Origin of the sequence: Microbacterium sp. oral taxon 186 str. F0373, from assembly GCF_000411455.1 — a bacterium.
Classification (GTDB): Bacteria; Actinomycetota; Actinomycetes; order Actinomycetales; family Microbacteriaceae; genus Microbacterium.
Genome location: NZ_KE150457.1, coordinates 553,744 through 669,086, shown reverse-complemented (window position 1 = coordinate 669,086; position 115,343 = coordinate 553,744). Strand labels below are relative to the sequence as shown.

Below are 115,343 nucleotides of genomic sequence, written 5' to 3'. Positions count from 1 at the left end.
GATGACCATGTTTGCCCTGCAACGAATGCCTCCCGAGATCAGCGCCTGCTTCATCTCACAGCACCCGTTGCGTTGACCGGTTGAATCCGCCATCTCGTTCGCCTTCCGCAGCTCGGCGTTCTCCTTCTGCAGCCGCTTGATCTCCGCCGCCGCATCGGTCGTGAGCCCGGGCTTCACGCCGGCGTCGACCTCGTAGCGACACTGCCAGAGCCGCAGCGTCTCGGGGCTCATCCCGAGCAGACCGGCCACGTGACGGACCGCGCTCATCATCGTCGGGTGCGACGGCCGCGTCTCCGCGAGCATCCGCAACGCCCGCTCACGCATCTCCGGCGAGTACTTCCTGTTCATCGAGTTCCATCCTTGCTTGAAGAACGGAACGAAAGTCAGGCCGATTCAGATCGCCACTGTCAACCCACCTGCCAGGTGTCCGAATTCGGCTCGGTCCTCGACCCAATAACACCTCACTGGATAACGCGCACTACCAGTAAGATATGCAGTTGCAGTCACCCATCGAGCCAGTGCACGTTGTGTCCGCAGGATCGGGGGCAGCTCCTGCCGTTTCTGGGGGCAGGAAGGGCTCCGGAGCGAATGCGTCACGTCGACGCAAGCGAAAGCAACGAAAGAGGCGCTGAGCGAGTCTTCGCAAGAAGCCGCCCGCTGCTGGCACCAGCGGCGGTTGCCGCAACTGGGAGTCGACTGTCCGCGACGTGGCGCAGGACATCTCTGCCGTCAGCGTCGACACACACCGAGCCATCGCTGCGCTGGAAGGAGTCGATGCGCCCCGCCAAGGACATCTCGGTCGGCATCAAGGTGCGATGGAGCGGGATAGGTGGCTGCTGATCGCCCACCCTCTGGCATCGACTACCACCTGGGACAAGCACGGGGGCCTCGCCGCACGCGAGGCCCCTCTTACGTGTAGTGCCCGTATGAGGATCCCGCGTACCGGGTGCGGTTCTGAGCTATCTCGTTAGGATCGCGCGCGTGCTTACCCCGGGGTCGAGGTCCAGCCGGCGCAGGAGTTGGGCGTTGAGGGCGACGACGAGGGTGGACAGGGACATAAGGATCGCGCCGACTGCCATCGGCAGCACGAATCCGATGGGGGCGAGGATGCCGGCGGCGAGCGGTACAGAGATCAGGTTGTAGCCTGCGGCCCACCAGAGGTTCTGCTTCATCTTGCGGTAGCTGGCGCGGGACAGTTCGATCACGGACAGCACGGAGCGCGGGTCGGAGCTGGCGAGGATCACGCCGGCTGAGGCGATCGCGACGTCCGTGCCGGCACCGATCGCGATGCCGACGTCGGCGGTTGCGAGGGCGGGGGCGTCGTTGACGCCGTCGCCGATCATGGCGACTTTCTTCCCCTCGGCCTGGAGCGCACCGATCTTGGCGGCCTTGTCTTCCGGGCGCACCCCGGCGAAGACGCGGTCGATGCCCAGTTCGGTGCTGACCGCGTGAGCAACGGCCTCGGCGTCGCCCGTGATCATTACGACCTCGACGCCGAGCTTGTGGAGCGCGTCGACGGCCTCGCGGGATTCCGGACGGATTTCGTCGGCGAGTTCGAGTCCGCCGATCACGGCGCCGTCTTGGACGACGTGCAGGATGATTGCGCCGTCTGCGCGCCAGGTTGCCGCTTCATCGACTTCCGATGCGCCGAGCTCTTCGAGCAGGCGGGGACCGCCGACACGGATCTCGTGACCGTCCAGGGTGGCGGTCACGCCGACCGCCGGGGAGGAGGTGAATCCGGTGACGTTCTCGATCTGGAGGCCACGGTGTTGCGCGGCACGGACGATGGCTTTGGCGAGTGGGTGCTCGCTGTCGGCTTCGGCCGCGGCGGCGATCGCGAGCACCGTGTCGGCGTCGTGACCGCCGGTGGGGGCGATGGCGGTGACGACGGGTTCACCCTTGGTGAGGGTTCCGGTCTTGTCGAACAGGACGGCGTCGATGGTGCGCATCTGTTCGAGCGCGAGACGGTCTTTGATCAGCACCCCGCCGCGGGCGGCGCGTTCGGTCGCGATGGACACCACGAGCGGGATCGCCAGTCCGAGCGCGTGCGGGCAGGCGATGACGAGGACGGTGATGGTGCGGATGACGGCGTCGTCCGGGCTGCCCACGAGGGTCCAGACGACGGCGGTGACCGCGGCGGCGCCGAGGGCGAACCAGAACAGCCAGCCGGCGGCGCGGTCGGCGATGCGCTGGGCGCGGGAGGTGGAGTTCTGCGCGTCGGTGACGAGTCGTTGGATGCCGGCGAGGGTGGTCTGGTCTCCGGTCGCGGTGACCTGGACGCGCAGGCCGGAGTCGGTCGCGACGGTCCCCGCGGTGACGGTGTCGCCGGTGCTGCGGGAGACGGGGCGTGATTCGCCGGTGACCATGGACTCGTCCATGTCCGCCCGCCCGTCGACGATCCGGCCGTCGGCGGGGACGCTGCCGCCGGGACGGACCACGACCACATCGCCGACACGGAGGTCTGCGGGGGAAACCGTCACGATCTGGTCGCCGTCGACGCGCTCGGCCTCGTCAGGCAGAAGCGCGGCGAGTGAATCCAGGGCTGATGTGGTCTGGGCGAGGGAGCGCATCTCGATCCAGTGGCCGAGGAGCATGATCACGATCAGCAGCGCGAGCTCCCACCAGAACTCGAGTTCATGGTGCAGCAGGCCCAGACTGGCGCCCCAGGATGCGAGAAACGCGACGGTGATCGCCGCGCCGACGAGCAGCATCATCCCGGGCGTGCGTGCCCGCAGTTCGCTGACCGCGCCGGACAGGAACGGCCAGCCGCCCCAGAAATACATGACCGTACCGACCAGCGGAGCGATCAGGTTGATGCCGGGGGCGTCGGGCAGCGAGTACCCGAAGAGCATGGCGAACGTGCTCGAGAACGCGACCACCGGCACCGCGAGGATCAGGTTGATCCAGAACAACTGCCGGAACCGTGCCACATGATCGGCCCCGTGCCCGGCATGCCCACCGGGGTGATCATGCTCGCCGTGAGGGTCGTGCCCGGCCGGGTGGTCCATGCCGTTCACGTGGTGGCCACCGTGCTCAGCGACGTGAGAGCCGACCGGCGCCTCGCGTGTTCCCCGTGATGGGTCGTGGTGGTGTGCGTGCGGATCGGTCATGACGAGCCTCCTCGCTGGTCTGTGGTCGGATGATTCCGGCGTCAGGCGGGGTGCCCTTCCTCGGATTGCCGACATGTCATCCATCAACCGGGATACCCCCCTCGGGTATTCCGAGGGGTCTCGCGTTCGACAGGGCGAGACCCTCGGAATGATTCCTCAGTTCTGGGTGAGCAGGTTCTCCATCGTGGCGATCTCGGTAGTCTGCGTGTCCAGGATCGCTTGTGCGAGCGCGATCACCTCCTCGTTTGCTCCCTGGTCGAGTTCGGTCTGCGCCATCTCGATCGCGCCCTCGTGGTGCACGATCATCTGCTCCAGGAACAACCGCGCCGCCTCCGCGCCGTCGGCGGCTTCCAGCGCCGCCATGTCGCCATCGGACATCATCCCGTCACCGTGCCCCATCCCGCTCATGTCGCCGCTGGAGCTCATTCCCCAATTGGTGAGCCAGGACTGCATGAGCTCGATCTCGGGGGCCTGCGCGTCCTTGATCTGCTGCGCCAGGGCCTGCACCTGATCGTCGATGCCGTCCTTGCCGAGGATCGTGTCGCTCATCTCCACCGCCTGCTCGTGGTGGGGGATCATCATGATCACGAACATCTCGTCCGCCGCGTTGACCTGGGCAGACGGCGACGTGGGCGACATCATCCCGCCCTGGCCCATCCCCGGCGTCGATCCGCCGCCGACATAGGCGCACCCTGCCAGCGACACCGCCACCGCGAGCGGCACGACGGTCAATACCGTCCATCGGAACTTCTTCACAACCATTGGTCCTTCTCCATCGATCGGTGAACTTCGCCCGCGTGCGGGCATGACTCAGCCCCGGCCACGAGGGCCGGGACAGTCGGTTCACGTTCGACTGATGGACAGGTCCAGCAGCGACGGCGGACGGGGCAGCACCGACAACAGCACCCCGACCACACGCGCCAGCGGGCTCGGCCCGCGGCTTCGGCCGCGGATGACCCCGGGGCCGGAGCGCGCCGCCCACGGCACCACCGCCAGCAGACCGAGCACGCACGCCGCCATCAACGCGTCATGCGCCGCACCGGGCGCGCAGTCCGCACAGGCGGTCTCGGCGACGACACCGGTGTCCGACGAGGGGCCGTGGCCGTGTTCGGCGCCGATGCTCGAAACGGCCGTCATCGGCGCTTCGGGGTGCCCGGTCATGAGCGTGTGCATGCCCAGCAGCCCCACCATCACCAGCGCCGCGAGCAACACCGACAGCATCCACCGCCACAGCATCGGCGGATGCAGACGAGTTCGCGTCGTGTCCAGGGCCACAGATCTCCTTGGTTCGCAGAGTACCCCACCGGGGTATTCACCCCCACCCCGCCGCCAGCTGATTTTTCCTGTCAGAAGGCTGGGCGGGGGCACGCGATCGTCGTGACATCCTGAGGGAGTCATGACCTCGTCCGCGATCGCCAGCTCTCGCCGCTACGCGCGGTGGCGCGGCATGTGCGCGGTCATCGGGCTGGTCCTCGTTGCTCTCCTCGCCCTGCATGTCTCTCCCGCGACGGCCGCGGATGCCGCGCCCGCGATGTCGACGCAGAGCGAGAGCACCCACTCCCCGGATCGCTCGGACTGCGCGGGGTGCGCGGTGTGCCCGGATGGAAGCGGCAGCCCGCACGCCGCGATGGGCGTGCACTGCGGGATGACGTTGCAGCCACCCACCGTGCATGCGGGCGTGGTGCCGACGCGAGCCTGGTTCCGCGCGCTGTCTCCCGGCGCACGACAGCCGTCGCCCGCCGAAGGAGCAGCTGCGCCGCGCTCCCTCACGCTCTGGGAGCTTTCAGTCAGTCGAACGTGAGTGCGGCCCGCCGGGACTGTTCGCCGGCAACCGCATCGCCCGTGTCCGGGCGCCCACACAACCTTCGACGAAAGTGAACCCTGCCATGCCTCGCGCATCGAAAACCAACCTCGGCGTGATCCTCGCGACCACCCTGCTCCTCGTCACCGGCTGCGCAGCCGCCACCCCCGACAGTACGACCACCGATCCACTCGCCGCCGCCGGTTTCCCCGACCAGACCATCCACCAGGTCATCGACGAACTCGAAGCGACACCGGTCGACGACCGACGCGACGACCTGATCGCATCCGTGCGCCCGAACGCCGTGCTGTTCACCATCGACGGTGGGCCCGAGACCTCCGTCCCACTCGAGGACGAGTTCTACCTCTCCGTCGCGCCGTACCGGAACACCACGCACGACTGCTACTTCCACAGTCTGACCACCTGCGTCGGAGAGCTCGGCGACGAGCCCCTCCACCTCACGGTCGTCGGCGACGATGGCGAGGTGCTGCTCGACGAAGAACGCACGACGAACAGCAACGGCTTCGTCGGACTGTGGCTTCCCCGCGACATCGACGCCACACTCACCATCACGCACGAGAACGGCTCGATCACCACCCCCATCTCCACTGGCGCGGAAGACCCCACCTGCCTCACCGATCTGCCTCTCACGTAGAGGGCCCGAGGAAGCGACCCCGCCTCCCGGGTCGTCCTCTACGTGGTGGCGGCGCGGGAGACGTCACGCCGATCGTCGTTGCTGCGCGAATGAACGGCGCCTCGCCTCGCCTCGCCCGCACGATTCCGCCACGCCCGCAACGCCCCCTGACTGCGCATCGCCCGGATACGGATCGTGTACGAGCTATCAGTATCCGCGGGAAGGTGCCATCGGAGGCGATGGGTCAACATGAGACTTAGCGCGGGGTCTCGTAGAGGTATCTCAAGCGGGTAGACGCGTGGGTAAAGACGAACGCAGATGAAGGGAGGCGAGTGGAACCGGGAACGAGGTCGAACCGCGGGATTATGCGGTCACGGCATTGAAGTGATGGCGACTGCGCTCGCGATACATGGGTTCAAATCCCACCGTCACCGCCATCACGAAGGCCCCGACTCCCGCGAAATCGCGCGGATGTCGGGGCCTTCGTCATCGGTGCTTTCGCTGTCGGTCAACCGCCATAGCGGACGTAGAAGGAGCCGGGGCCGCAGGTGTAGGTCGCGGGTCCCGCGGTGTGCACGCCTTCTCCGAGGCGAGCACAGGTCTGCCCGGCATCCACCACGGTGGCGCCGAGCACGAACACGATCACCAATGTCACGGCGACGCCGGCGCCTGCGATGACGACGCCCGCGAGCGCGAGTCCGTTGCGGTGCCCCTGCCGACGAGAGCCGACCAGCGCGATGATGCTGATCGCGAGTCCGGCGAGATTGAGGATGACGAAGAACGACAGTACGAATCCGACGATTCCGAACGTTCGGTAGGCATCGGGTGTCGACGAAGGTGCCGTGGCGAGGGGTCTGTCAGCGGGGATCGACATGAGGTGACCATATCGGTGCCGGTGCTCGTTGATCACGAGCACCGGGCAGACCCGAATGTCACGGCACTTGACATCTTCATAGTAAGCGCGCATACTAAATCCATGATCGAACTCGCTGCCGCCGTCCGCACCTCCTCCGCCGCGCCCGCAGACTACTTCGCGCGATGGATCGACCACGCGTCATGGCCGGAGTGGTCGCCCGACACCGAGTGGGTGCGTGTGGAGGGCCCCGTGCGCGCCGGCACACGGGGCGTATTGAAGCCGGTGGGCGGCCCGAAGACTCGGTTCACGATCTCCGAGTGCGAGCAGGACCGCGTGTACACCGACGTCAGCAGCGTGCCGGGGGCGCGCCTCACGTTCCGACACACGGTCGAGTCCGCGCCCAATGGGTCCACGCTCACCGTCCGCGTGTGGATGACCGGTCCCCTCGCGCGGGTGTGGGCGCGGACGGCCTTCAAGGGGTTCTCGGTCTCGGTCCCGGAGGATCTCGATCGTCTCATCGCACTCGTCGAGATCCCGTGACAGAGTGGCTCTCGGTGCCGATCGAGGAGGCGAAGAACGACGCATGACAGCGGGGTTGAACACGCGATTCGAGTCCGATGACGCCAGCCCGGGATTCATGCTCTGGCGTGTCACCAATCGGTGGCAGGCGGTGATGCGCCGCACGCTCGCACCGTTCGGCCTGACGCACGTGCAGTTCGTGCTGCTCGCCGCCCTCACCTGGCGAGCCGATCCTGGAGGAACCACCCAGGTCGACCTCGCCCACACCGTGCGCACGGACCCCATGATGGTCTCGCAGGTGCTCCGCGCGCTGGAAGCAAAGGGGCTCGTCGAACGGCGCGTCGACCCCGCTGACGCCAGGGCGCGGCGCGTGCTGGCCACCGCTGCAGGTGTCGACAAAGCACGCACAGCTAACGCCGCGGTCGAGGCGGCCGACGAGGAATTCTTCGGGGCACGTTCGGCCGCGCCGATGTCGCTCCTCGAGCACCTCTCGGATCTGGATCGCTGACCAGCAACGACACCGCGATCAACGGCGCCGCTTGGCCGCCTCTGTCGCCGGGCGCTCGGCGATCACCGGGTAGGTGCCCGTGTAGCCCTCCCGTGCCGCGACGGCGGCCTGGATCTTGCCGCGCGCGGCGAACCAGCCGACGATGAGCGCGGGGATCAGCACGATGAGCGAGGCGAGCACCCATCGGCCGGTCTCCGAGAAGCCCATCGTGACGAGCACGAACGCGAGGAACGCGAGCGTCAGGTATGAGGTGAACGGGGCGCCGAAGAGGCGGAACGGGGGCCGTTGCAGCGTTCCCTGCTTCGCCCACTTCACGAGCTTGAGCTGGCAGAGGATGATGGTCGCCCAGCCGCCGATGATGCCGAGAGCCGATACCTCGAGCACGATCTCGAACGCCTGCGACGGCCACAGCGCATTGATGCCGACGCCCGCGAGGGTGATGACGGCCGTCAGCAGGATGCCGCCGTAGGGGACGCCGTTCTTGCTCATCTTCGCGGTGAAGGCGGGCGCCGAGCCGTTCACCGACATCGAGCGGAGGATGCGACCGGTGGAGTACAGGCCCGCGTTGAGGCTCGACAGGGCTGCGGTCAGCACGACGAAGTTCATGACCGAACCTGCGATCGCGCCGGTCTCGGGCGAGCCGATGTGCGAGAAGAACGTCACGAAGGGCGACTGCCCGGCCTCGTAGGTGCTGAACGGCAGCAGGAGCGAGAGCAGCAGGATCGATCCGACGTAGAAGATCGCGATGCGGAAGACGACCGTGTTGATCGCCTTCGGCATGACCTTCTCCGGGTTGGCGGTCTCGCCGGCGGCGGTGCCGACGAGCTCGATCGCGGCGTAGGCGAACACGACGCCGGAGATCGCCAGGAGCGGCGCGACGAATCCCATCGGGAACAGCCCGCCGTTGTCGGCGATGACGCTGAAGCCCGTGGCGCCGACATCGGTCGCCCCGCTGAAGATGAGGAAGCAGGTGCCGACGATGAGGAAGATGACGAGCGCCGCGACCTTGATGAGCGCGAACCAGAACTCCATCTCGCCGAAGAGTCGGACGCTGACGAGGTTGAGCGAGAGCACGACGACGAGCGCGATGAGGGCGATCGTCCACTGCGGCACCTGCTGCAGCGGTTCCCAGTACTGCGCCCAGAACTTGACGTAGAGGGCCGCCGCGGTGACGTCGACGATGGAAGTCATCGCCCAGTTGAGGAAGTACATCCATCCGGCGCCGTAGGCGAGCTTCTCGCCGTAGAACTCCCGCGCGTACGACACGAACGACCCCGACGACGGGCGGTGCAGGACGAGTTCGCCGAGCGCGCGCAGGATGAGGAACGCGAAGAATCCGCAGACGGCGTAGACGAGGATCAACGACGGCCCGCTGGAGGCGAGCCGGCCCCCCGCTCCCATGAACAGGCCGGTTCCGATCGCACCGCCGATCGCGATCATCTGGATCTGCCGCGGACGCAGTGTCTTGTGATAGCCCGCGTCTTCGCTGGAGAAGTCCTGCGCGGCCTCGGTACGATCGCCGGTCAGCTCGCGCGCGTTCTCGCGGGCATCCTCGGGATCCATGCGCGAGAGCGCCTCGTTGTCCGTCATCCCGCAATCATGGATGCCGCGTGTTTCCGTCTCGCGGCGCGCAGGCACGCGTGTCGTGAAAAATCAGCCGATGGTCGAGGCCGGTTCGACTCACGGCAGTGCCGCGCTCAACGACCGGGTGGCGACGGCGGCTGTCTGTCGTTGAGCCCTCGCAGTGAGTCGAAACGCGGGCGTCAGACCTCCAGCCCCACCGCGGCGGTGCAGCGCGCCAGCTCGTCCGCGTCGAGCACGAGGTCGGCGGCCCGCGCGGAGTCGGTGATGGATGCCGCGCGTCGCGCCCCCGGAATCGGCACGACGCGCGGGCTCAGGGAGAGCTCCCACGCGAGCACGACCTGCTGCGCGCTCACGGAGTGGGCCTCGCCGATCTCACGGAAGACACCGAACCGATCGCCGACCGAGCGCCCGCCCCCACCGGTGCCGCCGAGCGGGCTCCATGGCAGGAACGCGATGCCGTGGGCGTCGCAGTACCGCAGCTCGTCGTAGCTGCCCGGGTACCGAGGCGAGAACTGATTCTGCACACTCACGAGGTTGCCCGCGCCGAGCACCTGCTCGGCGATCGCGATCTCTTCGACGCTCGCATTGGAGATGCCCAGTGCCCGCACGAGACCTTCGTCCTGCAAGGTCTTCAGGTTCTGCATGATCTCGCCGTACACCATCCACCGGTCGGGGCGGTGGTACTGGTAGAAGTCGATGACCTCGACACCGAGGTTCTCCATCGAGCGCCGCACCGCCGAGCGCAGGTAGCCGAGCGATCCGTCGCGGCCGAAGTCCTTCTCGGCGGTGCGCGTGATGCCGCCCTTCGTTCCGACCAGGATGCCGCTCGTGTCGCCGTCCCACGAGGCCAGCGCGTCACGCACGATGCGCTCGTTGTGACCCATCTGATCCCACGAGGGCGCGTAGATGTCGGCGGTGTCGATGAAGGTGACCCCGGCATCCAGCGCGGCGTGCACCGTCGCGATCGCATCGGCGCGATCGGGCAGCTCGTTGTCGTTGTTCATCGAGACGGGCATGGCGCCCAGCCCGATCGCGGACACGGTGAACGGTCCGATCGTGCGCTGCTGCATGGGGTTCCTTCCGGTCGGCCGTACGACGACGTACGCGCTCCACTCTGCCGCATGCCTGCGACCCCGGGCCCGCCGCGGTCGTCGTCGATCAGGCCGTCGGCAGGCTCACTCGCAGGCGGGCGCCGCCGAGCGCCGCGTCTTCGATGGCGATACGCCCGCCGTGCGCCTGCGCGATGCGCCGGGAGGTGGCCAGACCCAGCCCCAGACCGGGGACGTCTCCCGCGTCGCCGCGCTCCATGACGCCGAACACGCGGTCGCGCAACTCCGCCGCGACGCCCGGTCCGTTGTCGTCGACAGTGATCGTCCACCCCGTCGGACCTTTCTGCGCGTCGAGTTCGACGACGGGCGCGACACCGGCGGATGCCGCGAACTTCAGCGCGTTGGCGAGGAGGTTCTGCAGCAGCACCGCGATCAGCGCCGGGTCGCAGACGATCGCGTCGTCGGGGTCGATGCGCACGGTGACGCGGGCATCGAACGCCGCCACGGCCCGCTCCAGATCGGCGATCACGCCCTCCGTGATCGCTCCCAGCGCGGCGCGTTCACGGCGGGCCTCGGCGCCGCCCACCCGTGCATAGGCGAGCAGCTCGGTGATCATGACGTTCATCCGCGCCGCCGCGGCATCCGCCCGACGCAGCGCGTGGGTCGTGCGCGACCCGTCGCCGTCGTCCACGCCGTCCAGGGCGAGATCGATCTGGCCCATGAGAGCCGTGAGCGGGTTGCGCAGATCGTGGCTGATCTGACCGGCGAAGTGCGCGAGTTGATCGTTGGAGCGCTCCAGCTCGTGCGTCAGCCGGCGCAGCTCCAGCACCTCCACGGCCTGCCCGGCCAGCAGATCCAGGGCGGAGCTCTGCTCCGCGGTGAGGGTGCCGGCATGGTCGTCGAAGACGCAGAGCGTTCCGATCGCGACACCCGCCGGAGTGATGAGCGGGCTGGAGGCGTAGAAGCGGACACGGCCGCGTGCACCGGTCACAAAGGGGTTCTCGGCGAAGCGTTCGTCGACGCTCGCGTCGGGGACCCAGACGTGACGGGCGTTGGGCAGCACGACGGCGCACATCGAGTCCTGGCGGTCGCAGATCGCCGCCTCCACCCCCGCTGTCGCCACCTGGTGCTGGTATCTGTCGTCGATGATGTTGACCGCGGCGCCGCTGACGTGACAGAGCGTCGTCGCCAGCGCAGCCAGGCCTTCGAGGTTGGGGTCCACCGGGGCGTCGACGATGCGGTAGTCGGCGATCGCCTCGAGACGGGCAGCGGCGTCGGTGATCGGCATGAGCGTTCTTCTCCTGTCGGGTGCGACCAGGATAATGGCCGGGTCCGCCCCGGCGGGCGCCGTAGGCTGGAGCCATGGCGACGGGCGCGGTGATGCACACCTTCGACGTGCAGGTGGCCGACGTCGATCGTGGCGTCTACGAGAGCCTGTCGCTGCGGATGGCGCAGCATCCGTCCGAGACCGGCGCCTTCATGCTCACGCGCCTGCTCGCGTACTGCCTCGAGTACGCGGAGGGCATCGCCTTCACCGAGGGCGTCTCGGCCACCGATGAACCCGCGGTGCTGGTGCGGGATGCGACCGGGGCGATCACGACGTGGATCGAAGTCGGGGCTCCCGACGCCGAGCGACTGCACCGCGGAAGCAAGCTCGCCGACCGCACCGTCGTCTACAGCCACCGTGACGCGGCCAAGCTGCTGCCCCTCTGGGCGGGCAAGAAGATCCATCGTGCCGACGACATCGTGCTGCGAACGTTCGATGCGGGATTCGTGGATGCCGCGGCAGACGCCGTGGAGCGGCGCAACGCCGTCACCCTGTCGGTGATGGAGGCTCAGCTCTACCTCGACGTCAACGGAGCGAGCCTGTCGTCGGCGCTGCACGAGCACCGGCTCAGCTGACGCGCGCGCCGCACCGCCCCGCCCAACTCCGCAGTATCGTGCGTACTCCGCATCCATCGCCGCTGCGCGGTGCGGAGTTCGTCGCTTTCTGCGGAGTTCGTGACCGCGGTGTCGGCGTTTCAACTGGTTGCGCGCTCGATGACGGGGTGGCGGGCGGGGGATGCGGGGTTCGCTTGGGCTTGCCTTGCTGGCGCGGCCGCGGCGGGCGGCATACGGTGACGGGATGACCGACACGCAATCCTCGCATCCTGATGAGCCGCACCGCGGCGGTGTGGCGCAGCGACTGAACTGGCTGCGCGCCGGCGTGCTCGGAGCGAACGACGGCATCGTCTCCACGGCGGCGGTCGTCGTCGGCGTGGCCGGCGCGACGGCCGAGGTCATGCCGGTTCTGCTCGCCGGGTCCGCCGCCCTCGTCGGCGGGGCGATCTCCATGGCGCTGGGGGAGTACGTGTCGGTCTCCAGCCAGCGCGACAGCGAGCACGCCCTCATCGAGAAGGAGCGCAGGGAGCTCGCCGACGATCCGGAGGCCGAGTTCGTGGAACTGGTCGGTCTCTACCGTGAGCAGGGACTCAGTGAGGAGACGGCCACGCGCGTCGCGACCGAGCTGACCGCGCGCGACGCGCTCGCCGCGCACCTGTCGGCCGAGCTGAACATCGACCAGGACGACGTCGTCAGCCCCTGGCACGCCGCGTTCGCCTCGGCCGTCGCCTTCTTCGTCGGCGCCCTGCTGCCCATGGCCACGATCCTCCTGCTGCCGCATCCCGCGCGCCTCATCTGGACGTTCGTGGCGGTGCTGCTGGCCCTCGCCGTCACCGGCTATCTCGCCGCGTGGCTCGGCGGCGCCAACCGCGGCCGCGCCATCCTGCGGACGGTCATCGGCGGCGCGCTCGCGCTCGGTGCGACCTTCCTCGTCGGCACCCTCTTCGGCACCGCCGTCGGCTGACCCACCCGCGTCGACGCGCGCCCGGCGTAGGGTGAGCCGCATGCGGACTCCGATGGCGTATCTGCGCGGGGCCCGGCATCCCGAGGCCTTCCACGGCCGCGGCGCCGGACGGCCGTTCTTCGAGGGCTGGTACGTCAAGCTCGTCTCCGCCGACCGCGCGCATCGGTGGGCCGTGATCCCGGGAGTGTTCCGCGGCGATGGCCGCGGCGACATGCCGGCAGACGAGGCGTTCGTCCAGGTGCTCGACGGCGTCGGGGGTCGGGCGTGGTACCACCGCTTCGACCCCGAGGAGTTCGCGGCATCCGACCGGCGGTTCGAGGTGCGCGTGGGCGCAAACACCTTCGACTCCGAAGGAGCGACCCTCGATCTGCCCCAGCTGCGGGGGCGCATCTCGTACGCCACACCCCTCCAGCCGTGGCCGGTGACGCTTCGCGAGCCGGGAATCATGGGCTGGTACGGGCTCGTGCCGTTCATGGAGTGCTTCCACGGCGTCGTGTCGTTCGGGCACGACCTCACCGGCACGCTGCAGGTCGAGGGCGAGCAGGTCGCGTTCGACGGCGGGCGCGGCTACATCGAGAAGGACTGGGGTCAGGCGTTTCCCGCGGGGTACGTCTGGCTCGCCTCGAACCACATCGACCCGGTCGGCGGCGGGGCGGCGGATGCCTCACTCGTGGCATCCGTCGCCATCATCCCGTGGCTGCGCGGCTCGTTCCGCGGCTCGATCGTGGGGCTTCGCCACGGCGGTCGCCTGCACCGCTGGACCACCTACAACCGGTCCCGGGAGCGCAGCCTTGTCATTGACGATGACCGCGTGCGGTGGAGCATGGAGGGTCCCGACGGGCGGCTCGAACTCGAGGCCGAGCGCGTGCGCGGGGGGCTGCTGCACGCACCGCTGCGCACCGCGATGCACCAGCGCGTGGAAGAGACGCTCGATGCCCGCGTGATCATCCGGCACACGGATGCCGCGGGGCGCGTGCTCTTGGAGGGCGTCGGCGAGTGCGCGGGGCTGGAGGTCTTCGGCGACACCGCGCGCCTGCTCGCCCTGCGCTGACCCGCCCCGCTGCGGCCTCACACGCGGATCGGGGTCGCATTCCGTCGTAACCAGCCTCAGCTGGCGACAGAACGCGACCCCGATTCTGCGAGTCTGCCCGGGTGGGCGGGCGATCAGATGCGCACGAGCATCTTTCCCGTGTTGGCGCCGCGCATCATGGACAGGAAGGCATCGACGGTGTTCTCGATGCCGTCGACGATCGTCTCGTCGTAGACGATGCCGCCCTCGGCGAACCAGCCCGACATCTTCTGCTGGAACTCGGGGGCCACGTGCAGGTACGCGGCGAGCGTGAAGCCCTGCATGGTGAGGGCGCGCGTGATCATGTTCGACATGTTGTCGGGACCGGGCCGGCGCTCGGTGCTGTTGTAGCCGGTGATGGCACCACACAGAGCTGCTCGTCCGCCGTCGTTGAAGGCGTCGAGCGCCGCCTCGAGGTGGTCGCCGCCGACGTTGTCGAAGAACACGTCGATGCCGTCGGGCGCGGCCTCCGCGAGAAGTGCGCGCACATCTCCGGACTTGTAGTTGAACGCCGCGTCGTAGCCGTACTTCTCGGTCAGGAGGGCGACCTTCTCCGGCGTTCCGGCCGAGCCGATGACCCGCCCTGCGCCCAGGCGCTTGGCGATCTGGCCCACGGCGGTGCCGACGGCGCCGGCCGCGCCGGAGACGAAGACGGTGTCGCCGGGCGTGAGGTGCGCGATGGCGGTGAGTCCGACGTACGCGGTGAGCCCGGTCATACCGAGGATGTGCAGGTTCAGCGAGAGCGGCACCCCGGGAATCTCCGGGATGGCGCGGAAGGTCGCGGCATCGGCCTGGACGACGTCCGACCAGCCGTGCTGGTGCAGCACGACCGTGCCGACCGGCAGGTCGTCGGATGCCGAGGCCACCACGCGCCCGACCGCGCCGCCGGAGATGGTCTCGCCGAGCGCGTAGGGGGCGACATAGCTGCGGGTGTCGTTCATGCGACCGCGCATGTAGGGGTCGACGGAGACGAACTCGTTGCGCACGCGCACCTCGCCGGCCTGGGGGGCGCCGTACGTGACCGTCGCGACGTGGAAGTCGTCGTGCGTGGGCCACCCGACGGGGCGGGCGGCGAGCTGGATCTGAGTGCTGGTGGCGTCTGTCATTCGTTCTCCTCGTGGGATGCGGATGGGGATGGGGTCGGGTGTGCGTCGGGGGTGGGTCAGATCAGCAGGCCGATGGCGAGGGCGACGATGCCGAGCGCGGGGAGGGTGCCCTGCTTGACCGCGGCGGCGGCCTTGTCGGGGCTGGAGAGCAGCAGCACGAGCGCCGCGGCGGTCATCGAGCCGACGCCGGCGAAGACGAGGGCCGCGCCGGGAGCCGTGGCGCCGGTGGCGAAGAACACGACGCCGACGGCGACGAGGATCGCGAGGAACAGGTTGTAGAAGCCCTGGTTGTACGCCATCTCGCGCGTGGCCTGTGCGTCCGCTTCGCTCGTGCCGAAGGTGGCGCGGGCGCGCGGGCTGGTCCAGGCGAAGGACTCGAGCCAGAAGATGAACACGTGTAGGAGTGCCGCGAGGGAGGCGAGCACGAGACCGACGATGACCATGGGAATCCTCCTGTTTCTGAACTGACTGTTTCAATATATACTGAAACGACCGGTTTAGAAAGTGGGGGGTGGATGCCGTGGCCAGAAGTCGAGAGTTCGACCGCCTCGCCGTCGTGCGCGCCGCCCGGCAGTTCTTCTGGGAGCATGGGTACGAGGATGCCTCGATCGCGGGGCTCGAGAACGCGACCGGTCTGAACCGCTCCAGCATCTACAACGCGTTCGATTCGAAGCGCGGACTGTTCGACGCCGCCGTGCAGAGCTATCTCGATGAGGTCGTGCGTCCTCGCCTCGCTCCATTGCAGGCAGAACCGGTCGCCCCCGATGCGCTCGCGGGCTATCTCGACGGCCTGCACGAGGCGTTCGCTCTCGTCGGCTCGATGCCCGCCGAGCACGGGTGCCTGCTCATCAACGCGGCGGGTGCTCCCGTCGCCCGTGACGCCGAGGTGGCCCGCGTCATCGACGACTACCGCGGCGAACTGCACGACGCGATCGCGCGCGGCATCGCGGCGGCGCTGCCGGCGGCATCCGATGAGCGGCACGCACGCCTCGCCGACGCCGTCACCGGCCTCGTCGTCGCGGCGTTCGCCCTCGTGCGCCCGTCGCCGCGGGAAGCGACGCGTGCCCTCGAGACGGCGGCGGCGCTCGTGGATGCCGAGTCCGTGCGCGACTGACATGGAATAGACGCGGCGGCGACAGTCTGCTCGCAGATTCGCCCTTGTGTCACATTCGCCGGTGCACCCGGGCGTTCTAGTCTTCCCTCACCGCGTCACTGGGGACGACGGTGCACCCATGACATTGCGAGGGCGGAGAAGAGCGATGAGCGACTTCGGCAGCACCACACCGATTCATCTGGAACGCGGCGACGGCAAGGGCCTCGCCGCCGGCACACTGGGACTCTGGGGGTCGACCGTCATCGGCCTGGCCTCGACGGCCCCCGTCTACTCCCTCGTCGCGACGCTCGGCTTCGTCGTGCTCGCCGTGGGGGCCCAGGCGCCGATCGCCTTCATCATCGCGTTCGTACCGATGCTGTTCACGGCGTTCGCCTATCGCGAGCTGAACAACAAGATCCCCGACTGCGGCACGACCTTCACCTGGGGGACGAAGGCCTTCGGGCCGTGGGTGGGCTGGATGGGCGGCTGGGGCGTCGCGATCGCCGGCATGGTGGTGCTCGCCAACCTCGCCCAGATCGGCTCCATCTACTTCTGGGCGCTGTTCGGCATGAACCTGGAGAACAACGACTGGCGCATCATCTTCGTCGCCGTCCTGTTCATCGCCTCCATGACGTGGGTGAGCTGGCGCGGTGTCGAGATCGGCGAGCGCATCCAGAACGTGCTGCTCGGGGTGCAGTATCTCGCGCTCGCGATCTTCGTGGTCGCGGCGCTGTGGGAGTTCTTCGCCGGCAACGCGCCCGCGCCCACCCCGTTCGACTGGAACTGGCTGAACCCGTTCGCGTTCACCGACTATCACGGCTTCACCGAGGCGGTGCTGCTCGCCCTGTTCATCTACTGGGGCTGGGACTCGTGCCTCGCCTTGAACGAAGAAACGAAGGATCCGAAGCGGATCCCGGGCCGGGCGGCGCTGCTGACCACCGTCATCCTGCTGTTCACCTACGTCTCGGTCACCATCGCCGCCATGATGTACGCCGGCCTCGGTGAGGACGGCCCGGGCCTGGGCAACCCCGACAACGCCGACGACTTCTTCCTCGCGATCAAAGACGGCCTGCTCGGCCCGTGGGGCTGGCTGCTGGTGGTCGCCGTGCTGATCTCCGCGGTCTCCTCCACGCAGACGACCATCCTGCCGACCGCCCGCGGCACGCTCGCGATGGGTGTCTATCGGGCCTTGCCCGCGCGATTCAAGGACGTGCACCCCGTGTACAAGACGCCGTCGTTCTCCACGATCGTCGGCGGCACCGTGGCGATCTGCTACTACCTCGGGATGACGCTGATCAGCGACAACATCCTGCAGGACTCGATCTCCTCCCTCGGGCTCGCGATCGCGTTCTACTACGCGATCACCGGGTACGCGTGCGTCTGGTACTTCCGTCGCGACCTCGGCAACTCCGCGCGCGAGCTCTGGGTCAAGGGCATCTTCCCGCTGCTGGGCGCCCTCATGCTGACCTTCGCCTTCGTGCAGTCGGCCATCGACATGTTCGACGTCGACTACGGCAACACGGTGCTGCTCGGCATCGGCGGGACCTTCGTTGTCGGCATCGGGGCGTTGCTTGTCGGCGTCGTGCTGATGTTCGTCTGGTACCTGTTCCCGCGTTCGAAGCCGTTCTTCCAAGGACGCGCCCTGAACCGGGAGACCCCGGTGCTCGTGCCCGAGGAGCCCGGCGACATCATCCGCTCCATCGACGGCGGCATCTGACAGCGCCGCCGCCCCTCGGCATCCCCACCTCCCCCTGATCGACAAGGAACCCCATGCGTATCCTCATCGTCGGCGCCGGTGGCGTCGGCTCGGCCGCCGTCCGCATCGCCGTCCGCCGCGACTTCTTCGAAAAGCTCGTCGTGGCCGACTACGACCCGACCCGCCCGCAGGCGCTCGTCGACGAGGTGGCCGATCCCCGCGTGGAGGCAGCTCAGGTCGATGCGTCCCGCGCCGATGCGGTGGCGGGGCTGATCGAGGCGCACGGCATCACCCATGTGCTCAACGCGGTCGACCCCCGCTTCGTCATGCCGATCTTCGACGGTGCACTGGCCGCCGGCGCCACCTACCTCGACATGGCGATGAGCCTGTCGACGCCCCACCCGGAGCAGCCGCACGCGCTGCCGGGCGTCAAGCTCGGCGACGAGCAGTTCGCCAAGGACGGGCAGTGGAAGGATGCTGGACAGCTCGCCCTCGTCGGCATCGGCGTCGAACCGGGACTCTCGGACGTCTTCGCGCGCTACGCCGAAGACCACCTGTTCAGCGAGATCGACGAGCTCGGTGTGCGCGACGGGGCGAACCTCGTCGTGGCCGGTTACGACTTCGCGCCGTCGTTCTCGATCTGGACGACGATCGAGGAGTGCCTCAACCCGCCGGTCATCTACGAGAAGGACCGCGGCTGGTACACGACGGAGCCGTTCAGCGAGCCGGAGGTGTTCGACTTCCCCGACGGTATCGGGCCGGTGGAGTGCGTCAACGTCGAGCATGAGGAGGTACTGCTCATGCCGCGCTGGACGAAAGCGAAGCGCGTCACGTTCAAGTACGGCCTGGGAGACGAGTTCATCGGTGTGCTGAAGACCCTCCACAAGCTCGGCCTGGACAGCACCGCGAAGGTCAACGTCAAGGGCGTGGAGGTCTCGCCGCGCGACGTGGTCGCCGCGTGCCTTCCCGACCCCGCGACCATCGGCGACAAGATGAGCGGCAAGACGTGCGCCGGCGTGTGGGTGACGGGCACGGGCATCGACGGCCGGCCGCGCTCGACGTACCTGTACCACGTGGCCGACAATGACGAGACCATGCGCGAGTACGGTTCGCAGGCGGTCGTCTGGCAGACCGCCATCAACCCCGTGATCGCGCTCGAGCTGCTCGCGACGGGAGTCTGGACCGGTACCGGCGTGCTCGGTCCCGAGGCCTTCGACGCGAAGCCGTTCCTCGACCTGCTCGCCGCGCCCGCGCCCGCCGGCTACGGCTCGCCGTGGGGCATGGAGGACAAGCCCGTCTGAGGCACCGCGGGCGCGCGGGCGCTCGCGGTGGAAGGATGGTCAGATGGCCACCCACGTGATCACCGGAGCGGGCTCCGGCATCGGAAACCTGATCGCTGAGCGCCTCGCGGGGCGCGGCGACCGTCTCGTGCTCGTCGTGCGCGATGCCGCCCGCGCCGACGATGTGGCGCACGCGTTCCCCGGCAGCGTCACGGTGGTCGCCGACCTCGCGCATCCCGCGACGATCGCGGACGCGGTGCAGGATGCCGACGGCGTCCCCGACCGGATCGACAGCGTCATCCATGCCGCGGGCATCGTCGAGCTCGGCCGCGTGGGCGACCTGCCGGTGTCGGCCTGGGAGAGTCAGCTGGCCGTGAACCTCACCGCACCCGCCGAGCTCACCCGGCTGCTGCTGCCGCGGCTGCGTGCGGCTCGCGGGCAGGTGGTGTTCGTCAACTCCGGTGCCGGTCTCACGGCGCATCCCCGCTGGGCGGCGTACGCGGCATCCAAGCATGGGCTGAAGGCCCTCGCCGATGCCCTCCGCGGCGAGGAAGCCGAGCACGGCGTGCGCGTGACGACCGTGTATCCCGGCCGTACCGCCACCCCGATGCAGGCCGAGGTGCACGCGCAGGAGGGGGCGGCCTACGACCCCGACCGCTGGATCCACCCGGCGTCGGTGGTCACAGCCGTGCTCACGGCGCTCGATCTTCCGCGTGACGCGGTCATCAGCGACCTGACCGTGCGCCCCGGCCCGCGATGACCGACGAGCTCGCCGCCGGCGCCGACCTGCTCGACACCGTGCTCGCCGACGCCCGCCGGCGTCTGGCGGGATCGCCGCGCGAACGTCTGGGTGACTGGGCCCACAGCCGGCGGCTGCTCGGCTTCGGGCGCGCTCCGCGGATCGTGCCGGTCGGCGAGGCGTGGCACGTCGGCGTGCTCCTCATCGCGGATGCCGAGGTGTACGCCACCGGTGAGATCCTCCGCGCCCGCGCCGAGGCGGTCCGCGGCTACACGGCGGAGGCGCAGCGCGCCCGTTCGGAGCGTGCGGCCGCGGCGGCGCGTGGCGGGTTCGTCGACGGCGAGGTGCTGCACCTGGGTGCGGCGGAGATCGACCTCGACGCGGTGCGCCGCGGTGCCGTGTCGGGGCCGCTGGCGCTGGTCGACGGCATCCCGCTGGTCACGTGGACCGCGGCCGGTGCGCGACGGCCGCTGGCCAACTACCTCGACGACCAGCTCTCGTTGCGCTGACGCGGCGGGGCGGGGCGGGGCGGCGGCGGGTGCTCGCCGCCGGATCGGTGTCACGTTCTGCGCTCACACCGGCAGGGATGTCGCGGTTCGCGCCCCCGATTTCTGGGGGTTGCGGAATCGGTGTCGCGTGCGGTGGGTTCTGAGGCGGCGAGTGCGCGGATGGCGACACCTCTTCGGGGTGCGGCGGGGCGCGGCGATCGCGCCGGGCGGGATGCCGCGACCTCAGCGCTCGGCGCGGATCGCGCGGACCACGCGGCACGGGTTGCCGACCGCGACCACGCCGGCGGGGATGTCGCGGGTGACGACCGATCCGGCGCCGATGATGCTGTCGCTGCCGATCGTCACACCCGGCAGGATCGTGACCGATCCGCCGAGCCAGACGTTGTCGCCGATCGTGACGGCCGATGCGCGCTCCCAGCCCTCGCGGCGCAGAGCCGGGTCTTCGGCGTGGTTGGGGGTGTAGATGCTGCACCGCGGGCCGATGAGGCAGTCGGCGCCGATCGTGATGTAGCCGCCGCCCACGACGAGGAAGTCCTTGTTGATGAAGGTGCGCTCGCCGATCGTCAGGCCGACGCCGTAGTCGAGGTTGAGGGGCGGGCGGAAGTCGATGCCGTCGCCCGCGCCCGGGACCAGCTCGTGGAACAGGCGCAGGGCCTCGGCCGGATCGTCGAAGAAGATGCGGTTGATGTGCGCGCACATCGACTGCGCGCGCCAGGTGAGATCGGGCAGGGATGCCGAGGCGCGGTAGCGGATCCCGTCGCCGGCGAACAGCGCGCGAACGTCGTCATCCTGGTCGATCAAGGCGGCGAGATCCATATTTGTTGTCATATGAAACATATTAGTGGAAGGATGAGAGGGCGGCGGAGCAGCCGCAGAACGGGAGCCCTCATGACCATCGCTCGCGCCGCCGTCGACCTCGACGTCACGGGTCCGCAGATCAGCCGTCACCTCTACGGGCACTTCGCCGAGCACCTCGGGCGGTGCATCTACGGCGGCTTCTGGGTGGGGGAGCACTCGCCGATCCCGAACGAGCGCGGCATCCGCCTCGACGTCGTCGACGCCCTCCGCCGCCTCCACGTCCCGAACCTGCGCTGGCCTGGCGGATGCTTCGCCGACGAGTACCACTGGCGCGACGGGATCGGTCCGCGCGATGAGCGCCCGACGATGGTCAACACCAACTGGGGGGATGTCGTCGAGAACAACGCCTTCGGCACGCACGAGTTCATGGACCTCTGCGACATGCTCGGCGCCGAGCCCTACGTCAACGGCAACGTCGGCAGCGGCACCGTGCAGGAGATGAGCGAGTGGGTCGAATATCTCACCCGTTCCGGCGACAGCCCCATGGCGCGCCTGCGCCGTGCGAACGGTCGCGACGAGCCGTGGCGGGTGCCGTTCTGGGGTCTCGGCAACGAGGCCTGGGGATGCGGGGGCCACATGACGCCGGAGTACTACACCTCGCTCGCCCGGCGCTACGCGACCTTCTGCAGGGAGCACGACGGCAACACCCTCACCCGCATCGCGGCCGGCGCCGCCGACGACGACGTGCGCTGGACGCACGCGCTCATGGCATCGGCGATGTCGACGAACGCCCCCGACCCGCAGCGCTCGCCGTTCCAGGCGATCTCGTTCCACTACTACACGCACGCCGGCACCGGCATCCAGAAGGAGTCGGCGACGGCGTTCTCGCGCGACGAATACGTACGCACGATCGGCAAGGCCTACGAGATCGAGCGCGTGATCCGCGCGCACGAAGCCGTCATGGACGCCTACGACCCCGAGCGCACCATCGACCTCGTCTGCGATGAATGGGGCACCTGGTGGAGCGTGGAGCCGGGGACCAACCCCGGCTTCCTCTTCCAGCAGAACACGGTGCGCGATGCGCTGGTCGCCGGCATCCACTTCGACGTGTTCCACCGCCACGCCGCGCGGCTGCGCATGGCGAACATCGCTCAGACGCTCAATGTGCTGCAGGCGATGATCCTGACCGACGACGATGGCGGCCTCGTGCTGACTCCGACCTACCACGTGTACGAGATGAACGTGGGGCACCATGACGCGATGGCGCTGCCGGCGCACGTCGTGAGCACGCCCGCCGTCGGTATCGACGATGCGCAGCTGCCGGCGCTGTCGCTCTCGGCATCCACGAAGGACGGCGCCGTGCTCGTCTCGCTCACGCACGTCGGCGTCGACGACGCGCTACCCGTCGAGATCGACCTCCGCGGTCGCAACGCCAGGGTCGTGCGCGCCCGCGTGCTGACCGGACCGGATGCCGCGGCGCACAACACCCCGCAGGCGCCCGACACGGTGCGCCCGGTGCCGTTGGAGGCCACGGTGGAGGCGGGTGTCCTGCGCGTCGATCTGCCGCCGCACGCCTTCGCGACCGTCGAGCTCGCTCTCGACTGACCGCACGGAAAAACGGCCCGCCCCGGGAAAGGGGCGGGCCGTCTGATCGAGTGGCGGAAGAGGCGAAAGACCGCTACTCGACGTGTGTCCCCACGATGCGGGCATCGGCGGCCGTGACCGGGTGCACGTCTCCGGTGAGGGTGACGGTTGCGACGCTCTCGCGGTCGGCCACCGACTCCCCGACCCAGAGATCGACGCGGCCGGGCTCGACGATGCGGATGCCGCGCCGGTCGGTGAACGCCAGGCGTGCGGTCGGAACCTCTAAGTGCACGCGCGCGCTCGCTCCCGCCGCGAGCGTGACCCGGGCGTATCCGAGCAGCTGGGCGACCGGTCGGACGACGCTGGCGTGCACGTCGTGCGCGTACAGCTGCACGATCTCGGTGCCGGGGCGGGAGCCGGTGTTGGTCACCGTGACGCTCACCGGCAGAACGCCGCCGGCATCGACCTCGGCCGGCGCCGACAGGTCGGTACGGGTGAACGTCGTGTAGCCGAGTCCGAACCCGAACGGACGCACCGGCGCGCTGTCGGCGCTGGTCACATCGCTGTTGCCGCCCAGGATCGGATGCAGGTACGAGAACGGCTGTGCGCCGGCCGAACGCGGCAGCGAGACGGGCAGTCGGCCCGAGGGTGAGACCGCTCCGGACAGCATCCGCGCGATCGCCACTCCGCCCTCCTCGCCCGGGAAGAACGCCTGCACCACCGCTCGTGGCCGCGCGTCGGCGTCTGCATCCAGAGCCCACGCGAGGGCGTAGGGCCGCCCGGTCACGACGACCAGGACGACCGGCGTGCCCGTGGCGACCACGGCGTCGACGAGCTCTCGCTGCACGCCCGGCAGCTCCAGGCTCTCTGCGTCGTTGCCCTCGCCCACGGTGCCGCGTCCGAACAGGCCGGCGCGATCGCCGACGACGACGATCGCCGCGTCGGCGGACGCCGCGGCATCCACCGCCGCGCCGAAGCACGAGCGGTCGTCGCCCTCGACCTCGCAGCCCGCGACGGAGACGATCGCGGCGTCGGGCAGCTCTGCGCGCAGCGCCTCGGCGACCGTCGGGATCGCGAAGCCGTACGGTGTTCCCGGGTGATGGGCCAGCACGTGGTTGGCGAACGAGTAGCAGCCCATCAACGCCGAGGCGTCGTGGCCGTTCGGGCCGATCACCGCGATGCGTGCCGGACCGGCCGTGCCGGTGGCCAGCGGCAGCGTGCCGTCGTTCGACAGCAGCACGAGCGAGCGCTCCGCGAGCTCGCGCGCGACCTCACGGTGCGCCGGCGAGTCGAGGTCGATCGCGGTCGGAGGTTCGCTCTCGTCGGGATCGAGCAGACCCAGCTCCTCCTTCTGCGCGAGCACGCGGGCAAGCGCCCGATCGACGAGCGCCTCGTCGATGCGGCCGTCGCGCAGCCCGGCGAGCAAGGGCGCGGCGTAGGCGTCGCCGCTGGGCAGCTCGACGTCGATGCCGGCGGTCAGCGCCAGGCGTGCCGCCTCGGTACGGTCGGCGGCGACGGCGTGCATCGTCTCGAGGAAGGCGATCGCGAAGTAGTCCGAGACGACCACGCCGTCGAAGCCCCACGTTCCGCGCAGCAGGTCGGTCAGCAGCCGCGGGTCCGAGGCCACCGGAACGCCGTCGATGTCGGTGTAGGAGTTCATCACCGAGCGTGCGCCGCCGTCGCGCACCGCCATCTCGAACGGCGGCAGGAACACGTCGGCCAGCTCTCGCGGACCGGCGTGGACGGGCGCGTGGTTGCGGCCCGCCTGCGAGGCCGAGTAGCCGACGAAGTGCTTCAGGGTCGCGTGCACCCCGGCATCCTGGATGCCGCGCACGTAGGCGGTGGCGATCGTCGCCACCGCGTAGGGATCCTCCGAGATGCACTCGTCGACACGCCCCCAGCGGGGATCGCGGATGACATCGAGCACGGGGGCGAGGGTCTGGTGCGCGCCGAGTTCTCGCATCGATTCGCCGATGAGACGTCCCATCCTCTCGACGAGCTCGGGGTCGAACGCCGCGCCCCACGCCAGGGGCGTCGGGAACGTCGCCGCTCTCCAGGCCGCGAGCCCCGTCAGCGACTCCTCGTGAACGATCGCGCGAATGCCGTGACCGGATGCCGCGGCGAGACGGCGCTGCTCGTTCCACAGCCAGGCCGCGCGTTCCGCGGCATCCACGGGCCTCGTGCCGTAGACGCGCGTGAGGTGGCCGAGGCCGTGTGCCGACGCCTGCTCGTAGCGGTCGGAGGGCGTCGCTTCGCCGGCCAGCATCTCGCCGGCCATCGGCGCGACCACCTCGTCGCCCTGGTCGACCCAGAAACCGGTCAGCTGCGCCACCTTCTGCTCGACGGTCATCGCGGCCATGAGCGCGGCCACCCGGGGGGAGACCGGCTCGGCGAGCGGCTGGTGGAGGGGGGAATCGGAGATCGTCATACGGATCAGCCCTTCACGGCGCCCGTGAGGCCGCCGACGATGCGACGCTCGAACAGGCTGAAGAACAGCAGTGCGGGGAGCATCGACAGTGAGGTGAAAGCCAGCACCTTGGCGGTGTCGACCGAGTACTGGGAGGAGAAGGCCTGCACGCCCAGAGGCAGCGTGAAGCTCGCCTCGTTGTTGAGGATAAACAGGGGGAGCAGGTAGCTGTTCCAGCTGCCGATGAACGCGAGGATGCCGACCGTGATGACGCCGGGCACCGACAAGGGCAGTACCATCCGCCAGAAGAAGCCCAATCGACTGCAGCCGTCGATGAACGCGGCTTCCTGGATCTCGTCCGGGATCGCCCGCAGGAACGGCACGAGGATGATGATCGTCGTCGGCAGCGCGAACGCGATCTGCGGCAGGATGATGCCCGCGAGGGAGTTCATCAGCCCGAGGTTGCGGATGACGATGTACAGCGGCGTGATCGCGACGGTGATCGGGAACATGAGTCCCGCCGCGAACAGGGCGTAGAGCACGCCGCGGCCCCGGAACGGGTAGCGGGCGATGACGTAGCTCGCCATCATGCCCAGGGCGACCACGCCCGCCGTGGTCGCGGTGGCGGCGATGACCGAGTTGAGCACCTGGCGCCAGAACTGCGGGCCGGTGAGCACGTTGAGGTAGTTCTGCGCGTTCCACGGATCCGGCCAGCCGGCAGGGTCGACCGTGATCTGCGAGTTGCTGCGGAAGCCGCCGATGATGATGTACAGCACGGGCGCGAGCATCAGCGCGATGACGACGAGTGCGATGAAGTAGACGAGGGGGCTGCCCCAGGGCAGGCGCTCCTTCGCACGGCGCGGACCGCGGCTGTGGCGGCTCGCAGTGGCCAGAGTGGCGGTGGAGGCGGGGGTGTCGACGGTGAGCGCGCTCATCGGGTCTTCTTCCCTTCGGTGATGGCGCCGGCCGCGTCGCGACGCAGGACGAAGCGCTGGTAGATCAGGGCGACGATGAGTGAGATGGCGAAGATGACGACGGCGACGGCGTTGCCGAAGCCGAAGTTGCCGGCGTTGCGGCCGTTGACGACCATGTAGGTCGCCATCGTGGAGGTGCCTGCGGTCGAGGCCACGTACTGGCCCCAGATGATGTAGACGAGGTCGAACAGCTGGAGCGCTCCGATGATCGACAGGAACGCCCAGATGCGCAGCGTCGGCGCCAGCAGCGGCAGCGTGATGCGCCAGTGCGTCTGCCAGTACCCGGCGCCGTCGAGGGCCGCGGCCTCGTACAGCTCCTCGGGGATGCCCTGGAGCCCCGCGAGGAAGAGGATCACGGCGAACCCGACGTACTTCCAGGTCAGGATGGCCATCAGTGTCCAGATGGCGATCGACGGATCGGCGATCCAGTCGTGCGCGAATGCGCCGAGCCCCCAGCTCTCCAGCAGCCCGTTCAGGGCGCCCTGCGTCTGGAGCGTGAGGCTGAAGCCGGTGCCGACGACGACCTCGGCGATGACGTAGGGGACGAAGATCAGCACGCGGATGAGGGACTGTCCCCGCATCCGGCGGTTCAGCAGCAGGGCCAGCAGCACGGCGACCGGCCCCTGCAGCACGATCGAGGCGATCACGATGAACCCGTTGTGGCCGAGGGCCTCGATGAAGGTCGGGTCGGTGAGGATCGTCAGGTAGTTCTGGAGTCCGACGAAGTCGGTGGGCGTGCCGTAGCCCTGCCACCGGAAGAAGCCGTAGTACGCCGCCATCGCCACGGGGAAGATGACGAAGCCGAGGAACATGAGCAGCGCGGGGCCGACGAGCACCGCGATCTCGAATCTCCCGGCCCAGCCCAGCCCACGGGGACGGCGGCGCGGCGTGGACGGGGGCGGCGTGACGCCGCCCCCGTCGTGCTGCGCGAGATCCGTCTCCGGGTCGGTGACGGCCACGGAGCTCTCGCGAAGGGACACGATCCGATCAGCCCTTCTTGGCCGCGTCGGTGACCGACTGGATCATCTGCTGCGGGTTGCTCTTGCCGGCCAGCAGATCCACGACGGCGACGTTCAGCGCGTTGCCGACGTTCTGGCCGAGGACGGTGTCGAGCCACTGCGAGACGAACGGCGCCTTGTTGTAGGCGGCGAGCACGTCCTTCAGGTACGTCTCCTTCACCGCCTCCTGCGCGGTCTTGTTGACGGGCGGGGCGCTGAAGGCTGCGTAGTACGCCTTCTGCTGGTCGGCCGAGGCGATGAAGTTGAGGAAGTCGGCGCACTCCTTCGGTGCCTTCACCGAGCAGGAGTAGCCGTCGACGCCTCCCATCATCGATCCGGGCTCGCCCTGACCGCCGGAGACCTCGGGGAAGGGGAACCATGCGAGGTCGGGGAGGGGCTTCTCGTCGGGGGTGAGCGAGGCGATCACACCCGGGTCCCATGCACCCATGAGCTCCATCGCGGCCTGGTGGTTGGCGACGAGGCCGGCGGAGCTGCCGGCGCCCTGCTGGGCGGAGGTCGTGAGGAAGCCCTCGTTGAACGGCTTCGTCGCAGCGAAGTCGTTGAGGTCCTCCGCGGCCTTCAGCCAGCAGCCGTCGCTGAAGTCCTTCGAGTCCCCGGTCTTCTCGATGGTCTGCGGGCTGCACTCGCGCAGTGCGAAGTTGTAGTACCAGTGCGCCGCGGGCCACGCGTCCTTCGCGCCGAGCGCGATGGGCGCAACGCCGGCGGACTTCAGCTTGCCGACGACCGACTCCAGGTCGCTGATCGTGGTCGGCGGCGTGGTGATGCCCGCCTTCGTGAACAGGTCGGAGCTGTACCAGAAGCCGCTCGGCAGCACCGCCAGCGGCATGGCCCACACCTTGTCCTGGTAGGTCTCGGCCTTGAAGGAGCCTTCGGAGATCTCCGACTTGGCGGTGTCGCCGATCTTGTCGGTGAGGTCCATCAGCTGGCCCGCCTGCACCATGGCGGCGAGCTTGCCGCCGCCGCGCTGCAGGAAGATGTCGGGGGCGTCGCCCGCGTTCAGGGCGGTCTGCAGCTTGCCGTCCATGTCTTCGTTCTGCACGGACTGCATCGTGATGGTGACGTTCGGGTTCTCCTTCTCGAAGGCCGCGATCGCGTCCTTCCAGAACTGCTGTCCGGGACCGGTGGTCGAGTTCTGCCAGAGCGTCATCTCGACCTTGCCGTCGGCGTTGGTCCCGCCGGATCCGCCGCTGCAGGCGCTCAGACCGAGCGTGCCCGCGACCAGGAGCACCGCTCCGGTCAGGATCTTGTTCGCCTTCATGTGATTCCTGTCCTCCTCATTGAGCCTCACCCCGGTCGTTCGGGGCACGGAGCATTCCGGTGAACGGGTTCGGGCCGGAATGTGCACCAGTGTGTCCATTTGTTGTCAACAACGTCAAACGTTTTCAAAAACCTTTTCAATAACGTTTCCGTCCCCGTAGGATCGCCCCGTGAATCGCCGAGCCACCATCCATGACGTCGCCGCCGCTGCCGGAGTGTCGGTCGCCACGGTGTCCAAAGCGGTCAACGGGCGCTACGGCGTCGCCAGCGCGACGGTGTCGCGCGTGCTGGATGCCGTGGCCGAGCTCGGCTACGAGTCGAGCCTCGTCGCGAGCAGCATGCGCTCCCGCCGAACGGGGGTCGTCGGCGTGCTCGTCTCGGACTTCGAGCCGTTCAGCGCGGAGGTGCTGAAGGGCGTCGGTGCGGCCCTCAGCAGCCACCGCTACGATCTGCTCGCGTACGCGGGTGCGCGCGACAGCGATCCGCAGGGGTGGGAACGTCGCTCGCTCAGTCGGCTCAGCGGCACACTCATCGATGCCGCCATCATGGTCACCCCCACGGTCGTCGGCGTCAACGCCGACGTGCCGATCGTCGCGGTCGACCCGCACGCCGGTCGCGTCGACATTCCCTCGGTCGAATCCGACAGCCTCGCCGGAGGCTTCGAGGCGACGACGCACCTCCTCGAACTCGGGCACCGGCGCATCGGGTTCCTCGCGGGGCGTCCCGAGCTGCGCTCGTCGGAGATGCGCGAGGCGGGCTACCGCCGCGCGCTGCGCCATGCCGGCATCCGCTTCGACCCCGCCCTCGTGGCCGTGGGGATGTACGACCCCGACACGGTCCGGGTCGTCGGGCGTGCGCTGTTGCAGCAGTCGGACCGGCCCACCGCCGTCTTCGCCGCGAACGACCGCACGGCGCTCGGGCTGATCGAAGTGGCGGGGGAGCTGGGACTGGACGTGCCGGGCGATCTGTCGGTCATCGGCTTCGACGACATCCCCGAGGCTTTCCTCACGGCGCGTCCGCTCAGCACGGTGCGCCAGCCCATCCAGCGCCTCGGCGCCGAAGCCGCGCGGATGCTGGTCACGATGCTCGGCGGGGGCACGCCCGAGGCCACGCACCTCGTTCTTCCCACGAGGCTCATCCCGCGCGCCACCACCGCGCCGCTGCGCTGAGCGCGCGGATGCCGGAGGTCAGCCCGCGTCGGGCAGTGCGCCAGGCAGTGCGTCGAGCGGGTCGGTGAGCAGCGCGTCGAAGGCGATCTCGGCGGCGCCGACGAGCAGCCGGTCGGGTCCGAGGCCGGCCGCGCGCAGCTGCAGGTCTTCGACGTTCATAGCCATGGCCTGCGCGCGCACGGCGCTCTGGAGGGCCTCGGCATCCTGATCCAGGATCGTTGCGAGGAAGCCGCCGAGGATGACGATCGACGGGTTGAGCACGTTCACCGCGTTCGCCAGCGCCGTCGCGAGGATGCGGCGCTGGCGTTCGACCTCGGCCGCCACCTCGACGCTCCCGGAGGTGCGGATCGCCTCTTCGAGTGTGGGTTCGTCGGCGCTGTGCAGCCCCACGACGGCGAGCAGCCGCGAGCGGCTCACCTCGTCTTCCAGAGTGCCCTGCGCGCCCGAGCGTCGATCGGCCGGCTGGGCGATGCCCGGGCGGTTCTGACCGAGCTCGCCGGCGTAGCCGCCCGCACCGCGCACGAGGTGGCCGCCGATCACGAGTCCACCGCCGATGCCGCTCGCGCCGCCGTTGACGTAGATCAGATCGGCGACGCCGCGACCGGCGCCGTAGCGGCTCTCGGCGAGGGCGCCGAGAGTCGCGTCGTTGTCGATCGCCGTCGGCAGGCCCGTGGCGCGCGCGAGCTCGTCGCGCAGGGGCGCGTCGGTCCAGTCGAGGTGCGGGGCGCGGCGCACGAGTCCGTCGGCGGCGCGCACCAGCCCGGGCACCGCGATGCCGGTGCCGACGATGCGATGCGATGCGAGCGCGTCCGCACGCCAGCGTTCGACGACCTCCACGGTGAGGGCGGCGGCTTCGTCGGGGGTGAGCAGTCCCGTCAGCTCGATGCGCTCGCGGCAGACGATTGCGCGGTCGAGTCCGATGGCGGCAACGGTGAGGGCGTCGACCTCGGGGTTGACCGCGATGGCGACGACGTCCGCGGCGGCCGCGACCGACGGCGAGGGGCGCCCCACCCGCCGGTGCATCTCGGGGGCGCCCTCGTTGGCGAGTCCCGCCGTCACCAGGTCGGCGACGAGCGCGCCGACCGTCGAGCGATTCAGCCCGGTCATCTCGGTGAGGGCGGCGCGGGACAGGGGGCCGTCTTCGTGTACGAGTCGCAGGACGCGGGACAGGTTGGCGCGCCGAACGCCCTCGACGGTTCCCTCTGCGCGTGCCACGCGTCCACCCTAGAGGCGCGGATGCCGGGCGACGCGGTGGACGACGGGTGCGTCGTGGTATAGGTTGCTGTCAACAACAAACCTCCCGCCCGGGAGCCCGCGAAGGAGCGTCATGACCACCCCGACCCCCGCCGACAAGTTCACCTTCGGTCTCTGGACCATCGGCTACAACGGCACCGACCCGTTCGGCGGCCCGACCCGTCCGCCGCTCGACGTCGTGCACGCGGTCGAGAAGCTCGCCGAGCTGGGGGCGTACGGCCTCACCTTCCACGACGACGACCTCTTCCCCTTCGGCTCCAGCGACACCGATCGCCAGCACCAGATCGACCGTCTCAAGGGTGCGCTGGAGGCCACGGGTCTGAAGGTTCCGATGGTCACGACCAACCTCTTCAGCGCGCCCGTCTTCAAGGACGGCGGCTTCACCTCGAACGACCGTGACGTGCGCCGCTTCGCCATCCGCAAGGTGCTGCGTCAGATCGACCTGGGCGCCGAGCTGGGCGCCCAGACCTTCGTCATGTGGGGCGGGCGTGAGGGCGCCGAGTACGACGCGGCGAAGGACATCCGCCAGGCACTGGAGCGCTACCGCGAGGCCGTGAACTTCCTCGGCGACTACGTCGTGAGCAAGGGCTACGACATCCGCTTCGCGATCGAGCCCAAGCCCAACGAGCCGCGCGGCGACATCCTGTTGCCGACCGTCGGGCACGCCCTCGCGTTCATCGACTCGCTCGAGCGTCCTGAGCTCGTCGGCTTGAACCCCGAGGTGGGCCACGAGCAGATGGCCGGGCTCAACTTCGCCGCGGGCATCGCGCAGGCGCTCTACCACGGCAAGCTCTTCCACATCGACCTCAACGGTCAGCGCGGCATCAAGTACGACCAGGACCTCGTCTTCGGTCACGGCGACCTTCACAACGCGTTCGCGCTCGTCGACCTGCTCGAGAACGGCGGCCCCGGCGGTGGGCAGTCCTACGAGGGCCCGCGCCACTTCGACTACAAGCCCTCGCGCACCGAGGACGAGACGGGCGTCTGGGACTCGGCAGCCGCCAACATGCGCACCTACCTGCTGCTGAAGGAGCGCGCGGCCGCCTTCCGCGCCGATCCGGAGGTGCAGGAGGCACTCGCCGCCGCGCGCGTCGCCGAGCTGACACAGCCGACATTCGCCGAGGGTGAGAGCTACGACGACTTCGTGGCCGACCGCTCCGCCTACGAGGACTTCGACACCGACGCGTACCTCGGGGGCAAGGGCTTCGGCTTCGTCCGCCTGCAGCAGCTGGCCACCGAGCACCTGCTCGGCGCGCGCTGAGCCCGGCATCCGTTCGACCGTCCACCCGCGAGACACCACGTCCGCGCGGAGACACCCGCCGCACGTCGGTGTCTCGGCGCGGATACGGTGTCTCGCTGGGTGGTGACGGTCCACCGAGGAGAGGATGCCGATATGGCACTCGTGATGGGCGTCGACTCGTCGACGCAGTCCTGCAAGGTCGTGATCGTCGACGCGGCGACCGGCCGGATCGTGCGGTCGGGGCGCGCGACGCACCCTGACGGCACGAGCGTCGACCCCGAGGCGTGGTGGAGCGCGCTGCAGACGGCGATCGCGGATGCCGGGGGCATCGACGACGTGGAGGCGTGGGCGATCGGCGGGCAGCAGCACGGCATGGTCGCGCTCGATGCGCGCGGCCTCGTCGTCCGCGACGCCCTGTTGTGGAACGACACGCGCTCGGCCGGCGCCGCCGCCGATCTCATCGCCGAGTTCGGCGCCGACGAGCTGGCCCGACGTACCGGCCTTGTGCCCGTGGCGTCTTTCACGATCACCAAGCTCCGGTGGCTGCGCGACGCCGAACCCGACCACGCCGCGGCCGTGGCCGCCGTCGCCTTGCCGCACGACTGGCTGACCTGGCGCCTGCGCGGGTTCGGGCCCGTGGCTGAGGGCACCGCGGCGTTCGACGAGCTGATCACCGACCGTTCCGACGCCTCCGGCACGGGCTACTGGAACCCCGCGACAGGCGCCTACGATCGCGATCTGCTCGTCGCCGCGCTCGGCCACGACGCCGCGCTGCCGCGGGTGCTCGGACCTCTCGAGTCGGTCACGGATGCCGACGGCCGCCGCGTCGGCGCGGGCGCGGGCGACAACGCGGCGGCGGCGTTCGGGGTGGGCGCGACGGTCGGCGACGTCGTCGTCTCGATCGGGACCAGCGGCACCGTGTTCGCGGTCAGTGCGGAGCGCACGATCGACCCCACCGGCACCGTCGCGGGCTTCGCGGATGCCGACGGCCACTTCCTCCCGCTGGTGGCGACGCTCAACGCGGCGCGGGTGCTCGATGTGACGACACGGCTCCTCGCTGTCGATCACGATGAGCTGAGCGCGCTCGCTCTCGCCGCTCCCGCCGGAGCCGCCGGTCTGCGGTTGCTGCCCTACTTCGAGGGGGAGCGCACGCCCAACCTGCCCGATGCGACCGCGGAGCTGACGGGGATGACGCTCGCCGCCACCACCCGCGAGAACCTCGCCCGCGCGGCGGTGGAGGGCATGCTGCGAGGACTCGCGGCCGGCCTGGATGCCATCCGCGGGCTCGGTGTGCCGATCGAACGGGCGCTGCTGGTCGGCGGCGGCGCGCAGTCCGAGGCGGTGCGGCGCATCGCCCCCGACGTCCTCGGCGTGCCGGTGGACGTGCCCGCGGCGGGCGAGTACGTCGCGCTCGGGGCCGCTCGCCAGGCGGCCCGCATCCTCGCCGCCTGACGGCATCCCGCACCGCCGGCGTCCTGCAGCCAGCGAGAAACCATCCCGGCCGCGAGACATCACGTCTGCACGTGTTTCTCGCTCCGAAGCTGGTTTCTCGCGGGGTGCCGCGGCGTATAGCAACTCAGCGCGCCCGCGTCCAGACCCACCGTCCCACACCCCGACGAGTGGGTCCGAGGCCTAGGCTGAACTCGTCACGGGATGGTCTCGTCACGGTTCGAGCGTGTGGCAACGGTGTCACCGAACGATGTCATCGCACAGGGAGTCGCACATGCAGGCATGGCCAGGATCCGCGTACCCGCTCGGGGCGACGTTCGACGGCAGTGGAACGAACTTCGCGCTGTTCAGCGAGGGTGCCGAGCGCGTCGAGCTGTGTCTGTTCGGCGACCGCGGCAAGGAGACGCGCATCGAGATGCGCGACGTCGATGCGTTCGTGTGGCACGTGTATCTGCCCACGGTGCAGCCGGGCCAGCGATACGGCTATCGCGTGCACGGGCCGAATGATCCCGCCAACGGGCATCGGTTCAACCCCAACAAGCTGCTGCTCGACCCCTACGCGAAGGCGGTCGAAGGGCAGGTCCACTGGGGGCAGTCGGTGTTCGGCTACGACTTCGGCGACCCCGACTCCCGCAACGACGAGGACTCGGCCGCGGCCATGATGAAGGGCGTCGTCGTCAACCCCTTCTTCGACTGGGCGGGCGACCGGCTGCCGAAGACCCCGTATGCCGAGACCGTCATCTACGAGGCCCACGTCAAGGGGCTGACGCAGCTGCATCCCGAGATCCCCGAGGAGATCCGCGGCACCTACAGCGCGATCGCGCATCCCGCCGTCATCGAGCACCTCAAGCACATCGGCGTGACCGCGATCGAGCTCATGCCGGTGCACCAGTTCGTCAACGACTCCACCCTGCAGGAGAAGGGTCTCAGCAACTACTGGGGCTACAACACGATCGCCTTCCTCGCGCCGCAGAACACCTACTCCTCGAGCGGTCAGCGCGGTCAGCAGGTGCAGGAGTTCAAGAGCATGGTGAAAGCCCTGCACGCCGCGGGCATCGAGGTCATCCTCGACGTGGTCTACAACCACACCGCGGAGGGCAACCACATGGGACCGACGTTGTCGATGCGCGGCATCGACAACGAGGCCTACTACCGGCTCGAAGCCGACGACAAGCGGTACTACACCGACTACACCGGCACCGGCAACAGCATGAACGTCGGCAACCCGCACACCCTCCAGCTGATCATGGACTCCCTGCGCTACTGGGTGCTGGAGATGCACGTCGACGGCTTCCGGTTCGATCTGGCGGCGACCCTCGCCCGCGAGTTCTACGAGGTCGATCGACTCGCGGCCTTCTTCGAGATCGTGCAGCAGGATCCGGTGATCTCGCAGGTCAAGCTCATCGCCGAACCCTGGGACATCGGCCCCGGTGGCTACCAAGTGGGCAACTTCCCGCCGCAGTGGACGGAGTGGAACGGCAAGTACCGCGACACCGTCCGCGACCTGTGGCGCGGCGAGCCGGCGACGCTGGGCGAGTTCGCGTCGCGGCTGACGGGCTCGGCAGACCTGTACGAGAACTCGGGGCGTCGACCGGTCGCCTCCATCAACTTCGTCACCGCGCACGACGGCTTCACGCTCCGCGACCTCGTCTCGTACAACGAGAAGCACAACGAGGCCAACGGTGAGGACAACAACGACGGCGAATCGCACAACCGCTCGTGGAACTGCGGTGTGGAAGGCCCCACCGACGACCAGGGCGTCCTGATGCTGCGCGCGCGCCAGCAGCGCAACTTCCTTGCCACGCTGCTGCTCAGCCAGGGCGTGCCGATGATCTCGCACGGCGATGAGCTGGGCCGCACGCAGCGCGGCAACAACAACGGGTACGCGCAGGACAACGACATCACCTGGATCGACTGGAACCACGTCGACCAGCCGCTCGTCGAGTTCACGGCCGCCCTCGCCCGGTTGCGCCGCGAGCATCCGACGTTCCGGCGCAGCCGCTTCTTCGACGGCCGGCCCGTCCGCCGCGAGGAGGGTGCGCCGCTGCCCGACATCGCGTGGCTGCGCCCCGACGGCACCGAGATGCAGCCCGAGGACTGGGAGTCCGGCTTCGGCCGCGCCGTCGGGGTGTTCCTCAACGGCGACGGCATCCGGGAGCGCGACCGCCGCGGCGAGCAGATCGTCGATCGCCACTTCTTCATCCTGTTCAACGCGGGTGATGAAGGGCTCTCGTTCACGATCCCCCGCGCGGAGTTCAGCCCGCAGTGGGAGATCGTCGTCGACACCACGGGCCAGCTCACCAACACCGAGCCGCGCCGCGGAGGCGAAGCCGTCGAGCTGGCGGGTCGCTCGCTCATCGTCCTGCGCGACTATCAGGAGCAGAAGCCCGACGTCGACCACTCCGTCGCCGCGTCGCTGGCGGCGCTGACGGTGCCGATCGACATCGTGCGCTCGCCGGCCCCGCAGCCCGAGCTGCCGCACTGACCGTGGCCGACGACCCGCGCAGCGCGCCCGCCTCGACCTACCGCCTGCAGGTGCGCGCGTCGTTCGACCTGGATGCCGCCGCCGCCGTCACCGGCTACCTGCACGATCTCGGCGTCGATTGGGCCTACCTGTCGCCGATCCTGCAGGCGGCCTCCGGCTCCGACCACGGCTACGACGTGGTGGACCCCACGCGGGTGGACGCCGACCGGGGCGGCCCGGGCGGGCTGTCGCGGTTCGTCGCCGCGGCACGGGACGCGGGTCTCGGCATCCTCGTGGACATCGTGCCGAACCATCAGGGCGTCGCCGATCCGACCGAGAACCCGTGGTGGTGGGACGTCCTGACCCACGGACGGGCGTCACGACACGCGCACGCGTTCGATATCGATTGGGAGCACGGCGCCGAGCGCGTCGTGCTGCCCGTGCTGGGTGGCACCCTCGACGAGGTGCTCGGTCGCGGCGAGATCGAGGTCGCACCCCCGGAGGGCGACGACGACGGTTTCGGCACGGTGCGCTACTACGACCTCGTGCTGCCGCTGGCGCCGGGCACCGCGCCGCTGCGCGCGACGACCGACCGCCTCGCGGTGCGCGACGTGCTGGAGCGCCAGCACTGGCGGGTGACGTCGTGGCGGCGGGATGCCGAGGAGCTGAACTACCGTCGCTTCTTCACGGTGACCTCGCTCGCGGGGGTGCGGGTCGAGCTGCCCGACGTGTTCGCGGCCTCGCACGGGGAGATCCTCCGCTGGGTGCGCGAGGGGTTCGTCGACGGTCTGCGCATCGACCATCCCGACGGCCTCGCCGACCCGGGCGGCTACCTCGACGCGCTCGCTGCGGCGGTCGCGGAGGCCCGCGGCGCCGCGTCGACCCCCGCCTTTCCCGTCTACGTCGAGAAGATCCTCGAGCCGGGCGAACAGCTGCCCGGCTGGTGGGCCACCGACGGCACCACGGGCTACGACGCCCTCGGCGAGATCGACCGGGTGCTCGTCGACCCGGCCGGCGCGCCGGCGCTGACCGCGCTCGACGAGCGCCTGCGCGGCGGGCCCGTGGACTGGCACGACATGATCGCCGGCACCAAGCGCGAGATCGCCGACACGTCGCAGGCCGCCGAGGTCGGTCGTCTCATCCGCTGCCTGCCCGACGCCGTGCGCGCCCACCTCGGCGACGACCGTGCCCGTGACGCGTTCGCCGAGCTGCTCGCCGCCTTCCCCGTCTACCGCGCGTACCTTCCGGCCGGCCGCGAGCTGCTGGCGGATGCCGTGGCCACGGCATCCGCGCGCCGGCCCGACCTCGCCGACGCCCTCGTCGTGCTGGCGGAGCTCGTCGCCGATGCGGATGCCGAGCTGTCGCGGCGCTTCATGCAGACCACCGGCCCGGTGACCGCCAAGGGCGTCGAGGATCGTGCGTTCTACCGGTACACGCGGCTGAGCTCGCTCACCGAGGTGGGCGGCGACCCGTCGTGGTTCGCGCTCGACGTCCCCGGGTTCCACGCGGCGTTCACGCGTCGCCAGGGGTCGTGGCCGCACGCCCTCACGGCGCTGACGACGCACGACACCAAGCGCTCCGAGGACGTGCGGGCGCGCCTGTCGGTGCTCGCGGAGATCCCCGACCGCTGGGCGGCGGCGCTGGACGCGCTGCGTGCGACGGCATCCACCGGGGACGGCCCCCTCGATGCGCTCCTGTGGCAGGCGGTGATCGGTGCATGGTCGGACGATCCGGCCCTCCCCGAGCGGCTGCACGCGTACGCCGAGAAGGCCGCGCGTGAGGGCGACGTCGGCACGAGCTGGACCGATCCCGATGAGGCGTTCGAAGCGCGCGTCCACGGACTCGTCGACGCCGCGTTCGATGCCGCGCGGCCGACGGTCGAGGCGCTCGTCGCCGACGTCGTGGATGCCGGCCGCTCGAACTCCCTGTCGGCGAAGCTGCTGCAGTTGGCCGGACCCGGCGTGCCGGACGTCTACCAGGGCACGGAGCTGTGGGACCTCTCGCTCGTCGACCCCGACAACCGGCGCCCCGTCGATGTCGCCGGGCGCCGCGCGCTGCTCGCACGGCTCGACGACGGATGGATGCCGTCGGTCGACGACACCGGCGCCGCCAAGCTCCTCGTCGTGTCGCGGACCCTGCGGCTGCGCCGTGCCCGGCCCGACCTGTTCACGCGGTACACGCCGCTGCCCGTCGTCGGCGCGGCATCCGCGCACGCCGTCGCGTTCGACCGGGGCGGTGCGATCGCCGTCGCGACGCGTCTGCCCGTCGGGCTCGCCGCGCGCGGCGGCTGGGGCGAGACGGCCGTGATGCTCCCCGTGGGTCGGTGGCGCGACGCTTTCACCGGACGCGAGCTCGCCGGCGGGGCAGCGCCCCTGACCGTCGTGCTCGCCGACCTGCCGGTCGCGCTGCTGGTCGCGGCCGACTGACCGCTCGGCGCGGACGGGGGCGGGGCGTTTCGACTCGCGGCTGCGCCGCTCGCTCAACGACCGGGAGGCGCCGCCCTCGTTACTTTCTTTGTGGCCCGGATGGAGGGATCCTGAGGGTTGACGGCCTGCCGGGCTCGGCATGATTGCTGCCCCCTGTCGAAGTCATGATCTGGGGGGTGTTGTCACCGGGCCTGGTTGGCGGTGTGTGATCGCTGATAGGGGCTGGACCCGAGCTGCTGCTCGAGGCCGTTCGTAACGTGGATGCCGAGACGCGCCGCCTGCGGTTGCCGTCGTTTGCGAAACCGGATGGAGGACGAGGTGGTCACAAGCATCGACAGGTACGACGAGGTCGACGTGTTCGTCGGGCTCGACGTCGGCAAAGGCGAACATCACGCGGTCGCTCTGGATCGGGCGGGCCAGCGGCTCTACGACCGGCCGCTCCCGAATGACGAGCGCAGGCTCAAGGCGGTGCTCGACCAGCTCGCCGCGCACGGCACCGTGCTGCTGGTCGTCGACCAGCCCGCGACGGTCGGCGCGCTTCCCGTCGCGCTCGCGCAGGCCAACGGCGTACTCGTGGGCTACCTGCCCGGTCTGGCGATGCGACGCATCGCTGACCTGCATCCGGGCGAGGCGAAAACCGACGCCCGTGACGCGTTCATCATCGCGGAGACCGCGCGGACGATGCCGCACACGCTGCGGTCGATCCAAGTGACCGACGAGCAGGTCGCCGAGCTCTCCATGCTCTGCGGGTTCGATGACGACCTCGCAAGTCAGATCACTCAAGTCTCGAACCGGATCAGAGGCCTGCTGACGCAGATCCACCCCGCTCTGGAACGCGTGCTCGGCCCGCGACTGGACCACCCCGCGATCCTCGACTTGCTGGCGCACTACCCGTCTCCGGCCGCGATGCGCACCGCTGGCGAGAAGCGACTCGGGAACCGGCTGCTCAAGAACGCGCCCCGCAAAGGCCGCGTCTGGGCGGCTGAGATCCTCACGGCTCTCGGCGAGCAGACGGTCGTGGTCACGGGCACCGGTGCTGCCGCGCTCGTGCTCCCCCGCCTGGCAGAGCAGCTCGCGGCGCTGCGTCGGCAGCGTGACGAGATCGCCATCGAGGTTGAGAAGCTCGTCGATCAGCACCCTCTTCAGCCGGTCCTGACGAGCATGCCCGGAGTCGGCGTCAGGACCGCAGCCCGACTCCTCACCGAGGTCACCACGAAGAGCTTCCCAACCGCCGGGCACCTAGCCGCCTACGCCGGCCTCGCCCCCGTCACCCGCCGATCCGGATCCTCGATCCGCGGCGAGCACCCCTCCCGGCGCGGAAACAAGATCCTGAAACGAACGATGTTCCTCTCCGCATTCGCCGCGCTCCGCGACCCCGAATCCCGCGCCTACTACGACCGCAAGATCGCACAGGGCAAACGACACAACCAAGCGCTCATCGCCCTCGCAAGGCGCCGCTGCGACGTCCTCTACGCCATGCTCCGCGACGGCACCCTCTACCAGCCGCACGTCACCGAATCCGCCCTTGCCGCTTGACAAACGACATAGGGGCACCCCCCCCGGTCGTTGAGCGAGCGCAGCGAGTCGAAACGCGGTGCTCCCCCCCCGGTCGTTGAGCGAGCGCAGCGAGTCGAAACGCGCCGCTCCACCCCCGGTCGTTGAGCGAGCGCAGCGAGTCGAAAAGGGGTGCGTATGACGTTTCGTGACGATCGCTTACGTCACGTGACCGACGGCTGGTCCCGCCGGGTGCAGCCGTGGTGGGGTGGATCATCCCGCTCACCGCAGCGCCGCCCGGCGCACACCAGGAGACCACCATGTCCCGACTCACCCGCACGACCCTCGTCGTGGCATCCACCCTCGCCGCGGTCGCCCTCCTCGCCGGTTGCGCCTCCGGCAGTGCCGCCCCCGCCGCCTCCGCCGGAGGCGAGCCGAAGACGGGCGGCACCCTCACCTACCTCGAGCCGCAGACCTGGACGACCCTGTACCCGCCGTCCGCGGGCTTCTACCCCAACGGCGGCATCGTCAACAACGTGACCGACCGGCTGCTCTACCAGAACCCCGAGACGCTCGAGCTCGAGCCGTGGATCGCCACCGACTACAAGGTCAACGACGACGCCACCGAGTACACGTTCGACCTGCGCACCGATGTCACCTACTCCGACGGCACCCCGCTGACCGCCGCCAACGTCGTGAAGAACATCGACCTCTACGGCAAGGGTGACAAGGCTCGGGCGCTTCCGGTGTCGGAGGCGATCAACAACTACGACCACGGCGAGGTGACCGGCGACCACACGGTGGTGTTCCACTTCACCGCGCCGTCGCCCGGCTTCGCGCAGGCCGTCTCGACCATCAACTCGGGCCTGCTGTCGGATGCGACGCTCGATCGCACCAGCGAGCAGTTCGGCCCGGGCAACGCCACCAAGATCATCGGCAGCGGTCCGTTCGTCATCTCCGACGAGCAGATCGGCACGCAGACCAGCGTCACCGCGCGCAAGGACTACAACTGGGCGCCGCCGTCGCTGAAGCACCAGGGCGCCGCCTACCTCGCGGGCGTCAACTACGTCGTCGCGGCCGAGAACAGCGTGCGCGTCGGCACCGTCGTCGCAGGCCAAGCCGACATCGCCCGCAACATCCCCGCCCCCGACGAGGCGCAGTTCGCCGCTGGAGGCCTCTCGCTGCACGCCGCCGCGACCAACGGCGTGAACAACGGCCTGAGCTTCCGCTTCCGCGAGCCGCGTCTGGCGGACGTGCGCGTGCGTCAGGCGATCATCGCCGGCATCGATCGTCAGAAGATCGTCGACACCCTGTTCACGAAGAACTATCCGCTGGCCGCCGGGGCGCTCGCTAAAACGGCGCTCGGCTACGTCGACACCTCCTCCTCCTACACCTACGATCCCGCCAAGGCCGCGTCGCTGCTGGATGCCGCGGGCTGGACCCTCGGATCCGACGGCATCCGTGCCAAGGACGACCAGAAGCTGACGCTGAGCTTCAACGAGGCGCTGCCGCAGCCGCGCTCGAAGGAGGTCGTGACCCTCATCCAGGAGCAGCTGGGCAAGCTCGGCATCCAGGTGAACCTGTTCGCCGGCGACATGGCCGCGCAGACCAAGGCGTCGACCGACCAGAGCGTCATCCAGGTGTACCACTCCATGGTCGGCCGCGCGGACTTCGATGTGCTGAAGTCGCAGTACTTCTCGAAGAACCGCAACACGCTGCTCAACCTGAACCCGGCTGACGGCAGCATCGGCGACCCGCAGCTCGACACGCTCCTGCAGGCCATCGCCTCCGAGCCCACGACGGCCGAGCGTCAGGCGGCATCCGAGGCGGCGCAGACCTACCTCGCCGAGAACGCGTACATCCTGCCGATCTTCGAGGAACCGCAGGTCTTCGGCCTGACGGCCAAGGTCCAGGGCTTCGAGACCGAGTCGGTCGGACGCCCGACCTTCTACTCGACCTGGCTCGCGGGCTGAGCGACCGGCCCTCGGACCGGTTCACGGAGAATCCATGTCGTACGTCCTTCGTCGTGTGGGCCAGGCGGTGCTCGTCCTCGCTCTGGCCTACACGGCGGCCTACCTGCTGCTGGCCGCGCTCCCCGGTGACGCCGTCATCGCCCGGTACGGGAGCCCCGAGCTGGGGCTCACCCCCGAGCAGATCGAGGCGATCCGCCAGTCGCTGGGTGCCGATCAGCCCCTCATCGTGCAATACGTCCGCTCGATCGCGGGCTTCCTCACGGGCGACTTCGGCTATTCGGTGGCCAGCGGCGCGGCCGTCTCCGACCTCATCGCGACGGCGTTGCCGCCCACCCTGACCCTGGCGGTGCTCGGTCTCGCATTGGCGGTGTTCCTCGCGGTCACGATCGCCTTCACCGCGACGTACGGTGCGGGTCGCGGGCTGCGCCGGGTGTTCCGCGGGATCCCGCCCCTGTTCGTCTCCCTGCCGGTGTTCTGGATCGGCATCATCCTGATCCAGGTGTTCTCGTTCCGGCTCGGGCTCGTGCCCGTCATCGGGGCGAACCCGGTGCAGGCACTGATCCTGCCGGTGATCACGCTGGCGATCCCGATCGCGTCCCCCCTCTCCCAGGTGCTGATGCGTTCGATCGACGAGGTGCGCGAGCAGCCGTTCGTCGCCGTCGTGCGTGCGCGCGGGGCGAGCACACCGTGGCTGCTGTGGCGAAACGTCGCCCGCAACGCGCTGCTGCCGACCCTCACGATGGCGGGACTGCTCTTCGGCGAGCTGGTGGGCGGCGCGGTCGTGACCGAGACGGTCTTCGCCCGTGCCGGCATCGGTCAGCTGACGGCGCAGGCCGTCGCCAACCGCGACACCCCGGTGCTGCTTGCCGTCGTCGTGATCTCCACGGTCGCCTTCGTCGTCATCAACCTGATCGTCGACCTGCTGTATCCCGTGCTCGACGCGCGACTGCGCACCGCCGGCCGTGCCCGCGGGTCGGTCGCGGCACCGCGCGAAGAGGCCGCCGACCGCGCCGTCGACGAGCTCGTGGATGCCGAGGTCGGCGCCCCCGCCGCGGCCGCCGCCTCCCGAGGAGGGAACCGATGACGGCCCTGGCCACCACCGCCGGACTCGCCGGCGACACCGCACCCGGCCGCCCGGGCCCCGGCGCGCCCGCTCCCGACCGGCGCCTGCGCTGGCGGAGCCTCGTCTCGCGCGTCGGGTTCGTCCTGCCGGCGCTCGTGATCCTCGTCGCCCTGCTGTGGGCGCTCTTCCCAGGCCTGTTCACGGCCCAGAACCCCACCGAGACGGTCGCGCCCGCGCTGCAGGCGCCCAGCGCCGAGCACTGGTTCGGCACCGACGCCACCGGCCGCGATCTCTACGCCCGTGTCGTCTACGGCGCCTCGCAGTCGATCATCGGCGCGCTCGTCGCCGTGCTCGTCGGCCTCGTCGTGGGCACCGCCATCGGCCTCGCGGCCGGAGCGCTCGGCGGCGTCATCGACGAGGTGCTCATGCGTGTCGTCGACGTGCTCCTCGCGATCCCCGCACTGCTGCTGTCGCTGAGCGTCGTGATCCTGTTGGGCTTCGGCACCACGAGCGCCGCCGTCGCGGTCGGGGTCACCTCGATCGCGGTGTTCGCGCGCCTGGCGCGCTCGCGCGTCGTGAGCGTTCGGGTCACCGACTTCGTCGAGGCGGCCTACGGCTCGGGCGGCACGTTCTTCGGCGTGCTGTGGCGCCACATCCTGCCCAACTCGCTCACTCCGGTGATCGCGCTGGCGGCGCTGCAGTTCGGCTCGGCGATCCTGCAGATCTCGACCCTCGGCTTCCTCGGCTACGGTGCGCCGCCGCCCACGCCCGAGTGGGGCCTGCTGATCGCCGAGGGACGCAACTACGTCGCCACCGCCTGGTGGCTCACGGTGCTGCCCGGCCTGATCGTCGTGTTCGTCGTGCTGGCGACCAACCGCCTCAGCCAGGCCCTTCGAGGAGGGGATGCCGCATGAGCGCGCAGCCGCTGCTGTCCATCCGCGACCTCGCTGTGCAGTACCGCACGCGTCGCGGTGCCGTCGAGGCCGTCCGCGGGGTCTCGTTCGACGTCGAGGCGGGGTCGGTCACGGCTCTGGTGGGCGAGTCCGGTTCGGGCAAGACGACCGTCGCCCAGTCGGTCATCGGCCTGCTCGCCGCCAACGGCCGCGTCTCCGGCGGCAGCATCCGTCTGTCCGAGCGCACCGACGGGCCGACCGAGCTCGTGGGTCTCGGCGAGCGCCGCTGGCGGCATCTGCGCGGACGCTGCATCGCGCTGATCCCGCAGGACCCGGGCAACTCGCTCAACCCGGTGGCCACCATCGGCTGGAGTGTCGGCGAAGCCCTCCGCATCCACGGCTGGAAGGACCGCGCCAAGATCCAGGCGCGCGTCATCGACCTGCTCGAACGCGTCGGCATCGACGACCCCGAGGCTCGCGCACGTCAGTATCCGCACGAGCTGTCCGGGGGTATGCGCCAGCGGGTGCTGATCGCGGCGGCGCTCGCGCTGCAGCCCGAGCTGATCATCGCCGACGAGCCCACGAGCGCGCTCGATGTGACGGTGCAGCGGACCGTCCTGGACCTTCTCGACGAGCTGCGCGCCGAGACCGGCACCGGCATCCTCTTCATCACGCACGACCTCGCCGTCGCCGCAGACCGCTCCGACGCGCTGGTCGTGATGCAGGGCGGCCGCGTGCAGGAAGCGGGGCCCACGGCTGGGGTTCTGGCGGCGCCGACGTCGGACTACACCGGTACGCTCCTCGCCGACGCCCCCTCGCTCGCCCGCGTCGTCGAGCGCACGGCGCCGGATGCCGCCGCCCTCGCCGACACCCTCGTCGAGGTCTCCGGGCTCACGCAGGAGTTCCGCCGCGCGGGACGCTCGCCCCTGGTCGCCGTCGACGACGTGTCGTTCACCGTCGCCCGCGGCACGACGCACGCCCTCGTCGGGGAGTCGGGCTCGGGCAAGACGACGACAGGGCGCTCGATCGCGGGCTTCAACAGCCCGACGCGCGGCACGATCCGTGTCGGCGGAACCGAGGTCACCGCGCTCGCCGGCGGACGGGCACGCCGCGCGTTCCACCGCACCACCCAGCTCGTCTACCAGAACCCGTACGCGTCGCTCGATCCGCGCCAGAGCATCGCCGACATCCTCGCCGAGCCCCTGCGCAACTTCGGCATCGGCACCCGCGGCGAGCGGGCCGACCGGGTGGCGCATCACCTCGAGCTCGTCGCCCTCGCGCCCGAGATCGCGTCGCGGCATCCGCGGGAGCTCTCCGGCGGGCAGCGCCAGCGCGTGGCCATCGCGCGTGCGCTGATCGTGGAGCCCGAGCTGGTCGTGCTCGACGAGGCCGTCTCGGCCCTCGACGTCACGGTCCAGGCGCAGATCCTGCGGCTGCTCGCGCGGCTGCAGAGCGAGCTCGGACTGACCTACGTGTTCATCTCGCACGATCTCGCCGTCGTCCGCCAGATCGCCGACACCGTCTCGGTGCTCCGCCGCGGCCGTCAGGTGGAGCACGGCGCGGCCGCCGCGGTCTTCGCCGATCCGCAGCACGCCTACACGCGCGAGCTCCTCGCGGCGATCCCCGGCGCGTCGCTGCGCACAGACTCCGCGTCGAGGGCTGCGGCCTTCACCTCCGCCGGCCCCGTCGTCCCCCGCAAGGAAGAGGTATCCGCATGAGCGGTCCCCGTCTCGGCTTCTTCAGCCGTGTGCTCGAAGAGGCCTCCGCCGCCGATCGCTACCGGTTCGCGATCGAGCAGATCGCCCACGCGGAGCGCCACGGTTTCGCTTCGGCGTGGCTCGCGCAGCACCACTTCGGCGAGCACGAGGGAGGACTGCCGTCGCCGTTCGTGCTGCTGGCCGCCGCGGCGGAACGCACGAGCCGCATCGCGCTGGCCACCGGCGTCGTCACGCTTCCGCTCGATGACCCCCTGCGCGTCGCCGAGGACGCCACCGTGCTCGATCAGCTCAGCGGCGGACGTGTGCAGCTGGGTCTCGCCACCGGCGGCACGCCCTCCTCGTTCGCGGCGTTCGGACGCGAGTCCGACCGCCGCCGCGAGATCTTCGCCGATCACCTGGACGTGCTCCTCGCCGCGCTCGAGGGGCGCGGCATCCGAGGGACCGATTCGCGCATCTATCCCGCCGCGGGCGACCTGTCGGCGCGTATCTGGCAGGCGACGTTCTCGGTCGACGGGGGCCGCCGCGCCGGCGAGCGCGGCGACGGTCTGCTGCTCTCGCGCACCCAGCCCCGTACGCCGGAAGCTCCCGGTGCCCCCCTGCACGAGCTGCAGCTGCCGATCATCGAGGCCTACCGCGCCGCCCTGCCCGAGGGGGCGCCGGTCCGCGTGCTCGCGTCGCGAACCGCGCTCGTCGTCGACCCCGAGGATCGCACGCGCGCTCTCGAACTGGCCGGTGACGGCCTCCGCCACCTCGCCCGTACGATGTTCGGCATCGACACCGACGGGGTCGCGCTCGACGAGCTCGTCCGGATCACCGACACCCACGTGGGCACGGTCGACGAGGTCGTCGCATCGCTGTCGGCCGACCGGACGCTGCCGGCCGCCAGCGACGTCTCGTTCCAGGTGCACTCGATCGCAGCCACCCATGAGCTGACCCTCCGCTCCCTCGAGCTGCTGGCCGGCGAGGTCGCCCCCCGCCTCGGCTTCGCCGTCGGAGCGGATGCCGCCGCCGCGCTCCACCACGCCCACCGCCCGCTCGCCCTCGCCGCCCCCTCGGAGGGACTCGCATGAGCACCCCCACCACCGACATCATCGACCTGCTCGCCGGCATCGCCGCGAACGACCCGCTCGCCGCCGTGCGCGACCAGCGTGCCCGGGCCCGCGAGAACGCGCAGCGCAGCTTCGAGGCGCTGCTCGAGCCGGCCGCGCCCGGCACGTTCGCGCTGGCGGAGCGTTACGCCGTCGCCTCGTTCGTCTCGCAGCTGCACGGTTTCGCCCAGGCGACGGCGTTCTACGGCGACCTTCTCGGCGACGAGGCGCCGACGCTGACCGCCGTCGTCGCGGATGCCGCGACCGCCGCCGCCGCGACCGGTCCGTTCGGCGCGTACCGCGAGCCGAACCTGCAGGACGAGTCGACCGACGGCGTGCGCTGGGCTGCGGATGCCGAGACAGCCGCAGCGCTGGGCCCGCGGCTGTCCGCCGCGTTGGCGCACACGCACCTGCTCGTCTTCCGTCCGCGCGAGGCGCGCGCCGAGGCGCTGCAGGCGCTCGTGGATGCCGGGTGGAGCCCCGACGACATCGTGTCGCTGTCGCAGCTCGTCGCCTTCCTGAGCTTCCAACTGCGGGTCGCCTGGGGGCTGCGCGTGCTGGCCGCGGCATCCGCGCCGCTCGCGACCTCCGCCGCGTCCGCCACCGTCTCCGAAGGAGCCTGACATGACCGACGTCGTCACCACCTACGCCGAGCTGGCTCGACCCGACGCGTTCACGCAGGAAGGCCTCGGCTGGGTGCCGTGGCTTCTTCCCGTGGCCGAGGACGAGCTGACCGACGCGCAGCGCGACGCGCTCATCGAGCCCGCGCGCGCGAAGATGCCGTACTTCCGGCTGCTCGCCCGCGACCCCGAGGCGCTGCGCGCCCGCACCCTCACCGACCTCGACATCTTCTACAACGTGTCGGGCGGCATCGGCCGCGCCGAACGCGAGCTCGCCGCCGCGGCGACCTCGCGCCACAACGGCTGCGTCTTCTGCGCGTCGGTGCATGCGGCCTCCGCCACGCGCGAGTCGGGCCGGCAGGCCGACGTGCAGCGCCTTCTCGACGAGGGTGTGGAGGCCGACCTCGGCGACGAGACGTGGAACGCGGTGGTCGCGGCATCCGTGGCGCTCGCCGACACCCCGCTCGCGTTCGGCGACGCCGCCATCGCACGGCTGCGTGCGGCCGGTCTGGATGACGCCGAGATCGTCGACGTCATCGGCGGCGCGGCTTTCTTCAACTGGGCGAACCGGCTCATGCTGTCGCTCGGCGAGCCCGAAGTGCCCGCCCGCCGCCCGTCCGCCCGATAAACCGAGAACGAGGACACCATGAGCATTCCCACCCTTCTGGACCACGTCGTCATCGCCGGCCCCGACCTGGCCGCCTTGGTCGAGTGGTTCGCCGAGCGCACCGGCGTCGTCGCCGCACCCGGCGGCGCCCACCCGACCGGCACCGCCAACGCGCTCGTCGCGCTCACCGTCGACGGCCGTCGCGGCCCGCAGTACATCGAGCTGATCGGCCCGAACCCCGCGCGTTCCGAGCCGGAACTGCCGGAGACCTTCGGCATCTCGACCCTCACCGGGCCGAGTGTGCAGGCCTACGCGGTGCACCCGGCCGACATCGAGGCCACCGTCGCCACGGCGCGCGCCGGCGGCTACGACCCCGGCGATGTCAGCGACCTCTCGCGCCGCACGCCCGACGGAACGCTGCTGGAGTGGCGGCTCACCCGCGGCGAGAACCGTCGCCTCGACGTGCCGTTCCTCATCGACTGGGGCACCACGGCGCAGCCGGGGCTCAGCGACATCCCCACCATCGAGCTCGTCTCGCTCGTGCGCACCGAGCCCGACCCGGCGCCGCTGCAGGAGATCCTCGCCGCGTTCGGCCTGGGCGACGGCGTCGCGGAGGTCGTGACGGGCGAGGAGCCGGGGTTCCGGATCACGCTGCGCCGCGCCGACGGCGAGCTCGTCGAGCTGTGAGCGCCGAGGCGGCGCCGTCGCCGGCCGCGGTTGACGCGGGCCTCGCGGCCGCCGTCGAGCGCCTGCGTCCCGAGCTCGCGCGGCTCGCGCGCGAGCTGTACGACCAGCCCGAGATCGGCTTCGAGGAGCATGCGTCCGTCGCGCGCATCGCGGCGCTGCTCGCCGCGCACGGTGTGGACGCCGAGGTGGGCGCGTTCGGCCTCGACACCGCCCTGCGGGCGACGGCGGGCGCGGATGCCGCGGCATCCGGCTCGCACTTCGCGATCATCGCGGAGTACGACGCCCTGCCGGGCATCGGTCACGCCTGCGGGCACAACGTCATCGCGGCGGTCGCGGTGGGGGCGTTCCTCGCGGCCGCGCCGGTGGTCGCCGACCTCGGTGGACGTCTGTCGCTGATCGGCACCCCTGCGGAGGAGAACGGCGGCGGCAAGGAGCTCATCATCCGCGCCGGCGGTTTCGACGACGTGGATGCCGCCGGCATGGTGCACCCCTCGAGCGGATCGGGCACGAGCTCCGTGCTCGGACAGCGCACGACGGGTGTGCGCCGCGTGGCGGTGACATTCCACGGGCGTGCGGCGCACGCGGCGGGAGCGCCGTGGCTCGGACGCAACGCCCTCGACGCGGTCGTCACCGCCTACCAGAGCGTGGCCCAGCTGCGTCAGCACATCCTGCCGAGCGACCGCCTGCACGGCATCATCACCGACGGAGGCGCCGCGCCGAACATCGTCCCCGAGCGGGCGTCGGCTCTTTTCTACGTGCGATCCGCCGACGTCGGGCAGCTGCGTGAGCTCACCGATCGCGTCGTCGCGGTACTCGAGGGCGCGGCGCTCACCACCGGCACCCGCGCCGAGATCGACGTCGACCCGGTCCCGCCGTACCTGCCGCTGCAGACGAACACTGCGCTGACCTCGCGCTGGGTGGATGCCTTCGCCGCACGCGGGCACGAGGTCCCGCCGCCGGGCGAGCCGCCGCAGGGCGGACCGTCGACCGACATGGGAAACGTCAGCCGGCTCGTCCCGTCGATCCACCCGTCGCTGGGACTCGGCGGACCCGACGACGTGTTCCCGCACAACGCGGCCTTCGCCGAGCTCACCGTGCTCCCCGCGGCCGTCGACGCCCTGGTGGATGCCGCGGCGGCCCTCGCCGCCACGGCGGTCGCCTACACGGCCGACCCGCAGTTGCGCGCCGCGGCGGCCGCGGAGTTCGCGGCATCCGGCGGTCCCTCGCGCTGGGAGGACTGAGGCTCGTGGCCGCCCGCGGCGACCGCCCCCACGAACTCCGCAGATCCTGACGAACTCCGCACGCAGACGCGGCATCCGGTGCGGAGTACGTCACATTCTGCGGAGTTCGCGGCAGGATGCGAGCGCGTCGATTCGTGGTACGGGGGATGCCGCGGCAGGAGGTCTTCGCTAGCGTCGAGTCATGGCCGAGCCGAGCGGGCAGCAGCAGAGCTATCTCGGGGTGGCCATCGCGTTCTTCGCGATCGCCGTCTCGATGGGGCTGACGATGCACAACTGGACGGTGGCGCTGCCGTTCGGCGTGCTCGCCGTCGTCTTCTTCTTCCTCGGACGCCGCCCGGCACCCGACGAAGACGACGACGACAACTCCGACGGCACGTCGTAGGCCGTTCCGCGTCAAGGGGTGCGTGACACCCGTCCGTGACGGGCAGGATGGTCGCATGACGATCGAGGTGTGGGCGCCGCGTGCGGCGCGGGTACGACTGCGTCTGGCCGGTCTCCCGGACGGCGCTCCGGACATCGAGATGACGCCGCGGGATGCCGGCTGGTGGACGACTCTCGCGACGCCCGACCCGGGCGAGGAGTACGGATTCGTGCTCGACGACGGCGACGTGCGCCCCGACCCGCGCTCCCGCCGCCAGCCGCGCGGGGTGCACGATCTGTCGGCGTGGGACGACGCGGCATCCTTCGTATGGAGCGATGCCGCCTGGACCGGACGGCAGCTCGCCGGGGGGCTGATCTACGAGCTGCACGTCGGCACGTTCACCCGCGAGGGCACATTGGATGCCGCGATCTGCCGCCTGCCCCACCTGGTCGAGCTGGGTGTCACACACGTCGAGCTGCTGCCGGTCAACGGCTTCAACGGCACCCACAACTGGGGCTACGACGGCGTGCTCTGGTACACCGTGCAGGAGGACTACGGCGGCCCGGAGGCCTACCGACGCTTCGTCGACGCAGCTCACGGGGCGGGACTGGCGGTCGTGCAGGACGTCGTCTACAACCACCTCGGCCCCTCGGGAAACTACCTGCCCGAGTTCGGGCCGTACCTGCGCGACGGGCAGAGCACCACGTGGGGCTCGAGCATCGACCTCGACCAGCGCGCGGTGCGCGACTACATCATCGACAATGCGCTGATGTGGCTCGGCGAGATGCACGTCGACGGCCTGCGGCTCGACGCCGTGCACGCGCTGCACGAGTCCGCATCGAGCCCGGTGCACATCCTGCAGGAGATCGCCGAGCGGGTCGACGCGCTGTCGGCGCACGTCGGCCGTCCGCTGAGCCTCATCGCGGAGAGCGATCTGAACGATCCGATCATGATCCTGCCGCGCGAGGCCGGCGGGTACGGGCTGACCGCGCAGTGGGCGGACGACTGGCACCACGCCGTGCACGTCGCCCTCACCCGGGAGACCGACGGGTACTACGCCGACTTCGCCGATCCGCAGGCACTGCCCAAGACCTGGACGGGCGGCTTCTACCACGACGGCACGTTCTCGTCCTTCCGGGGTCGCGACTGGGGCGCGCCCCTACCTGCGGCGGTACCGTCGTGGCGCCTCGTCACGTTCGCGCAGGACCACGACCAGATCGGCAACCGCGCGGCCGGTGACCGGCTCAGCCAGTCGCTGACGCCGGCACGCCTGGAGGTCGCGGCGGTGCTGACGATGACGGCGCCCGGCACTCCGATGCTGTTCATGGGCGAGGAGTGGGGGGCCTCCACGCCCTGGCAGTTCTTCACCTCGCACCCCGAACCCGAGCTCGCCGCCGCGACCCGCGAGGGACGCAAGGCCGAGTTCGCGCGGATGGGGTGGGACGAGTCGCTCGTGCCCGACCCCAACGACCCGGCGACGTTCGAGCGGTCGAAGCTGGACTGGTCCGAACTCGACGAACCCGCCCACGCGCGCCTGCTGTCGCTGTACCGGGCACTCGCGCGACTGCGGCGGGATCATGCGGAGCTGACCGACCCCGACCAGCGAGGGCACGGCGCCGAGGCGGCGGGTGAGGCGCGGTGGGCGCTGCACCGCGACACCGCCACGGTGTACGTCAATCTGTCTCCCGAACCCTGGACCGTCGACCTCGCGGGTCGCGAGGTGTGGCTCGCGACGACGACGGTGCACGAGCATCTCGTGGATGCCGGGCCCCTCGTGCTCTCGGCCGACTCCGCCGCCGTCGTCGGTGCGCGTGGCGGCGACGGCCCGGTGCCGACCCGCGGTCACGCCGTGTACACGCCCGCGGGCTGAGCGCCCCCTCGGGTGCGTGGGCACCGCGGCGGCGAGCTGAATCGGTGGCGCGTTCTGCGGCATCCGCGGGGGTGAGGCCGCTGGTCGCGCCACCTGTTTTCGGCGGGTGCGGAAAGTGTGGCGCGTTCTGCGGTGTTTGCGGGGTGAGGCCGCGGTGTGCGCCACCGATTCGGTGGGCGCCAGAACACCCGGGGGGCCCGAGCGCCGGGGCGCGCGCCGGTGGGGCGCGTGTCAAGGGTCTGGTGCGCGGCGGCATCCGTTCATACCGTGGGTCGCATGGATGACTCCCGTCCGACCGGAACCGACCTCGCCCGCCAGATCGTGGTCATCTCCACCGTGGTCTTCATGATCATCGCGGCGATGGTGGGGACGGGCCTGTTCGGCGGCACCAATGTGCGCGAGCTGCAGGGCGGGGCGCTGGATGCCGATGCCACCGTGCTCGCGCCGGCGACACCGGCCTTCTCGATCTGGTCGCTCGTCTACGTGCTGATGATCGCGTACACGATCTGGCAGGCGCTGCCGCGCCAGCGCGCGCGGGAGCGTCAGCGCCGCGCCGGCTGGTGGATCGCCGTCACCGCCGTGCTGAACGGCGCCTGGCTCTTGACGGCGCAGGTCCTCACGCTGGCGCTGACGGTCCTTGCGATCGTCGTGCTTCTGGCGGCGCTCGGCGCCACCTTGCGTGTGCTCGTCCAGACGCCGGCCGAGACGTGGAGCGATCGACTGTTCATGGACGCGACCGTCGGCATCCACCTCGGATGGGTGAGCCTGGCCACCGTCGCGAACATCACGGCGTGGCTGTCCGCCGAGATCGTCTCGCCGATGGATGCCGACAGTCAGCAGCTCTGGGGGGTCATCGTGCTCGTGGTGGTCGCACTCGTGGGCATCGCGATCGCGTTCGGCACCGGCGGGCGTATCGCTCCCGCTCTCGCGATGTCGTGGGGACTCGTGTGGATCGGTGTCGCGCGCACCAGCGGTGAACCGCACGCGCCCGCCGTCGCCACGGCCGCCGTCATCGTCGCGGCGGTCATCCTGATCTCCGCCGTGGTCGCGACGCTGCGGCGTCGGGTGGTGGCCGGGTCGATCGGCGACTGAACGACGCCGCGCGGACCCGCCCGCTCAGAAGGTCTGCGAGAAGGCGCGGAGGATCCGCATCGGCTCGGTGAGAGACGCGGCGAGCACCCGCGCGGCGATGCGATCGAAGTCGTTCGCTGCGAAGTAGCCGTCGTCGCGGTAGACGGCCATGCGCTCGGTGAACGCCCGGCCGGTGGGTTCGGGGTGGAACTGGGTCGCGTAGAGCGTGTCGCCGAGGCGATAGGCCTGCACGGGGCAGGCGTCGTTGGTCGCCAGCAGCACGGCGCCCTCGGGGAGGCGCCCGATGCCTTCCTTGTGCGCCGTCAGTGCCGCGAACGTCGACGCGAGACCCCCGAAGAGGCGATCCTGCTGGGCGTCCGCGGTCAGTGTGACCGTGGTCGGTCCGGTGTCCTCCGGGTACGCCCGGGTCACCTCCCCGCCCAGCGCGCGTGTCGCGACGCCGATGCCGTAGCACGTGAACAGTGCGGCGGTCTCGCCGGATGCCGCGGCGTGCGCCAGCTGGGCGAGATCGCCCTCCAGGCGTCGCTGTGCGTCGGTCTTGGCCGACTCGGGATCGGTCACGTTGAAGGGGCTGCCGCCCACGACCGCACCCCGCCAGCGCCGGGCGGCGTCGGTGGGCCACGGATCGCGCACGAGGTCCCAGCGTTCCAGCTCGTTCTCGTCCAGGCGCATCGCCTGGCGGAACGATTCGTACTCAGCGGCTGCCGCGCCCTGCTGCGGCCGTGCGCACACGTAGACGAGCGGAGACATGTCGAGAGTCTAGGCGGGCATGCTCCGACGGGGCAGGTGTGTGACGCCGCTCACCGCGACGAGTTGGCGGTTCGCCCCCGCACGATGCCGATGAAGGTCTCCACGAACGCACCGGACGCGGCGTCGGATGCCGTCGCCGGGGCCGCCGGCCACGCCAGGGCGATGCTCGAGGTGGGCCCGTCGGCGAGCGGGCGATGCGCGGCATCCTTCCGGTGGTGCAGGCGCGCCAACGACATCGGGACGATCACGACCCCGACACCCGACGCCGCGATCGCGATCGCGTCGGCGACGGATTCCGGCGAGGCGAAGCGGGGCATCTCGCCGCCCGCCACCTCGAGCTCCAGGGGAGGATGCTGCGGCGCGATGATCACCTCTCCGACCAGGTCGGCGACGGTCAGCTCGTCGGCGGCCGTGAGATGGGAGTCGGCCGCGCAGACGACGACGGGCACCTCGTCGTAGAGGGGGATCAGGTGCAGGTCGGTGCGGTCTACCGGCAGTCGCACGAGTGCTGCGTCGACGGATGCCGTCGCCAGCGCCTGCTGTTGGTCGGCGACGGTCAGCGGCACGAGCTCGAGGGCCACGTGCGGCATCCGCTCACGCCAGGTGCCGATCCACTTGCCGGGAGTGGCGCCCTCGACAGCGCCGAGGCGGAACGGGCCGCGCGCAGCGTCGGCCACCGCCGATGTTTCCGGCTTCGGGCTCGCGCGCTTGGGCGTCGCGCCCGTGCGGGCAGCGCCCTTCTTCGTCCCGCTCTTCTGAGGAGCACGGCGAGAGGATGCCGAGGGGCGTGCGGGCTTGCCGCCACGCCCGCCTGCTCCTCCTGCTCCGCGTCCGGCCATGCAGGCCAGCGTATCCCGCCGCCGGCGCCGCGGCTCAGGCGGCGAGGCGAAGGCCCCGACGGTCGGTCGCGACGCGCTCGCCGTCGGCGATCTGCTCGTCGTCGCCGATGAGCGATCCGCCCGCCACGCGTGCGTGCGCGCCGACCACGGTACGAACGCCGATCTTGGCGCGAGGGCCGATCGCAGCGCCCGATCCGATGTGCGCGTGCGGGGCGATCTCGACGTCCGGGCCGATGACGGCATCCGGTTCGATCCATGCGCCGCGGCCGATGTGAGCGCCCGCAGCGATCTGCGCGCCCGGCTCGACATACGCGCCCGCTTCGACCAGGGCCGAGGCGTGCACCTTCGCGCCGTTGGCGATCAGACCGCGGCCGTTGACGTGCTTGCGATAACGCAGCGTCTGCCCGCGCTCGTCTTCGATGTCGATGTAGTTCTTACCCACGAATCCCTCCTGGTATCCGCAACGGTGGTGACCGCCGGATCATTCCCACGGCCGGTCCCGTGACGCCGGGTCGCGTGTGGCTTGCGAAGATGGATGCTGTGACCACACCTGCGGAGGCCGACCCGACGACCGGTCCCACTCTTGTCTTCGAAGCCAAGACCCAAGATCACTCGGTTGCGGAGGACATTCTCGGCATCCTCACAGGAACGTTCCTCGTGTCCGTGGGCCTGCACCTGCTGCATGCGGCGGGCGCGGTCACCGGCGGCACCGCCGGGCTCTCGCTGCTGCTGGGGTACGCCACCGGATGGCCGTTCTGGGTGCTGTTCGCCGCCGTCAACGTGCCGTTCGCGCTGCTGGCCGTATGGCGGCGCGGGTGGGACTTCACGATCCGCACGATCGTGTGCATCGCGCTGGTCTCCGGGCTCGCCCCGCTGCACGACGCGCTCTTCCCGATCAGCGGTCTCGAGCCGCTGTACGGCACTCTCGCGGGGAACCTGCTCGCCGGTGTCGGGGTGCTCATCCTCTTCCGGCACCGCGGCAGTGTCGGCGGCATCAACATCGTCGGCCTCGAGATCCAGGACCGCACCGGCTTCCGCGCGGGCTGGACGATGATGATCTTCGATGTGCTGATCGTCGCGCTGGCGCTGCTGGTGGTGCCCTGGCCGAACGTGGTGATGAGCGCCGTCGGCGCGATCCTCCTCAACCTCGTCCTCGCCCTCAACCACCGCCCCGGCCGCTACCTCGGCCGCTGAGACGCGGCGCTGCGGGCGCGGCGGCCCGGCCCGCACCGGATGCGGGGATCGGCAACGGATGCGGACCGAAGGATGCCGCTGCATCCGATTCTGTTGCGACGGTCCGCATCTGTTGCGGCGGCTCCGCCGTCGTGGCGGGGCGGGAGGGCGCGGTCAGGTCTGGCAGCGCGGGCACCAGAACACGATGCGCTCGCTGGTCTCGGTGGCGCCGAGCTCGGTGTGGCGGATCGGCGTGCCGCAGCGCAGACACGGCTTGCGCTCGCGGCGGTACACCCAGTTCTGCCGACCGGGACGCGTGTCGCCGGTGAACGTGCGTGACGCGCGGTCGCGGTTCGCCCGGATCATGCGCGAGGCCGTCTCGACGAGACCGGCCGCATCGACGGCGGCGGCGGGCGTGGTCGGAAGGATGCCGCGGACGAACAGCAGCTCGTTGGCATACTCGTTGCCCAGGCCCGCGAGGTTGCGCTGATCGAGGATCGCGACGTGGACGGCCCGGTCATCGGCGAGGATGCGCCGCGCGGCCTCCTCGGCATCCCAGTCCGGGCCGAGCAGGTCGGGGCCGAGGTGGCCGACCAGCTCGTTTTCGTCGGCGGTGGGAACGAGGTCGACCATCGCGATCTCGAAGCCCACGGCATCCACCGCCGCGGTGCCGACGATCGCGCGCGCCTGGTACGCCGGGGCGCGCCACCGCTCGCCGCGGCGGAACACCAGCCAGCGCCCCTCCATCTTCAGGTGCGAGTGCAGCGTGAAGGACCCGATGCGCATGAGGAGGTGTTTCCCGCGCGGGATGACCTCGTGCACGATCTCGCCGGTGAGGTCGGCCGTCGCATACCGCGGCACGCGCAGCTCGAAGCGTGCGACCTCGGCGCCGGCGAGCGCGTCGTGCAGATGCCGCGCCGTGCGGAAGACGGTGTCACCCTCGGGCACGACCGGCTCCCGGCGGGCACGCGGTGAGGCGGCTCATCGCTGACGCCGCAGGGTGAGGCCGCGGCTGGACTCGACGAACCCTGCGGCCTGCAGGGCGCGCCCCGCCGCCGTGCCGTAGACGAAGGCTCCGGACACCTGTTCGACCGTGAGCGTGTCGAGGCGATGGGTGCGCGCCGTCGTGACGAGGCTCGCGGCCGCGGCGGCCAGCACCTCGTCGTCGTCGTCGAACACGAGCGCCGATCGGCCGCCGCGTTCGAGGTAGAACACCAGCTCACCGTCGACGAGCGTGACGAGTCCGCCGGCTTTGCGGCCCGGACGATGCGCGACGCCCTCGAGCGCCGGCCAGGCGAGCGCGGCGCCGTACGGGTTGGCCGGATCGGTGGCCGCGAGTGTCACGGCACGACGCGGTGGCGGGTCGGCCAGAGCGGCGTACTCGCGGAGGCGGTCGACCGTGGCGGATGCCGCGAACTGTGCGGCCCCGAGCTTCTCGATGAAGTAGCCGCGGCGACAGTGCCCGGCATCCTCGAACCCGGCGAGCACACGGTACGCCTGCGGGAACCCGCCCGGGACGCCCTCGGCCTGCACACTGCCGCGCGTGACGACGCCGTAGCGCTCCAGGAGAAGGCTCGCCGAGGCCGTCGCGCGCAGTGCGCCATCGGCGGACGGCTCGGGCAGCAGCGACCAGCGTCCCCCGGCCATCGGCGCGCGCGGTGCGGCGGGCCGCGCGGCCGTCAGGGTCGTCGGGATGGAGGTGCCGCGGAACATCCGCGCGCGGGGCGCGCGTCGTGTCGTGCGATGGGCTTGCGAGCCCCCGGCGAGGAGCCCGCGGACGGGCGCGAACGTGTCGTTGGTCACCCGTCCGGTCCAGGCGAGGTTCCAGAGCGTGTCGACGACGGCCTGTTCGCTCGTCGCCTGCGTCATCGCCGCCAGCTGACCGGCGAAGAACGCGCCACCGGTGTGGAGCGCGTCGATGATGCGCTGCTCCGCCGCGGAGGGCTCCTCCGGGTCTTCGGCCGGGATGAGGGTGAGGGTCACGGTGTCGGCCGGGTGGAGGGCGATCCAACCGTCGCGGCCCGGCAGCGAGCCGTGGCCAGACCAGACGACGTCGCCGGTCGAGGTGAGCTCGTCGAGCATCGCCGGGGTGTAGTCGCTCACCCGCAGGGGCAGGATCAGCGACTCCCAGGCGCTTGCCGGAAGGGGCACGCCCGCGAGCTGCTCGATGACGGCGAGCACACCGTCGACGCCTTCGAGCGGACGTCCGCCGGCCGCCCCGGCGATGTGCTGCCACGCCGGGAGGAAGCGCGCGTAGGAGGCCGGCGCCACCGGTTCGACGGTGCCGCGGATCGCGGCGAGGGAGCGCAGGCGCAGACGTCGCAGCACCTCGCTGTCGCACCATTCCAGGTCATCGACGCCGGTGCGGGCGCCGCCCTCGTCGCTGGGAACCGATCGCGGGGCCGCCCCCTCGGGCAGGAAGAAGCCGCTCGCCACGCGCCCCTGCGACTCCAGGCGTTGCAGCGTCTGGCGGGCCACGGCGGCGCCGATGCCCAGCCGGCGGGCGACATCGGCCGTGCGGAACGGGCCGTGCGTGCGCGCGTGGCGCGCGATCAGGTCGGCGAGCGGGTCGACGACGGGTTCGAGGAAGGCCAGCGGGATGCCGACGGGCAGCGCGGCTCCCAGAGCGTCGCGGAGCCGGCCGGCGTCCTCGATGGCCGCGACTCGCTCCACGCCGCCGACACTCACGCGGATCGCGCGGCGCGCGGCGACGAGCTGGTCGAGGAAGGCGGATGCGGCTTCCTGTGCGGCCGCGACGGCCTCGGCATCCGACGGGGGAGGTGCTGCTGCGGTCGCGGTGGCGGTGTGTGCGGCGCCGGCAGACGCATCCTGCGTCGGCGTGGCCGTCTCTGCCAGTCGCGCCGCGACCTCGGCGGCGTCGAGCGGTCCGAGAAGGCGCAGCAGATCGGCGACGCCCTCCAGCCCGCGGACGCGCCGCGACGGGTCGAGCCGCTGGGCCTCGCGTTCGAACTGCGCGATGACGGCGGGGTCGAGCAGCTCGCGCATCTCGACCTTGCCGAGCAACTCGCCCAGCAGGGCGGGGTCGACCGACAGCGCCGCCGCGCGCCGCTCGGCGAGGGGCGAGTCGCCCTCGTACATGAAGGCGCCGACGTAGCCGAACAGCAGGTCGCGGGCGAACGGCGAGGGGGTGCTCGTGGTGGTCTCGACCAGACGGATGCGGCGGTCGCCGATGGAGCGGGCGATGCGCAGCAGCGCAGGGAGGTCGTAGACATCCTGGAGCACCTCGCGGAGCGTCTCGAGGATGATGGGGAACGTGGGGTGGTTCTTCGCCACCTCCAGCAGCTGGGCGGACTTCTGACGCTGCTGCCACAGCGGCGAGCGCTTGTTGGGGTTGAGGCGGGGCAGCAGTAGGGCGCGTGCCGCGCACTCGCGGAAGCGGGAGGCGAACAGGGCCGAGCCGCCGACCTCGTCGGTCACGAGTTGTTCGAGCTCGTCCGGTTCGAAGACGAACAGTTCCGCTCCGGGCGGTTCGCTCTCGGCATCCGGCACCCGCGCGATGATGCCGTCGTCGCTCGCGACGGCCGAGCCTTCGACACCCAGGCGCTCGCGGATGCGCGCGTTGACGGCCAAGGCCCACGGCGCGTGCACGTGCATGCCGTACGGGGAATGCAGGATGATCCGCCAGTCGCCGACCTCGTCGCGCGAGCGTTCGACCGTGAGGGTGCGGTCGGTCGGAAGGCTGCCGGTCGCCTCTTTCTGCTCGTCGAGGTAGGCCAGCAGGTTGCCGATCGCATTGTCGTCGAGCCCCGATTCGCGCAGGCGCGCGGTCGCTTTCTCGGCATCCGCCGCCGCCACCTCGCGCGAGAACCGGCCGAGGGCCTCGCCCAGCTCGGCGGGGCGGCCGAGCCCGTCGCCGTGCCAGAACGGGAGCTTTCCCGGCTGGCCGAACGCGGGCAGGACGTTGACGCGATCGTGGGTGATCTCGACGATGCGCCAGCTCGTGGTGCCCAGGGTGAACACATCGTTCACGCGCGACTCGTAGACCATCTCCTCATCGAGCTCGCCCACGCGGGCGTTGCGCGTCTCGCCGGCGACGAAGACGCCGAACAGGCCACGATCGGGGATCGTGCCGCCGCTCGTGACCGCCACGCGCTGCGCACCGGGGCGTGCCGTGAGCGTGCCGTGATCGCGGTCCCAGACGACGCGGGGGCGCAGCTCGGCGAACTCGTCGGAGGGATACTTGCCCGCGAGCAGGTCGAGCGTGGCCTCGTAGGCCGAGCGGGGCAGCGTGCGAAACGGAGCCGAGCGCCGCACCGTCTCGAACCATCCCTCGACGTCGACCGGCCCCACCGCGCACGCGGCGATCGTCTGCTGCGCGAGGATGTCGAGCGGATTCTGCGGCACGCTGATCGCCTCGATCTGGCCCGCGAGCATCCGCTCCGTCACGACGGCGGTGTGCAGCACGTCGCCGCGATGCTTGGGGAAGAGGGCGGCGCGGCTCACTTCGCCCACCTGATGGCCCGCGCGTCCGACGCGCTGGAGGCCCGAGGCGGCGGACGGCGGCGCCTCGACCTGGATGACCAGATCGACTTCGCCCATGTCGATGCCGAGCTCCAGCGAGCTCGTCGCGACGACGCAGCGCAGGATGCCGCGCTTCAGCTCGTCTTCGACCTGGGCACGCTGCTCCTTCGACACCGACCCGTGGTGGGCCTTTGCCAGCTCCGGTGGGGCGCCGGCACTCGCTCCTGCCTGGGCCATCGTGGCGGCGGGAACGGTCTGCTCGGGAAGGTCGAGACTGAGCCGTTCGGCGTAGATCTCGTTGAGGCGGCCCGTGAGACGCTCGGCGAGACGTCGCGAGTTGGCGAACACGATCGTCGAGCGGTGTGCGAGCACGCGGTCGACGATGGCCTCCTCCACGTGCGGCCAGACCGATCCGGTGATCTCGGACGGCTGTGACGGAGTGAACCAGTCCCCGTCGCCCTCGGCGTCCGTCTCCGCGCTCGTTTCGGGGTCGGCCCGCTCGGGTGGCGGGGGCGGGTTGAGCATGTCGGCCATCGGCACGACGACGCGCAGATCGAACGCCTTCGTCGCACGCGGGGCGACGATCTCGACCGGCGCGGAGCCGCCGAGAAAGCGCGCGACCTCGTCGATCGGCCGGACCGTCGCCGACAACCCGACGCGCTGTGCGGCAGGGCGATCGGGATCGTCGCCGCGGCGCAGGGCGTCGAGCCGTTCCAGGCTGACCGCCAGGTGCGCCCCCCGCTTGGTGGCGGCGACGGCGTGCACCTCGTCGACGATGACGGTGTGGACGTCGCGCAGGGTCTCGGCCGCTTGCGACGTGAGCATCAGGTAGAGCGACTCGGGCGTCGTGATGAGGATGTCGGGCGGGTCGGCGATGAGCTTGCGGCGATCGGCGGCCGGCGTATCGCCGGAGCGCACGCCGACGGTGACCTCGGGAAGGGGGATGCCGAGGCGTCGCGCGGCCTGTCCGATTCCCACCAGCGGCGAACGGAGGTTCCGCTCGACATCGACGCCGAGAGCCTTGAGCGGAGAGATGTAGAGGATGCGGGTGCCCGCGGCATCCGTCTTCTTCTTCGCCGCCCTCTTCTTGCGCGCATCGGCATCGTCCGCCGCTGCGGCCGGGGCCTTCTCGCGGAAGACGCGGTCGATCGCCCACAGGAACGCCGACAGGGTCTTGCCCGAGCCGGTGGGGGCGACCACGAGGGCGTGCTTGCCCGCGGAGATCGCCTCCCATGCCCCCGCCTGAGCGCTCGTCGGCTGGGCGAAGGCGCCACGGAACCAGTCCTGGGTCGCAGGACCGAACCGCTCCAGCACATCGGCCATCGCTCCATCATCCCGCGGACCGCCGACACTCGGGCGGATGCTTGCGCCGGGCGGACACGGGCGTACACGGGCGCACCCGGGCGCCCCCGGACGCCGCGGCTGCGGCGCGCGCCGCGCCGTCCCACGCTCGCCCTGTTCCGTCCTCAGTCTCTGCGCCCCCGGACCCGCGCCGGAGTCTGGAGAACCCGGGTCCGCGCGCCGCCGTCGCGTTCGCGCGGACTGAATACGGAACGGATGAGCCGACCCGTGCCGCGGCGCTCGCGCCGGTCGACCCCGACCGGATGCCACGACCCGCGGCATCCGCGCTCACTCGAACCGCATCTCGGTCAGCACCCCCTCACGCAGCTCCAGCACGAGGTGGGGACGGATCCGCTCGAGGAAGCCGTCGTCGTGGCTGACGAGCACGACGGCGCCGCGGAACGCGGCCAGCGCCGCGACGAGCTGGTCGACCGTGTCGAGATCGAGGTTGTTCGTCGGCTCGTCGAGCACCAGCAGCTGCGGCGGCGGGTCGGCCATCACCAGAGACGCCAGCGCGAGGCGGAAGCGCTCGCCGCCCGACAGCGCCGACACGGGCCGCAGCACCGTGTCGCCGCGGAGCAGAAAGCGCGCGAGTCGGTTGCGCAGCTCGACGTCGCCGACCCCGGGTGCGGCGCGGCGCAGGTTCTCCAGGGGGGTCGCCTGCTCGTCGAGGAGGTCGATGCGCTGCGACAGGTATCCGATGCGGTCGGTGTGGGCTGTCGCGTCTGCGCAACTCCGCCTGAGCGGGCCATCAGAGCCAGGTGTGCCCGCGTCGGTGTCGGTGGAGGCGGAGTTGTGCACGCCGTCGACCGCCAAGCCGCCCGCAGGAGTCCCCGCGCCACCCGCGACCAGCCGCTCCAGGAGGGTCGTCTTGCCCGCGCCGTTCGGACCGATCAGCGCGACCCGCTCCGGGCCCTGGACCGTCCACGAGCGCTCGCCGTCGCCGATCGTCGCGATCCGTCGACCGGCCGCGACATCGGGGTCGGGCAGCTCGATGTGCACCGGCTCGTCGTCGCGGACGCGCCGTTCGGTGGCGTCGAGCACCGCGCGCGCCTCCGCCTCCTTGTCGTGCGCCTCGACGCGTAGCCGCCCCGCCGACGCCTGGGCGGCACGCTTCTTCTCGCCGAGGACGATCTTCGGTGCGCGCCGATCAGCGGCCGACTTACGGCCGATCGCAGCGCGTGTGGCCAGCACCTGTTCCTGGTGGATGCGGTCGCGCTTCTCGCGCCGCACCTGTTGTCGCGCCGCCGCCTCGGCCTGGCGGGCTGCCGCCTGCTGTTCCTCGTGAGCGGCGCGCCACGCCGAGTACGCGCCGCCGAACGTCGACAGCGAACTCGCGTACAGCTCGGCGGTCTCGTCCATCAGCTCCAGCAGCGCCGTGTCGTGGCTCACGACGATGAGCGTGCCGCGCCAGCTGCGCACCAGATCGTGCACGCGCGCCCGCGCGTCACGGTCGAGGTTGTTGGTCGGCTCGTCCAGAAGCGCGATCGGGGCTCCGCGCAGTCTCACGCCGACGAGGGCGGCGAGGACGGCCTCGCCACCGGAGAGGGCGCCCACCCGTCGGTCGAGAGCGTCCTCGGGAAGGCCCGCTTCGGCGAGCGCAGCCGTGGCGCGTGCCTCGATGTCCCAGTCGTCGCCGACCGCGTCGAAGTGGCGCTGATCGACGTCGCCGGACGCGATGGCCCGCACGGCATCCAGCGCCGCATCGACGCCCAGGAGTGCCGCGACGCGGGTGTCGGCGGTGAGCCGCTGGGGCATCACATCGACGGTGCCGCTGCGCACGACCGTGCCGGATGCCGGGATCAGGGCTCCCGCGATGAGGCCGAGCAGCGTGGACTTGCCGGCGCCGTTGCGTCCGATGAGTCCGGTGCGCACATCGGCGAAGGCCCCGGAGACGTCGTCGAGAGCGACGGTGCCGTCGGGCCAGGTGAAGGTGACGCGGTCGAGCACGACCGCGGGAGAAGCGTGGGGCATGGATGCCTCCTGTCGGTGTCGATGACACTGACGAGATCAGTGTCGGAGCGCAGGCGCGCACGACACCATTCCCGGACGACGGGAGGGATCGACGGCCGGCGCGGATAAAGATGCGCCGACGCGTCGAAGAACCCGGTGTCCGAGGAGGGACGGAGGGTCGACGGCTCAGCGCGGGATCACAGCGCGGCGTCGAAACCCTTCAACGGTCTTCCTCACGGTCGGGACAAGAACGCCGACAGCCTAACCCACCCCCACGCGGAAGGCCACAGCCGGGTCAGCCCGCGGCGGCGAGCTGCTTGTCGAGGAAGACGTGGACGTCGTCGAGCTCCTCCTGCGACACGCTGTGGGTGAGCCCGGCGTAGACCCGGCCGCTCAGCTCCGCGTGCGCGGGCAGCCACTGCACCGTGTGGGCGACCGCAGCGGGGGGAATCACCTCGTCGCGCGCGCCGCGGCCCCAGAAGACCGGGGGGCGACGTTCGGCGAGCACCTCGTCGCCCGGAAGGGGTGACGGGTCTGCGTAGCCGGCGAGGTTCACGACGAAGGCGAAACGATCGGGCTGCAGGCGCAGAGCCTGCAGAGCGACCGCGGCGCCCTGAGAGAAGCCGAGGATGCCGATCGTCTCGGCATCCGTCGCCCGATCGATCCATGCGATCAGGGCGTCGGCGGCGGCCGTCACCGCTCCGCTCGAGCGGCCGTCGAGACCCTCGATGGGATACCACGACCAGCCGGGGGCGGGAAAGGGCGGTGCCAGCGGCGCACGAACCGCGGCCAGCACGAACGCGTCCGGGAGGAAGGGAGCGAGCCCGAAAAGATCACGCTCATCCGAGCCGTACCCGTGCAGCAGCAGCAGGAGGGGTCTGCCCGCCCGCGTCTCGGGGCTTTCCGACCAGAGGACGGCCTCGTCGTCGATCGCGATCGCGCTCATGACCACCATCCTCGCAGGAGGCGCCGACACTCGCGTCGCCGCCCGGCCGACGGCACGGGCGCGCCACCGGCGGCGGTACCGGTATACATGGAGGCATGGCCGTTCGCACCCCCGACCCCGATCCGAACGAACGCGACGACGACGGGAACCCCCGTGACCCGCTGCGCGGATTCGGCAGCGGCGGGGGACGGCCCGGGCACCCCCTCGGCGACGGATCGTTCGGCTCGCCGACGCCGGGAAGCGCCGGCAACCCCGGCTGGCTGAGTGACGTCGAGCTCGCCGAGGCGCGTCGACGGCTGCCGATCCTCTACGTCGAGGCGGTGCCGGTGCGCACCGACGGCGTCGGCGCGGTGACCCAGGTGGGCGTGCTGCTGCGGGCGACGCCGCTGGGCGAGATCACCCGGTCGATCGTCTCGGGACGGGTCCGCTACGGCGAGACGGTCCGTGATGCCCTCTTCCGGCACCTCGAGAACGACCTGGGTCCCATGGCGTTCCCGCAGCTTCCGCCGCAGCCGGTGCCGTTCACGGTGGCCGAGTACTTCCCGCTGCCCGGAGTCAGCGCCTTCCACGACGATCGTCAGCACGCGGTGTCGCTGGCGTTCGTCATCCCGGTCACCGGCACATGCGAGCCGCGCCAGGATGCTCTGGAGGTGACCTGGATGACCCCCGAAGAGGCATCGTCGGAGGCGCTGGCTGCCGAAATGGAGGGCGGGCGCTCGACGCTCATCCGGCTGGCTCTGGCCAGCGTCGGCGCGCTGCGCTGATCGCCCGTCGTCCCTTGTCCCTCGTCTTCAGGTGATCACCGTGCCCCGCAGTGAGATGCTCGTCGAGGTCGCCGGCGCGCTGCCGCTCGCGCTGCTGCTGTCCTTCATGATCGCGTGGGTGCTGCGTCGCCTCTTCGGCGCTCGGCTGTCCCTGCCGCTGTCGGTCATGACGATCGTGTCGCTGCTGGGAGTGAGCCTCGGGCTCTTCCTGGCGGGCTGGTTCTTCGTCGGGCTGAGACTGTGGATGCCGACGGCGCTGCTGCTGGCGGTCGGCAGCAGCCTCGGGCTGTCGTTCCTCGTCGCGGGCATCGCCGCACTGCTGCGACGTGACGGCGCCATCGACGTCGCGGCGCTCCTGGAGAGGGGCGAGAGCGACCGCGTCGAGTTCAAGGAGACCGCGCGCTGGAACGTCCGTGACGACAAGAAGGACGCCCGCATGGAGCAGGTGGTCGCCAAAACCGTCGCCGCCTTTCTCAACAGCTCCGGCGGAACACTGCTCATCGGCGTCGACGACGCGGGTCGCGTCCACGGGCTGGACCGCGACTTCGCGACCCTGCGCACCCCCGACGCCGACCGTTTCGAGCTCTGGCTGCGCGACATGCTGGCGACGAGCCTCGGAAAGAACGCGGCCGCCATGCCGCGCATCCGCTTCGCCGAGATCGACGGCGCCACGGTCTGCGCCGTGCGCTGCCCGCGAGCACCCGAGCCCGTCTTCGTCGCCCAGGGCGGCGGCACCGAGCTGTGGGTGCGGGTCGGCAACTCGACCCGGGCGTTCGGCGTCGACGAAGCCGTCACCTACGTCGCCCGCCACTTCCGGCCCAACCTCGCCGATCTGCTGCTCGGGCGTCGCTGACGACGACACGGTGACGATCGGTTTCTCCGATATCATTCGCGTGCCGGCGCGCCCGAGTCGGTGACATGCCGCCGTGCCCACCGTGGCAGGCGCCGCTTCGGAGTGCTGCCATGACTGACCGCTACGAGTCCGACCACACCGCCTTCGATGACCTCATGTCGGGGTCGCAGGATTCCCGATCCGACGGGGAGGCCGCCACGTTCCCGACCGTCTTCCGCGGCTACGATCGCGCCGCCGTGGATGCCGCCCTCGCCGCCTTGACGGCCGACGGCGATGCCCGTCGCGCCGACGCCGACGCGCTCGCGCGTCGGCTCGAGACGGCGCAGCAGGAGGCACAGGACCGCGCTGATGAGCTCACGCGACTGGAGGCGCGCGTCGCGCAGCTGGAGGGTGAACTCGCGGTGCAGTCCGCGCGGGCCGACAATGCGGAGGACAAGGTGCAGACCCTGTCGGCGGAGTTCGTGAGCTCTGCCGCGGAGTCCTCCCGCGAGCGCGAGCGGTTCGAGGACGTGCTGCGGGTCGCGGAGGATCAGGCATCCGTGATCATCAAGAACGCGAGTGTCCAGGCCGAGCGTCTTCTGCAGGCTGCGCGCGAGGAGATCGCCGCGCAGCGGGCGGGGGCTCAGGCCGACATCGAGACCCTCCGTGCCCAGGCGGCGACGGATGCCGCACAGGCGAGACTGACGATCGACACCGAGCTGACGGCACACACCGCCCAGCTCGAGCGCGAGGCGGCGCACGCCGCCGAGAAGGTCGCGCAGGCCGAGCAGGAGGCCGCTGCGATCCGCACCGAAGCCGAGAAAGGGGCTGCAGCGCTGCGCTCGCTCGTCTCGCGTGAGACGGAGCAGCTCCGTGCGGAGGCGGAGGACGCCGTGCGCGAGCAGCGCCTGCGCGCCCTGGAGTTCGAGGAGGCACTGAGCCGCCGGCAGGATGACGCCCAGCAGGAGTTCTTGATGCTGCACAACCAGGCCGTCGCGCACGCCGAGCGCATCACGCAGGACGCCAACGAGCAGGTCGCCGCGTCGCTGGAGCACGCGCAGCGCATCACGGCGAAGGCCGACGACTTCGACAAGCTCATGCGCGCGCAGGCTCAGCAGCACGAGGCCGACGCGCGGTTGCGCTCGCGCGAGATCCTCGATCGCGCGAGCGTCAAGGCCCAGAAGATCATCGACACCGTCACCGGGCATTCGCAGAGCGTGCTGCGCGACGCTGAAGACCGCACGCGGGCGCTGCGCTGGCAGCAGCAGCAGTTGACGAGCTTCATGTCCGAGGTCAAGGAACTGCTGCGCACCGAGGCGGCGGCGGCCGACGGCGCCGAGGCCGCGTCTGTGCCCGGCGCCGACGAGATCGACGGCGATCAGACGCCCGCGTGATCGCTGATCGTTGAGGTCGCAGCCCCGACGTAGGCTCGGATCATGACCTCGATCGAGCCTCTCGTCTTCCCGACCGACGCCGACGGCTGGGTGGCGTTCGCGTCCGGACGGCCCGCCGCCGCTGTCGCTCTCGTCGCCGATGTCGACGCCCGCCTCATCGATGCGGCGGACGAGATGGATGCCGCGACGCGCCTGGACCTGTGGAACGACGCCGATCTGGCGCTGCGGCAGGCCACGTGCGAGGCCTACCTGCTGAGTGAGGCGCACCCGGATGCCGAGGTGCGCCGCATCGCGGAGGAGCAGGTGCAGGCGCTCGAGGCGCTCTCGGCATCCCGCCTTCTCGACGCGAAGCTGTTCGCCGCATTCGAGGCGCTCACCGATGACGCTCTCGACGCCGACCAGGCCCGGCTGCTCGCGCAGGTGCGTCGCGACTTCCACCGCGGGGGCGTCGGCCTTCCTGCGGCGGATCGTGAGCGTGTGCGCGTGCTCACCGACCGCGACACGGAGCTGAGTCTGGAGTTCTCACGCAACATCCGCGACGGACGGCGCGAGATCCGCGTCGCCCCCGCGGCACTGGCGGGTCTGCCGCAGGACTTCATCGACGCGCACCCCGTCGACCACGACGGGCTGATCGTGCTCACGACCGAGTACACCGACCTTATGCCGGTGCGGGAATACGCGACCGACCGGGCGACGCGCACGGCGCTCGTCGCGGCCTACAACGACCTCGCGTGGCCGATGAACGACAGTGTCCTCGCCGAGCTGCTGGCCGTCCGCGCGGAACGTGCGCAGCTGCTCGGCTACCGCGACTGGGCCGACTACGAGACCGAGACCCGCATGATCGGCGCCGATCGTGTCGACGGCGGCAGCGCGGCGATCGCGGAGTTCCTCGCGCGTCTCGACGACGCATCGGCCGACGCGGCCGCTCGTGAGTACCCGGTGCTGCTCGAACGGCTGCAGCAGGACGACCCGGCGGCGACCGAGGTCACGATCGCCGACTTCTTCTACCTCCTCAGTGCGCTGCGCCGTGAGCGTCACGACGTCGACGCTCAGCTCGTGCGCTCGTACTTCTCCTTCGACCGGGTGCTGCCGGGCGTGCTCGACACGACCGCGCGCCTGCTCGACGTCGAGTACGTGCCTGTCGAGATCCGCACCTGGCACGACGACGTGCGCTCGTACGACGTCGTCCGCGAAGGTCAGCGGCTCGGTCGCATCCACCTCGACCTGCATCCGCGTGACGGCAAGTACAACCACGCCGCCTGCTTCCCCCTCGCCCCCGGCGTCGCGGGGCGTGTGCTGCCCGAGGCGGTGCTGCTGTGCAACTTTGCGCGCGGGCTGATGACCCACGACGAAGTCGTCACGTTCTTCCACGAGTTCGGCCACCTCGTGCACGACATCCTCGGCGGCGCGCAGCGCTTCGTGCGCTTCTCGGGCGTGGCGACGGAGTGGGACTTCGTCGAGGCGCCCAGCCAGCTGCTGGAGGAATGGGCGTGGGATGCCGAGGTCCTCGCCTCGTTCACCGCGAACGCCGCGGGCGAGCCGATCCCGGCCGATCTGGTCGCCAAGATGCGCGTCGCCGACGGGTTCGGGCGGGCCCTGGAGGTGCGCCGCCAGCTCGGCCACGCGAACGTGTCGTACCACCTGCACGTCGACCGTCCGGAAGACCTGCAGGCGGCCACGGAGCACTGGTACTCCGTGACGAGCCCGGTGCAGCCACTGCGCGGACGGCACCCGTACGCCGGATTCGGTCATCTCACCGGCTACGGTGCCTGCTACTACACGTACCAGTGGAGCCTCGTTATCGCCCGCGACCTGCTCTCGGGCTTCGGCGGCGACCTCATGGATGCCGAGGCGGCCTCCCGCTACCGCCGCGAGATCCTCGAGCCGGGCGGCAGTCGTGACGCGACCGCGCTCGTCGAGGCGTTCCTCGGACGACCGTACTCCTTCGACGCGTACCGGGCGTGGCTCGCCGGCGCCTGACCCGGTGACGGGTCGGCGTCGAGCCGGCGCGCGTCAGGTGAGGCGCGCGAGAGCGGCGACGAACGCGTCGACGTCGTCTTCGGACGTGTCGAAGGAGCACATCCAGCGGACCTCGTTCTTCGCGGCATCCCAGTCGTAGAAGCGGAAGCTCTCGCGCAGGGCATCGGCGACGCCGTCGGGCAGTACCGCGAAGACGCCGTTGGCCTGCGTCGGCTGGCTGAACGACACCGCGGTGACCGATCCGTCGGCGATCCCGGCTTCGACACCGGCCCGCAGGCGCTGGGCCATCGCGTTCGCGTGGCGCGCGTTGCGCAGGTACAGGTCCCCCTCGAGCAAGGCGACCAGCTGCGCGGAGATGAATCGCATCTTCGACGCCAGCTGCATGTTCAGCTTTCGCAGGAACAGCAGCCCCTCCGCGGCCGCCGGGTCGAGGACGACGACGGCTTCGCCGCCCAGGGCGCCGTTCTTCGTGCCGCCGAAGCTCAGCACATCCACGCCCACGTCGGTGGTGAAGGCGCGCAGCGGCAGATCGAGCGCCGCGGCCGCATTGGAGATGCGGGCACCGTCCAGGTGCAGGCGCATACCGCGGGCGTGCGCATGGTCGGCGAGGGCCGCGATCTCGTCGGGCGTGTACAGCGTGCCGAGCTCGGTCGACTGTGTGATCGAGACGACGAGCGGCTGCGCGCGGTGCTCGTCTCCCCATCCCCAGGCCTCGCGGTCGACGAGCTCAGGAGTCAGCTTGCCGTCGTCGGTGGGGACGTTCAGGATCTTGATCCCCGCAACCCGCTCGGGAGCGCCGCCCTCATCGACATTGATGTGCGCGGTGGATGCCGCGATCACCGCACCCCACCGCGGCAGCATCGACTGCAGCCCGACGACGTTCGCGCCCGTCCCGTTGAAGACGGGGAACGCCTCGGCGTGGTCGCCGAAGTGGTGGCGGAACACCTCCTGCAGTCGGGCCGTGTACGCGTCCTCGCCGTACGCGATCTGATGCCCGTGATTGGCGGCGGCGATGGCTTCGAGGATCTCGGGGTGGACGCCCGAGTAGTTGTCGCTGGCGAAGCCGCGGACGGAGGTGTCGTGAAGAGTCGTCACGGACATCCAATCTAGTTCGGCGCGCCGAGGCCGACGATCGTGTCGTTGACCTCGGCCGCGTCGGCATCCCAGAGCCCCACGAAGGCCGATCCGAGCGCCTCCTCCAGGCCCGCGAGAGCCCGGACGCGGAAGATGACGGATGCCGCGGTCTGCGCGACCCCGCGATCGCGCGCGTCCTTCGCGAAGCCCTGCGCCATCGCGCGAGCCCACGCCTCCTCGGCGGCCTTGACGGCGGCGTAATTGGCCCCGCCCGCCAGGGGACGCGCGACCGCCGTGGACGACACGATCGCCGTCCGGGCGGCGGGCGAGGCGTTCAAGTCGTCCCACCACGCGCGCGTGACGTGTCGCAGGGCGCTCAGCCCGCTCTCCAGCGCACGGTAGTCGGCCTCCGTCTGGCCGCGCAGCCCGCCGCCGCCGCGCCACCCCCCGACGAGGTGCAGCAGCCCGTCGACACGCACGCCGTCCGCGGCGAGTATCGCCGCGAACGCCGCGACCTCCGCCTCGTCGGCGAGGTCGCACACGGCCGTGCGCGCGCCCAGGTCGCGCAGGGGAGCGAGAGCGTCATCGCGGCGCCCCACCGCGATGACGCTCGCCCCGGCCGCCACGAGCGCGCGGGCGGCGGCGTGTCCACTCGCGCTCGTGGCGCCGGCGACGACGACCGTCGTCCCGCGGACGCCGTCATCCATCGCGGCCCGTGATGCCCGCGGTCGAGGAGATGACGCCGTGCATCTTCTTGTCGAGCGCCTCGAAGAACATCGACAGTGGGAACTCGTCGTCCAGCACGGCGTCGGTGTAGCCCTTCGGAGCTCCGGCCAGCACCTCGTCGGGCAGACCCCGCGCCCACACAGACGCCGGATGGGGCGTCACGACGCCGCGGACGAGCTCATACGCGGCGAGCCAGTGCGCGACTTTCGGCCGGTCGATCGACTCCCAGTACAGCCGGTCGATCGCGTCGCTGAGCGCGATGACCGCCGCCGGCACGTCGTCCCAGTCGAACGCCAGTGCGGTGTCGGTCCAGTGCAGCACGCCGCGCTGATGCAGCCAGGCGAACAGCAGCTGGCCGCCCAGTCCGTCGTAGTTGCGTACCCGCGTCCCGGTGATCGCGAACCGGAAGATCCGGTCGAAGAGCACGGCGTACTGGACGAGTTGCGCGTGATCGAGCATCTCCCGCTCGGCATCCGTCAGCTCTTCGCCCTGATCGGCCCGCGCGCTCAGCCGCGCGGCGATGCCGACGCACTCCCGGTACGCGGTCAGATCGCAGCGCAGCTCCTCGAGCGAGTACAGGAAGTACGGCATGCGCTGCTTGATCATGAACGGGTCGAACGGCAGGTCGCCGCGCATGTGACTGCGGTCGTGGATCAGGTCCCACATGACGAAGGTCTGCTCGGTCAGGCCCTGGTCGGTGAGCATGCGCGCGACGCCCTCCGGTACGTCGAGCTTCGTGATCTCGGATGCCGCGCCCACCACGCGCCGGAAGCGCGCCGCTTCGCGGTCCTGGAAGATCGCGCCCCACGTGAACGCCGGAATCTCACGCATGGCGACCGTCTCGGGGAACAGCACCGCGGAGTTCGTGTCGTAGCCGGACGTGAAATCCAGCAGGCGCAGGGAGACGAACAGGCCGTTGGTGTACGTGTGCTCCACCTCGGCGATGAACTCCGGCCAGATCACTTCGCAGAGCACCGCCTCCAGGTGCCGGTCGCGGGAGCCGTTCTGCGTGTACATCGGAAAGACGACGAGATGGCGCAGGCCGTCGACGCGGTCGCGTTGCGGCTGGAAGGTCACCAAGGAGTCGAGGAAGTCGGGCACGCCGAAGCCGCTGTCGGCCCACCGGTGCAGGTCGACGACGCACGCCGACAGGTAGGCGGCATCGTGCGGGAACAGCGGGGCGAGGCTTGCGATCGCCTCCGCGACCACGGCGACCAGTTCCGCGGCGTGATCACGGTGGGCGGGATCCGCCACCGAGCCGTCCTGCGCTTGCAGCGGCTGCAGCTGCGAGACGGCATCCTTCAGGGCCAGCCACGCCGGCTGCTGCGTGATCGGTCGGTCGTCTTCGACGAGCTGCGTGATCGGTCGGTCGTCTTCGACGAGCTGCGTGATCGGTCTGTCGTCTTCGACGACCTCGGGCTCTCCGATGACGGACTTCGCGGGCGTGAGAAGGGACATGGTGGGCACCTCCGATCGTTTGACAGGAATATTTACGGTCTGAGCGGCTAGCATCGGATATTCTTCCATGTGTGGAAGATGATGTCGACCGTCGAATCGTTGCCGAGGTCTCCCGTGACGGGCGGATGACCCTCGCCGACCTGTCCGCCGCGGTCGGACTGTCCGTCTCGGCGGTGCAGGCGCGGCTCAAGCGCCTCGAGTCCCGCGAGGTCATCACCGGGTACCGCGCCATCGTCGATGCCGACGCGGCCGGACGTCCTCTGGCCGCATTCATCGAGATCACTCCGCTCGACCCCGCGCAGCCCGACAATGCGCCCGAACTGCTCGAGCACCTCGACGCCATCGAAGCGTGCCACTCCATCGCGGGCGACGCCAGCTACATGCTCTTCGCCCGGGTCGCATCCCCCCGCGCACTCGAAGACCTCGTGCGCGACATCCGTCTCGCCGCGTCCGTCCGCACACGCACCACCGTCGTGCTGCAGACGTTCTACGAGCACCGGCCGATCGTGCCCCTCGGCGCCTCGTAGCGCTCGAGGCTGCGAGTGGGGGCGTCCACGCGCCGTCCGAATTTGTCCTTGCCGAAAACCTATGCTTGCTGTCACAATGTTGCGAGAGGCAACATATAGGTCACTCGCCGTTCTCCGCGGCGGGGTCGTCTGTCCGAATATGTTCTCTCCGTAAACAATCACCATTCCGTGAGCGATGTCTGCCACGCGGTGGTGGCTTCTGCATTCAGAGAGGAACGCACAGAACATGAAGCTCACACGCCTCGCGGCCTTGGCCGTCACCGGCACACTTCTCATCGGCGGATTGGCGGCGTGCTCATCCACGCCGGCAGCCTCCGGTGGAGCGGCAACCGGAGCCCAGGGTGAATGCAACGTCGGCATCTCCATGCCCACGCGCACCCTCGAACGCTGGATCAACGACGGCGAGGGTCTGCAGACCAAGCTGAAGGGCGACGGATGCACGGTCGACCTCCAGTACGCCGACAACAAGACCGATCAGCAGATCTCGCAGATTCAGAACCAGATCGCCGGTGGAGCGAAGATCCTCGTGATTGCCGCCATCGACGGCAGTTCTCTCGGCCCGGTGCTCGCCGAGGCCAAGAAGCAGAACATCACGGTCATCGCCTACGACCGTCTCATCAACGGCACGGGCGACGTCGACTATTACGCGACGTTCGACAACTACAAGGTCGGTCAGCTGCAGGGCGAGTTCATCGAGAAGCAGCTCGACCTCGCAAACGCGACGGGACCGTTCAATCTGGAGCCCTTCGCCGGCAGCCCCGACGACAACAACGCCAAGTTCTTCTTCTCCGGAGCCTGGGACGTTCTGCTGCCGTACGTCACCGCCGGCAAGCTCGTGGTTCCCTCGGGCAAGTCTCCGTCCAGCGACGCGGATTGGGCGTCGATCGGCATCCAGGGCTGGGCATCCGACAAGGCTCAGGCCGAGATGGACAACCGCCTCTCCTCGTTCTACACGTCGGGACAGAAGGTCAACGTCGTTCTGTCGCCGAACGACTCGCTCGCCATCGGCATCATCGCCTCGCTCAAGTCGGCCGGGTACACCCCCGGCTCCGCCTATCCGGTGCTCACCGGTCAGGACGCCGACAAGGCGAACGTGCAGGCCATCCTCAACGGCGAGCAGTCGATGACCGTCTGGAAGGACACCCGGGCCCTCGGCGATCGCGTGCAGAAGATGATCGCGTCGATCGTCGCGGGGCAGCAGGTCGAGGTCAACGACACCAAGACGTACGACAACGGCGTCAAGGTCGTGCCGTCCTACCTGCTCGACCCCGAGGTGGTCACCAAGGACACCGTGCAGTCCATGCTCATCGACTCCGGCTTCCTCAAGGCGAGCGACGTCGGTCAGTGAGTTCGAGGGGGGTGGATGCCGCGGCATCCACCCCCCTCTCTGCCCGGCGCGCATCGACTCAGCGGTCATCAACACATCGAGGTGAAGGACCCTATGGAACAGCCCATCCTGATCATGCGCGACATCGTCAAAGAGTTCGGTGCCGGCGTCCGTGCCCTGGACGGCGTCTCCCTGAGCGTTCAGCGCGGTGAGGTGCATGCCATCTGCGGTGAGAACGGCGCGGGCAAATCCACGCTGATGAAGGTGCTCTCGGGGGTGTATCCCACCGGATCCTTCGAGGGGGCGATCGAATTCGACGGTCACGATGCCGCGTACCGCTCGATCAACGACAGCGAAGCCGACGGCATCGTGATCATCCACCAAGAGCTGGCACTCAGTCCGTACCTCTCCATCGCGGAGAACATCTTCCTCGGCAACGAGATCCACAGACGCGGATTCGTCGATTGGAACGCGACCAACCTTGCCGCCGCCCAGCTCCTGGCGCGCGTCGGCCTGGACGAGAACCCCGCGACGAAGATCCTCGAGCTCGGCGTCGGCAAGCAGCAGCTCGTGGAGATCGCCAAGGCGATCTCCAAAGAGGTCAAACTGCTGATCCTCGACGAGCCGACCGCGGCGTTGAACGATGAGGACAGCGGTCATCTTCTGGCGCTCATCGACCAGCTGCGACAGCAGGGCATCACCTCGATCATCATCAGCCACAAGCTCAAGGAGATCCGCCGCATCGCCGACACCGTGACCGTGCTGCGCGACGGACGCACCATCGAGAGCATCGACATGCACGGGCCGAATGCCACCGAGGCGCGGATCATCCGCTCCATGGTCGGCCGCGACCTGACGAGCATGTTCCCGCCGCGCGAGCCCCATATCGGAGCCGAGCGGTTTCGCGTCGAGGAATGGACGGTGCATCATCCGGTCGATGTCGATCGCGTGGTCGTCGACAACGCCTCCTTCCACGTGCGCGCCGGCGAGATCGTCGGGTTCGCGGGCCTCATGGGTGCGGGTCGCACCGAACTGGCCATGAGCATCTTCGGTCGCAGCTACGGAACAGGAATCAGCGGCCGCGTCTACAAGGACGGGGTGCAGATCCAGACCCGCACCGTCGACGAGGCCATCCGCCACGGCATCGCCTACGCGACCGAGGACCGCAAACGCTACGGGCTCAACCTCATCGGCGACATCAAGATGAACGTGTCGGCGGCCGCCCTCGCGAAGCTCGCCCGGTTCGGGATCATCGACCGCTACCGGGAGTACAAGGTCGCCGACTCGTACCGCTCCAAGATGAACATCAAGGCGCCCTCCGTGGCGGTGCTGACAGGCAATCTGTCGGGCGGGAACCAGCAGAAGGTCGTGCTGTCGAAGTGGGTCTTCTCGGGCCCCGACATCCTCATCCTCGACGAACCCACTCGGGGCATCGACGTGGGCGCGAAGTACGAGATCTACGGGATCATCAACGAGCTCGCCGCCCAGGGCAAGGCCATCATCCTCATCTCCTCCGAGCTTCCCGAGCTGCTCGGACTGGCCGATCGCATCTACACCATCTCCGAAGGCCGCATCTCCGGCGAGCTCGAGCGCGCCGAGGCCACGCAAGAACGACTCATGCACTTCATGACAGCGGGAAAGGACCTGGCCCGATGAGCGCCACCACGTCGTCGACCTCTACTCGTCCCGGAGCGGGCACACCAGGCGGCTCACCCAAGCGACGGCTGCGCCTGAACGTCAACCTCCGTCAGTACGGCATCCTCGCCGCCCTCGCCGTAATCATCCTGCTCTTCCAGGTGCTGACCGGGGGACGCCTGCTGCTGCCGGGAAACGTCAACAACCTCATCCAGCAGAACGCCTACGTGCTGATCCTCGCGATCGGCATGGTGATGGTGATCATCGCCGGTCACATCGACCTCTCGGTCGGCTCGGTTGTCGCGATGGTCGGTGCGATCGCCGCGATCGCCATGAACGTCTGGGGCCTGCCGTGGTGGGCTGCGCTGCTGGTGGCGTTGGCCACCGGCGCCGTGGTGGGTGCCTGGCAGGGCTTCTGGGTCGCGTTCGTCGGCATCCCCGCTTTCATCGTCACCCTCGCCGGCATGCTGATCTTCCGGGGGTTCACCCTCGTGCTGCTCACGGGCGGCACGATCAGCGGCCTTCCGCCCCAGTTCACCGCGATCGGCGCCGGCTGGATTCCGGGCTTCGCGGGCGGCGTCCTCGGCCGCGACGCGTTCACGCTGATGCTCGGCCTCGTCGCATCGGCGGCGCTGATCGTGCAGCAGCTGCGTGCCCGCGCCGCGCTGCGGCGGCTCGAGCTGCCGCGCGAGCCTGGTGCGTCGTTCTGGACGAAGCAGATCATCGCGGTCGCGGCGATCATGGCGCTCACCTGGCTGCTGTCGGGTTACAGCGGCACGCCGATCATCCTCATCGTGCTGGCGGTGCTGATCCTCGCTTACAGCTATGTCCTCAGCCGGTCGGTGTTCGGGCGCCACATCTACGCGATGGGCGGCAACCTCTTCGCGGCACAGATGTCGGGCGTGAAGACCAAGTGGGTCACCTTCTTCATCTTCGTCAACATGGGTGCCCTGGCCGCCGTCGCGGGAATCGTCAGCACCGCCCGCGCCGGCTCGGCCGTGGCCTCGGCGGGCCAGAACTATGAGCTCGACGCGATCGCGGCCGTCTTCATCGGCGGCGCAGCCGTGCAGGGTGGAGTGGGGACGGTGGTCGGGGCGGTGATCGGCGGCCTGGTGATGGGGGTGCTCAACATGGGGCTGTCGATCCTGTCCGTGGATGCCGCGTGGCAGATGGCGATCAAGGGCTTTGTCCTGCTGCTGGCCGTCGCCTTCGACGTGTTCAACAAGAGACGCGCCGGCATGCGCTGAGCGCCGTTCCCGTCCGCGGCGACGCGGGCAGCCCGCGTCGCCGCGGTGGATCCGTGCGCCCGGCGGGACAGGAGAGGATGAGTCGCGATGAACATCCCCGCCGGCCCCGCCGCCGCGACCAGCAACGCGACGCTCCGGGGCAACAATCTCGCGCTCGTTTCGACGCTCGTGCATCGTTCGGGCCCGCTCAGTCGGGCCGAGCTCACGGCGCAGACCGGGTTGAGCCGATCTGCCATCGCGGGGCTGATCGGCGAGCTGGTCGACCTCGGGTGGGTCACGGAGGAGGCTCCGGCTCCGAGCGGACGGATCGGCCGCCCGAGCCCGATCGTCATGCCGGGCCGCGCCTACGCCGCTGTCGGTGTGCACATCGACGCCGACGCGATCACGGTGGGGCTGGTGGGTCTCGGCGGTGAGCTGCTGCGCCGCATCCGGGTCGATGTCCGCACCCCGCCGACACCGGTCGAGGCCGTGCGTACCGTCGGGTCCATCGTCGAAGGACTTCGGCTGGAGCGTGCGGAACGGAGCATCATCGGCATCGGCGTGGCCGTTCCCGGACTCGTCGATGCGGAGTCGGGCGATGTGCGGTGGACCCCACGACTCGGGTGGTCGGCGGTGGCGATCGGCGCGCAGATGGAGCGCGCGCTCGGCATCCCCGCGCTCGTGGGCAACGACTGCTCGCTGGAGGGCATCGCCGAGGCGAGGTTCGGTGTGGCGCGGGGAATCGACGACGTCGTCTACGTCGCTGGTCACGCCAGCGGCATCGGCGGTGGGGTGATCGTGGGCGGCGTGCCCCTTCAGGGCGCCTCGGGCTATGCGGCGGAACTCGGGCACACCCTCGTGCGCACGGGCGGCGCGCTCTGCCGCTGTGGCCGTCGCGGCTGTCTCGAAGCCGAGGTGAGTCTGGACGGCCTGCTCGAGATCCTCGGCCGCTCCACGATCGACCAGGACGAGCTCGACATCGAGCTGGGAACCTCGCGCGATCCGCGGCTGCTCGCCGAGGTCACCCGACAGACCGCGCTGCTCGCCGAGGGCATGTCGACGTTCATCCACCTGTTCAACCCGCGGATGGTCGTGTTGGGCGGCTTCCTCGGATCGCTCCTTTCGGCCGGGCGCGAGCGGCTGTCGGTGGAGGTGTCCTCGCGAACGCTCAGCGAGTTCCGCCGCAGCGTGCGGATCGAACGCGCCGCCCTGCGCTCGCGTCTCGAGCTGGTGGGAGCCACCGAGCCCCTCTTCGACCGGGCGCTGGCCGATCCGGCCGCGGCGGGAGCGATCCGCTGAGTCGGCGTCGCGTCGCAATACATCCCGCGATGGATGCCGCGGCTCGCGCCGTCGCGTAGCGTCGAAGCGTGTTCCGCACGCTCACCCGCACGCAGCTGACGGTCGACATCGTCGTCGCCGGCGTCTTCGCGATGTTCGCGGTGCTGGCGACCCTCGTCCCCTGGGACACCGTCAGTTCAGGCGTGCTGCCCCCGCGCGTGGCGCTCGCCGTCGCGATGGTGCTCACCGTGGTCTTCTCGGCCGCCGCCGCGATCCGGCGCCTGGCTCCGGAGCTGGCGCTGGCGGTGTGCTGGGTGGCCGCGAGCATGCAGATGGCCAGCGGCCTGCCGCCGCTGCCGGCGAACGTCGTGATCTTCGGCGTGCTCTACACCACCGCGGCATACGGGGCGCGACGCACGTTCTGGCTCGGACTCGCCTCATCGTTGGTCGGCGCGGTCGCGATCGCCGTCTACATCGTCGTGGTGCCGCTCCTGCTTGGAGCCGGCACCCCGAACGGCATCGGCACCTACGTGTTCGCCAGTGTCGCCACCTTCGCCTCCGCCGCGTTCGCCCTGCTGCTGTCGTGGACGACGGGTGCGCTGGTGCGCACCACGCTGCGTGCTCGCGAGAATCGCCGCGCGCAGGAGCTCGCCGAGGCCACGGCGGTCGCCGAGGCCGAGCGCACCCGCATCGCCCGCGACATGCACGACGTGGTCGCCCATTCGCTCGCGGTCGTGATCGCGCAGGCCGACGGCGCGCGCTACGCCGCGGCATCCGACCCGGCCGTCGCCGCAGCGACGCTCGGCACGATCTCCGCCACGGCCCGCGCCGCGCTGTCCGACGTGCGGATGCTGCTGACGCAGTTGCGGCACACGCAGGCCGAAGGCCCGCAGCCCACACTCGCCGACCTCGAGCAGCTCTACGCACAGGTGCGCGCGGCGGGCGTCGCACTGCGCGTCGACATCGACCCCATGCCGAGCGCCGAGGTGCCCTCTGCGGTACAGCTCGCCGTCTTCCGCATCCTGCAGGAGGCGCTCACCAATGCGTTGCGCCACGGCGCGCGCGCCGAGGTGAGCGTGCGGCTGGCGTGGCACCCTGAAAGAGTGGAGCTGAGCGTGAGCAACCCCATCGATCCGCCGTCGCCGCTTGCCGCCGCGCACGGCGACCGCGGGGAGGGCGAGGCGCGCGGACACGGGCTCATCGGCATGCGCGAGCGCGCACAGCTCGTCGGCGGGCACCTCGAGGCGGCGCCCCGCGGGCAGGTCTTCGTCGTGACCGCCTCGCTGCCGATCGCCGGGCAGCCGATCACTCCGGGATCGCTCCCCGGGCCGAACCTTCCAGGTTCGCACGTGCCGGGCGCGGCCCGGTGAGCGCGCCGATCCGCGTCGTCCTCATCGACGACCAGGCCCTTTTCCGCGCCGGCATCCGCATGGTCATCGACTCGCAGCCCGATCTGACCGTCGTCGGCGAAGCCGGAGACGGGGCCGAAGGCGTGCGCGTCGTCCGCCAGACACGACCCGACGTCGTGCTCATGGACATCCGGATGCCGGTGATGGACGGCCTCGCAGCGACCGCCGAGCTGCTGGCGGATCCGAGCCTGGCAGCCGCGCCGCCGCGGATCGTCATGCTCACGACGTTCGACCTCGACGAGGCGGCCGCCCGCGCGATTCGTCAGGGGGCGAGCGGCTTCCTCCTGAAGGACGCCGATCCGGAGTTCCTGCTCGCAGCGATCCGTACGGTGCAGTCAGGCTCGGCAGTCATCGCCGCCGCGGCCACCCGCGAGCTGTTCGCCCAGTTCTCCGCCCCCCTGCGCGCGACGCCACCGGCCTTCGCCGAGCTCACCGACCGGGAGCGGGAGATCTTCGCCCTCGGCGCCGCCGCCTTCTCCAATGCCGAGATCGCCCAGCGCGAGTTCCTCTCCGAGGCGACGGTGAAAACCCACATCAGTCGCGTGCTGGGAAAGCTCGGGCTCCGCGACCGCGTGCAGCTCGTCGTCTTCGCCTTCGAGCACGGCCTGGCCTGAGAGAGAACGTTCCTCCAGATCATCCTTGCGATGTAGGGGGCCGCGACGCGAGGCCGACGCGGCGCCACGAGCGCCCTCCGTAGCGTCGAGAGCATGCAGATCACCATGACCGAACTCGGGCTCGCCGCTCGCGTGCAGAGCCTCACCAAGACCTACGGCGGCGGCGAGAGCGGCGTGCGTGCTCTCGACGGCGTCACCGTCGGCATCCGCCGCGGCGAGTTCACCGCCATCATGGGCCCGTCGGGCTCGGGAAAGTCGACGCTCATGCACATCATGGCCGGGCTGGACGGCGCCACGAGCGGTCGGGCGTGGATCGGCGACACCGAGATCACGGGACTGTCCGACCTCGAGCTGACGATTCTGCGCCGTCGTCGGATCGGCTTCGTCTTCCAGGCGTTCAACCTCGTGCCGACACTCGACGCAATCGGCAACATCATGCTGCCCTTCGATCTCGACGGGCGCCGCCCGACGGCGCTGGAGCGGGCTCGCATCGACGACCTCATCGACACCCTGGGTCTGCGGGCACGCCTGCAGCACCGGCCGCACGAGCTCTCCGGTGGGCAGCAGCAGCGCGTCGCCATCGCCCGCGCCCTCGCGACTTCCCCCGACCTCGTCTTCGCCGACGAGCCGACCGGCAATCTCGACTCCCGCTCGAGCCGCGAAGTGCTGGCTCTTCTCGCCGCAGCCAGCCGGGAGCGCGGGCAGTCCATCGCGATGGTGACGCACGATCCGGTCGCCGCCGCTCATGCCGACCGCGTGCTGTTCCTCGGTGACGGCCGGGTCGTGGCCGACAAGCCGGCGCAGACGGCCGAGCAGGTCTCGGCGTTCATGCTGGCCGCGGAGGTGAGGGCGTGAGCGCGCTCGTCGCCGATCGCGCGGCACCGCCGACGGCTGCGCTCCGCCGCGCCTGGGCACGAGCGGCGTGGCTGCGCGAGCGCGGCATGGGGGCGAGCATTCTCGTCGCCGCGATCTCGTCCGCGTTCGGCGTACTTCTGCTGACCGCCACCGGCTACATCGCTACGTGGGCGCGCACCGACCCCTACCTGGGAGACAGTGAGACGGTCGCGATCATCCTCGGCATCCTCAGCGTCCTGCTCGTCGGTGTCGCCGTGTACGTCGCCGCGATCGTGACGGCCAACACCTTCGCGACCATCGTCGCCGGCCGCACCCGCCAGATCGCCCTGATGCGGCTGATCGGCGCGTCCGCGCGGGCGCAGCGCCGCCAGGTCGGGCGTCAGGGCGTGGGAGTCGGCCTCATCGGAGCCACCGCCGGGCTCGTCGTGGGAGCCGCCGTCGCCGCCGCGCTCGTTCGTGCCGCCGACGCACTGCTGCACGTCACCGTCGGCTATGCCGTGCTGCAGCCGGTGCTGCTGCTCCCGGCCGCCGTCGTGGCGCTGACGACCTGGGCCGGCGCCTGGAGCGGATCGCGCCGGGTGCTGGCGGTGACGCCCCTGCAGGCGCTCGGCGGAGCGACGCCGCGTACCCGCGACGAGACTCGATCGCGCGGGCGTACCACGGTCGCGGTCGCGCTCGGGTCCGCCGGTGCGGCGCTGCTCGCCGGCGGCGTGGTCGTCGGGACGGCATCGCCGCTGGGTGTCATCGTCGCCTTCTTCGGCGGTGTGCTGTCCTTCACCGCTCTCGCGCTGGGGGCCGTCCTCGTCATGCCGCCACTGCTGCGCCTGAGCGGACGCGCCTTCGGACGCTCGGCGCCCGCGCGTCTGGCCGCCGAGAATGCGCTGCGCTACCCCGAGCGCGCCAGCCGGATGGCGATCGGTGTCGTGATGGGGGTGACCCTCGTGGTGATGTTCGCGGTCGCGAGTGCGTCGGTGAAGGCGCTGCTGACCGCCGCAGCCGATGGAGTTCCGGCGGCCGAGCTCAGCCGCGTGCTCGACACGTTCGCGGCCATCATGATGGGGCTCGTCGCGGTGTCGGCCGTGATCGCCGCCGTCGGACTCGTCAACCTTCTGACGATCGGTGTCGTGCAGCGTCGGCGTGAGCTCGGCCTGTTGCGCGCGCTGGGGCTGTCGTCCGCGCAGGTGCGCACCGTGGTGCTGCTGGAGGCCGTGCACGTGACGATCACGGCGCTGGCTTTCGGGCTGGTGCTCGGCGTCGTCTATGGCTGGGTGGCGGCGCAGTCGCTGCTCGGCTCGGTCGCGCTGCCGCCGTCGTTCGCAGCGCCGACGGTCGTGGCCCCCGCCGTGCCGTGGATGCCGGTGCTCATCGTCGTCGCGGCGACGGCGCTACTGACCGTTGTCGCCACGGTCGTTCCCACACGGCTGGCGACGCGGGTGAGTGCCGTGGAGGCCCTCGCCGAGTGAGACTCCGGGCGCGTTGGGAGCGCCCGGACGCCGGCTGCCGCGGTCACGGCTTCGACCGCGGCGGCCGGCATTTCGGGAAGGCAGCCGTCAGCGTTCGGATGGGTCGACGGAGGTGTCCTCCGCGGCTTCGGGATCGTACGCCCAGGTCGGCGCCAGCGCCTTCAGTCGCGCGCCGCGCCACTGCCACGTCGCCCACAGCACGGGCCACAGCGGGGCCGCCGCCGCACCGCCGATGACGAGCCGGTCACGCCAGAGCGTGCGAGACGGATCGCCCGGCGCGGGGGAGACGGCCATCTGGTGGTCCCAGACATCGAGGGCCGCGAGGGGACCGGTCAGCGGGATGCCGCTGTCACGGAAGATGCGCACGGGACCGTTCGCATCGTCGACGTGCCGCTCGCTCACATGGATCAGCTGCTGGCCGAGCCCGATCCGCCCGGCGACGCTCATGCGCACGGGGACGTCGGCGCCCGGCTCGAGACGCAGCGGCAGTCCCTCCGCCGCCATCGGTGCCAGCTCGACGAACGGGCCGTACAGGTCGGCGACCGCGCGCGGCGAGTGCAGGGCGCGCCACGCGGCATCCGCGTCGCAGTCCAGGACGAGCTTCAGCATGATCCGCATGCGCCCAGTCTCGCATCCGCCTGCCCGTAGCCTGGAGACATGGCCTCCCCGTTCGATCAGTCCCGCTATCAGGTGCGCATGGAATGGGGCACCTCGGGGCTCGAGCGCGTGGCGGCATCCGATGTCGTGGTCGTCGTCGACGTGCTCCGATTCTCGAGCACGGTCGCGCGGCGCATCGAGGCGGGCGAGACCGTTGCGTTGGATGCCGCCGCCCACGCCCTGTCGCTGAACGGCGCCGCCGTCGCCGCCCGCGCCGCCGAGAGCGACGCGGTGGTGTTCCTGGGAGCACTGGTCAATGCCGCCGCGGTGGCCGCCGCCGTCATGGCCGAGCAGCAGCGCCGCGCGGCGCGCACGAGCATCCTCGTCATCGCCGCCGGCGAGCTCTCGTCCCGTGAACCCGGCGCCGCCCTTCGCGTCGCGGTCGAAGACCTCCTCGGCGCCGGCGCGATCGTCGATGCGCTCGGAGCGCTCGGCATCGACCACACCTCGCCCGAGGCGGCGGCCGCCGGTGAGGCGTTCCGGGGCCTGCGCCCTGCGCTGCGGCACCTCTTGACCGCCGGCGGATCGGGGCAGGAGCTCATCGACCGGGGCCTGCGCGATGACGTGCTCGCCGCCGCGCAGGTGGATGCCGTGTCGTCGACGCCCGTGCTGCGTGACGGGACGTTCGCGGCGTACGCCTGAGTCGCGCTCAGAGCGGCGCGCCGACCGCCTCCCGCGGCGTCATCGCCGCCCGACGCGTGGCCGGTGAGATCTCGCGGCGCGTCCAGACGAAGAGGAAGCGGTCGTCGAAGGATGCCGAGCAGCGCGCGCACGACGTCGGCCTCGTGGCGCGGCGATGACGATAGGCGATGTGACCGGTGGGGCAGACGCCCACCCACGGGGCCAGCTCGGTGGCCGTCTCGCCGTGATGGGTCGTGCCGCCGGTGTAGCCGAGCAAGCGGGCCGTGCGCTTCCACGCCGCGCCGTGCCCGGCCCGCGGACCGGCGAGCGCGTGCGCGACCTCGTGCAGCAGCGTCTGGCGGTTGGTCTCGTCGTCGTATCGCGCGGCGAGGTACCGGGAGACGGTGATGCGCTGGCGCGTGTAGTCGCAGGCTCCCGCGCGCCGCTTCGCATTGTCGAAGGCGAACGTCCACGACGCATCGAGATGCGCACGGATGAGAGCCTCGGCCTCGCGCCGGACGACGTCCAGATCGGTCATACGGACACGCTAGAACGGATGTCCGACACTCAGCTCGCGACGGCCGTGCTGCGACGGCGGTCGGCGGCTTCGATGGCCAGCAGCGTCGATTCGAGCTGCTCCTCCGGCGTGCCCGTCTGCTGACGCAGGAACAGCGCGCGCTTGAAGTCGGCGCGGGCGTCGGCGTAGTCCTCGGCGTCGTAGCTCACCTTGCCGCGATGTTGGAAGGCGAACGCCGCAAGGGCTGCCCAGCCCTGTCCTTCCGCCTCTTCGGCGCAGGTGGTCAGCTCCTGGTGGGCCGCGGCGTACGCTCCCCGCACCTGCAGCACGCTCGCGTGCAGGATCCGCGCGCGCAGCAGATCCTTGCGGGTCCCGCCCATCCGTGCCACACGCACCGACTGCTCCGACACGACGAGGGACTCGTCCCACCGACCGAGCACCTTCAGCAGCCACACCCGTTCGAGCAGAGCCGGAAGGCTGCGCTGGTCGCCCAACTCGTCGAGGCGCTCCTGGCACTCGCGAGGGTCCACCATCTCGCGCAGCGTCTGCGGGTCGTATCCCTTGATGTAGCTCACGGGCAGGCCCCCTTCGTCGTGCGAATCGTCGTGCGAACGCGCCCGCATGAGGCGCACCCCTCCAGTGTGACCCGAGGCCGTCGGGGGGCCCGCCTGTACACGCCGCGGCCGTCGATTCTCAGCGTTCGAACACGGATGCCGCGGGCTTGGGCGATGCGGTGGCATCGGCATCCGTCGCCACTCGGGCGCCTCGGACGAACTCGTCGAGCTCTGCGCCCTGCGCGACCTTCGCCGGGTGGGGACCGGCGGCCATCAGTCGCGGCAACCACTCGACGGGCAGGGGAGAGAGGGAGGCCGCGATGACGAGATTGCCGAAGCGGCGACCCTTCAGCGTCTGCACCTCCGCGAGCACGATGACTTCGGGAAGCACCTCCCGCACGGTGGCGACCTCGCGGCGGGCGAAGGCGAGTCCCGCGCCGTCGGCGACGTTCACGAGAAGTACCCCGTCGGGCGCGAGCAGCCCGCCGAGGATGCGGAAGTACTCGACGGTGGTGAGGTGCGCGGGCGTCTGCGCACCGGCGAACACGTCGGAGACCACGAGGTCGGCGGTACCCTGCAGCCCGGCCGGAAGGCGACCGGCGACGTCGCGCGCATCGCCGATGCGCACCCGCACCTGCGCGCCGCGCGGCAGCGGCAGACGGGCGCGCACGAGGTCGACGAGGGGCTGCTCGAGCTCGATCACCTGCTGCCGCGAGCCGGGGCGCGTGTGCTCGACGTAGCGGGGGAGGGTGAGCGCTCCCGCGCCGAGGTGGATCGCGGTGAGCGGCTGCCCCGGCATCCGGAGCCGGTCGATGACCGCGCCCATCCGCGCGACGTACTCGAAGTGAAGGTGCCCGGGGTCGTCGAGGTCGACGTGCGACTGCGGTGTGCCGTCCACATCCAGCTCGTAGCCGCCGGCGTAGCGGCTCGGCACGACCCGCGCGATCGTGCCGTCCGACAGGCGCGCCTGCGGTTCGTCGTTCTCCACGTGCGCGCGAGCCATGCCTCCCACGGTACTCGCGCGCCCGCACTCGGCTCGTGGCGTGCGCAACTCCGCCTGAATCGGCGTTGCCGGGTGTGGGGGCCGCGGTCGGCGCGTGTGAGGCGGAGTTGTGCACGCCGCAGTCAGGTGACCGGAGGCAGGTCGGCCGAGCCCACCGACGGAGGTCGGCCGCCGGTACGCTCGGATCGTGGCGGTCATCGATCTCAACGCCGATCTCGGCGAGACGGTCGGCGGGCTGCCCACGGCGGACGACGACGCCATGTTCGCGCTGATCTCGAGCGCGTCGATCGCGTGCGGGGGCCACGCCGGCGACACGGCCTCGATGCGCGCCGCGGTCGAGCGCGCCGCCCGCACCGGCGTCGCGATCGGAGCGCACCCTTCCTACCCCGATCGCGCCGGCTTCGGACGGACGCCCCTCGCGATGAGCGCAGCCGATCTCCGCCGGAGCCTGGACGACCAGCTCGGCACCCTCGCCGCCGTCGCCGACATTCGCTACGTCAAGCCCCACGGGGCGCTCTATCACGCCGTCCGCGCCGACGCCGCGCACGCCCGTGCGGTGGTGGATGCCGTGGCGGCGCTGGCCGCGGGGCTCGGCCGTGCCGTTCCGATCCTGGGTCTGGACGGCGTCATCGCCGACGAGGCCTCGCGGGCCGGTGTCCCGTTCGTGCGCGAGGCGTTCCTCGATCGCGGCTACCTGCCCGACGGTGGGCTCGTGCCGCGGAGCGACCCCGGGGCGCTCCTGCACGACCCCGACGAGGTGGCTGCACGCGCGCTGCGACTGGCGTGCGACGGGGTCGTCGAAGCCGTCGACGGCAGCCTCGTCGCCACCGGTGCGGCATCGCTGTGCGTCCACGGCGACTCACCGGGCGCCGTCGCGATGGCCCGTGCCGTGCGCGCGGCGCTGGATGCCGCGGGTGTCGACGTCGCCGCGCCATGGTGACGCACGGCGACGCGGTGATCGGCGGCGGCATCCGGGTGCGGCCCTTCGGCGAGCGCGCGCTGCTCGCGGAGGTGGAGGACCTCGAGGCGGTTCTCGCGCTGCACGCCCGACTCGTGGCGACGCGGCGGCCCGGGATCGTCGATCTCGTGCCGGCGGCGCAGACGGTGCTCGTCGTCATCGACCCGACGGTGATGCCGCTCGCGTCGGCGCGGACGTGGGTGCTCTCGGCCCGCACGGCCGCCGCGCAGGGCGCACTCCCGCCGGCTCGCACCGTCGAGGTCCCCGTCGTCTACGACGGCGAGGACCTCCCTGCGCTCGCCGCCGAGCTCGGCATCGGCGTCGCGCAGCTGACCGCGCGCCACGCGGCGGCCGACTGGACGGTCGCCTTCACGGGGTTCGCGCCCGGTTTCGGCTACCTCGTGAGCGCCGACTGGCCTTTCGACGTGCCGCGGAGGGCGCGTCCGCGGCCACGGGTGCCGGCCGGCGCCGTCGCGCTCGCGGGGCGCTTCTCGGGGGCGTATCCGCGCTCGACGCCCGGCGGTTGGCAGCTGATCGGCACGACCCCCGCGCTGCTGTTCGACCCCGATGCCGCATCCCCCGCGCTCCTTCGGCCCGGCGACCATGTGCGCTTCGTTCCGACGGCGCCGTCGGCGGCGGGGCGCCCGGTCGCCGTCGACATCCCGGCCGGTGCCGCCTCTCGCGCCGTGTCGCCGTCGTCGCGCGCCCGCGACGGCATCGTGGTGCGCGCGCCGGGGCCTGCGGCGACGGTACAGGACCAGGGCCGGCGCGGCGTGCTCGCCGACGGCGTCGCGCTGTCCGGGGCGGCCGACCGGGCGGCGCTGCGGGTCGCCAACCGGCTCGTCGGCACCGCGGCCACCGCGGCCGGCGTCGAGATCACGATGGGCGGGTTCCGTGCGGTGCGGGATGCCGCGGCATCCGCGGAGGAGCTCTGGTTCGCCCTCGCGGGTGCGTGGGGGACGATGCGTCTCGACGGTCGGCCGCTCGACCCCTACGTCGCCCACCCCTGGCCGGCGGGCGCGGAGCTGGAGATCGACACCTTCACGCACGGTGTGCGCGCCTACCTCGCGGTCCGCGGCGGCGTGGCCGCGCGCTCACTTCTCGGTTCGAGGGCGACGGACACCCTCGCGGGGCTCGGCCCGGCGCCGTTGGCAGCCGGGGATGTGCTCGGTGTGGGGAGCGACGTCGTCGCACCCGTGCCCGCCGTCGATGTGCGCCCGTGGGGGCCACCCGCCTCGGAGCTCGAGATCGCGGTGGCGCCAGGCCCGCGCGCCGACCGGTTCGCCACGGTGGAGCCGTTGTTCGCGGAGGTCTGGACGGTGTCCACACAGGCCGATCGGGTGGGCATCCGCCTGGAGGGCCCGGCGCTGGAGCGCGCCGATGTCTCGGAGCTGGCGAGCGAGGGCATGCTGCCCGGTGCGATCCAGGTGCCGCCGGACGGACACCCCGTCATCCTCGGCCCGGACGGTCCGGTCACCGGCGGCTACCCGGTCGTCGCGGTGGTGACGGATGCCGATCGCGATCTGCTGGGCCAGGCGAAGCCGGGCACACGGCTGCGCTTCCGCCGCGCCGGCGGGACATCGTCGCGCCGCTTCTGAGAGCGCGTCCGCGCGGTTATACCGCAGCCGGGGAGGCGCGTCAAGAATCGACTGGACATGGCGCGTCGTGCGGACTATAGTGGGTAGTTGCGCTCCCTTCCCCCATGCCCTCATATGGTGGTCGGCTTGTGCCTGCGTTGAGTGAACGTGCCCCCGGATCATCGGAGGCGTCGCGCAGGAGTGGAACGGAGCACTCCACCTGACGACAAGGAAACCAGCCCCTGCCCGGGCTCATGGAGGTAATCCCCTTGGCTGCTGCGCGCAACGCAACCAATTCCACCACCACCCCCAAGAACGGCCGCGGCGCTTCGCGCCTGTCGTTCGCCAAGATCTCCGACACGCTGACGGTCCCCGACCTTCTCGCGCTGCAGACGGAGTCCTTCGACTGGCTCGTCGGCAACGACGCCTGGAAGGCCCGTGTCGCAGAGGCGAAGTCCGTCGGTCGCACCGACGTGCCGGAGACCAGCGGCCTCGAGGAGATCTTCGAGGAGATCTCGCCCATCGAGGACCTCGGCGAAACGATGCAGCTGAGCTTCACGAACCCCTACCTCGAGCCGGAGAAGTACTCGATCGAGGAGTGCAAGGAGCGCGGCAAGACCTACGCCGCCCCGCTGTACGTCGAGGCCGAGTTCATGAACCACCTCACGGGTGAGATCAAGACGCAGACCGTCTTCATGGGCGACTTCCCGCTGCAGACCGGCAAGGGAACCTTCATCATCAACGGCACCGAGCGTGTCGTCGTCTCGCAGCTGGTGCGCAGCCCGGGTGTCTACTTCGACAAGACCCCCGACAAGACCAGTGACAAGGACATCGTCTCGGCCCGCGTCATCCCCAGCCGTGGCGCCTGGCTCGAGTTCGAGATCGACAAGCGCGACCAGGTCGGCGTGCGCATCGACCGCAAGCGCAAGCAGTCGGTGACCGTCTTCCTCAAGGCCCTCGGCCTGTCCAGCGAAGACATCCTCGCCGAGTTCGCCGGCTACGAGTCGATCGCCGACACCCTGAGCAAGGACACGATCCTCACCAAGGAGGACGCGCTCCGCGACATCTACCGCAAGCTCCGTCCGGGCGAGCAGGTCGCCGCCGAGGCCGCCCGCGCGCTGCTGGACAACTTCTACTTCAACCCGAAGCGCTACGACCTCGCCAAGGTCGGCCGGTACAAGATCAACCAGAAGCTCGGCCTCGACAAGCCGCTGAGCGACTCGGTGCTCACCGTCGACGACATCGTCGCCACGATCAAGTACCTCGTCGCCCTGCACAACGGCGACGCGAGCATCCCGGGCGTGCGTAACGGCCAGGCCGCTGAGATCCGCCTGGACGTCGACGACATCGACAACTTCGGCAACCGTCGCATCCGCGCCGTCGGCGAGCTCATCCAGAACCAGGTCCGCACCGGCCTGTCGCGCATGGAGCGCGTCGTCCGCGAGCGCATGACCACCCAGGACATCGAGGCGATCACGCCGCAGACCCTGATCAACGTCCGTCCCGTCGTGGCGGCGATCAAGGAGTTCTTCGGCACGTCGCAGCTGTCGCAGTTCATGGACCAGAACAACCCGCTCGCGGGTCTGACGCACAAGCGTCGCCTCTCGGCCCTGGGCCCGGGCGGTCTGTCGCGTGAGCGCGCCGGCGTCGAGGTCCGCGACGTCCACCCGTCGCACTACGGCCGCATGTGCCCGATCGAGACGCCGGAAGGCCCGAACATCGGTCTGATCGGCTCGCTCGCCTCGTTCGCCCGCATCAACGCGTTCGGCTTCATCGAGACGCCGTACCGCCGCGTGGTCGAGGGCAAGGTCACCGACCAGATCGACTACCTCACGGCATCCGAGGAGAACGACTACATCGTCGCGCAGGCGGGCGCCGAGCTCACCGCCGACGGCTCGTTCGCCACCGATCGCGTTCTCGCCCGTCGCGGCAAGGGCGGCGAGGTCGACCTGTTCCACGCCGACGAGATCGGCTACATGGACGTCTCGCCGCGCCAGATGGTGTCGGTCGGTACCTCCCTCATCCCGTTCCTCGAGCACGACGACGCCAACCGCGCCCTCATGGGTGCGAACATGCAGCGTCAGGCCGTGCCGCTGCTGCGCAGCGACTCGCCGTTCGTCGGAACCGGTATGGAGGGCTACGCCGCCATCGACGCCGGTGACGTCATCACCGCCGACAAGGCCGGTGTCGTCATGGAGGTCTCCGCCGACGTCGTCACCGTGCAGCTGGACGAGGGCGGCACGAAGGACTACTTCCTCCGCAAGTTCGACCGCTCCAACCAGGGCAACTCCTACAACCAGCGCGTCATCGTCTCGGCGGGCGACCGGGTCGAGGTCGGCGAGGTCATCGCCGACGGCCCCGCCACCGAGAACGGCGAGCTGGCGATCGGAAAGAACCTGCTCGTCGCGTTCATGACGTGGGAGGGTCACAACTTCGAGGACGCCATCATCCTCAGCCAGGACCTCGTCAAGAACGACACTCTCTCCTCGATCCACATCGAGGAGTACGAGGTGGATGCTCGTGACACCAAGCTCGGCAAGGAGGAGATCACCCGTGACCTCCCCAACGTCAGCCCCGACCTGCTGAAGGACCTCGACGAGCGCGGCATCGTCCGCATCGGCGCCGAGGTGCGTCCCGGTGACATCCTCGTCGGCAAGGTCACGCCCAAGGGCGAGACCGAGCTCAGCGCCGAGGAGCGCCTGCTGCGCGCGATCTTCAACGAGAAGAGCCGCGAAGTCCGCGACACCTCGCTGAAGGTGCCCCACGGTGAGCAGGGCACGATCATCGCCGTCAAGGAGTTCAACGCCGAGGACGGCGACGACGAGCTGGGCTCGGGCGTCAACCGCCGCGTCGTGGTCTACATCGCCCAGAAGCGCAAGATCACCGAGGGTGACAAGCTCGCCGGCCGTCACGGCAACAAGGGCGTCATCGCGAAGATCCTGCCCGTCGAGGACATGCCGTTCCTCGCGGACGGCACGCCGGTCGACGTCGTGCTCAACCCGCTCGGCATCCCGGGTCGAATGAACTTCGGCCAGGTGCTGGAGACCCACCTCGGGTGGATCGCCAAGCAGGGCTGGAAGGTCGAGGGCACCCCGGAGTGGGCCGTGCAGCTGCCGGAGGAGGCCCGTGAGGCCGCTCCCGGAACCAAGGTCGCGACCCCGGTGTTCGACGGTGCGCACGAGGCGGAGATCGCGGGTCTGCTCGACTCGACGCTGCCCAACCGCGACGGCGAGCGTCTCATCGACAGCTCGGGCAAGACGACGCTGTTCGACGGTCGCTCCGGCGAGCCGTTCCCGGCGCCCATCTCGGTCGGCTACATGTACATCCTGAAGCTGCACCACCTCGTGGACGACAAGATCCACGCGCGCTCGACGGGCCCGTACTCGATGATCACCCAGCAGCCGCTCGGTGGTAAGGCGCAGTTCGGCGGTCAGCGTTTCGGTGAGATGGAGGTGTGGGCCCTCGAGGCCTACGGCGCCGCGTACGCGCTCCAGGAGCTCCTGACGATCAAGTCCGACGACATCGTCGGCCGCGTGAAGGTCTACGAGGCCATCGTCAAGGGCGAGAACATCCAGGAGCCCGGCATTCCCGAGTCGTTCAAGGTGCTCATGAAGGAGATGCAGTCGCTCTGCCTGAACGTCGAGGTCCTCTCGGCCGATGGCACGCCCGTCAACCTCCGAGACACGGATGACGAGGCCTTCCGCGCCGCGGAGGAGCTCGGCATCAACATCTCCAGCCGCTTCGAGTCCTCGTCGATCGACGAGATCTGACCCGCGGCCTGATTTCGAAACTTTTCTGAGACACAGGAGAACCAGTGCTCGAGTCCACCACTTTCGATCAGCTTCGTATCGGCCTGGCCACTGCTGACGACATCCGTCGTTGGTCGTTCGGCGAGGTCAAGAAGCCCGAGACCATCAACTACCGCACCCTCAAGCCCGAGAAGGACGGTCTGTTCGGCGAGCAGATCTTCGGCCCCTCGCGCGACTGGGAGTGCGCCTGCGGCAAGTACAAGCGTGTGCGCTTCAAGGGCATCGTCTGCGAGCGCTGCGGCGTCGAGGTCACTAAGAGCTCGGTCCGCCGTGAGCGCATGGGCCACATCGAGCTCGCCGCCCCCGTTACCCACATCTGGTACTTCAAGGGCGTTCCCTCGCGCCTCGGATACCTGCTCGACATGGCGCCGAAGGACCTCGAGAAGGTCATCTACTTCGCCGCGTACATGGTGATCTCGGTCGACGAGGATGCCCGTCACCGCGACATGCCGACCCACGAGGCGAACCTGCGCCTGGAGATCAAGAACCTCGGCGACCGCCGCGACGCCCGCGTGGCGGCGCGTCTGGCCAAGCTGGAGGAGGAGCTCGCGGCCCTCGAGGCCGAGGGTGCCAAGGCCGACCAGAAGAAGAAGGTCAAGGACGCCGCCGAGAAGGAGATGGCCTCCATCCGCAAGAACGCGGACGACCAGGTCGCCAAGCTCGAGCGCATGTGGGACGAGTTCCGCGGCCTCGAGGTCGGCCAGCTCAAGCAGGAAGACGACGTCTTCCACGAGCTGCAGGACCGCTTCGGCCAGTACTTCGAGGCCTACATGGGTGCGGAGTCCATCCAGCGCCGCCTGCAGGCGTTCGATCTGGCCGCCGAGTCGGAGTCGCTGCACCTGCAGATCTCCGAGGGCAAGGGCCAGCGCAAGATCCGTGCGATCAAGCGCCTCAAGGTCGTCAACTCGTTCCTGCAGACCGGCATGAGCCCGGCATCCATGGTTCTGGACGTCGTCCCGGTGATCCCGCCGGAGCTGCGCCCGATGGTTCAGCTCGACGGTGGCCGCTTCGCCACCAGCGACCTGAACGACCTGTACCGCCGCGTGATCAACCGCAACAACCGCCTTCGTCGTCTGATCGACCTCGGCGCCCCCGAGATCATCGTCAACAACGAGAAGCGGATGCTGCAGGAGGCCGTCGACGCCCTGTTCGACAACGGCCGCCGCGGCCGGCCCGTCACCGGTACCGGCAACCGTGCCCTGAAGTCGCTGTCCGACATGCTCAAGGGCAAGCAGGGCCGTTTCCGTCAGAACCTGCTCGGCAAGCGCGTGGACTACTCGGGCCGTTCGGTCATCATCGTCGGCCCGCAGCTCAAGCTCCACCAGTGTGGTCTGCCCAAGCAGATGGCCCTCGAGCTGTTCAAGCCGTTCGTGATCAAGCGCCTGATCGACCTCGGTCACTCGCAGAACATCAAGGCCGCCAAGCGCGCCGTCGAGCGCACCCGTCCCGAGGTCTGGGACGTGCTCGAGGAGATCATCCGCGAGCGTCCCGTGCTGCTCAACCGTGCGCCCACGCTGCACCGCCTCGGCATCCAGGCCTTCGAGCCTCAGCTCGTGGAAGGCAAGGCCATCCAGCTGCACCCGCTCGTGTGTGCCGCGTTCAACGCGGACTTCGACGGTGACCAGATGGCCGTGCACCTGCCGCTGTCGGTCGAGGCTCAGGCCGAGGCCCGCGTGCTGATGCTCGCCTCGAACAACATCCTCAAGCCCTCCGACGGCCGTCCGGTCACCCTGCCTTCGCAGGACATGATCATCGGCCTGCACCACCTGACCACGGTCATCGAGGGTGCCAAGGGCGAGGGTCGCGTGTTCGGTTCGGTCGGCGAGGCCATCCTGGCCAAGGACGAGGGCACCCTCGACCTGCAGGCCAAGGTCCGCATCCGCATCCCGGGTCTCACCTTCCTCGAGGGCGAAGCCCCCGAGGGCTACGAGCGCCACGGCCTCGTGGACGCCTCGCTCGGCCAGGCGATCTTCAACGACACGCTCCCCAAGGGCTACCCGTTCGTTCGCGAGCAGGCCGACAAGGGCAAGCTGTCGCAGATCGTCAACAAGCTGGCCGAGGAGTACCCCAAGGTCGAGGTCGCGGCGTCGCTGGACCGCATCAAGGATGCCGGCTTCTACTGGGCCACGCGCTCGGGTGTCACGGTCGCGCTCAGCGACATCCTGACCCCGCCGAACAAGGGCGAGATCATCGCCAAGTACGAGAAGCAGGCGCAGAAGGTCCAGGGCCAGTTCGAGAAGGGTCTCGTCACCGACGCCGAGCGTCGTCAGGAGCAGATCAAGATCTGGACCGAGGCGACCGACGAGGTGCAGGCGGCGATGAAGGCCAACTTCCCGGCCGACAACACCATCAACCGCATGGTGAGCTCGGGTGCCCGTGGTAACTGGCTGCAGATCCGTAACATCGCCGGTATCCGAGGCCTGGTCAACAACACCAAGGGTGAGATCATGCCCCGCCCGATCATCTCCTCGTACCGCGAGGGGCTGTCGGTCGCGGAGTACTTCACCGCGACGCACGGTGCCCGTAAGGGTCTGGCCGACACGGCCCTGCGTACCGCTGACTCGGGTTACCTGACGCGTCGTCTCGTCGATGTCTCGCAGGACGTCATCATCCGTGAGGACGACTGCGGCACTTCCAAGGGCCTCGAGTTCACGATCGCCGCTGCGGGTGCCGACGGCGCCCTGGTGCGCGACGCCAACGTCGAGAACTCGGTGTTCGCCCGTACGCTCGCGGCCGAGGTGGTCGCGCCGTCCGGTGAGATCGTCGCCGAGGCCGGAGACGACGTGGGCGACGTGCTCATCGACAAGCTCGTGGCCGCGGGTGTCGAGACCATCAAGGTGCGCTCCGTGCTCACCTGTGACTCGGCCGTCGGTGTCTGCGCGAAGTGCTACGGCCGTTCGCTCGCGACCGGCAAGCTCGTCGACATCGGTGAGGCCGTGGGCATCATCGCGGCCCAGTCGATCGGTGAGCCCGGCACGCAGCTGACGATGCGTACCTTCCACACCGGTGGTTCCGCGTCGGCCGACGACATCACGCAGGGTCTGCCTCGCGTGCAGGAGCTGTTCGAGGCACGTACCCCCAAGGGCGCGTCCCCGATCGCCGAGGCCGACGGCGTCATCAAGATCGACGAGACCGACAAGGCCAAGAAGGTCATCCTGACGCCCGACAACGGCGACGAGCCGCACGTCTACCCGGTCCTGAAGCGCGCGACGCTGCTGGTCGAGGACGGCCAGCGCGTCACGGTCGGCCAGCCGATCCTGGTGGGCACGCTCGACCCCAAGGAGGTCATGCGCGTCATGGGCGCCCGCGAGGTGCAGAAGTACCTCGTCAACGGCGTGCAGGGCGTCTACCGCTCGCAGGGTGTGCCGATCCACGACAAGCACATCGAGGTCATCGTGCGCCAGATGCTGCGGAAGGTCACCGTGGTCGACCACGCCGACACGACGCTGCTTCCGGGTGAGCTGGTCGACTTCAAGCGCTACCAGCAGATCAACCGCGAGGCCGTGGCCGAGGGTAAGCGCCCGGCATCGGGTCGTCCGGAGCTGATGGGTATCACGAAGGCGTCGCTCGCGACGGAGTCGTGGCTGTCGGCGGCATCGTTCCAGGAGACCACCCGCGTCCTGACGCAGGCGGCCATGGAGGGCAAGAGCGACCCGCTCGTCGGCCTCAAGGAGAACGTCATCATCGGAAAGCTCATCCCCGCCGGCACCGGCCTTGCGAAGTACCGCAACGTCGTGGTCGAGGCGACGGAGGAGGCCAAGAGCGAGCGGTACCCCAACCGCATCTTCGCCTCGGACGGCGCCTACAGCGACGCCGACCTGAGCTATGTCGACTTCGACAGCTTCTCGACGGACGACTTCACGCCCGGCACCTACAACTGATCGAGGCGAGAGGGCCCCGGGGACAGCCGTCCCCGGGGCCCTTTCCCATCCCCGCGAGCCGCTACGTTCCGCGCGAGCCGCCATGATCTGGCGCGCCGGAACGTGGCGGCTCGGCGAGATCTTGGCGGCTCGCGGAAGGGCGCGGGGGGTGTGCGGGGGCGCGGCGATAGCCTGGGCGCATGGCTCGGGTCGGAGGAAGAAACGCGGCGTTCGCGTGGGTCGTCGGCCTCGCCTGCGCGGCGACCGTCGGCGTGCTGGCGTTCCTCGCGATTCCCATGATCCCGGCATCCGTGTCCTGGCTCGCAGAGGCGGCCGGGCGCCCGTCCACGTCGACTCCGGCCGCGGAGGCGACCGGGAAGGTCGCATCCGTCGATGGCGCGCCTACCCGCTGCGCCGACCTCTACGACGAGGCGCTCGATGCCGCGTTGACCTTCGCTCCCGGGGCTGCCGGGCTGACGACATCCTCGGACGCCCCGACGACCACCGCGTCGCAGCTGGTCGACGCCCTCCGACCGCAGGTCGTCTTCACGTGCGCGTGGCGTGCCGACGCCGGAACCGTCACCACGACGCTCGCGACCGTTCCGGCGGATGCCGGGCCCATCGCCGCCGCTGCGCTGCCGTCGGCGGGGTTCACCTGCTCATCGCAGGCTGAGCGCACGCGGTGCACGCGGACCGAGGGCGAGCTGACGGAGACGATCGAGGCAGGTGGCGGGCGATGGCTGTCCACCAGCGAGACGGGCTGGCACCCGTCGGATTACGTCACCCGCATCGCGAAGCGTGTGTGGGGCTGAGCGCCGACCGCTATCGCGTCGCGGACGGTGAGGGAGTCGGGGCCGGCGTCCGGGGCACCGATCCGGCGGGCGGCCAGAGCGCGTCGATGATGGCGTCGGTGTAGCCGGCGGGGGCCAGGTTCGAATACTGCGTGTCGATGACGACGCCGTCACGGTAGAAGAGCGTGCGTCCTTCCTGGACGGGAAGAGTCGCGGACGGCCAGGTCTTCTCGCAGCGGATGCCGCCGTGCGGCTCGTAACACGTGTACCCGTCGTTGCCGAGGGCGTAGAGCGCGTCGCGCGCCGGCTGGTCGGGTGCATACCCGATGAGGGTCACCAGGCGGGTGCCGACCGCGCCGGGCTCCCCCCAGACGCACACGCGCGTGCTGTCACTGCGGATGCCGCCGCCCATCCCCTCCGCGTTCAGGGGCACGCCGTCGAGCTCCTGCAGGACGCTCGCGGTGAGGATGTCCCGGCATCCCTGGGGCAGGTTCGACGGCAGCGGCGTCGTCGAGGTGGCCGGGCCCATCGGGAACGGGGCGAGTGTCATCGCCGGCGTCGGCGCGGCAGGCGACGCCGGGGCGGACGCGCTCGTCCCGACGGTGTCGGGAGTGCCGGCGCAGGCGGTCAGCGCGAGAGCCGCGAACAGCGTGATCCCGAGGGTGGCGAGTCGGCGTGACGTCATGGCCTCACGATAAGCGGCTCGGGCAGCGCCGGGGTAAAGACACGTCGGCATGGCTCCGCGTCGGCGCCCTGCCCCGGCGTTACGCTCGCTGTGCGGCGGCACACGTCCCGCGTGAGGAGCACACGCCATGAGCGACCCCAAGTACGGCGAACCGATCGAGGAGCCCACCCCGGTCGAGACCACGTCGGTCGATGAGGCCGTCGCGAGTGCCCATGCGGGGCTCGCCGACGCCGAGGCCGCCTCGCGCCAGGCCGCCGTCGACGCCCCCGCGACCGCGGATGCCGAGTCCGGCGACACGGTCCACGCGCCGTCGTCGGACGCCGTGGAGCATGAGCCCCAGGCCGTGGTCGCCGAGCCCACGCCCGCGGAGTCGATGCCCGCCGCCCACACCGAGCCGGTCTACGGATCCTCCTTCGCCGACGATCCGGTCGATGAGACCTACGTGCCGGGTGCCTACTCGTCCTCGACCGAGACCTCCGTCGTTGCGGAGCCGGTCGTCCCCGTCGTGCCCGTCGTGACGCCCGCACCGCAGCCGATCTTCGTCCAGGCTCCCGAGCCGCCGCGTCAGCGCGGCAACCGCGGCGCTGCGGGCGTGATCGGCCTGCTGGCGGCGGTGGCCTTCGGCATCCTGTACCTCGGCGCCGCCCTCGGTCTGCAGGCCATCCGGGGCGAGGTGACGGGAGCCAATGTGGGCACCGCCGCGCTCGCTGCGGTGCAGTCGTGGTGGCTGTGGGTGCCGGTCGTCGTCTTCTTCATCGGCTTCTGGCTGCTCGGCGCCGTCATCAATCGTGGACGCTGGGGTCACTGGGTCGTCTTCGGCCTGCTCGTCGGCGTCGTCGCCTACGTGGGGCACCTCCTCGGCCAGCTGTTCCAGGCACCGTTCTGGTCGCTCACCGCGCGGCAGGGAGCCGACCTCGTTCAGGGGCAGCTACTCGCCCCGCTCGCGATCGTGGCCTTCGTGCTCGGACGTGAGCTGACGATCTGGTTCGGCGCGTGGGTCGCCGCGCGGGGCAAGCGTGTCACCGAGCTCAACGACGAGGCACAGCGCGAGTACGAGCGCACGCTCGAGGCGGGCCCGCGGCTGCACCAGAGCTGATGACCGATCCGCGCGAACGCGGTGGCGCAGGCGGGCTCACCCCGCCGGTGGCCACCGCGTTCGCCGTCGTGGGGTTCTTCGCCCTGCTGATCGGCGGGTTCGGGATGCTCAGCCTGTTCACGGGCGCGGAGGTGCTGCCGGTCTCCGGGCTGGGGCAGCTGCCCGGCATCGTCGGGGGCGCGTTCGCCGTCGGCGCCTTCGCCCTGTCGACCTGGTTCGCCGTCCGCCCCGAGCGCAGGCGATACGGCAGCGCGGCGATCGTGACGGTGGCGACGGTGCTCGCCTACCTGGTCGGCGTGCTGGCCGGCGGTGTGCTCTCGGGAGTGGACGGCGCGCGCATCGTGGCCGCTGTGGGCGCATTCGCGACCTCGTGGTTCGCCGTCGTGCTGGCCGCCGCCGCGCTGGTGGGTGGATGGGGGGCGATCGCGCTCGTGCGCACCTCCGCCGAACGGCCTCGGTGGCCGTGGGAGCGCGACGACGACTGAGTCGTGGCCGGAAATCCCCCGCGATCGGCGTGGATGCCGCAACAATGGAGCCGTGGAGCGGTCGATCGAGACCCAGGTCAGCCAGGCGGTGGACGCCTGGCTGCGCTGGCTGCCGCGCTGGGAGCCTGCCACCCACCGCGGGCGCGTCGCGCCGTGCCGCCGCTGCTTCGGCTCGCCGGTGCTGTCGGCCGCGGGGCTGGGAGCGGATGTTCCGCACGGCGTGCAGCACGGGCTCTCCACCCGCATCAAGACGATCGTCGATCACGCCGTCGCGGAGTACACGTCGCGCAACCTCCCGATGCTGCAGGCCGAACTCGACCAGCAGGCCGCCCGCAACCGGGCGCGCAGCTACCGCCCCGCGGAAGGGCTCGACCCCGAGTTCGAAGGACTTCCCCTCGATCCGGATCCGGTCCCGGGAGCACCGTTCCTCTTCACGATCGGCGGGCTCGCGGAGCAGGAGGACGCCGACATCCCGGCCCTGCCGCCGCTCAGCGACGATGCGAAGGCGGCCCTCCGTCAAGAGGTCGGACTGGCCGATGACTACGCGAACATGGTGGGTCGCGAGGTCTGCGCCGTGCTGCTGCACCATCGCCTGCGTATCCAGGCCGCTATCGCGCAGTACGTCGAGCCGCAGATCGCCGCCATGCTCGAGGAGCTCACGCGTTCGCTGGATGCACCGTTCGAGCCGAACGCCGACCCCGGCCTGCCCGAGCTCTGATCGGTGCCGGCTCGACGCGGTGCGGAGCGGGCGCCGCGGTGTGTCGAGGTGGCTTTGTTAGCATGGCCGGGTTCCCGAGGTCGTCGGGGATGGGGTCGCGAGATGACTGAGGGGTGCCATGACGCGCAGGCTCCCGTCTGCGCCGCCGCAGCTGCCGGGGCTCGACTACGTGCGTCCGCTGGGATCCGGCGGCTTCGCCGACGTCTTTCTCTATCAACAGGACATGCCGCGGCGTGCGGTCGCGGTGAAGGTGCTGCCGGCGGGCGAGCGTGACCCCGATCTGCTGCGCATGTTCAACGCCGAGGCCGACGTTCTGGCGCATCTGTCGGCGCATCCGGCGATCGTCACGGTCTATCAGGCGGGAATCTCCGCCGACGGACGCCCGTATATCGTGATGGAGTACTGCCCCGGCTCGCTCGCGCAGCGCTATCGCATCGAACGGATGCCGGTGGACGAGGTGATGGCCGTCGCGGTGCGTCTGGCCGGGGCACTCGAGTCCGCGCACCGCGCGGGGCTGATCCACCGCGACATCAAGCCGAGCAACATCCTCGTGACCAGCTTCGGGTCGGCGGTGCTGGCCGACTTCGGCATCTCCGCGTCGTTGCAGCGCAGCGCGGCATCCGACGTCCTCGCGATGTCGATCCCGTGGAGCGCTCCGGAAGTCGTCGCCGAGCACAGCGGCGGCACGATCGCGAGCGAGGTGTGGAGCCTGGGCGCGACCGTGTACTCGCTGCTGGCCGGTCACAGCCCGTTCGAGAGGCGCGAGAAGGATCAGAACACTCGCGAGCTGATGCGTCGCCGCATCGCGCGGGCGACGTTCGTGCCGATCGCCCGTCCGGATGTGCCCGACGCGCTGCAGCAGGTCCTCGCGACGGCCATGACCCGGGACCCCGACCGCCGATACGCCTCGGCGCGGGAGTTCGGCGAGGCCGTCCGCGAGGTCCAGCGTGCGGCGGGGATCGCGCCCACCCCGCTGGAGGTGCCGACGGAGGAGTGGATGCCGGCATCCGACGCGATCGATTTCACCGACGTGTCGGCGCGCGGCCCCGCGCGCAGCCGCGTGGCGGAGGGTCGCCGGCGATCGATGCCGGAGGCCACGGCGCGTCGAACGCCCAGCGCGGACGAGGACGCGACCGGACTGAGCGCCTCCTCCCCGCGCGCACTGTGGTCGCCCCGGGTGATCGCCCTCTCGATCGTCGGCGCACTGGTGGCGGCCGGCGGACTGCTCGCCGCGGGAGCAGCGCTGTGGACGGTGATCCGCTGATGAAGCGGGGCAGCGTCGTCGGTCTCGCCGCCGCGGGTGCGGCGTTGGCGCTCATCACCGGGGTCAGTGTGGTCTGGCCGGGCCTGGATGCTCAGCGCACCCCGCCGCAGCAGACCACGGCGTGGGTGCTGCAGGCCGACACCCTGCGCTACGCCCGCGTGAACACGGCCATCGGAGAGATCGACACGGTGCGGGCGGTCAGCAACCCGAGCCGCATCGTGACCTCCGCCGACGGCGCGTACATGTTCACCGACAACGATGCCAAGGTCGAGCGCATCGACGACGCCGCACCGGTCGATCTCGACGCCGAGGGGCTCCGCTCGGCGACGCCCGCGCCGGCCGGCACGGCCGACATCGACGCCTCCGGCGACGTGGTGGCCTACCGCACCGACGCGGGGGCGGTGTTCGCGGGACGGCTGTCGGCCGGACCCGCCGCGCCGATCGAGGTCCCGGCATCCGCCGCCGTCGCCTCGTCCTCGTCGGGAGTGGTCTTCAGCTACTCGGCAGCGGCCGGCACTGTCTCGCGGATCGACCTCGCCTCGGGAAGGGTTGCCGCCACCGACACCGTCGCGGCCACCGTGGAGCGCCCCGTCCTCACCGCGGCCGGCGACGATTGGGTGCTCCTGGATACCGCCGGCAGCGGCGCGGGACGGTTCTGGACGAGCCGCGGGCAGGGCGCTGTGTCGCTGACCGGCGCCGTCGCGGTCAGTCGCGCCGCAGTCGACGGCGATGCCGTATACGTCGCCGATGACACCGGGCTGGTCCGCATTGCGGTCTCCGGCGTCGCGGGCGAGCGCATCTTCGGCGACAGCACGACCTCGCGCGGCACCCCCGCCCGTCCGGTCAGTCGCGGCGGCGTCGTCAGCGCCGCATGGCTCGCGGAGGGCACGCGCGGCGGCACCCTGTGGACCTCCACGGGCGGGGATGTGCCTCTGGACTACGGCGGGCAGGGACTGGGCTCTCAGCGGCGTCCCGTCTTCGTGGATGCCGGCGACGGCGTGATCCTCAACGACGCGCGCTCGGGGTGGGTCTGGTCGGTTCCGGATGGGCGGCTGCTGCCCTCCAGCCAGAATTGGAACATCGAGGACGAGGTGCAGACCGCGCCGAAGACCTCGGATCAGAAGCCGCCCCCCATCATCGACCCGCGCCCGCCGGTCGCCGAGAACGATGTGTTCGGCGTGCGTCCGGGTGCGCTCGTGAGTCTTCCGGTGTTGTTGAACGACCACGATCCCAACGATGACGTTCTCGCCGTCGACCCGGCTTCGGTCGCCGGTCTCGACCCCGCGTTCGGAACCGTGACCACCACCGATGACCGCCAGCGCCTCGCGGTGCGCGTCGCCCCCGGAGCGACCGGGTCCGCGACCTTCACCTACGCGGTGACCGACGGCACCACGGTGAACGGTCTCGTGTCGCCGCCGGCGACGGTGACGCTGCGCGTGGCCGCCGAGGACGAGAACTCCGCGCCGGTGTGGTGCGGCGTCGAGGGATGCCGCCAGGACTGGCCGAGCCCCGAGGTCGCTCCGGGCGGCACGGTGACCGTTCCGGTGCTCGGGGACTGGGTGGATCCTCAAGGCGACCCCGTTCTGCTGCTGTCGGCGAGCGACGACTCCGGTCTCGGCGAGGTCGCGACCACACCGGAGGGCGACGTCGTGTTCCAGCACCGCGACGCCGGAGTGGACGGCGAGCAGACCGAGTCGATCACCGTGACGGTCGCCGACGTCCGCGGCGCGACGGCGACCCGGCAGCTCGTCGTGCGCATCCGGGGCGACGCGCAGCCGGCCCTGCAGTCGTTCGCCGTCGTCGATGTCGCCGGTTCGCGGGTGTCGGTCGATGTCGCGCCGCACGTCACGGGCACCGCCGGCGACCTCACGCTCACCGCGGCGCGCGTGCTCGACGACGCGGCCGCCACGGCGACGGTCGTCGGCGGTTCCACCACGTTCGATGTCGTCGCGGCATCGCCCGGCGCCTACCGTGTGGCCGTCACGGTGTCTTCGGGAGGGCACGAGGCCACCGGCACGGTCCGGCTCACCCTGCTCGACCCGGCGGGTCCCGCCGATCTGTCGACCTCGCCGGTCGTCGCCTTCGTGCGTCCGCAGGCCGATGCCACCGTCGACGTCCTCGCCGCGGTCACCAACCCCACCCGACGTGTGCTCCTGCTCAGCGATCTCGTCATCCGACCGGTCACCGGCGCGTCCCTGTCGGCGGATGTCGTGGCCCAGAGCCAGCTGCGCGTATCCGGCTCGACGGCATCCGGAGAGTCGGGTCTGCTGGGGACCGTCTCGTACCGTGTCGGCGACGGGACGACCGACGAGGGGTCGGCCGTCACGGGCGAGGCGACGGTGTACCTGCTGCCGCCCGCCTCCGAGCAGGCGCCGATCGCCGTCGACGATCGTGCCATCGTCCGCGCCGGCGCACAGATCGACATCCCGGTGCTGGACAACGACGTCGCCGCGGTGGGCACGCGCCCCCGTCTGGACCCCGAGTCGATCGTCGCGTCGCGTCCCGACGTGCTCGCCTTCGCCGCCGGCGATGTGCTGCGGGTGCTGGCGCCCGCATCGCCCGGTGACCTCACGATCTCCTATCGGGCGTTCACGACCGGCGCGCCGGCGCTCGGCGACACCGCGACGGTCCACCTGAGCGTGGTCGGCGACGGAGCGAACCGCGACCCCCAGCCCCGGGCGCTTTCGGGCCGGGTGCTCAGCGGACTGTCCACGGTCATCGCGTTCGACGGGTTCGGGATGGATCCGGACGGCGACGTCGTGCGCCTGGACCGCATCGTCGATCAGCCCGCACACGGCTCGGCCGTGATCTCCGCCGACGGTGCCTCCATCGTCTACTCGAGCGACGCCGGCAGCTCGGGGCAGGACACGTTCACCTATCGGGTCGTGGACCCCTCCGGCGCCTCCGGTGTCGGAACCGTCCGTGTCGGGGTGCTGAGCGGCGATGCCAGCCCCGCTCCGATCACCTACACCGACTACGTGCAGGTGCAAGCCGGTGACGGCAACGTCCTGCGTGTGCATCCCCTCGCCAACGACATCGATCCCATGCAGGGCACGCTGACACTGCAACGGGTGCGCCCGGACGTTCCTCAGTTCGCGCTGGACGGGTCGCCGACGGCGGAGTTCACCCGTCTGCAGCAGCGACTCGTCGCGCAGAGCGACGACACGGTCACGATCGAGGCGGGGCCGACGCCCGGGACGATGTCGTTCCTCTACGACGTGGTCTCCTCTGCCGGCAACACCGCCCGGGGCCTCATCGTCGTGCGGGTGGTCGCCCAACGCGTCGCCGACTTCCCGGTCGTCTCCGACACCGTGCTCGATGCCGATGGGCGCGCCGACCTCGCGAGGGGTATCGATGTCCTGGCCGGCAAGGTGCTGTGGTCGGGCGGTGACGCGGGCGAGCTGTCGGTCGGGCTGTGGGGCACGGCGGACGGCATCACCGTCGAGGGGACGCGCCTGGTGGGCACCGTCGATGATCGTGCCCACCTGATCCCCTTCTCGGTGACCGGACAGACGCCCGCCGGGCCGGTGACGACCTACGCGTTCCTGAGGATCCCGGCTGCTGCCGATACGCCGCTGGCGCTGCGCGCCGGCGCGCCGCCGCTGACGGTCGGCGAGAACGCGCAGGCCGACGTCGATCTCGCCTCACTGGTCACCGTGCCGCGCGGTCGCACCCTGGAACTGTCGGGCGAGACCCGCGCCTCGGGCGCGCGGCCCGGTGCATCCTGCACGGCCGTCGGCGCCACCACCCTGCGCTACACGGCCGGAGCGGACGCGCCGTGGACGGACACCTGCCGCGTCCTCGTGCGCCTCACCGGGCAGCCGTCGTGGACGGTCCTGTCGATCCCGGTCGTCGTGACCCCGATCGCCCCGCAGCCACGGCTGTCTCCGGCCGCGCTGGAGGTCGCGCCGGGCGACACCCAGGTCTTCGACCTCGGCGCGATGACCACGTGGCAGGGGCGCCCCGAGGCGATCGTCTACCGGGTCGAGGGGAACCCGGCATCCTTCGACCTGGCCCTGCAGGGCGCGCAGCTGAGCATCCGCGGTCGTGATGCGGCCGCGCCCGGAACGATCGAGAGCGTCGTGGTCCAGGTGACATCCCACCCGGGTGTCGCACCGGCGCGGATCTCCCTGCGGGTGGGCGCCGCCCCGTCCACGCTGCCGCAGGGGGGTTCCGTGCAGCAGCAGTGCAGCCAGGCGTCGGGCACCTCGTGCACGATCGATGTCGTCGGCGCAGCCGGTGAGGTCAACCCGTTGCCGAGCACACCGCTGCAGGTGGTCTCCGTCGCCGCGGCGGGTGTCTGCACCGGCGTGAGCTTCGCGGTGGTCTCGCCCAGCCGCATCTCCGCGACGTGGACCTCGGATGCGCCCGGTGCGACATGTGCGGCGAGTTTCACCGTCCGCGACGCCCAGGGACGCCAGAGCGCGAGTGCCCGAGACGGACGGATCCTGCTCGACCTGCAGGGCTACCCGAAAGCCCCGGCGAGCGTGGCGCAGTCCGCCTACGCGGACGGCTCGCTCACCCTCCGGGTCGATCCGGGGCCCGCGCAGGCCGCCTACCCCGCGCTCACCGGGTTCGAGGTCCGCCAGGCCGGCCAGCGCGTGGCCGTGTGCACGCCGCAGGGCATCTGCCCGCCGATCAGCGCCCCGAACGGAGAGCAGCGCTCGTACGAGGCCGTCGCGGTGAACGCGGTGGGCTCCTCGCTCACCGCCGTGCGCACGACCGCCTGGGCGTACGATCCGCCGTCCGCTCCCACGGGCGCGACCGCGGCTCCCGTCGTCGCCGGTGCCGACGGCGGCGTGGCGTCGCTGGTGATCTCCGGGGTGGATGCCGCGAACACCGGATCCTTGCAGATCACCAGCCCGGTCGGCGAGACGCAGACGATCGCCGTCGGCGCCACGCAGACCGACATCACGGTGCCCGCGTTCCGGGTGGGCGCCAACACGGCGACCGAGGTGACGATCACGCCGCTGTCGCGGTACACGGCTCCGCCGGGTCTTCCCGGTCCCGCCATCGGCTCCACGACGGTGTCGGCGCATGGCATCGGTGCGCCGACGCAGGGCGCGCTGACCCTCACGGCCGTCAACGTCGGCGGAGGCCGGGTCGACATCACGGCGGTGGGCACGGCGGCGCCGGGCGGCGACGACGCCCGGGTGCGCTACGGCATCGTGCGCCTGGACGGTCCCGTCGGTCAGGACGGCGCGCCCGTCTCGGCCGACAGCTGCCGCACCAGCGACGACGGCGGACAGCGGGTCTTCCGGGGCCTGCCGGACGGGCGCCTGTACACCTTCGCCCTCTGCGCGGAGTCGTGGTTCGATTCACGCTCCTTCGGTCGGGCCACCGTGACCAACACGGTGCGCGCGACGCAGAGCGGTGCTGCGCCCACCGGCTACACCTTCGTGGTCGGTCCCACCGCGCACGTCGCCGGCGACGGCACCCCGTCGGGTCGCGCCACGTGGACCATCGATCAGACGCCGACGTCGCCCGAAACTCCGCCGAACGACAACAACGTGGTCTTCCGGGGACTGCCGAGCAGCGTGTTCGACAACGACCCCCAGATCCAGGTGCGCTACGAGCACAAGGACGGATGGTGGCAGTCGGCGTGGGGCGACGTGACCCCCGCTGCCGGCAGCGCGCCCTATCAGGTGCAGGCCTCGTGGTCGCTCGGCACGTGCACCGGCGGCACGACGCTCTCCCGCACCGCCAGCTCGAGTGGCTCGGATGCCGCGGTCACGTTCGATCCCGCGGCCATCCGCTATTACGACAAGAACGACACGCTGCTGGCTCCCGGCACGGATCCGTGGACGGTGCCCGCGAACGCCGCACGCGTGGCCGGCATCCGCGTTGTCGTCGACTGGTCCGGGCAGGGCTGGAGCCTCGCCCCCGCGAGCGCGGAGCTCGCCACACGCTGTACGCCCGCCGCCGCGCCGAACCCGGCCGGCTGACCCGACGGAGTCCTCATGACGATCACCACCGAGCAGGCGAGCTGGTTCGCCCAGACCTTTGCGCAACTGGCCGACAACGTCGAGCGCGCCGTGCTCGGCAAGCGTCATGTCGTCGAGCTCATCCTGACCGCCATGCTCAGTGAAGGCCACGTGCTCATCGAGGACGTGCCGGGCACGGGCAAGACCTCCCTCGCCCGCGCCGTGGCCCAATCGGTGCAGGGGACGACGACCCGCATCCAGTTCACCCCCGACCTGCTTCCGGGTGACATCACCGGAATCACCGTCTACGACCAGAAGACCGGTGCGTTCGAGTTCCACGCCGGCCCCATCTTCGCCAACATCGTCCTCGCCGACGAGATCAACCGCGCAAGCCCCAAGACGCAGGCGGCGCTGCTGGAGGTGATGGAGGAGGGGAGCGTGACCATCGACGGCGTCACGCGCGCCGTCGGTGCCCCCTTCCTCGTGCTCGCTACGCAGAACCCTGTCGAGCAGGCCGGCACCTACCGGCTGCCGGAGGCCCAGCTCGACCGCTTCCTGCTGCGCACGGCGCTCGGCTACCCCGATCACGCGGCGACGGTCCGCATCCTCGACCGCGCCGCGGTCGCGACCGCGGACCTGTCGCCCGTGCTCACCCCGGGGGCGCTGGTCGGGATGAGTGAACTGGCCGCGGACGTCTACGTGGACGCGCTCGTGCTCGACTACATCGCGCGGCTCGTCGACGCGACGCGGGCAGCCGACGAGGTCCGCCTGGGCGTCAGCATCCGCGGGGCCCTCGCCCTGACGCGGGCCGCGCGCACGAGCGCCGCCGCGCACGGGCGCACGTACGTCACTCCCGACGACGTCAAGCGGCTCGCCGTCCCGGTGCTCGCTCACCGGCTGATCCTGCACGCGGAGGCCGAGTTCGACGGCGTCGCCCCCGAGGCCGTCATCGGTCAGGTCCTTCTCGACGTGGCGCCGCCCACCCGCCGGGACAGCGCGTGAGCAGCGGCGAGAGTCGGTCGTCCGTGACCGACACCCGGCTCACGCGGACCTCGGCAACCAGCCTCACCGGCGAGCGGACGGAGGTCACGGCGCGCCGCGGCCGTCGCCTGGTGGGAGCGGCCGTCCGCGCCTCGCGGGTGTGGGCGAGCGGGCGCGCGGCCGTCCGCGCCGCCACCGCGTGGTGCCGCGCGACGATCAGGCCCGCCGGGGCCCTGGCGGTGCTGACGGCGACCGCAGGCCTCTCGGCCGGGCTCGCGTTCGGATGGGTCGAGGCCCTCGTCGCCGGCGCGGCCGCGGCGGCGTTGCTCGCCATGGCCCTGCCGTTCCTCCTCGGTGCCCGCACGTACGAGGTGCGCCTCGTGCTCGACCGGGAGCGCGTCGTCGCGGGGGTGGCGGCGCGGGCGACCGTCGTCGTGCGCAACATCGGGCGCGCCACGGCATTGCCCGGCCGCATCGACATCCCGATCGGGCCCGGACTGGTCGAGTTCGGCGTTCCGCTCCTCGCCGCCGACGGGGTTTCCCGGCACGCGGTGGACCTGCCGCCGCAGCGTCGCGGCATCGTGCGCATCGGTCCGGCGACCACGATCCGCTCCGATCCGCTGGGGCTGCTGCGCCGCGAGCATGCTTTCGACGACGTACAGGAGCTGTTCGTCCACCCGCGCACCGTCGCCGTGCCGTCCACCAGCGCCGGACTCATCCGCGACCTCGACGGCAGTGCGACGCGGCGCCTCGTCGATGCGGACATGTCCTTCCACGCGATCCGCGAGTACGCGCCCGGTGATGCCCGCCGCCAGATCCATTGGAAGTCAACGGCGAAGACGGGCCGGCTCATGGTCCGGCAGTACGAGGAGTCGCGCCGCTCGCGGATGGCGGTCGTGCTGGGACTGTCGAGCGCGGAGTACGCATCCGACGACGAGTTCGAACTCGCCGTCAGCGCGGCATCCTCCCTGGCCCTGCGCGCCGTGCACGACGCGCGCGACCTCGACATCGTCGTCGGTGCCGAGATCCCGCGCGTCGTCCGGGGGCGCCTGCGCGCCATCCGCCACATCGCCGCGGGCGCCCCGCGCGCCGTGCTCGACGGCTTCAGCGGCGTCGATCGCCTCGTCGAGACGATGCCGTTCCCGGAGGTGTGCCGGCTGACCGCCGAGGCCAACGAACGGCTCTCGGTCGCTGTCCTCGTCGCCGGCTCGGGCGTTCCTCTCGCGGCTCTGCGCCTGGCGACGCTGGCCTTTCCGGTGGATGCCGCGGTCATCGCCGTCCGCTGCGACGAGCGCGCCCACCCGCGCGCACAGACGGTCGGTCCGCTCACCGTCGTGACCATCGGTGCGCTCGAGGACCTCGCCGGACTGCTCCTGCGCGGAGCGCGCTCGTGAGGGTCGTGGCCGGCGCGCTCTACGCGCTCGCCGCCGTGGTGTTGGCCGCCGTCGCGGCGTGGCCCATCTACCGGTCCGGATCGTTCCTGCTGCTGGTGGCCGCGGCATCCGTGCTCGCCGCGGCCATCGCGGCCCTCGTCGCCTGGCGACGGTGGAGCGGATGGGCCGCGGCCGGACTGCTCGCCGGCGCCGTCCTCGTGGCGGGAGTGCCCCTGGCCGTCCCCTCCCGTGCGGGGGCGCCGGCACCGTTCCTCCAAGGACTGGGCGATCTCGTCACGGGACTGCTGTGGGGCTGGAAGGACCTGCTCACCGTCGACCTGCCGGTCGGGTCGTATCGCAACCTGCTGGTGCCCGCGCTCGTGGTGTTCCTGGTCGGTACGGCCAGCGTCCTGCTGCTGAGCTGGCGCAGGGACGCGCTCGCCGTGCTCGCCGTGCCCGTCGCGATCGCGATGGCCGGCTTCGGGCTGCTGTTCGGCAGCACCGAGGTCAGCGCCCCCCTGGTCGTGGGCCCCCTCGTCCTTCCCGCCCCGGTCGAGACGGCCGTGGGAGCGGGGGTGCTGCTGACCGGCGTGCTGTGGTTGTCGTGGCGCAGCCGCGCCGCGCGCGTGCAGGCCCTTCGACGAGGGTCGGGCGCGGCTCGCGTGCGAGTGGCCGGCGACGCCGCGCGGGGAGCGGGCCCGCGACTGCGCCGGCTCGGGCTCGGGTTCGGCATGGTCGCCGTCGCCGCGGCCGTCGCCGTCTCGGTGCCGGCGGTGGCGGTGCCTGCGCAGCGCGATGTGCTGCGCGAGGCGACGGGGCCCCGGCAGGAGATCTCCCGCGCGATCAGCCCGTTGAGCTCGTATCGGACGCTGTTCGCCGACGCGCGCGTCGACGAAGAACTGTTCCGGGTCACCGGCGACGCTCTCCCCGACCGGGTGCGACTGGCTGTTCTGGACGATTACGACGGCGCGGTCTGGCGCACCGACCCGGCCGGCGAGCCGTTCGTGCGGCTCGCCGCGGCACGCGTCCTCGGTGAGGGGGCTCCCATCGACGCCGAGGTGACGATCGGCGCGCTGGACGGCATCTGGATGCCGACGGCCGGAGCCGTGGCATCCGTCGACTTCGCCGGGCCGCGCGCCGCCGCACTGGCCGACGGCTTCTACGTGAGCGGCGCACGGGAGGCGGCAGTCGAGACGGCCCCCTGGAGCGCCGGTGACACCTACCGTCTCCGCGCTGCCGCGCCGGCGATGAGCGCCCTGTCTTCGGTCACTGCTCCCGGGGGGCAGGCGGGAGTGTCGGTGACCGCCGCCGACGGCAGCGAACTCGTGGCACCGGCGAGCCTGCGCACCTGGGTGCAGCAGCATGCCGTCGGCACGGGCGGGGCGGCTCTGGACGGCCTGGTCACGCTGCTGCGCTCCCGCGGCTACCTGAGCCACGCGCTGCGCCCGCCCGCTGTCGGCGCCGCCTGGATGCAGCGGCTCGGGGCGGGCTACACCTTCGCACCGAGCGCGTCGGGACACTCGCTGGCGCGCATCGACGCCATGTTCACGGCGCTGCTGGCCCGCGAGGCCGACCCCGCCGCCGTCGCCGCGGACGACCTCGTGGCCGCCGTCGGCGACGACGAGCAGTTCTCGGCCGCCGTCGCCCTCATCGCCCGTGAGCTGGGCTTTCCGGCGCGGGTGGTCGTCGGCACGCGCCTCACGTCGAGCGACCCGGATGCCGCGACCTGCGCCGGCGGGGTGTGTCGCGCCGGCGACGTCTCGGCGTGGGTGGAGGTGCGCGCCGCGTCGGGGGACTGGATCCCGGTCGACGTCACCCCTCAGCACGTGCGCCCGCCGCGCACCGAGCGCACCGAGCAGCCCGACCCCCAGATCGCCACCTCGGTGCGCCCCGACGGGGTCGACGAGGTGCAGCCCCAGCGTCCCGCGCAGGAGGACAGTGCCGCGCCGACCGACCGCTCCGACCCTCTCGACCTGCGCTGGCTGTGGACGACGCTGGGCATCACGGGCGGTGTCCTGGCGGTTCTGCTCGTGCTCGCCGGTCCGTTCGCGGCGATCGTGATCGCCAAGGCGCTGCGTCGGCGCCGGCGGCGACGCCAGGACCGTCCCGCCGACGCGATCGCCGGGGGGTGGGACGAGTACCTCGATGTCGCGGTCGACGCCGGTCGCCGCCCGCCACCGGCCGCCACGCGTTCCGAGATCGCACAGGCGCTCGGACGTCCGGCGGCGGGCGCGCTGGCGCGCACCGCCGACGAAGCGGTGTTCTCCGCCCGCCCGATGGCCCCCGACGAGGCCGATGAGTTCTGGCGGATCGTCGAGGACGAGCGTGCTGCGCTCGCGACGAGCAGGTGGCGCCGGCTGCGTGCAGCCGTATCGTTGAGATCGTTCGTCCCGCGATCGTTCCGGTCACACTTCGAGAGGGGGAGCCGCGCGGCCTCGCGCCCGCGGCGCACCGCATGAACGCACCCATCGGCGACTCCGTCGGCGCTCTGCTGGGCCTCGTCGCCCTCGCGGCGGGCCTCGCCCTGTACGTCTGGACCGCCCTGGCCCTGGCCGCGATGTTCCGCAAGATGGGCGAGGCCCCCTACAAGGGGTGGGTGCCCGTCCTCAACGTCGCCACCGTGCTCGGGTGGGGAGGGTTCAGTCCGTGGCTCATCCTGATCGGGCTGTTTCCGGTGCTCGGGCCGATCGCGCTGTGGGTGCTGGTGATCATCTCGGCTCACCGGATCAATCCGGGCTTCGGATACGGCGGTGGCATGACCGTCCTCGCGGCGGTGCTGTTCGTCGTCTGGGCGAGCATCCTCGGTTTCGGACCCTCGCGGTGGCTCGGCGCGCGCGCGAGCGGCGCGGCGGCGGCCTCGCGAGAGCAGCCCCGCGCGAGCCTCGGGGGAGTGTTCGCCGACCTGGCGCCGACCCCGCAGGAGGCCGCGGTCGTGTCTGAGCTGCCTCCGGGGCCGGCGCCCCTGGCGGCAGCGCCCGACGCGGCCGTGCCCGCGGGGCGCTCCGAGGGGGCGCGCGAGGACGACGACGACCTGGCACGGCTCTTCGCGCCCCCGGAGGCCGCCGCCGCGCCGGCGTGGACACCGCCGGAGACGACGGTGCCGCCCTCGCCCGCGTCGCCCGCAGCCGCACCGCCCGCAGCGCCGCCCTCCGCAGACGCGGTCCCCACCGCGCGCGCCGCGGGAGCCGTCGACGCCGATGCGCTCGATGATCCCGCCGCGTCGCCGTCGCCGTCGCCGTCCGCCGTGGTCCGCCCGCCGGCGCCCGTGTCGGCATCCGCCGCCGTCCGCGCCGGAGAAGCCGTCGACGACGACGCGGCCTGGCCGTCGGAGATCGACGACGTCTCGGCGATCGCGCCGTCCCCGTTCCCGCCCAGCTCGGGCGCCGGCTGGCGCCACGCCATGCCGCCGGTCACCGACGATGCGCCCATCGACTTCGTCCCGGGCCGGCGCAGCACCGCGCTGCCGTCGCCGCACGACGCCGCCGAGGCGACGGGGGCCGAGGCACCCGCGCCGCGGGTGTCCGCCGCCGCAGCGGCGGCGCGCGCCTCGCATGGCCCCTCGGCCGACACGGCCTCGGACATCCCTGTCTCCGCGGCGCCCGGGTCCGCGCCCGCCCCCGCAGCGGACCCCGCCCCCGCGCGCGAGGTCACGCCCGACGCGGCGGAGCCGCCGCTGCGCCGCGCGCGACCGTGGCCGGCGTTCGCGGTCGCTCCGAACGAGCCCGACGGCTTCCCGGAGCTGTCGGGCGAGGTGTCGGCGGTCATCGGCTCTCCGGCTGCGGGATCGCCGCGTTCGGCCGCGGGCGCGGTCGCCGCCCAGCACCTCCGCGGCGAGAGCGCCGACGACGACATCGACCAGACGGTCATCACGCGGCGGGTCCGCGCGGCGGTGTGGCAGCTCGTCCCGGCATCCGGTGCGCCGGTCGCGATCACGGCAGACGTCGTCATCCTCGGGCGCCGCCCGGCCGCCGACGCGGCCTTCCCGAAGGCCCAGCTCATCGCCGTTGCCGGTGAGGCACTCACCGTGTCCAAGACCCACGCCCGTCTCGAACGGCACGACGAGGTCTGGACGATCACCGATCTGGCCTCGACGAACGGGGTGCTCGTCCGCACCTTCATGGGCGAGGAGGTCGAGGTGGAGCCGGGCTCGAAGATCGACGCGGGGGAGCGGTTCTTCCTCGGCGACGAGGAGTTCCACCTCGCGCGCATCGAACGCTGAGACGAGCGTCGCGAGAGCAGAGCGCGACTCACCGGGCGCGTTTGCCCGAGTTCGTCATACGGCGTAGTATTGACCGGGTGTGCGTATACGCGCGCCGTCCGCCGTGCCACGGCATCCGGACGGGGTTCGGCACACGATCGGGACCGGTCTGCGAACAGGCCGCCCCCACGGCATATCCACCACCCAATGCTCGGCATCCGCCGCGCCGGTGGATCTGTGGTGAAACCACCATCGCTGTCACCGTGCAGCACCTGTGCAGGCGAGAGCTGGCACAGCTTTACAAGGAGAGAACGTGCCAACCATTCAGCAGTTGGTTCGCAAGGGACGTACGCCCAAGGTCACCAAGACCAAGGCGCCCGCCCTGAAGGCGAACCCGCAGCAGGCGGGTGTCTGCACCCGCGTGTACACGACCACGCCCAAGAAGCCGAACTCGGCCATGCGCAAGGTCGCCCGTGTCAAGCTTCGCAACGGCACCGAGGTCACGGCCTACATCCCGGGTGAGGGCCACAACCTGCAGGAGCACTCGCTCGTGCTCGTCCGTGGAGGCCGTGTCAAGGACCTCCCCGGTGTCCGCTACAAGATCGTTCGCGGCGCCCTGGACACCCAGGCCGTCAAGAACCGCAAGCAGGCCCGTAGCCGCTACGGCGCCAAGAAGGGCTGAGTCCGATGCCTCGCAAGGGACCCGCACCCCGCCGCGTCGTCGTCAACGACCCGGTCTACGGTGCTCCGATCGTCACCCAGCTGGTGAACAAGATCCTCGTCGACGGCAAGAAGTCGCTGGCCGAGTCGATCGTCTACAACGCCCTCAAGGGCGTCGAGGCGAAGAACGGCCAGGATGCCGTCGCAACGCTCAAGAAGGCGCTCGACAACGTCCGCCCCACCCTCGAGGTCAAGAGCCGCCGCGTCGGTGGCTCGACCTACCAGGTGCCGGTCGAGGTCAAGCCGCACCGCGCGAACACCCTCGCGCTGCGCTGGCTCGTCAGCTACGCGAAGGGTCGTCGTGAGAAGACGATGACCGAGCGTCTGCAGAACGAGATCCTCGACGCCTCGAACGGCCTG

At 70.7% G+C, this 115,343-nt stretch carries 92 protein-coding genes and 2 pseudogenes (2 of these 94 only partly in view); 62 read left to right on the top strand and 32 right to left on the bottom strand.

The window, feature by feature from the left end:
* The 5 genes and pseudogenes from HMPREF1529_RS03070 to HMPREF1529_RS03055 all read right to left on the bottom strand — a co-directional run.
* Positions 1–22, bottom strand: a pseudogene (locus HMPREF1529_RS03070) (transposase) (its annotated part extends 515 nt beyond the left edge of the window); the annotation flags it as partial.
* A gap of 86 nt (positions 23–108) precedes the next feature.
* A pseudogene (locus HMPREF1529_RS16470) lies at positions 109–348 on the bottom strand (transposase); the annotation flags it as partial.
* 611 nt (positions 349–959) lie between these two features.
* Entirely contained in the window at positions 960–3,110 is a 2,151-nt protein-coding gene (locus HMPREF1529_RS03065) for a heavy metal translocating P-type ATPase (RefSeq protein WP_016463645.1), read from the bottom strand.
* 156 nt (positions 3,111–3,266) lie between these two features.
* Positions 3,267–3,872 carry a DUF305 domain-containing protein gene (locus tag HMPREF1529_RS03060; RefSeq protein WP_016463644.1) on the bottom strand — a complete coding sequence of 202 codons (606 nt, stop codon included), beginning with the start codon at positions 3,870–3,872 and terminating at the stop codon, positions 3,267–3,269.
* Between the two features lie 81 nt (positions 3,873–3,953).
* Positions 3,954–4,385, bottom strand: coding sequence for a DUF6153 family protein (locus tag HMPREF1529_RS03055; protein WP_016463643.1), 432 nt, complete (start codon positions 4,383–4,385; stop codon positions 3,954–3,956).
* A gap of 121 nt (positions 4,386–4,506) precedes the next feature.
* On the opposite strand from HMPREF1529_RS03055, the gene HMPREF1529_RS03050 reads away from it, so the two are divergent.
* Both HMPREF1529_RS03050 and HMPREF1529_RS03045 read left to right on the top strand, forming a co-directional pair.
* Complete coding sequence (locus tag HMPREF1529_RS03050; protein ID WP_016463642.1) at positions 4,507–4,911, top strand: hypothetical protein; 405 nt, start codon at positions 4,507–4,509, stop codon at positions 4,909–4,911.
* An 85-nt stretch (positions 4,912–4,996) separates the two neighbouring features.
* Positions 4,997–5,566: a CueP family metal-binding protein gene (locus HMPREF1529_RS03045; RefSeq protein WP_016463641.1), complete on the top strand. Its 570-nt coding sequence runs from the start codon at positions 4,997–4,999 to the stop codon at positions 5,564–5,566.
* Between the two features lie 487 nt (positions 5,567–6,053).
* Here the strand turns inward: HMPREF1529_RS03045 and HMPREF1529_RS03040 are convergent, their stop codons facing one another.
* On the bottom strand, positions 6,054–6,419 hold the full coding sequence (locus HMPREF1529_RS03040; RefSeq protein ID WP_157533854.1) for a hypothetical protein: 366 nt from the start codon (positions 6,417–6,419) through the stop codon (positions 6,054–6,056).
* Between the two features lie 102 nt (positions 6,420–6,521).
* Between HMPREF1529_RS03040 and HMPREF1529_RS03035 the strand changes: the two genes are divergently transcribed.
* Positions 6,522–6,941: an SRPBCC family protein gene (locus tag HMPREF1529_RS03035; protein WP_016463639.1), complete on the top strand. Its 420-nt coding sequence runs from the start codon at positions 6,522–6,524 to the stop codon at positions 6,939–6,941.
* A 43-nt stretch (positions 6,942–6,984) separates the two neighbouring features.
* Positions 6,985–7,428: a MarR family winged helix-turn-helix transcriptional regulator gene (locus HMPREF1529_RS03030; protein WP_016463638.1), complete on the top strand. Its 444-nt coding sequence runs from the start codon at positions 6,985–6,987 to the stop codon at positions 7,426–7,428.
* A gap of 18 nt (positions 7,429–7,446) precedes the next feature.
* Here the strand turns inward: HMPREF1529_RS03030 and HMPREF1529_RS03025 are convergent, their stop codons facing one another.
* The 3 genes from HMPREF1529_RS03025 to HMPREF1529_RS03015 all read right to left on the bottom strand — a co-directional run bounded on the left by HMPREF1529_RS03025 (position 7,447) and on the right by HMPREF1529_RS03015 (position 11,349).
* Positions 7,447–9,018 (bottom strand): amino acid permease, encoded by a 1,572-nt coding sequence (locus tag HMPREF1529_RS03025; protein WP_016463637.1) that lies wholly within the window; start codon positions 9,016–9,018, stop codon positions 7,447–7,449.
* 173 nt (positions 9,019–9,191) lie between these two features.
* A complete protein-coding gene (locus tag HMPREF1529_RS03020; RefSeq protein WP_016463636.1) occupies positions 9,192–10,082 on the bottom strand; it encodes an aldo/keto reductase in 891 nt (296 codons plus the stop codon).
* Positions 10,083–10,170: 88 nt separating this feature from the next.
* Positions 10,171–11,349, bottom strand: a complete 1,179-nt coding sequence (locus HMPREF1529_RS03015; RefSeq protein ID WP_016463635.1) for a sensor histidine kinase — start codon at positions 11,347–11,349, stop codon at positions 10,171–10,173.
* Positions 11,350–11,423: 74 nt separating this feature from the next.
* Here HMPREF1529_RS03015 and HMPREF1529_RS03010 point away from each other — a divergent pair, with 74 nt between their 5' ends.
* From HMPREF1529_RS03010 to HMPREF1529_RS03000, 3 genes are all read left to right on the top strand, one after another.
* Positions 11,424–11,963, top strand: a complete 540-nt coding sequence (locus tag HMPREF1529_RS03010) for a YaeQ family protein (protein ID WP_016463634.1) — start codon at positions 11,424–11,426, stop codon at positions 11,961–11,963.
* Between the two features lie 223 nt (positions 11,964–12,186).
* Positions 12,187–12,906 (top strand): VIT1/CCC1 transporter family protein, encoded by a 720-nt coding sequence (locus tag HMPREF1529_RS03005; RefSeq protein WP_036282662.1) that lies wholly within the window; start codon positions 12,187–12,189, stop codon positions 12,904–12,906.
* A 40-nt stretch (positions 12,907–12,946) separates the two neighbouring features.
* Complete coding sequence (locus tag HMPREF1529_RS03000) at positions 12,947–13,957, top strand: tocopherol cyclase family protein (RefSeq protein WP_016463632.1); 1,011 nt, start codon at positions 12,947–12,949, stop codon at positions 13,955–13,957.
* A 113-nt stretch (positions 13,958–14,070) separates the two neighbouring features.
* Here HMPREF1529_RS03000 and HMPREF1529_RS02995 read toward each other — a convergent pair whose 3' ends face one another.
* Positions 14,071–15,081, bottom strand: a complete 1,011-nt coding sequence (locus HMPREF1529_RS02995) for an NADP-dependent oxidoreductase (protein WP_016463631.1) — start codon at positions 15,079–15,081, stop codon at positions 14,071–14,073.
* 56 nt (positions 15,082–15,137) lie between these two features.
* A complete protein-coding gene (locus tag HMPREF1529_RS02990; protein WP_016463630.1) occupies positions 15,138–15,524 on the bottom strand; it encodes a DUF1304 domain-containing protein in 387 nt (128 codons plus the stop codon).
* A 77-nt stretch (positions 15,525–15,601) separates the two neighbouring features.
* Here HMPREF1529_RS02990 and HMPREF1529_RS02985 point away from each other — a divergent pair, with 77 nt between their 5' ends.
* From HMPREF1529_RS02985 to HMPREF1529_RS02965, 5 genes are all read left to right on the top strand, one after another.
* Positions 15,602–16,195, top strand: a complete 594-nt coding sequence (locus HMPREF1529_RS02985) for a TetR/AcrR family transcriptional regulator (protein WP_016463629.1) — start codon at positions 15,602–15,604, stop codon at positions 16,193–16,195.
* Positions 16,196–16,340: 145 nt separating this feature from the next.
* Positions 16,341–17,891, top strand: coding sequence for an APC family permease (locus HMPREF1529_RS02980; RefSeq protein ID WP_005050626.1), 1,551 nt, complete (start codon positions 16,341–16,343; stop codon positions 17,889–17,891).
* A 53-nt stretch (positions 17,892–17,944) separates the two neighbouring features.
* Entirely contained in the window at positions 17,945–19,171 is a 1,227-nt protein-coding gene (locus HMPREF1529_RS02975) for a saccharopine dehydrogenase family protein (protein ID WP_005050625.1), read from the top strand.
* A gap of 43 nt (positions 19,172–19,214) precedes the next feature.
* Entirely contained in the window at positions 19,215–19,910 is a 696-nt protein-coding gene (locus HMPREF1529_RS02970) for an SDR family oxidoreductase (RefSeq protein ID WP_016463628.1), read from the top strand.
* Entirely contained in the window at positions 19,907–20,398 is a 492-nt protein-coding gene (locus HMPREF1529_RS02965) for a hypothetical protein (protein WP_016463627.1), read from the top strand. The genes HMPREF1529_RS02970 and HMPREF1529_RS02965 overlap by 4 nt, the downstream gene beginning before the upstream one ends.
* Before the next feature lie 222 nt (positions 20,399–20,620).
* Here HMPREF1529_RS02965 and HMPREF1529_RS02960 read toward each other — a convergent pair whose 3' ends face one another.
* Positions 20,621–21,235, bottom strand: coding sequence for a sugar O-acetyltransferase (locus HMPREF1529_RS02960; protein ID WP_016463626.1), 615 nt, complete (start codon positions 21,233–21,235; stop codon positions 20,621–20,623).
* A gap of 51 nt (positions 21,236–21,286) precedes the next feature.
* Here HMPREF1529_RS02960 and HMPREF1529_RS02955 point away from each other — a divergent pair, with 51 nt between their 5' ends.
* Entirely contained in the window at positions 21,287–22,801 is a 1,515-nt protein-coding gene (locus HMPREF1529_RS02955; protein ID WP_016463625.1) for an alpha-N-arabinofuranosidase, read from the top strand.
* Positions 22,802–22,874: 73 nt separating this feature from the next.
* Here HMPREF1529_RS02955 and HMPREF1529_RS02950 read toward each other — a convergent pair whose 3' ends face one another.
* From HMPREF1529_RS02950 to HMPREF1529_RS02935, 4 genes are read right to left on the bottom strand one after another with little or no spacing between them, the layout of a single operon-like run.
* Positions 22,875–25,208, bottom strand: coding sequence for a beta-glucosidase (locus HMPREF1529_RS02950; RefSeq protein ID WP_016463624.1), 2,334 nt, complete (start codon positions 25,206–25,208; stop codon positions 22,875–22,877).
* Positions 25,209–25,213: 5 nt separating this feature from the next.
* On the bottom strand, positions 25,214–26,122 hold the full coding sequence (locus HMPREF1529_RS02945) for a carbohydrate ABC transporter permease (protein ID WP_016463623.1): 909 nt from the start codon (positions 26,120–26,122) through the stop codon (positions 25,214–25,216).
* Entirely contained in the window at positions 26,119–27,120 is a 1,002-nt protein-coding gene (locus HMPREF1529_RS02940; RefSeq protein ID WP_016463622.1) for a carbohydrate ABC transporter permease, read from the bottom strand. Before HMPREF1529_RS02940 ends, HMPREF1529_RS02945 begins: the two co-directional genes overlap by 4 nt.
* Before the next feature lie 28 nt (positions 27,121–27,148).
* Positions 27,149–28,438: an ABC transporter substrate-binding protein gene (locus tag HMPREF1529_RS02935; RefSeq protein ID WP_005050614.1), complete on the bottom strand. Its 1,290-nt coding sequence runs from the start codon at positions 28,436–28,438 to the stop codon at positions 27,149–27,151.
* Between the two features lie 169 nt (positions 28,439–28,607).
* Between HMPREF1529_RS02935 and HMPREF1529_RS02930 the strand changes: the two genes are divergently transcribed.
* Positions 28,608–29,606 carry a LacI family DNA-binding transcriptional regulator gene (locus tag HMPREF1529_RS02930; protein ID WP_016463621.1) on the top strand — a complete coding sequence of 333 codons (999 nt, stop codon included), beginning with the start codon at positions 28,608–28,610 and terminating at the stop codon, positions 29,604–29,606.
* Between the two features lie 18 nt (positions 29,607–29,624).
* Here the strand turns inward: HMPREF1529_RS02930 and HMPREF1529_RS02925 are convergent, their stop codons facing one another.
* Entirely contained in the window at positions 29,625–30,821 is a 1,197-nt protein-coding gene (locus HMPREF1529_RS02925) for an ROK family transcriptional regulator (protein WP_016463620.1), read from the bottom strand.
* A gap of 112 nt (positions 30,822–30,933) precedes the next feature.
* Here HMPREF1529_RS02925 and xylA point away from each other — a divergent pair, with 112 nt between their 5' ends.
* From xylA to HMPREF1529_RS02840, 17 genes are all read left to right on the top strand, one after another.
* Positions 30,934–32,121: a xylose isomerase gene (gene xylA, locus HMPREF1529_RS02920; protein ID WP_005050611.1), complete on the top strand. Its 1,188-nt coding sequence runs from the start codon at positions 30,934–30,936 to the stop codon at positions 32,119–32,121.
* 132 nt (positions 32,122–32,253) lie between these two features.
* Complete coding sequence (gene xylB / locus HMPREF1529_RS02915; RefSeq protein WP_016463619.1) at positions 32,254–33,552, top strand: xylulokinase; 1,299 nt, start codon at positions 32,254–32,256, stop codon at positions 33,550–33,552.
* 271 nt (positions 33,553–33,823) lie between these two features.
* Positions 33,824–36,034, top strand: coding sequence for a glycogen debranching protein GlgX (gene glgX, locus HMPREF1529_RS02910; RefSeq protein ID WP_016463618.1), 2,211 nt, complete (start codon positions 33,824–33,826; stop codon positions 36,032–36,034).
* A 2-nt stretch (positions 36,035–36,036) separates the two neighbouring features.
* Entirely contained in the window at positions 36,037–38,439 is a 2,403-nt protein-coding gene (treY, locus tag HMPREF1529_RS02905) for a malto-oligosyltrehalose synthase (protein ID WP_016463617.1), read from the top strand.
* A gap of 306 nt (positions 38,440–38,745) precedes the next feature.
* Entirely contained in the window at positions 38,746–39,975 is a 1,230-nt protein-coding gene (locus HMPREF1529_RS02900) for an IS110 family transposase (RefSeq protein ID WP_036282655.1), read from the top strand.
* 278 nt (positions 39,976–40,253) lie between these two features.
* Positions 40,254–41,906 carry a TIGR04028 family ABC transporter substrate-binding protein gene (locus HMPREF1529_RS02895; RefSeq protein WP_016463615.1) on the top strand — a complete coding sequence of 551 codons (1,653 nt, stop codon included), beginning with the start codon at positions 40,254–40,256 and terminating at the stop codon, positions 41,904–41,906.
* A gap of 34 nt (positions 41,907–41,940) precedes the next feature.
* Entirely contained in the window at positions 41,941–42,990 is a 1,050-nt protein-coding gene (locus HMPREF1529_RS02890) for an ABC transporter permease (RefSeq protein ID WP_016463614.1), read from the top strand.
* Positions 42,987–43,883 carry an ABC transporter permease gene (locus tag HMPREF1529_RS02885; RefSeq protein ID WP_016463613.1) on the top strand — a complete coding sequence of 299 codons (897 nt, stop codon included), beginning with the start codon at positions 42,987–42,989 and terminating at the stop codon, positions 43,881–43,883. The genes HMPREF1529_RS02890 and HMPREF1529_RS02885 overlap by 4 nt, the downstream gene beginning before the upstream one ends.
* Positions 43,880–45,580, top strand: a complete 1,701-nt coding sequence (locus HMPREF1529_RS02880; RefSeq protein WP_016463612.1) for a dipeptide ABC transporter ATP-binding protein — start codon at positions 43,880–43,882, stop codon at positions 45,578–45,580. The genes HMPREF1529_RS02885 and HMPREF1529_RS02880 overlap by 4 nt, the downstream gene beginning before the upstream one ends.
* Positions 45,577–46,650 carry a putative FMN-dependent luciferase-like monooxygenase gene (locus HMPREF1529_RS02875; protein WP_016463611.1) on the top strand — a complete coding sequence of 358 codons (1,074 nt, stop codon included), beginning with the start codon at positions 45,577–45,579 and terminating at the stop codon, positions 46,648–46,650. The genes HMPREF1529_RS02880 and HMPREF1529_RS02875 overlap by 4 nt, the downstream gene beginning before the upstream one ends.
* Entirely contained in the window at positions 46,647–47,291 is a 645-nt protein-coding gene (locus HMPREF1529_RS02870) for a CMD domain protein (RefSeq protein WP_016463610.1), read from the top strand. The genes HMPREF1529_RS02875 and HMPREF1529_RS02870 overlap by 4 nt, the downstream gene beginning before the upstream one ends.
* A gap of 1 nt (position 47,292) precedes the next feature.
* On the top strand, positions 47,293–47,916 hold the full coding sequence (locus HMPREF1529_RS02865; protein ID WP_005050592.1) for an alkylhydroperoxidase domain protein: 624 nt from the start codon (positions 47,293–47,295) through the stop codon (positions 47,914–47,916).
* A gap of 18 nt (positions 47,917–47,934) precedes the next feature.
* A complete protein-coding gene (locus HMPREF1529_RS02860; protein WP_016463609.1) occupies positions 47,935–48,582 on the top strand; it encodes a VOC family protein in 648 nt (215 codons plus the stop codon).
* Complete coding sequence (locus HMPREF1529_RS02855; protein ID WP_016463608.1) at positions 48,579–49,823, top strand: amidohydrolase; 1,245 nt, start codon at positions 48,579–48,581, stop codon at positions 49,821–49,823. The genes HMPREF1529_RS02860 and HMPREF1529_RS02855 overlap by 4 nt, the downstream gene beginning before the upstream one ends.
* A 181-nt stretch (positions 49,824–50,004) precedes the next feature.
* Positions 50,005–50,205: a hypothetical protein gene (locus tag HMPREF1529_RS02850; RefSeq protein WP_016463607.1), complete on the top strand. Its 201-nt coding sequence runs from the start codon at positions 50,005–50,007 to the stop codon at positions 50,203–50,205.
* 55 nt (positions 50,206–50,260) lie between these two features.
* The gene (gene treZ / locus HMPREF1529_RS02845) at positions 50,261–52,054 is read left to right on the top strand and encodes a malto-oligosyltrehalose trehalohydrolase (RefSeq protein WP_005050587.1); all 1,794 of its coding nucleotides are present in this window, start codon (positions 50,261–50,263) and stop codon (positions 52,052–52,054) included.
* Between the two features lie 276 nt (positions 52,055–52,330).
* A complete protein-coding gene (locus HMPREF1529_RS02840) occupies positions 52,331–53,146 on the top strand; it encodes a tryptophan-rich sensory protein (RefSeq protein WP_016463606.1) in 816 nt (271 codons plus the stop codon).
* Positions 53,147–53,170: 24 nt separating this feature from the next.
* On the opposite strand, the gene HMPREF1529_RS02835 is transcribed toward HMPREF1529_RS02840, so the two are convergent.
* Genes HMPREF1529_RS02835 through HMPREF1529_RS02825 form a run of 3 tightly spaced genes read right to left on the bottom strand, consistent with a single transcriptional unit; the run spans position 53,171 to position 55,177 of the window.
* Positions 53,171–53,896 (bottom strand): glutamine amidotransferase-related protein, encoded by a 726-nt coding sequence (locus HMPREF1529_RS02835; RefSeq protein WP_016463605.1) that lies wholly within the window; start codon positions 53,894–53,896, stop codon positions 53,171–53,173.
* Positions 53,897–53,946: 50 nt separating this feature from the next.
* On the bottom strand, positions 53,947–54,735 hold the full coding sequence (locus tag HMPREF1529_RS02830) for a LysR family substrate-binding domain-containing protein (RefSeq protein ID WP_232212035.1): 789 nt from the start codon (positions 54,733–54,735) through the stop codon (positions 53,947–53,949).
* A gap of 34 nt (positions 54,736–54,769) precedes the next feature.
* The gene (locus HMPREF1529_RS02825) at positions 54,770–55,177 is read right to left on the bottom strand and encodes a UDP-3-O-(3-hydroxymyristoyl)glucosamine N-acyltransferase (protein WP_005050582.1); all 408 of its coding nucleotides are present in this window, start codon (positions 55,175–55,177) and stop codon (positions 54,770–54,772) included.
* 89 nt (positions 55,178–55,266) lie between these two features.
* Between HMPREF1529_RS02825 and HMPREF1529_RS02820 the strand changes: the two genes are divergently transcribed.
* Positions 55,267–55,929, top strand: a complete 663-nt coding sequence (locus HMPREF1529_RS02820) for a YitT family protein (protein ID WP_005050581.1) — start codon at positions 55,267–55,269, stop codon at positions 55,927–55,929.
* Positions 55,930–56,082: 153 nt separating this feature from the next.
* Here HMPREF1529_RS02820 and HMPREF1529_RS02815 read toward each other — a convergent pair whose 3' ends face one another.
* From HMPREF1529_RS02815 to HMPREF1529_RS02800, 4 genes are all read right to left on the bottom strand, one after another.
* The gene (locus tag HMPREF1529_RS02815; RefSeq protein ID WP_005050579.1) at positions 56,083–56,856 is read right to left on the bottom strand and encodes a DNA-formamidopyrimidine glycosylase family protein; all 774 of its coding nucleotides are present in this window, start codon (positions 56,854–56,856) and stop codon (positions 56,083–56,085) included.
* Between the two features lie 33 nt (positions 56,857–56,889).
* Complete coding sequence (locus HMPREF1529_RS02810; protein ID WP_016463603.1) at positions 56,890–61,713, bottom strand: Lhr family ATP-dependent helicase; 4,824 nt, start codon at positions 61,711–61,713, stop codon at positions 56,890–56,892.
* 306 nt (positions 61,714–62,019) lie between these two features.
* On the bottom strand, positions 62,020–63,705 hold the full coding sequence (locus tag HMPREF1529_RS02805) for an ABC-F family ATP-binding cassette domain-containing protein (protein ID WP_016463602.1): 1,686 nt from the start codon (positions 63,703–63,705) through the stop codon (positions 62,020–62,022).
* 274 nt (positions 63,706–63,979) lie between these two features.
* Entirely contained in the window at positions 63,980–64,630 is a 651-nt protein-coding gene (locus HMPREF1529_RS02800; protein ID WP_005050575.1) for an alpha/beta hydrolase, read from the bottom strand.
* Positions 64,631–64,725: 95 nt separating this feature from the next.
* Between HMPREF1529_RS02800 and HMPREF1529_RS02795 the strand changes: the two genes are divergently transcribed.
* The 4 genes from HMPREF1529_RS02795 to HMPREF1529_RS02780 all read left to right on the top strand — a co-directional run bounded on the left by HMPREF1529_RS02795 (position 64,726) and on the right by HMPREF1529_RS02780 (position 69,600).
* Entirely contained in the window at positions 64,726–65,394 is a 669-nt protein-coding gene (locus tag HMPREF1529_RS02795) for an NUDIX hydrolase family protein (RefSeq protein WP_005050573.1), read from the top strand.
* A 40-nt stretch (positions 65,395–65,434) separates the two neighbouring features.
* The gene (locus tag HMPREF1529_RS02790) at positions 65,435–66,247 is read left to right on the top strand and encodes an AlbA family DNA-binding domain-containing protein (RefSeq protein ID WP_232212034.1); all 813 of its coding nucleotides are present in this window, start codon (positions 65,435–65,437) and stop codon (positions 66,245–66,247) included.
* Between the two features lie 110 nt (positions 66,248–66,357).
* Positions 66,358–67,620, top strand: coding sequence for a DivIVA domain-containing protein (locus tag HMPREF1529_RS02785; RefSeq protein ID WP_016463601.1), 1,263 nt, complete (start codon positions 66,358–66,360; stop codon positions 67,618–67,620).
* 42 nt (positions 67,621–67,662) lie between these two features.
* The gene (locus HMPREF1529_RS02780; RefSeq protein ID WP_016463600.1) at positions 67,663–69,600 is read left to right on the top strand and encodes a M3 family metallopeptidase; all 1,938 of its coding nucleotides are present in this window, start codon (positions 67,663–67,665) and stop codon (positions 69,598–69,600) included.
* A 33-nt stretch (positions 69,601–69,633) separates the two neighbouring features.
* Here HMPREF1529_RS02780 and HMPREF1529_RS02775 read toward each other — a convergent pair whose 3' ends face one another.
* From HMPREF1529_RS02775 to HMPREF1529_RS02765, 3 genes are read right to left on the bottom strand one after another with little or no spacing between them, the layout of a single operon-like run.
* Complete coding sequence (locus HMPREF1529_RS02775; RefSeq protein ID WP_016463599.1) at positions 69,634–70,701, bottom strand: threonine aldolase family protein; 1,068 nt, start codon at positions 70,699–70,701, stop codon at positions 69,634–69,636.
* Positions 70,702–70,706: 5 nt separating this feature from the next.
* Positions 70,707–71,381 (bottom strand): SDR family NAD(P)-dependent oxidoreductase, encoded by a 675-nt coding sequence (locus HMPREF1529_RS02770; protein ID WP_016463598.1) that lies wholly within the window; start codon positions 71,379–71,381, stop codon positions 70,707–70,709.
* A complete protein-coding gene (locus HMPREF1529_RS02765) occupies positions 71,374–72,858 on the bottom strand; it encodes a DUF6421 family protein (protein WP_016463597.1) in 1,485 nt (494 codons plus the stop codon). Before HMPREF1529_RS02765 ends, HMPREF1529_RS02770 begins: the two co-directional genes overlap by 8 nt.
* Positions 72,859–72,929: 71 nt before the next feature.
* On the opposite strand from HMPREF1529_RS02765, the gene HMPREF1529_RS02760 reads away from it, so the two are divergent.
* The 9 genes from HMPREF1529_RS02760 to HMPREF1529_RS02720 all read left to right on the top strand — a co-directional run bounded on the left by HMPREF1529_RS02760 (position 72,930) and on the right by HMPREF1529_RS02720 (position 83,192).
* A complete protein-coding gene (locus HMPREF1529_RS02760; protein WP_082784295.1) occupies positions 72,930–73,385 on the top strand; it encodes an Lrp/AsnC family transcriptional regulator in 456 nt (151 codons plus the stop codon).
* A 226-nt stretch (positions 73,386–73,611) separates the two neighbouring features.
* The gene (gene chvE / locus HMPREF1529_RS02755) at positions 73,612–74,733 is read left to right on the top strand and encodes a multiple monosaccharide ABC transporter substrate-binding protein (RefSeq protein ID WP_016463595.1); all 1,122 of its coding nucleotides are present in this window, start codon (positions 73,612–73,614) and stop codon (positions 74,731–74,733) included.
* 93 nt (positions 74,734–74,826) lie between these two features.
* Positions 74,827–76,368 (top strand): multiple monosaccharide ABC transporter ATP-binding protein, encoded by a 1,542-nt coding sequence (gene mmsA, locus HMPREF1529_RS02750; protein ID WP_016463594.1) that lies wholly within the window; start codon positions 74,827–74,829, stop codon positions 76,366–76,368.
* A complete protein-coding gene (gene mmsB / locus HMPREF1529_RS02745) occupies positions 76,365–77,594 on the top strand; it encodes a multiple monosaccharide ABC transporter permease (protein WP_016463593.1) in 1,230 nt (409 codons plus the stop codon). The genes mmsA and mmsB overlap by 4 nt, the downstream gene beginning before the upstream one ends.
* Before the next feature lie 87 nt (positions 77,595–77,681).
* The gene (locus tag HMPREF1529_RS02740; protein WP_016463592.1) at positions 77,682–78,872 is read left to right on the top strand and encodes an ROK family transcriptional regulator; all 1,191 of its coding nucleotides are present in this window, start codon (positions 77,682–77,684) and stop codon (positions 78,870–78,872) included.
* Between the two features lie 68 nt (positions 78,873–78,940).
* Positions 78,941–80,221, top strand: coding sequence for a sensor histidine kinase (locus HMPREF1529_RS02735; RefSeq protein WP_016463591.1), 1,281 nt, complete (start codon positions 78,941–78,943; stop codon positions 80,219–80,221).
* Entirely contained in the window at positions 80,218–80,874 is a 657-nt protein-coding gene (locus tag HMPREF1529_RS02730; RefSeq protein WP_016463590.1) for a response regulator, read from the top strand. The genes HMPREF1529_RS02735 and HMPREF1529_RS02730 overlap by 4 nt, the downstream gene beginning before the upstream one ends.
* A gap of 93 nt (positions 80,875–80,967) precedes the next feature.
* Positions 80,968–81,729, top strand: coding sequence for an ABC transporter ATP-binding protein (locus HMPREF1529_RS02725; RefSeq protein WP_005050557.1), 762 nt, complete (start codon positions 80,968–80,970; stop codon positions 81,727–81,729).
* Complete coding sequence (locus tag HMPREF1529_RS02720) at positions 81,726–83,192, top strand: ABC transporter permease (protein ID WP_016463589.1); 1,467 nt, start codon at positions 81,726–81,728, stop codon at positions 83,190–83,192. Before HMPREF1529_RS02725 ends, HMPREF1529_RS02720 begins: the two co-directional genes overlap by 4 nt.
* Positions 83,193–83,279: 87 nt before the next feature.
* Here HMPREF1529_RS02720 and HMPREF1529_RS02715 read toward each other — a convergent pair whose 3' ends face one another.
* Positions 83,280–83,810, bottom strand: a complete 531-nt coding sequence (locus HMPREF1529_RS02715) for a hypothetical protein (protein WP_005050552.1) — start codon at positions 83,808–83,810, stop codon at positions 83,280–83,282.
* A gap of 39 nt (positions 83,811–83,849) precedes the next feature.
* On the opposite strand from HMPREF1529_RS02715, the gene HMPREF1529_RS02710 reads away from it, so the two are divergent.
* On the top strand, positions 83,850–84,491 hold the full coding sequence (locus tag HMPREF1529_RS02710; RefSeq protein WP_016463588.1) for a 2-phosphosulfolactate phosphatase: 642 nt from the start codon (positions 83,850–83,852) through the stop codon (positions 84,489–84,491).
* Positions 84,492–84,498: 7 nt separating this feature from the next.
* Here the strand turns inward: HMPREF1529_RS02710 and HMPREF1529_RS02705 are convergent, their stop codons facing one another.
* From HMPREF1529_RS02705 to HMPREF1529_RS02695, 3 genes are all read right to left on the bottom strand, one after another.
* A complete protein-coding gene (locus HMPREF1529_RS02705) occupies positions 84,499–85,008 on the bottom strand; it encodes a SprT-like domain-containing protein (RefSeq protein WP_005050550.1) in 510 nt (169 codons plus the stop codon).
* A 29-nt stretch (positions 85,009–85,037) separates the two neighbouring features.
* Complete coding sequence (locus HMPREF1529_RS02700; protein ID WP_036282934.1) at positions 85,038–85,562, bottom strand: hypothetical protein; 525 nt, start codon at positions 85,560–85,562, stop codon at positions 85,038–85,040.
* A gap of 118 nt (positions 85,563–85,680) precedes the next feature.
* Positions 85,681–86,544 (bottom strand): spermidine synthase, encoded by an 864-nt coding sequence (locus tag HMPREF1529_RS02695; RefSeq protein WP_016463586.1) that lies wholly within the window; start codon positions 86,542–86,544, stop codon positions 85,681–85,683.
* Positions 86,545–86,731: 187 nt separating this feature from the next.
* On the opposite strand from HMPREF1529_RS02695, the gene HMPREF1529_RS02690 reads away from it, so the two are divergent.
* From HMPREF1529_RS02690 to HMPREF1529_RS02670, 5 genes are all read left to right on the top strand, one after another.
* Positions 86,732–87,484 carry a 5-oxoprolinase subunit PxpA gene (locus HMPREF1529_RS02690; RefSeq protein ID WP_005050546.1) on the top strand — a complete coding sequence of 251 codons (753 nt, stop codon included), beginning with the start codon at positions 86,732–86,734 and terminating at the stop codon, positions 87,482–87,484.
* Entirely contained in the window at positions 87,478–89,100 is a 1,623-nt protein-coding gene (locus HMPREF1529_RS02685) for a 5-oxoprolinase/urea amidolyase family protein (RefSeq protein WP_005050545.1), read from the top strand. The genes HMPREF1529_RS02690 and HMPREF1529_RS02685 overlap by 7 nt, the downstream gene beginning before the upstream one ends.
* A 248-nt stretch (positions 89,101–89,348) precedes the next feature.
* Positions 89,349–92,849, top strand: coding sequence for a DNA-directed RNA polymerase subunit beta (gene rpoB, locus HMPREF1529_RS02680; protein WP_036282932.1), 3,501 nt, complete (start codon positions 89,349–89,351; stop codon positions 92,847–92,849).
* Between the two features lie 44 nt (positions 92,850–92,893).
* Positions 92,894–96,769, top strand: a complete 3,876-nt coding sequence (rpoC, locus tag HMPREF1529_RS02675) for a DNA-directed RNA polymerase subunit beta' (protein ID WP_005050541.1) — start codon at positions 92,894–92,896, stop codon at positions 96,767–96,769.
* A 179-nt stretch (positions 96,770–96,948) separates the two neighbouring features.
* Positions 96,949–97,560, top strand: coding sequence for a hypothetical protein (locus HMPREF1529_RS02670; protein WP_016463585.1), 612 nt, complete (start codon positions 96,949–96,951; stop codon positions 97,558–97,560).
* A 10-nt stretch (positions 97,561–97,570) separates the two neighbouring features.
* Here the strand turns inward: HMPREF1529_RS02670 and HMPREF1529_RS02665 are convergent, their stop codons facing one another.
* Positions 97,571–98,224, bottom strand: a complete 654-nt coding sequence (locus HMPREF1529_RS02665; protein ID WP_016463584.1) for a hypothetical protein — start codon at positions 98,222–98,224, stop codon at positions 97,571–97,573.
* Positions 98,225–98,351: 127 nt separating this feature from the next.
* Between HMPREF1529_RS02665 and HMPREF1529_RS02660 the strand changes: the two genes are divergently transcribed.
* The 11 genes from HMPREF1529_RS02660 to rpsG all read left to right on the top strand — a co-directional run.
* The gene (locus HMPREF1529_RS02660) at positions 98,352–99,320 is read left to right on the top strand and encodes a hypothetical protein (RefSeq protein ID WP_016463583.1); all 969 of its coding nucleotides are present in this window, start codon (positions 98,352–98,354) and stop codon (positions 99,318–99,320) included.
* The gene (locus tag HMPREF1529_RS02655) at positions 99,320–99,805 is read left to right on the top strand and encodes a hypothetical protein (protein WP_016463582.1); all 486 of its coding nucleotides are present in this window, start codon (positions 99,320–99,322) and stop codon (positions 99,803–99,805) included. Before HMPREF1529_RS02660 ends, HMPREF1529_RS02655 begins: the two co-directional genes overlap by 1 nt.
* Positions 99,806–99,857: 52 nt before the next feature.
* Positions 99,858–100,523 carry a hypothetical protein gene (locus HMPREF1529_RS02650; protein WP_005050534.1) on the top strand — a complete coding sequence of 222 codons (666 nt, stop codon included), beginning with the start codon at positions 99,858–99,860 and terminating at the stop codon, positions 100,521–100,523.
* A 118-nt stretch (positions 100,524–100,641) separates the two neighbouring features.
* Positions 100,642–101,787: a serine/threonine-protein kinase gene (locus HMPREF1529_RS02645; protein WP_016463581.1), complete on the top strand. Its 1,146-nt coding sequence runs from the start codon at positions 100,642–100,644 to the stop codon at positions 101,785–101,787.
* Entirely contained in the window at positions 101,787–107,732 is a 5,946-nt protein-coding gene (locus HMPREF1529_RS02640; protein ID WP_016463580.1) for an Ig-like domain-containing protein, read from the top strand. Before HMPREF1529_RS02645 ends, HMPREF1529_RS02640 begins: the two co-directional genes overlap by 1 nt.
* 15 nt (positions 107,733–107,747) lie before the next feature.
* A complete protein-coding gene (locus tag HMPREF1529_RS02635) occupies positions 107,748–108,713 on the top strand; it encodes an AAA family ATPase (protein ID WP_005050530.1) in 966 nt (321 codons plus the stop codon).
* A gap of 23 nt (positions 108,714–108,736) precedes the next feature.
* Complete coding sequence (locus tag HMPREF1529_RS02630; RefSeq protein WP_016463579.1) at positions 108,737–110,086, top strand: DUF58 domain-containing protein; 1,350 nt, start codon at positions 108,737–108,739, stop codon at positions 110,084–110,086.
* Positions 110,083–112,524, top strand: a complete 2,442-nt coding sequence (locus tag HMPREF1529_RS02625) for a transglutaminase domain-containing protein (protein ID WP_016463578.1) — start codon at positions 110,083–110,085, stop codon at positions 112,522–112,524. The genes HMPREF1529_RS02630 and HMPREF1529_RS02625 overlap by 4 nt, the downstream gene beginning before the upstream one ends.
* The gene (locus HMPREF1529_RS02620) at positions 112,521–114,284 is read left to right on the top strand and encodes an FHA domain-containing protein (protein WP_016463577.1); all 1,764 of its coding nucleotides are present in this window, start codon (positions 112,521–112,523) and stop codon (positions 114,282–114,284) included. Before HMPREF1529_RS02625 ends, HMPREF1529_RS02620 begins: the two co-directional genes overlap by 4 nt.
* Before the next feature lie 292 nt (positions 114,285–114,576).
* A complete protein-coding gene (gene rpsL / locus HMPREF1529_RS02615) occupies positions 114,577–114,945 on the top strand; it encodes a 30S ribosomal protein S12 (RefSeq protein ID WP_005050525.1) in 369 nt (122 codons plus the stop codon).
* 5 nt (positions 114,946–114,950) lie between these two features.
* Positions 114,951–115,343, top strand: the 5' portion of a protein-coding gene (gene rpsG, locus HMPREF1529_RS02610) for a 30S ribosomal protein S7 (protein ID WP_005050524.1). Its footprint extends 78 nt past the window's final position; the window shows 393 of its 471 coding nt (coding positions 1–393); it begins with the start codon at positions 114,951–114,953; its stop codon lies off the right edge, out of view.

Coding starts and splice junctions, on each gene's coding strand:
- HMPREF1529_RS02665 (WP_016463584.1), bottom strand. CDS start 98,224: ATGACGTCACGCCGACTCGCCACCCTCGGGATCACGCTGTTCGCGGCT.
- HMPREF1529_RS02820 (WP_005050581.1), top strand. CDS start 55,267: ATGGATGCTGTGACCACACCTGCGGAGGCCGACCCGACGACCGGTCCC.
- HMPREF1529_RS02635 (WP_005050530.1), top strand. CDS start 107,748: ATGACGATCACCACCGAGCAGGCGAGCTGGTTCGCCCAGACCTTTGCG.
- HMPREF1529_RS02740 (WP_016463592.1), top strand. CDS start 77,682: ATGAACATCCCCGCCGGCCCCGCCGCCGCGACCAGCAACGCGACGCTC.
- HMPREF1529_RS03045 (WP_016463641.1), top strand. CDS start 4,997: ATGCCTCGCGCATCGAAAACCAACCTCGGCGTGATCCTCGCGACCACC.
- HMPREF1529_RS02725 (WP_005050557.1), top strand. CDS start 80,968: ATGCAGATCACCATGACCGAACTCGGGCTCGCCGCTCGCGTGCAGAGC.
- HMPREF1529_RS02870 (WP_016463610.1), top strand. CDS start 46,647: ATGAGCACCCCCACCACCGACATCATCGACCTGCTCGCCGGCATCGCC.
- HMPREF1529_RS02960 (WP_016463626.1), bottom strand. CDS start 21,235: ATGTTTCATATGACAACAAATATGGATCTCGCCGCCTTGATCGACCAG.
- HMPREF1529_RS03050 (WP_016463642.1), top strand. CDS start 4,507: ATGACCTCGTCCGCGATCGCCAGCTCTCGCCGCTACGCGCGGTGGCGC.
- mmsB (WP_016463593.1), top strand. CDS start 76,365: ATGAGCGCCACCACGTCGTCGACCTCTACTCGTCCCGGAGCGGGCACA.
- HMPREF1529_RS02975 (WP_005050625.1), top strand. CDS start 17,945: ATGCGTATCCTCATCGTCGGCGCCGGTGGCGTCGGCTCGGCCGCCGTC.
- HMPREF1529_RS03005 (WP_036282662.1), top strand. CDS start 12,187: ATGACCGACACGCAATCCTCGCATCCTGATGAGCCGCACCGCGGCGGT.
- HMPREF1529_RS02765 (WP_016463597.1), bottom strand. CDS start 72,858: ATGTCCCTTCTCACGCCCGCGAAGTCCGTCATCGGAGAGCCCGAGGTC.
- HMPREF1529_RS02865 (WP_005050592.1), top strand. CDS start 47,293: ATGACCGACGTCGTCACCACCTACGCCGAGCTGGCTCGACCCGACGCG.
- HMPREF1529_RS02850 (WP_016463607.1), top strand. CDS start 50,005: ATGGCCGAGCCGAGCGGGCAGCAGCAGAGCTATCTCGGGGTGGCCATC.
- HMPREF1529_RS03065 (WP_016463645.1), bottom strand. CDS start 3,110: ATGACCGATCCGCACGCACACCACCACGACCCATCACGGGGAACACGC.
- HMPREF1529_RS02885 (WP_016463613.1), top strand. CDS start 42,987: ATGACGGCCCTGGCCACCACCGCCGGACTCGCCGGCGACACCGCACCC.
- HMPREF1529_RS02965 (WP_016463627.1), top strand. CDS start 19,907: ATGACCGACGAGCTCGCCGCCGGCGCCGACCTGCTCGACACCGTGCTC.
- HMPREF1529_RS03030 (WP_016463638.1), top strand. CDS start 6,985: ATGACAGCGGGGTTGAACACGCGATTCGAGTCCGATGACGCCAGCCCG.
- mmsA (WP_016463594.1), top strand. CDS start 74,827: ATGGAACAGCCCATCCTGATCATGCGCGACATCGTCAAAGAGTTCGGT.
- HMPREF1529_RS02890 (WP_016463614.1), top strand. CDS start 41,941: ATGTCGTACGTCCTTCGTCGTGTGGGCCAGGCGGTGCTCGTCCTCGCT.
- HMPREF1529_RS02705 (WP_005050550.1), bottom strand. CDS start 85,008: ATGACCGATCTGGACGTCGTCCGGCGCGAGGCCGAGGCTCTCATCCGT.
- HMPREF1529_RS02770 (WP_016463598.1), bottom strand. CDS start 71,381: ATGGATGACGGCGTCCGCGGGACGACGGTCGTCGTCGCCGGCGCCACG.
- HMPREF1529_RS02800 (WP_005050575.1), bottom strand. CDS start 64,630: ATGAGCGCGATCGCGATCGACGACGAGGCCGTCCTCTGGTCGGAAAGC.
- HMPREF1529_RS02945 (WP_016463623.1), bottom strand. CDS start 26,122: ATGAGCGCGCTCACCGTCGACACCCCCGCCTCCACCGCCACTCTGGCC.
- HMPREF1529_RS02875 (WP_016463611.1), top strand. CDS start 45,577: ATGAGCGGTCCCCGTCTCGGCTTCTTCAGCCGTGTGCTCGAAGAGGCC.
- HMPREF1529_RS02830 (WP_232212035.1), bottom strand. CDS start 54,735: ATGGCCGGACGCGGAGCAGGAGGAGCAGGCGGGCGTGGCGGCAAGCCC.
- HMPREF1529_RS02950 (WP_016463624.1), bottom strand. CDS start 25,208: ATGACGATCTCCGATTCCCCCCTCCACCAGCCGCTCGCCGAGCCGGTC.
- HMPREF1529_RS02785 (WP_016463601.1), top strand. CDS start 66,358: ATGACTGACCGCTACGAGTCCGACCACACCGCCTTCGATGACCTCATG.
- HMPREF1529_RS02980 (WP_005050626.1), top strand. CDS start 16,341: ATGAGCGACTTCGGCAGCACCACACCGATTCATCTGGAACGCGGCGAC.
- HMPREF1529_RS03015 (WP_016463635.1), bottom strand. CDS start 11,349: ATGCCGATCACCGACGCCGCTGCCCGTCTCGAGGCGATCGCCGACTAC.
- HMPREF1529_RS02715 (WP_005050552.1), bottom strand. CDS start 83,810: ATGCGGATCATGCTGAAGCTCGTCCTGGACTGCGACGCGGATGCCGCG.
- HMPREF1529_RS02685 (WP_005050545.1), top strand. CDS start 87,478: ATGGTGACGCACGGCGACGCGGTGATCGGCGGCGGCATCCGGGTGCGG.
- HMPREF1529_RS03000 (WP_016463632.1), top strand. CDS start 12,947: ATGCGGACTCCGATGGCGTATCTGCGCGGGGCCCGGCATCCCGAGGCC.
- HMPREF1529_RS03040 (WP_157533854.1), bottom strand. CDS start 6,419: ATGTCGATCCCCGCTGACAGACCCCTCGCCACGGCACCTTCGTCGACA.
- HMPREF1529_RS02645 (WP_016463581.1), top strand. CDS start 100,642: ATGACGCGCAGGCTCCCGTCTGCGCCGCCGCAGCTGCCGGGGCTCGAC.
- HMPREF1529_RS02990 (WP_016463630.1), bottom strand. CDS start 15,524: ATGGTCATCGTCGGTCTCGTGCTCGCCTCCCTCGCGGCACTCCTACAC.
- treZ (WP_005050587.1), top strand. CDS start 50,261: ATGACGATCGAGGTGTGGGCGCCGCGTGCGGCGCGGGTACGACTGCGT.
- HMPREF1529_RS03010 (WP_016463634.1), top strand. CDS start 11,424: ATGGCGACGGGCGCGGTGATGCACACCTTCGACGTGCAGGTGGCCGAC.
- HMPREF1529_RS02935 (WP_005050614.1), bottom strand. CDS start 28,438: ATGAAGGCGAACAAGATCCTGACCGGAGCGGTGCTCCTGGTCGCGGGC.
- HMPREF1529_RS02895 (WP_016463615.1), top strand. CDS start 40,254: ATGTCCCGACTCACCCGCACGACCCTCGTCGTGGCATCCACCCTCGCC.
- HMPREF1529_RS02710 (WP_016463588.1), top strand. CDS start 83,850: ATGGCCTCCCCGTTCGATCAGTCCCGCTATCAGGTGCGCATGGAATGG.
- HMPREF1529_RS02795 (WP_005050573.1), top strand. CDS start 64,726: ATGGCCGTTCGCACCCCCGACCCCGATCCGAACGAACGCGACGACGAC.
- HMPREF1529_RS02780 (WP_016463600.1), top strand. CDS start 67,663: ATGACCTCGATCGAGCCTCTCGTCTTCCCGACCGACGCCGACGGCTGG.
- HMPREF1529_RS03035 (WP_016463639.1), top strand. CDS start 6,522: ATGATCGAACTCGCTGCCGCCGTCCGCACCTCCTCCGCCGCGCCCGCA.
- xylA (WP_005050611.1), top strand. CDS start 30,934: ATGACCACCCCGACCCCCGCCGACAAGTTCACCTTCGGTCTCTGGACC.
- HMPREF1529_RS02955 (WP_016463625.1), top strand. CDS start 21,287: ATGACCATCGCTCGCGCCGCCGTCGACCTCGACGTCACGGGTCCGCAG.
- HMPREF1529_RS02695 (WP_016463586.1), bottom strand. CDS start 86,544: ATGGCTCGCGCGCACGTGGAGAACGACGAACCGCAGGCGCGCCTGTCG.
- HMPREF1529_RS02970 (WP_016463628.1), top strand. CDS start 19,215: ATGGCCACCCACGTGATCACCGGAGCGGGCTCCGGCATCGGAAACCTG.
- HMPREF1529_RS02860 (WP_016463609.1), top strand. CDS start 47,935: ATGAGCATTCCCACCCTTCTGGACCACGTCGTCATCGCCGGCCCCGAC.
- HMPREF1529_RS02670 (WP_016463585.1), top strand. CDS start 96,949: ATGGCTCGGGTCGGAGGAAGAAACGCGGCGTTCGCGTGGGTCGTCGGC.
- chvE (WP_016463595.1), top strand. CDS start 73,612: ATGAAGCTCACACGCCTCGCGGCCTTGGCCGTCACCGGCACACTTCTC.
- xylB (WP_016463619.1), top strand. CDS start 32,254: ATGGCACTCGTGATGGGCGTCGACTCGTCGACGCAGTCCTGCAAGGTC.
- HMPREF1529_RS02900 (WP_036282655.1), top strand. CDS start 38,746: ATGGAGGACGAGGTGGTCACAAGCATCGACAGGTACGACGAGGTCGAC.
- HMPREF1529_RS02620 (WP_016463577.1), top strand. CDS start 112,521: ATGAACGCACCCATCGGCGACTCCGTCGGCGCTCTGCTGGGCCTCGTC.
- HMPREF1529_RS02640 (WP_016463580.1), top strand. CDS start 101,787: ATGAAGCGGGGCAGCGTCGTCGGTCTCGCCGCCGCGGGTGCGGCGTTG.
- HMPREF1529_RS02840 (WP_016463606.1), top strand. CDS start 52,331: ATGGATGACTCCCGTCCGACCGGAACCGACCTCGCCCGCCAGATCGTG.
- HMPREF1529_RS02835 (WP_016463605.1), bottom strand. CDS start 53,896: ATGTCTCCGCTCGTCTACGTGTGCGCACGGCCGCAGCAGGGCGCGGCA.
- HMPREF1529_RS02880 (WP_016463612.1), top strand. CDS start 43,880: ATGAGCGCGCAGCCGCTGCTGTCCATCCGCGACCTCGCTGTGCAGTAC.
- HMPREF1529_RS02660 (WP_016463583.1), top strand. CDS start 98,352: ATGAGCGACCCCAAGTACGGCGAACCGATCGAGGAGCCCACCCCGGTC.
- HMPREF1529_RS03060 (WP_016463644.1), bottom strand. CDS start 3,872: ATGGTTGTGAAGAAGTTCCGATGGACGGTATTGACCGTCGTGCCGCTC.
- HMPREF1529_RS03020 (WP_016463636.1), bottom strand. CDS start 10,082: ATGCAGCAGCGCACGATCGGACCGTTCACCGTGTCCGCGATCGGGCTG.
- HMPREF1529_RS02995 (WP_016463631.1), bottom strand. CDS start 15,081: ATGACAGACGCCACCAGCACTCAGATCCAGCTCGCCGCCCGCCCCGTC.
- HMPREF1529_RS02775 (WP_016463599.1), bottom strand. CDS start 70,701: ATGTCCGTGACGACTCTTCACGACACCTCCGTCCGCGGCTTCGCCAGC.
- HMPREF1529_RS02655 (WP_016463582.1), top strand. CDS start 99,320: ATGACCGATCCGCGCGAACGCGGTGGCGCAGGCGGGCTCACCCCGCCG.
- glgX (WP_016463618.1), top strand. CDS start 33,824: ATGCAGGCATGGCCAGGATCCGCGTACCCGCTCGGGGCGACGTTCGAC.
- HMPREF1529_RS02810 (WP_016463603.1), bottom strand. CDS start 61,713: ATGGCCGATGTGCTGGAGCGGTTCGGTCCTGCGACCCAGGACTGGTTC.
- HMPREF1529_RS03025 (WP_016463637.1), bottom strand. CDS start 9,018: ATGACGGACAACGAGGCGCTCTCGCGCATGGATCCCGAGGATGCCCGC.
- HMPREF1529_RS02805 (WP_016463602.1), bottom strand. CDS start 63,705: ATGCCCCACGCTTCTCCCGCGGTCGTGCTCGACCGCGTCACCTTCACC.